Source organism: Desulfovibrio sp. 6_1_46AFAA (genome assembly GCF_000224635.1).
Lineage (GTDB): Bacteria > Desulfobacterota > Desulfovibrionia > Desulfovibrionales > Desulfovibrionaceae > Desulfovibrio > Desulfovibrio fairfieldensis.
Genome location: NZ_JH114301.1, coordinates 365919 through 465582, shown reverse-complemented (window position 1 = coordinate 465582; position 99664 = coordinate 365919). Strand labels below are relative to the sequence as shown.

General features: G+C 59.9%; 85 protein-coding genes, 2 tRNA genes and 1 riboswitch. Of the genes, 31 read left to right on the top strand and 56 right to left on the bottom strand.

All coding sequences use genetic code 11. The annotated features are described in order from the left end of the window. Positions 1-1486, bottom strand: a 1486-nt coding sequence (locus tag HMPREF1022_RS05530; protein WP_009302255.1) for an Ig-like domain-containing protein, incomplete at its 3' end; no start/stop codon positions are given. Positions 1487-1940: 454 nt separating this feature from the next. Beyond that, complete coding sequence (locus HMPREF1022_RS05525; RefSeq protein WP_009302254.1) at positions 1941-4493, bottom strand: tetratricopeptide repeat protein; 2553 nt, start codon at positions 4491-4493, stop codon at positions 1941-1943. A gap of 180 nt (positions 4494-4673) precedes the next feature. Between HMPREF1022_RS05525 and HMPREF1022_RS05520 the strand changes: the two genes are divergently transcribed. The 4 genes from HMPREF1022_RS05520 to HMPREF1022_RS16525 all read left to right on the top strand — a co-directional run bounded on the left by HMPREF1022_RS05520 (position 4674) and on the right by HMPREF1022_RS16525 (position 8284). Further along, a complete protein-coding gene (locus HMPREF1022_RS05520; RefSeq protein WP_008685054.1) occupies positions 4674-5303 on the top strand; it encodes an MBL fold metallo-hydrolase in 630 nt (209 codons plus the stop codon). Further along, positions 5300-5929, top strand: coding sequence for a flavodoxin family protein (locus tag HMPREF1022_RS05515; protein ID WP_008685055.1), 630 nt, complete (start codon positions 5300-5302; stop codon positions 5927-5929). The genes HMPREF1022_RS05520 and HMPREF1022_RS05515 overlap by 4 nt, the downstream gene beginning before the upstream one ends. Then, positions 5926-6729: a ComF family protein gene (locus HMPREF1022_RS05510; protein WP_009302253.1), complete on the top strand. Its 804-nt coding sequence runs from the start codon at positions 5926-5928 to the stop codon at positions 6727-6729. Before HMPREF1022_RS05515 ends, HMPREF1022_RS05510 begins: the two co-directional genes overlap by 4 nt. A gap of 367 nt (positions 6730-7096) precedes the next feature. After that, positions 7097-8284: a DUF4198 domain-containing protein gene (locus HMPREF1022_RS16525; RefSeq protein ID WP_009302252.1), complete on the top strand. Its 1188-nt coding sequence runs from the start codon at positions 7097-7099 to the stop codon at positions 8282-8284. 93 nt (positions 8285-8377) lie between these two features. Here HMPREF1022_RS16525 and HMPREF1022_RS05500 read toward each other — a convergent pair whose 3' ends face one another. Next, entirely contained in the window at positions 8378-9049 is a 672-nt protein-coding gene (locus HMPREF1022_RS05500; RefSeq protein ID WP_009302251.1) for an NAD(P)H-dependent oxidoreductase, read from the bottom strand. A 557-nt stretch (positions 9050-9606) separates the two neighbouring features. Here HMPREF1022_RS05500 and HMPREF1022_RS05495 point away from each other — a divergent pair. Both HMPREF1022_RS05495 and HMPREF1022_RS05490 read left to right on the top strand, forming a co-directional pair. Continuing rightward, positions 9607-10572, top strand: a complete 966-nt coding sequence (locus HMPREF1022_RS05495; protein WP_009302250.1) for a Tim44 domain-containing protein — start codon at positions 9607-9609, stop codon at positions 10570-10572. Positions 10573-10671: 99 nt separating this feature from the next. Beyond that, positions 10672-11067 carry a PaaI family thioesterase gene (locus HMPREF1022_RS05490; RefSeq protein WP_009302249.1) on the top strand — a complete coding sequence of 132 codons (396 nt, stop codon included), beginning with the start codon at positions 10672-10674 and terminating at the stop codon, positions 11065-11067. A gap of 338 nt (positions 11068-11405) precedes the next feature. Here the strand turns inward: HMPREF1022_RS05490 and HMPREF1022_RS05485 are convergent, their stop codons facing one another. The 9 genes from HMPREF1022_RS05485 to mgtE all read right to left on the bottom strand — a co-directional run bounded on the left by HMPREF1022_RS05485 (position 11406) and on the right by mgtE (position 21562). Next, positions 11406-12587 (bottom strand): hybrid sensor histidine kinase/response regulator, encoded by a 1182-nt coding sequence (locus HMPREF1022_RS05485; protein ID WP_009302248.1) that lies wholly within the window; start codon positions 12585-12587, stop codon positions 11406-11408. A 307-nt stretch (positions 12588-12894) separates the two neighbouring features. Next, on the bottom strand, positions 12895-13365 hold the full coding sequence (locus HMPREF1022_RS05480) for a response regulator (protein WP_008685063.1): 471 nt from the start codon (positions 13363-13365) through the stop codon (positions 12895-12897). 711 nt (positions 13366-14076) lie between these two features. Then, entirely contained in the window at positions 14077-14733 is a 657-nt protein-coding gene (locus HMPREF1022_RS05475; protein ID WP_008685064.1) for a hypothetical protein, read from the bottom strand. Next, the gene (locus HMPREF1022_RS05470) at positions 14730-15134 is read right to left on the bottom strand and encodes a response regulator (RefSeq protein ID WP_009302247.1); all 405 of its coding nucleotides are present in this window, start codon (positions 15132-15134) and stop codon (positions 14730-14732) included. Before HMPREF1022_RS05470 ends, HMPREF1022_RS05475 begins: the two co-directional genes overlap by 4 nt. Position 15135: 1 nt before the next feature. Beyond that, on the bottom strand, positions 15136-16878 hold the full coding sequence (locus HMPREF1022_RS05465) for a sensor histidine kinase (RefSeq protein WP_009302246.1): 1743 nt from the start codon (positions 16876-16878) through the stop codon (positions 15136-15138). A 171-nt stretch (positions 16879-17049) separates the two neighbouring features. Further along, positions 17050-17481, bottom strand: coding sequence for a hypothetical protein (locus HMPREF1022_RS05460; RefSeq protein ID WP_008685068.1), 432 nt, complete (start codon positions 17479-17481; stop codon positions 17050-17052). Between the two features lie 27 nt (positions 17482-17508). Next, positions 17509-18591 (bottom strand): sulfite exporter TauE/SafE family protein, encoded by a 1083-nt coding sequence (locus HMPREF1022_RS05455; RefSeq protein ID WP_009302245.1) that lies wholly within the window; start codon positions 18589-18591, stop codon positions 17509-17511. A gap of 151 nt (positions 18592-18742) precedes the next feature. After that, positions 18743-19423, bottom strand: a complete 681-nt coding sequence (locus tag HMPREF1022_RS05450; RefSeq protein WP_009302244.1) for a response regulator — start codon at positions 19421-19423, stop codon at positions 18743-18745. A 744-nt stretch (positions 19424-20167) separates the two neighbouring features. Further along, entirely contained in the window at positions 20168-21562 is a 1395-nt protein-coding gene (gene mgtE, locus HMPREF1022_RS05445) for a magnesium transporter (RefSeq protein WP_009302243.1), read from the bottom strand. A gap of 348 nt (positions 21563-21910) precedes the next feature. On the opposite strand from mgtE, the gene nadC reads away from it, so the two are divergent. From nadC to hypE, 11 genes are all read left to right on the top strand, one after another. Then, positions 21911-22783, top strand: a complete 873-nt coding sequence (gene nadC / locus HMPREF1022_RS05440) for a carboxylating nicotinate-nucleotide diphosphorylase (RefSeq protein ID WP_008685072.1) — start codon at positions 21911-21913, stop codon at positions 22781-22783. Between the two features lie 76 nt (positions 22784-22859). After that, a complete protein-coding gene (gene nadA / locus HMPREF1022_RS05435; protein WP_008685073.1) occupies positions 22860-23906 on the top strand; it encodes a quinolinate synthase NadA in 1047 nt (348 codons plus the stop codon). Positions 23907-23916: 10 nt separating this feature from the next. Further along, complete coding sequence (gene nadB, locus HMPREF1022_RS05430) at positions 23917-25521, top strand: L-aspartate oxidase (protein ID WP_008685074.1); 1605 nt, start codon at positions 23917-23919, stop codon at positions 25519-25521. 18 nt (positions 25522-25539) lie between these two features. Continuing rightward, positions 25540-27135: a hypothetical protein gene (locus HMPREF1022_RS05425; protein WP_009302242.1), complete on the top strand. Its 1596-nt coding sequence runs from the start codon at positions 25540-25542 to the stop codon at positions 27133-27135. 6 nt (positions 27136-27141) lie between these two features. Continuing rightward, a complete protein-coding gene (locus HMPREF1022_RS05420; RefSeq protein WP_009302241.1) occupies positions 27142-28662 on the top strand; it encodes a hypothetical protein in 1521 nt (506 codons plus the stop codon). A gap of 12 nt (positions 28663-28674) precedes the next feature. Then, entirely contained in the window at positions 28675-29865 is a 1191-nt protein-coding gene (locus tag HMPREF1022_RS05415) for a class I SAM-dependent rRNA methyltransferase (protein ID WP_009302240.1), read from the top strand. Positions 29866-29883: 18 nt separating this feature from the next. Then, on the top strand, positions 29884-31074 hold the full coding sequence (locus HMPREF1022_RS05410) for a pyridoxal-phosphate-dependent aminotransferase family protein (RefSeq protein WP_008685078.1): 1191 nt from the start codon (positions 29884-29886) through the stop codon (positions 31072-31074). A gap of 122 nt (positions 31075-31196) precedes the next feature. Next, positions 31197-31529 carry a DUF1844 domain-containing protein gene (locus HMPREF1022_RS05405; RefSeq protein WP_008685079.1) on the top strand — a complete coding sequence of 111 codons (333 nt, stop codon included), beginning with the start codon at positions 31197-31199 and terminating at the stop codon, positions 31527-31529. Between the two features lie 183 nt (positions 31530-31712). Next, positions 31713-32768 carry an N-acetyl-gamma-glutamyl-phosphate reductase gene (argC, locus tag HMPREF1022_RS05400; protein WP_009302239.1) on the top strand — a complete coding sequence of 352 codons (1056 nt, stop codon included), beginning with the start codon at positions 31713-31715 and terminating at the stop codon, positions 32766-32768. Between the two features lie 296 nt (positions 32769-33064). Further along, positions 33065-34156 (top strand): hydrogenase formation protein HypD, encoded by a 1092-nt coding sequence (hypD, locus tag HMPREF1022_RS05395; RefSeq protein WP_009302238.1) that lies wholly within the window; start codon positions 33065-33067, stop codon positions 34154-34156. Positions 34157-34159: 3 nt separating this feature from the next. Next, entirely contained in the window at positions 34160-35167 is a 1008-nt protein-coding gene (gene hypE, locus HMPREF1022_RS05390; protein ID WP_008685083.1) for a hydrogenase expression/formation protein HypE, read from the top strand. 111 nt (positions 35168-35278) lie between these two features. On the opposite strand, the gene HMPREF1022_RS05385 is transcribed toward hypE, so the two are convergent. The 7 genes from HMPREF1022_RS05385 to HMPREF1022_RS05355 all read right to left on the bottom strand — a co-directional run bounded on the left by HMPREF1022_RS05385 (position 35279) and on the right by HMPREF1022_RS05355 (position 42762). After that, positions 35279-36607, bottom strand: a complete 1329-nt coding sequence (locus HMPREF1022_RS05385) for a GGDEF domain-containing protein (RefSeq protein ID WP_009302237.1) — start codon at positions 36605-36607, stop codon at positions 35279-35281. Between the two features lie 61 nt (positions 36608-36668). Further along, on the bottom strand, positions 36669-37397 hold the full coding sequence (cobI, locus tag HMPREF1022_RS05380) for a precorrin-2 C(20)-methyltransferase (protein WP_009302236.1): 729 nt from the start codon (positions 37395-37397) through the stop codon (positions 36669-36671). A 174-nt stretch (positions 37398-37571) separates the two neighbouring features. Then, positions 37572-38432 (bottom strand): ABC transporter substrate-binding protein, encoded by an 861-nt coding sequence (locus HMPREF1022_RS05375; protein ID WP_009302235.1) that lies wholly within the window; start codon positions 38430-38432, stop codon positions 37572-37574. Then, positions 38371-39231 carry an ABC transporter ATP-binding protein gene (locus tag HMPREF1022_RS05370; RefSeq protein ID WP_009302234.1) on the bottom strand — a complete coding sequence of 287 codons (861 nt, stop codon included), beginning with the start codon at positions 39229-39231 and terminating at the stop codon, positions 38371-38373. The genes HMPREF1022_RS05375 and HMPREF1022_RS05370 overlap by 62 nt, the downstream gene beginning before the upstream one ends. 53 nt (positions 39232-39284) lie before the next feature. Then, a complete protein-coding gene (locus HMPREF1022_RS05365) occupies positions 39285-40370 on the bottom strand; it encodes a FecCD family ABC transporter permease (protein WP_009302233.1) in 1086 nt (361 codons plus the stop codon). Between the two features lie 145 nt (positions 40371-40515). Continuing rightward, a riboswitch (cobalamin riboswitch) is annotated at positions 40516-40708 on the bottom strand. 669 nt (positions 40709-41377) lie between these two features. Then, a complete protein-coding gene (locus tag HMPREF1022_RS05360) occupies positions 41378-42142 on the bottom strand; it encodes a polyphenol oxidase family protein (protein ID WP_009302231.1) in 765 nt (254 codons plus the stop codon). Next, positions 42133-42762: a 5-formyltetrahydrofolate cyclo-ligase gene (locus tag HMPREF1022_RS05355; protein WP_009302230.1), complete on the bottom strand. Its 630-nt coding sequence runs from the start codon at positions 42760-42762 to the stop codon at positions 42133-42135. Before HMPREF1022_RS05355 ends, HMPREF1022_RS05360 begins: the two co-directional genes overlap by 10 nt. A 72-nt stretch (positions 42763-42834) precedes the next feature. On the opposite strand from HMPREF1022_RS05355, the gene HMPREF1022_RS05350 reads away from it, so the two are divergent. From HMPREF1022_RS05350 to HMPREF1022_RS05335, 4 genes are all read left to right on the top strand, one after another. Further along, complete coding sequence (locus HMPREF1022_RS05350; RefSeq protein WP_008685093.1) at positions 42835-43524, top strand: metallophosphoesterase; 690 nt, start codon at positions 42835-42837, stop codon at positions 43522-43524. A 603-nt stretch (positions 43525-44127) separates the two neighbouring features. Next, positions 44128-46488: an Rne/Rng family ribonuclease gene (locus tag HMPREF1022_RS18845; RefSeq protein WP_232221554.1), complete on the top strand. Its 2361-nt coding sequence runs from the start codon at positions 44128-44130 to the stop codon at positions 46486-46488. A 172-nt stretch (positions 46489-46660) separates the two neighbouring features. Then, positions 46661-47272, top strand: a complete 612-nt coding sequence (locus HMPREF1022_RS05340) for an epoxyqueuosine reductase QueH (RefSeq protein WP_009302228.1) — start codon at positions 46661-46663, stop codon at positions 47270-47272. Positions 47273-47364: 92 nt separating this feature from the next. Continuing rightward, positions 47365-47440 (top strand) — tRNA-Asn (locus HMPREF1022_RS05335). A 384-nt stretch (positions 47441-47824) separates the two neighbouring features. On the opposite strand, the gene trpS is transcribed toward HMPREF1022_RS05335, so the two are convergent. Next, a complete protein-coding gene (trpS, locus tag HMPREF1022_RS05330; RefSeq protein WP_232221553.1) occupies positions 47825-48958 on the bottom strand; it encodes a tryptophan--tRNA ligase in 1134 nt (377 codons plus the stop codon). A 704-nt stretch (positions 48959-49662) separates the two neighbouring features. On the opposite strand from trpS, the gene HMPREF1022_RS05325 reads away from it, so the two are divergent. Then, positions 49663-50445 (top strand): Lcl C-terminal domain-containing protein, encoded by a 783-nt coding sequence (locus HMPREF1022_RS05325; RefSeq protein WP_232221552.1) that lies wholly within the window; start codon positions 49663-49665, stop codon positions 50443-50445. A 119-nt stretch (positions 50446-50564) separates the two neighbouring features. Here the strand turns inward: HMPREF1022_RS05325 and HMPREF1022_RS05320 are convergent, their stop codons facing one another. From HMPREF1022_RS05320 to HMPREF1022_RS05295, 6 genes are all read right to left on the bottom strand, one after another. Further along, positions 50565-51848 carry an SLC13 family permease gene (locus HMPREF1022_RS05320; protein WP_009302225.1) on the bottom strand — a complete coding sequence of 428 codons (1284 nt, stop codon included), beginning with the start codon at positions 51846-51848 and terminating at the stop codon, positions 50565-50567. 96 nt (positions 51849-51944) lie between these two features. Further along, complete coding sequence (locus HMPREF1022_RS05315) at positions 51945-52352, bottom strand: aconitase X swivel domain-containing protein (protein WP_008685099.1); 408 nt, start codon at positions 52350-52352, stop codon at positions 51945-51947. Further along, positions 52349-53605, bottom strand: a complete 1257-nt coding sequence (locus tag HMPREF1022_RS17100; protein ID WP_009302224.1) for an aconitase X — start codon at positions 53603-53605, stop codon at positions 52349-52351. Before HMPREF1022_RS17100 ends, HMPREF1022_RS05315 begins: the two co-directional genes overlap by 4 nt. 297 nt (positions 53606-53902) lie before the next feature. Then, positions 53903-54670: a GntR family transcriptional regulator gene (locus HMPREF1022_RS05305; RefSeq protein WP_009302223.1), complete on the bottom strand. Its 768-nt coding sequence runs from the start codon at positions 54668-54670 to the stop codon at positions 53903-53905. Between the two features lie 110 nt (positions 54671-54780). Then, positions 54781-56082, bottom strand: coding sequence for a Y-family DNA polymerase (locus HMPREF1022_RS05300; protein ID WP_009302222.1), 1302 nt, complete (start codon positions 56080-56082; stop codon positions 54781-54783). Continuing rightward, positions 56063-56545 (bottom strand): LexA family protein, encoded by a 483-nt coding sequence (locus tag HMPREF1022_RS05295; RefSeq protein WP_009302221.1) that lies wholly within the window; start codon positions 56543-56545, stop codon positions 56063-56065. The genes HMPREF1022_RS05300 and HMPREF1022_RS05295 overlap by 20 nt, the downstream gene beginning before the upstream one ends. Before the next feature lie 184 nt (positions 56546-56729). Between HMPREF1022_RS05295 and HMPREF1022_RS05290 the strand changes: the two genes are divergently transcribed. Next, positions 56730-57749, top strand: coding sequence for an FUSC family protein (locus tag HMPREF1022_RS05290; RefSeq protein WP_008685105.1), 1020 nt, complete (start codon positions 56730-56732; stop codon positions 57747-57749). Positions 57750-57826: 77 nt separating this feature from the next. Here the strand turns inward: HMPREF1022_RS05290 and HMPREF1022_RS05285 are convergent, their stop codons facing one another. Together HMPREF1022_RS05285 and HMPREF1022_RS05280 are read right to left on the bottom strand one after the other, a co-directional pair. After that, complete coding sequence (locus HMPREF1022_RS05285) at positions 57827-58249, bottom strand: FCD domain-containing protein (RefSeq protein WP_009302220.1); 423 nt, start codon at positions 58247-58249, stop codon at positions 57827-57829. Positions 58250-58259: 10 nt separating this feature from the next. Continuing rightward, positions 58260-58493, bottom strand: a complete 234-nt coding sequence (locus tag HMPREF1022_RS05280; protein ID WP_009302219.1) for a molecular chaperone DnaJ — start codon at positions 58491-58493, stop codon at positions 58260-58262. Positions 58494-58923: 430 nt separating this feature from the next. Between HMPREF1022_RS05280 and HMPREF1022_RS05275 the strand changes: the two genes are divergently transcribed. Together HMPREF1022_RS05275 and HMPREF1022_RS05270 are read left to right on the top strand one after the other, a co-directional pair. Further along, positions 58924-59616, top strand: a complete 693-nt coding sequence (locus HMPREF1022_RS05275; RefSeq protein WP_008685108.1) for a LexA family transcriptional regulator — start codon at positions 58924-58926, stop codon at positions 59614-59616. 209 nt (positions 59617-59825) lie between these two features. Beyond that, a complete protein-coding gene (locus HMPREF1022_RS05270) occupies positions 59826-60416 on the top strand; it encodes a lysozyme inhibitor LprI family protein (protein WP_009302218.1) in 591 nt (196 codons plus the stop codon). 117 nt (positions 60417-60533) lie between these two features. On the opposite strand, the gene HMPREF1022_RS05265 is transcribed toward HMPREF1022_RS05270, so the two are convergent. From HMPREF1022_RS05265 to HMPREF1022_RS05215, 11 genes are all read right to left on the bottom strand, one after another. Beyond that, positions 60534-60782, bottom strand: a complete 249-nt coding sequence (locus tag HMPREF1022_RS05265) for a helix-turn-helix domain-containing protein (protein ID WP_035060671.1) — start codon at positions 60780-60782, stop codon at positions 60534-60536. 301 nt (positions 60783-61083) lie between these two features. Beyond that, positions 61084-61503 (bottom strand): 4Fe-4S binding protein, encoded by a 420-nt coding sequence (locus HMPREF1022_RS05260; RefSeq protein ID WP_008685112.1) that lies wholly within the window; start codon positions 61501-61503, stop codon positions 61084-61086. Positions 61504-61506: 3 nt separating this feature from the next. Continuing rightward, the gene (locus HMPREF1022_RS05255; RefSeq protein ID WP_008685113.1) at positions 61507-62589 is read right to left on the bottom strand and encodes a hydrogenase large subunit; all 1083 of its coding nucleotides are present in this window, start codon (positions 62587-62589) and stop codon (positions 61507-61509) included. After that, positions 62586-63074, bottom strand: a complete 489-nt coding sequence (locus HMPREF1022_RS05250) for an NADH-quinone oxidoreductase subunit C (protein WP_009302217.1) — start codon at positions 63072-63074, stop codon at positions 62586-62588. Before HMPREF1022_RS05250 ends, HMPREF1022_RS05255 begins: the two co-directional genes overlap by 4 nt. Before the next feature lie 21 nt (positions 63075-63095). Further along, positions 63096-63659 carry an NADH-quinone oxidoreductase subunit B family protein gene (locus HMPREF1022_RS05245; protein ID WP_009302216.1) on the bottom strand — a complete coding sequence of 188 codons (564 nt, stop codon included), beginning with the start codon at positions 63657-63659 and terminating at the stop codon, positions 63096-63098. Positions 63660-63671: 12 nt separating this feature from the next. Further along, positions 63672-64523: a respiratory chain complex I subunit 1 family protein gene (locus HMPREF1022_RS05240; protein WP_009302215.1), complete on the bottom strand. Its 852-nt coding sequence runs from the start codon at positions 64521-64523 to the stop codon at positions 63672-63674. After that, positions 64523-66475 (bottom strand): NADH-quinone oxidoreductase subunit 5 family protein, encoded by a 1953-nt coding sequence (locus HMPREF1022_RS05235; protein WP_009302214.1) that lies wholly within the window; start codon positions 66473-66475, stop codon positions 64523-64525. The genes HMPREF1022_RS05240 and HMPREF1022_RS05235 overlap by 1 nt, the downstream gene beginning before the upstream one ends. Before the next feature lie 678 nt (positions 66476-67153). Next, positions 67154-69463, bottom strand: coding sequence for a hybrid sensor histidine kinase/response regulator (locus HMPREF1022_RS05230; RefSeq protein ID WP_035060669.1), 2310 nt, complete (start codon positions 69461-69463; stop codon positions 67154-67156). Positions 69464-69556: 93 nt separating this feature from the next. After that, positions 69557-70579, bottom strand: coding sequence for an ornithine carbamoyltransferase (gene argF / locus HMPREF1022_RS05225; protein WP_008685119.1), 1023 nt, complete (start codon positions 70577-70579; stop codon positions 69557-69559). A 113-nt stretch (positions 70580-70692) separates the two neighbouring features. Continuing rightward, a complete protein-coding gene (locus HMPREF1022_RS05220) occupies positions 70693-71241 on the bottom strand; it encodes an N-acetyltransferase (protein ID WP_008685120.1) in 549 nt (182 codons plus the stop codon). Positions 71242-71500: 259 nt separating this feature from the next. Continuing rightward, on the bottom strand, positions 71501-73768 hold the full coding sequence (locus tag HMPREF1022_RS05215; RefSeq protein WP_009302212.1) for a bifunctional diguanylate cyclase/phosphodiesterase: 2268 nt from the start codon (positions 73766-73768) through the stop codon (positions 71501-71503). Between the two features lie 165 nt (positions 73769-73933). Between HMPREF1022_RS05215 and HMPREF1022_RS05210 the strand changes: the two genes are divergently transcribed. Continuing rightward, positions 73934-75364: a histidine-type phosphatase gene (locus HMPREF1022_RS05210; RefSeq protein WP_009302211.1), complete on the top strand. Its 1431-nt coding sequence runs from the start codon at positions 73934-73936 to the stop codon at positions 75362-75364. Between the two features lie 516 nt (positions 75365-75880). Then, positions 75881-76993: a pyridoxal-phosphate-dependent aminotransferase family protein gene (locus tag HMPREF1022_RS05205; protein WP_009302210.1), complete on the top strand. Its 1113-nt coding sequence runs from the start codon at positions 75881-75883 to the stop codon at positions 76991-76993. Between the two features lie 89 nt (positions 76994-77082). Here the strand turns inward: HMPREF1022_RS05205 and HMPREF1022_RS05200 are convergent, their stop codons facing one another. From HMPREF1022_RS05200 to HMPREF1022_RS05185, 3 genes are all read right to left on the bottom strand, one after another. Then, a complete protein-coding gene (locus tag HMPREF1022_RS05200; protein WP_009302209.1) occupies positions 77083-78099 on the bottom strand; it encodes an alpha-hydroxy-acid oxidizing protein in 1017 nt (338 codons plus the stop codon). A gap of 257 nt (positions 78100-78356) precedes the next feature. Beyond that, positions 78357-78548, bottom strand: a complete 192-nt coding sequence (locus HMPREF1022_RS19160) for a sunset domain-containing protein (protein WP_232221566.1) — start codon at positions 78546-78548, stop codon at positions 78357-78359. A 646-nt stretch (positions 78549-79194) separates the two neighbouring features. Beyond that, positions 79195-79271 (bottom strand) — tRNA-Arg (locus tag HMPREF1022_RS05185). A gap of 157 nt (positions 79272-79428) precedes the next feature. Between HMPREF1022_RS05185 and HMPREF1022_RS05180 the strand changes: the two genes are divergently transcribed. From HMPREF1022_RS05180 to HMPREF1022_RS05165, 4 genes are read left to right on the top strand one after another with little or no spacing between them, the layout of a single operon-like run. Beyond that, positions 79429-80853 (top strand): amino acid permease, encoded by a 1425-nt coding sequence (locus HMPREF1022_RS05180; RefSeq protein WP_035060660.1) that lies wholly within the window; start codon positions 79429-79431, stop codon positions 80851-80853. 32 nt (positions 80854-80885) lie between these two features. Further along, a complete protein-coding gene (locus tag HMPREF1022_RS05175; protein ID WP_009302206.1) occupies positions 80886-82172 on the top strand; it encodes a bifunctional folylpolyglutamate synthase/dihydrofolate synthase in 1287 nt (428 codons plus the stop codon). Then, positions 82169-83599: an L-seryl-tRNA(Sec) selenium transferase gene (selA, locus tag HMPREF1022_RS05170; RefSeq protein ID WP_009302205.1), complete on the top strand. Its 1431-nt coding sequence runs from the start codon at positions 82169-82171 to the stop codon at positions 83597-83599. Before HMPREF1022_RS05175 ends, selA begins: the two co-directional genes overlap by 4 nt. Before the next feature lie 2 nt (positions 83600-83601). Beyond that, positions 83602-84984, top strand: coding sequence for an aminopeptidase (locus HMPREF1022_RS05165; RefSeq protein ID WP_008685130.1), 1383 nt, complete (start codon positions 83602-83604; stop codon positions 84982-84984). An 85-nt stretch (positions 84985-85069) separates the two neighbouring features. On the opposite strand, the gene HMPREF1022_RS05160 is transcribed toward HMPREF1022_RS05165, so the two are convergent. The 14 genes from HMPREF1022_RS05160 to HMPREF1022_RS17080 form a co-directional block, all read right to left on the bottom strand. Further along, a complete protein-coding gene (locus HMPREF1022_RS05160; protein WP_009302204.1) occupies positions 85070-86896 on the bottom strand; it encodes an ATP-binding cassette domain-containing protein in 1827 nt (608 codons plus the stop codon). An 11-nt stretch (positions 86897-86907) separates the two neighbouring features. Beyond that, the gene (locus HMPREF1022_RS05155) at positions 86908-87615 is read right to left on the bottom strand and encodes a glycosyltransferase family 2 protein (RefSeq protein WP_035060655.1); all 708 of its coding nucleotides are present in this window, start codon (positions 87613-87615) and stop codon (positions 86908-86910) included. After that, complete coding sequence (locus HMPREF1022_RS17090) at positions 87612-88484, bottom strand: radical SAM protein (RefSeq protein WP_156802850.1); 873 nt, start codon at positions 88482-88484, stop codon at positions 87612-87614. The genes HMPREF1022_RS05155 and HMPREF1022_RS17090 overlap by 4 nt, the downstream gene beginning before the upstream one ends. Before the next feature lie 195 nt (positions 88485-88679). Then, positions 88680-89501, bottom strand: coding sequence for a glycosyltransferase family 32 protein (locus HMPREF1022_RS05150; protein ID WP_009302201.1), 822 nt, complete (start codon positions 89499-89501; stop codon positions 88680-88682). Between the two features lie 49 nt (positions 89502-89550). After that, a complete protein-coding gene (locus tag HMPREF1022_RS17085) occupies positions 89551-90321 on the bottom strand; it encodes a glycosyltransferase family 2 protein (protein WP_009302200.1) in 771 nt (256 codons plus the stop codon). Between the two features lie 30 nt (positions 90322-90351). Then, positions 90352-91128, bottom strand: coding sequence for a glycosyltransferase family 2 protein (locus HMPREF1022_RS05145; protein WP_009302199.1), 777 nt, complete (start codon positions 91126-91128; stop codon positions 90352-90354). Next, positions 91119-92531 carry a glycosyltransferase gene (locus tag HMPREF1022_RS16515; protein WP_009302198.1) on the bottom strand — a complete coding sequence of 471 codons (1413 nt, stop codon included), beginning with the start codon at positions 92529-92531 and terminating at the stop codon, positions 91119-91121. The genes HMPREF1022_RS05145 and HMPREF1022_RS16515 overlap by 10 nt, the downstream gene beginning before the upstream one ends. Further along, on the bottom strand, positions 92524-93525 hold the full coding sequence (locus HMPREF1022_RS05135) for a glycosyltransferase family 2 protein (RefSeq protein ID WP_009302197.1): 1002 nt from the start codon (positions 93523-93525) through the stop codon (positions 92524-92526). The genes HMPREF1022_RS16515 and HMPREF1022_RS05135 overlap by 8 nt, the downstream gene beginning before the upstream one ends. Next, on the bottom strand, positions 93522-94478 hold the full coding sequence (locus HMPREF1022_RS17995) for a glycosyltransferase (protein WP_009302196.1): 957 nt from the start codon (positions 94476-94478) through the stop codon (positions 93522-93524). Before HMPREF1022_RS17995 ends, HMPREF1022_RS05135 begins: the two co-directional genes overlap by 4 nt. 178 nt (positions 94479-94656) lie before the next feature. Beyond that, positions 94657-95124 (bottom strand): PqqD family protein, encoded by a 468-nt coding sequence (locus tag HMPREF1022_RS05125; RefSeq protein ID WP_009302195.1) that lies wholly within the window; start codon positions 95122-95124, stop codon positions 94657-94659. 23 nt (positions 95125-95147) lie between these two features. Continuing rightward, positions 95148-96263, bottom strand: coding sequence for a hypothetical protein (locus HMPREF1022_RS05120; protein WP_009302194.1), 1116 nt, complete (start codon positions 96261-96263; stop codon positions 95148-95150). Continuing rightward, positions 96253-97374, bottom strand: coding sequence for a nucleotidyltransferase family protein (locus HMPREF1022_RS05115; RefSeq protein WP_009302193.1), 1122 nt, complete (start codon positions 97372-97374; stop codon positions 96253-96255). Before HMPREF1022_RS05115 ends, HMPREF1022_RS05120 begins: the two co-directional genes overlap by 11 nt. 10 nt (positions 97375-97384) lie before the next feature. Next, positions 97385-98599, bottom strand: coding sequence for a glycosyltransferase family 4 protein (locus HMPREF1022_RS05110; protein WP_083823240.1), 1215 nt, complete (start codon positions 98597-98599; stop codon positions 97385-97387). After that, positions 98596-99432, bottom strand: coding sequence for a glycosyltransferase family 2 protein (locus HMPREF1022_RS17080; protein ID WP_009302191.1), 837 nt, complete (start codon positions 99430-99432; stop codon positions 98596-98598). Before HMPREF1022_RS17080 ends, HMPREF1022_RS05110 begins: the two co-directional genes overlap by 4 nt. Positions 99433-99664 lie beyond the last annotated feature (232 nt).

Here is a 99664-nt window from a genome sequence, read left to right as displayed (position 1 = left end):
CGTTATCGGCGTCCGTGGTGATTTCCACGCCCACAGCCGGAGCCGTCGTATCCAGGTGCGCCGTGTCATTGGCCGTGGACTCGTTGCCCGCAGGGTCGGTCACTGTGGCGTCAACGCGCACTTCCTGGCCCTCAGCAGGCTTGGTCACGGTCACGTCCAGGCCGTTGCTCAGCATCTCATCGGTCACAAGGCCGTTGAAGATTTCCTTGCCGCTCTGGTCCGTCACCACCAGCGTGTCGCCGGCGGCCGTGCCTTCGCCCAGGGTCACGTGCGCCGTGATCTCGCCGTCGCCCAACTCGTCCTTGCTGATCTGGCCGTCGTTGTTGGCGTCCGTGGTGATTTCCACGCCCACAGCCGGAGCCGTCGTATCCAGGTGCGCCGTGTCATTGGCCGTGGACTCGTTGCCCGCAGGGTCGGTCACTGTGGCGTCAACCCGCACTTCCTGGCCCTCAGCAGGCTTGGTCACGGTCACGTCCAGGCCGTTGCTCAGCATCTCATCGGTCACAAGGCCGTTGAAGATCTCCTTGCCGCTCTGGTCCGTCACCACCAGCGTGTCGCCGGCGGCCGTGCCTTCACCCAAGGTCACATGCGCCGTGATGTCGCCGCCCTTCAGTTCGGCGTCACTGATCTGGCCGTCGTTGTTGGCGTCCGTGGTGATCTGCACCTCCACGTTCGGAACAACCGTATCCACGTCGTAACCGCCCGTATCCTCGGCGTGGGCGGTGTTGCCCGCGTCGTCCGTGACGGTGATCTCGACCTTTACATCATCGCCGGACTCAAAATGGTCCGCCGAGGTCTCGGCGTCAAAGCCAAGCTCGCCGTCGCCCAGATCGATCACCGGCGTATCTATCGTTTCACCGTCAGGCAGCGTCACCGTCACAGTGTCGCCCACCTTGACGTCACCGTCCACAGTGCCGGTGATATGCACTTCTGTATTGTGATCCAGCTCGTCCCTGTTCAGAATATTGTCGCCGCCAATGACGATGGGATTGAGGTGGATACCCACCTCCGGCGGCGTCACGTCCGGAGCCTGAGTTTCATCGGCGCGGGGGCTATTGCCGAGCGCGTCCACGTCCTCTGTGGTCCGGTTGCCCAGGTTCATGCCCCAGTCCAGCTCGTTCAGATGGTTGATGCCGTCAAGCAGGTCGCTGTTGCCCAAGTCGCTATAGCGGGCGGCGCGGGCGGCCGCTCCCGCCGCCGGACCGGCGGCGGGCATCAGGTCAGGGCCGAAGGCGCTGAAAAAGTCCGCCCCGGCCACCAGGGTGCCGTCCACTTCAAAGTCCGGCATGCTTTCCTGGGAATACTGGGTGTAGAAATTGGCAAGCTGAATGCTGGAACCGTCGTCAAAACTGAAGATCAGGTTGTCGCCGGAGCGCTCCATCGTAGCCTGATCCGTAGGAAATTGCAGGACCAGACGGGAATCGGGCACGCTGTCCACAACCATATGCTGTCCCGCTTGCGGGCGAGCAAGAATAAGATTCGCCATTGTTTCCTCCTCTCAGTGAACAGGGAATGCGGGAACCCCACCGCAAAAAATACACGCCGGGCCGCGTTGCGCAGTCCGGCGCATGAACGCAGTCAATGATTAATGATGTCGGAGAGACTGGCGAAAAAAGAAAACAGCCCTCTGAAACAGGAAAGAGGACACAGCAGCGGCTAAGTCTCAAGGGCTTACGACGCCGCACGTCATAGGCGGCAATTCTTTTTCGGGACGAGGAATGTCCGGGGAGGCTAACTGGCGGACCCGGAAGCGGTCCGCGCTACAGGGAAAACAGCAGAAGCGTAACGCCATTTCCCCGCGCAAAAAAAATTTATAGTAGTAGAAAATAAATTGTCAATTATTTAAATATAGTAGAATTGCATACGACAAAAAAGCTGCCCCACAAGATATAGAGATAATCTTACGAGAGAAAAGCAAGCCCATACTCTTGATTATGATATTACGCCAGCAACGCCCGCGCATCAGCCACGCGAGCCTCATCTTCACGATCCAGCGCGCGTAAGGCACGAGCCAGGGTCTGCCAGGCTTCCGGCCGGTCGTGCAGACCCGCGCTTTTGCGAGCCAACAGCTCGGCCATGGCCGGGTCTTCATTGCCGTCCAGATAGATTTTAGCCAACAACAACATGGCCGCCGCGTCATTGGGATTGCGCAGCAGGGCTTCGTGCAGGAGCTCCCGCGCCTCGCCGCCCCGCTTCTGGCGCGCGGCCACCCGGGCCAGATGCCGCCGGGCCGGACTCGGCGTGCCGGGCCGGGCGTCCTCAATGGCGGCGGCCCGCTCGTAAAAGCGTCGCGCCTCGCCGCGTCGGCCGCCCTGCTCGCAGAGCTGGCCCAGGCGGATATGGGCAAAGAGATGATCCGGCGCAATTTTAACGCATTGGCGGTAATAGCGGGCAGCGGCGCGCCGTTCGCCCAGATTCTGGCAGACCGTGCCCAGATTGTAGCAGATCTGCGCGGCGCGGGCCTCGTCCGGGCTGTGTTTGAGAGCTTCCAGGAAATGACGGCGCGCTTCATGCTGGCGGCCCAGGGCTGCCATGCACACGCCCAGTGAGTTCCAGGCCATGGCGTTGCCCTCGTCAGCCAGCAGAGCCAGTTTGTATTCCTCCACCGCGCCGAAGACGTCGCCCAGGCTGTAGCGCCTGTCCGCGCTGATGTTCAGGGCCAGGGAATTGCAAAGGCCCGCCCTGGGCTCGGGCAGGAGCAGCGCGTATTCCAGAGCCTTGAGCGCGCAATCCTGCATTTCCGCCTTGCGGAACTGCAAAAAAGGATATCCGGCCAGTCCGGCGGCCGTCGCCAGACCGTGCTTTTTCAAACCTTCGCAGAGCTGGGCGTACACAGGCAGCAGATCCTCAGCCGCGCGGCCGGGATGAAAGAAAATCAGGCTGTTGCTGCCGTAGCGCCCGCCAAAGGGCTCGGCACGCCCGGCGTCTTCCGCCGCCGTGGCCCGGACCGGCGCGAGCAGGGCCCGCCAGAGCTCCAGCGCCTTGCGCATGCCGCGTTCGGGCTCACTACCGGCGCGCGCGCCGCTGGGAGCCAAGCGCGCGATGACCAAGGCAAAACGCGCGCATTGCTCCCGCTCACGCGCGAATCTTTTCAAAAAGTCGCCGTGACCGTGTAAATCGCCCTGCGCGCCCTGCTCCTCCCGCTCCGTTGCGGCACGGGACGGGGCGTCCGCCGACGCATTCTTCCCCGGCGCGGCAGGCTGTGCCGGGGCCATGGCGGCCTGCTCCGTCCGGGGTTCGCTGCCCGGCGTTTTTTCCTCAGAGCCAAGGCCGGGAACATCCGAAATGCCTTCCAGAGCATTTTCCATATCCGAAGGACTCAGAACAGGCAGTCCGTCCAGCAGGGCCAAGCTGTCGCCCGGCTCCGGAATCACGGCCGCGTCCTCCAGATGCAGGATTTCAGCCACGGCATCCAGTTCCCGGACATGCAGCAGTACGATTTCGCCTTTATAGCAAGCCGCGTCCCGCGCGCCGCCGGACCAGACCGCGAAACGCAGACCCTCACGGGCCTTGGTCTGCCTGCCCAAGCTGATCCGCAGACGGCCCAGAGGCAGATTTTCCAGCACCACGCCGCCGTCCTGAAGGATGCGGGCAAAGGGCATGATCCGGCTTTCGCCGCCCAGACCGGCCCCGCTCTGCCCCTGGGCGGCCACGTCGGCGGCCAGGCGGGCCCGGGCCATAAGCTGGCGGGCCTGCTCGAACATGGGCAAGACCAGTTCCGGCCCCTGCATGTCCTGGGGATAGAGCGCGTGTCCGGCGCAGAGCAGGGGGCGCACCGGCTGCCGGGTCAGGGGACCGGGCAGGCTCACGGCTTCCATGCGGCCCAGAACGGCGCGGGCCAGCTTGTGGCAGGCCCCGCGTCCGCTGGCGGACAACAGCAGAGCATATTCGTACCGGCCCACGCGCGCGGCCAGCACATCCGAAGGCAGACCGGCGCGGCAGGCCTCGGCCACGTGCCGCAGAAATTTTTCACTGAAGGCAAAACCGATCTGGCGGGCCATCTCCTCGCCGTTGCGCAGACGCAGCACCACAAGTCCCATGCACAGGCGGTGCAGGGGCGCGGGCCTGCCGTCGGGCTGGGCCGGATCATCCAGGTGAGCGCGCACCCGCGCGGCCTCATCTTCCATGCGCGCATACAGGGCGTCTTCCGTCGCCAGGCCGGTAACCGCGTCCGTGCGCGCGGCCCTGGAGCGGGCCAGGTTTTCCAGGCAGAGCGCGACCACGGACGGCAGCGCGGGCAGAAGCGGCCGTACTTCGCGCGCGCGTACTCCGTGAAGCATGAGCACGCCCAGCAATTCCTCCCGCCAGACCAGCGGCAGCAGAAGACGACGCTCGCGCGGCAAAAACTGCGGCGCGTCCGGCGGGTTTTGCGTGGGAAAATACAGGGCGTGCCCGTTGAATGTAAAAAAGGCGGCCAAGCCGCTGCACAACAGGCCTTCCATGTCCATCAGATCGCCGCGCGCGAGATTCAGATCCTGCGGAATTTGCTTCATCTTTTCAGTGTAGTCCGGGGGGTGGCCGATTGTCTAGAGAATATCTTGAAACCCTCGCCTCCCGCCGGGCCGCGCTCCCGCATTCCCCCCGTTGTTTCTCCCGTTGTTCCGCCTCTTGCCCGCGTTGCCCCCGTGGTATAGCATTGCGGCCATACTATATTATTTTGCAGAGGACATCACATGCCTGTAGCCACCTTCCCTCTGGGGCCCTTGCAGACCAACAGTTACCTTATCCACAACGCCGCCGGTCAGGCCGTGGCTGTGGACGTGGGCGGCGAGCCCGCGCCCATGCTTGAATATCTGACGGAACACAAACTTACCCTGGCCGCCATCTGCCTCACCCACCGACATTTCGACCACCTCTACGGCGTGGCCGAACTGGCCGGAGTCACCAAGGCAGTGGTTTACGCCCCCACGGGCGACGACAGCCTGGCCGAGACCGAATCCGGCAAGGGCGGCATATGGGGTTTCCCGCCGGTGCCGCCTTTCGACAGCCTGCCCATGCCCACGGGATCGGCCAGCTTCGGCGGCATGGAGTGCCGGGTGCTTGAGACGCCGGGCCACACGCCGGGCGGGGTATCCCTGTACTTCCCGGCGGAAAAGCTGGTCTTTACCGGCGACGCCCTCTTTTACCGCTCCATGGGCCGCACGGACTTCCCCGGCGGCGACCAGGCCACCCTGCTGCGCTCCATCAAGGATGTGCTTTTCACCCTGCCGGAAGACACCACTGTCTATCCGGGCCATGGCCCGGCCACCAGCATCGGCGACGAACGCAAAAACAATCCCTTCTGCGGCGAGTTCCGGGCGTGAACCAGATTCTGGCGCTCCTGTGCAGCCCCCGGCCCGGCGGCGTTTCCGACAGCTTGGCCCGCCTTTTTGCCGAAGGCGCGGCCGAGGCCGGGGCCGAAGTACGCCTAGAGCCTTTGCGCCGGTACAAAATCGCGCCCTGTATCGGCTGCGGGGCCTGCGCCAGGCCGCCTCATGCCTGCGTGCTGGCCAGGGGCGACGATCAGGCCGAGGAACTCTTTGCCCTGTTCCAGGCCGCACCCCTGGTGCTGCTGGCCGCACCCATCTATTTTTACGCTCTGCCCGCTTTTTTCAAGGGCTTCATCGACCGAAGCCAACGCTTCTGGGCCGCGCGGGCCTACGATCACGGCCCCAGGGCAGGGCTGCCCCGGCCCCCGGTCAAACCGGTGCTGGCGGCTTTGTCGGCCGGCAGGCCGCGCGGCGGGCAGTTGTTCACGGGCGCGCTGCTGACCCTCAAATATTTTCTGGCCCCGCAGGACGCCCGAATTCAGGAAAAACGCCTGCTGCGCGGCCTGGACACGCCGGAAGACCTGGCGGCACGCCCGGCTGTCTGCGACGCGTTGCGCGCCTGGGGCCGTCACTGGGCGCAACGGCTCGAAGCCCGGACAGATGACGGGCAAAGTGCGTGATTCCCGGTTTTCTGCGGCGCTGGTGCCGGGCCCTCGGGCTGAGCCAGACCCGTTGCGCGCATTGCCTGCGCCCCTTCTCGCCCCTTGAAACCGCTTCCGGCGCAAGCCCGGCCACCGGCCCCGGCGGGGCCGCCGCGCCGCTCTGCCCGGAATGCTGTTTGCTTTTCCTGCCGTATAACGGCCCACGCTGCCCCCGTTGCGGCCTGCCCCCGGTGGAGATAGGGACGGGCAAACAGACGGCGGATGTGTCGTCCCGGCCCGCCCCGCTCAGCCGTTGCGGCCAATGTCTCCAGGAAGACCCGCCCTGGGACGGCCTGGCCTGTTACGGCCTTTACGAAGGCGCGTTGCGCGACGCCCTGCTGCGGTTGAAATTCGGGGGCGAGCTTTCCCTGGCCCCGCTGCTCGGGGCCTGCCTGCTGGAAGCCTCCCGCTGTCTGCCCCGCCCCGACGCCTTGCTGGCCGTGCCGCAGCATCCGGCCCACCTGCGCCGCCGGGGCTTCAACCAGGCCCACGAGCTGGCCAAGGCCCTGCACCGCCTGACGGGCCTGCCCCTGCGCCCGGAGCTGTTGCACCGCGTCAAACCCGCGCCTCCCCAGGCCGGACTTGCCGCCGCCCAACGGCGCCGCAACGTGCGGCGCGCTTTTCAGGCCGCGCCCGATGCCGCGAGCCTGTGCCTCTGGCTCATTGACGACGTGATGACCACGGGCAGCACCCTGGCCGAGTCCTGCCGGGCCCTGCGCGCGGCCGGGGCACGGGAGACACGCGTGCTTTTCGTGGCCCGGACGCCCCGGCGGGACTAGTGGCTGTCTCTAAGAGCAGTTTGCGCTTGAAATTATCGCTTAACGGCGCAGTAAATCCGGCTTGCGATAATTTCGCGGTGCGGATTTTCAATATTAAAACGTTCTAAAATGCGGCTTGCGACCCCACAGCGCGCATGACAACGCCCCACCCTTTTGCTAAGCTAAACCGGGCGCGGTAATAGTTGCTTTCAGTGCCTGAAAGCCGTGTTTCACACGGCAACGGGCAGTTCCGCGGAACACCTTTCTCGGGACGCCGCAGTCCATTTCTGAGTTCTGGTCGCGTTGACAAGCTCAACGCTTTCACCCTTGCCGCGTGAAGATGCAAACGCGGCCCTACAATGCCCTTCTGATGCCGCCGGGAGATCCCATGTCACGCGCCTTTTTCTTCACGCCCCGCGTATTTTTTTGGCCGCTTCCGGCCTGCCTGTGGCTGCTTGTGCCGCTGTGCTGTCTCACAATCGCCCATCCCGCAGCCGCCCAGGTGACGTTGCTGGTGCCGAGCCAGCCCAGCATTGAAGCTCCGGCCAAGCCGGACACCCCGGATAAATCGGATAAAACGGCCAGGGCGGACAAAACGGACAAGACCGAAAAAGAGACTTCCCTGGCCAAGGGCAAGGAAGAACAGAAAAAAAATACTACGGAGCAGAAAATCGCCCAGACTCCGCCCAGTCCCGCAGCAGAGACCGCTCCGGCTCCAAAGCCGCAAAACAATGAGACCACGGCGAGCCAACAGGCCGACGGGCGCTCTCCGGCGGCGCCCGCTGCCGCCGCTACGACGGAAACCAATGGGCAGGACGCCGCTGTTTCCGGCGAAGCAGCCAAGCCCGAACCTCCCCAGGCGCCGCCCATCTCCGAGGAAGTGGACGTGCTCATCAGCATGATGCGCCCCTTCCGGCACGAGGGCCTGCCCATGGACATGCCGCAGCTCTTCGCGGTGCTGCGCTACGACGACAACACGCCCGCCAAGGACGGCGTCCTCCAGCCCGAACGGCACGACCTGCTGGGCGATGTGGAGGAAATCCGCTATCTGGACCAGAAGGCCTGGGGCGCCAATGTGGCTCTGAGCCGCCCGGGTCTCTATCAGTTCGTCATTGAGGCCCGCCCCTGGTGGGATGCCGCCCGCGACCGCTTTGTGCAGCATTACGTCAAGACCACCCTGCCCGTGTACGGCGTGGAACGCGGCTGGGAACTGCCCGTGGGCCAGCACTTTGAAATCCAGCCCCTGACCCGTCCCTTCGGCCTGACGGCCCCGGCTCTCTTTTCCGGCCGCGTGCTGTTCAACGGCAAGCCCCTGGACAACGCGCCGGTGCGTATGTCCCGCATCAATACGGACAAGCAAAGCGCGCCTACGCCCTGGCAGGAAGAACTGGCGGCCCGTACCGACAAGAACGGGCAGTTCGCCTTTGTTCTCAATCAGCCCGGTTGGTGGTGCTGCGCGGCCGTTGCCGCCGGTGACCCGCTCAAAGGGCCGGACGGACAGTCCAAGCCACTGGAGCTGGGCGCGCTGCTCTGGCTTTATGTGGACGGCGCGTCCGCCGAGCCCCGCAAGCATTAGCATATATTTATCCGGCCACGCCCGAAAAAACCGAGAGCCGGACAGAAGTCCGGCTCTCCTTGTTTCAGCTCATTACAACAGCCGCAAGCGGCATTATTGCACCCAACGCACCACGGCCTCTTCCGGCCGACGGGTTTTGGCCCGGGGCTCCCGGACGCGGTAGCCGAAGGCCACCATGCAGGCCACACCCCAGCGGGCCGTGTCCAGCAGGTCCTCACGCGCCAGCACATCTTCCAGGTCCGCCTTGTGGAAGCCCTCAATGGGGCACGAATCCACGCCCAGCAGCGCGGCGGCGGTCATCATGTTGCCGAGGGCGATATAGCACTGGCGGGCGGCCCATTCGAAACCGGCCCGTTCATTGCCCGTCAGGGCAAAGTCCTTGTCCAGAAATTCCCGATATTTTTCCGTGCGCGGGCCGGAAATATCCTCGGAGAGATGCTGGGTATCGCGCATGATGGTGTCCTGAATATACGGGGAATCGGGATCCAGTTCGGCGGGCTTGCGGGCCATGATGACCACAAAGTGGCTGGCCGTGGGCAGCTGGCGCTGCGCGCCCCAGCTCACGGCGCGGATTTTCTCGCGCAGGCCGTGATTCTGGACCACCAGAAACTGCCAGGGCTCAAAACCGAAAGAGCTGGGCGACAGGCGGCCGCCTTCCAGAATAGTATGAAAGTCCGCGTCGCTGATTTTCTTTTTCGGGTCGAATTCCTTGCAGGCGTGGCGGAAGTGCCAAGCCTTCATAAGCATATCTGTCATATGAGACATGGGGAATACTCCTTGCTATCGTCATTGAGCCGGGTGGATGCCGTAACGGCGTCCATACCGGTCTGATTCCGTTGTAGCGCGGCCGGGAGGCGCTGCAAAGAGGAAAATTCTCCCCGGTCAGGGCAGACGCATCTAAAAAAACGCGGCCAGTGTATTTCTAATTTAATTATTTAAAACAGTTAATACACGCTACGGAGTTGGGTAAAGCCACCTTTGCTCCGCCGGAGCGAAGCGTAGGCGGATGGCTGGTGCCGGGAGAATCCTAAAAACTAAGATTTTTCGGCGCTGGCAAGGAAAATGGTGCTTTTTGCGCGGAATGTACTCAAGTACATGAGCAGCAAAAAGCGCCAGATGACGCCGCCAGCGCCAAAAAGGCTGGTTTTGACGGATAATCTCGTCAAACAAGAGGTCAGCAAAAGCTGAAATTAGATGCGTCTGCCCTGTCTCCCCGGTGTGGCGGCCTTGCCTTTTCCCCACAAATCCATATAGTATACATGATGCGCGTAGAGATGTGAAGCCGCGCCAGTCTTTAACCACCCCCGCCATGGGAGTTTTGCATGAAAGCAAGTGCCATTCTGACCGGAATATTTCTGCTTCTTTCCGCTTTTGTTCTCACCCTGCCTGAACCGGTCGACGCCGCGCGCATGGGCGGCGGTCGATCCTTCGGCGGCAAGCCCTTCATGAGCAGCCCGGCGCCCGCGCCGACCATGCGCCAGCAGACGCCCAACGCGCAACGCCAGCCCATGAACCAGGCCCAGGCCGGTCAGACCGCCGCGCAACGTCCCGGCCTGTTCGGCGGCATGGGCGGCCTGTTCGGCGGCCTGCTGGCAGGCACGCTGATCGGCTCCCTGCTCTCGGGCAACGGTTTCGGAGGCGGCGGCTTCATGGACATCATCATTATCGGCCTGCTGGTCTTCCTCGGACTCAAGCTCTTTGCCCGCTTCCGCAACCGTCAGGCGCCCGCGCCCGCAGGGGCCGGCGCGCAGGGCGCTTCGACCATGGGCGGCTTGCACGGCGATTTGCGTGAGGACAGCGCATCATCCCAGGGCATGCGCCGCGACAACGCGGCGGCCGGTTGGGACGTCCTGCGCAACGCGCCTCAGGGCGGAGCGGGCCAGGCGCAGGCCTTTGACGCCGCGCCTAGCGTGGATGTACCCCAGGGGTTTGACGTTGACGAATTCCTGCGCGGAGCCAAAATGGCCTACAGCCGTCTGCAAAACTCGTGGGACAAACGCGATTTGGACGACATCGCCCAATTCGCCACGCCTGCCGTGCTGGACGCCGTGCGCGAGCAGCTGGAGGCCGAGCCCACCCCCAGCACCACGGAAGTACTTTTGGTCAACGCGCAGTTGCTGGGCGTGGAAAACGACGGCGACGAACAGCGCGCCCAAGTCTTCTTTGACGTGTTGATGCGCGAAAGCCCGGATCAGCAGGCCCCGTCCTCTGTGCGCGAGGTCTGGCACTTTGTGCGCCCGATCGCGGGCGGCTCCTGGAAGCTGGACGGCATCCAGCAGGTGGACTGAGCGCCCAAGCGCCATTCCGCCCACACCCCGAATGCATAAGGCGCGGGCCGGAAGCAAGAGCTTTCGGCCCGCTTTTTTGGAACTCATTGGAGAAAAACTATGGAAAACTATGTGGCCAAGCACGATAAACTGATGCGTCATCTGCAAATGACCATTGAAAGCGCCGGCCGGGATTACGCCAAGGTGAGCATGCCCCTGACCGAGAATCACAAGAACGGCATGGGCGTGGCTCACGGCGGGGCCATCTTTTCCCTGGCCGATGTGGCTTTCGGGGCGGCGGCCAATGCCGGTCGGGAAACCGGCGTGGTCAGCCTGAGCACCACCATTGAATTTCTGCGGCCCGGCAAAACCGGCCCGCTCACGGCGGAAGCCCGCGTGGTGCGCGACGGCCAGCATGTGCAGAGCTATGACGTGCAGGTTTTTGACGGCTCGGGCGCGCTGATCGCCAGAACCATGGCCGCCGGTTTTCTGACCGACGTGCCGCTGCCCCGCTAGGGGCTGTTTCTGAATTGGGGAGTTTTGCCTTTCCGGCACAGCTCCTGGAGTATTTAACACTAGAGCAGATTAACTTTGAAATTTTACAAATTTCAAAGTCGGCATTCTGGCGAAAAACATGGTTTTCGCCAGAATCCACGCCGCTTCGCGGCGCGCCTCACCGTGTTCGGCGATAGAGCATTTCAATGTTGAAATGCTCTAGAAAACGCTCTAAACGCGGTTCGGGCCCGCGCGGCCTGCAACACAACAAGAACGGCGTTCCGGGAACAGAATTCCGGAACGCCGTTCCAGCCTGATGACAAACCCCGCGTACGCGGGGTTTGCGCCGCGCGCAGGGCTCAAGCCACGGCGACAGGAATCTCGGTTTCCAGACCCAGCGGCAAGCGAAGGCTGAAGACCGCGCCGCCGTCTTTGCCGTTGGCGGCAATCAGCTCGCAGCCGTGCCCGTGCGCCAGGGATCGCGCCACGGTGAGGCCCAGACCGGCATATTGTCCGAAACGGCTCTCGCGGGTGCTGAAAAAGGGCTCGAAAATGTGCGGCAACACGTCCGCAGCAATGCCGGGCCCGCTGTCGGCCACCCGCAATTCATACCAGCCCCGTTCTTCCCCGGTCCGCGCCGCGCTCCCGCCCTGTTCCGCGCTTTTGCCCTGATCCTCACGGAGCACGCGGGCCGAAATACGCAACAGGCCGCCCTCGGGCATGGCGTCCAGAGCGTTCTCCACCAGGTGCAGGCAGATCTGCTGCAGTTCCAGCGCCGAGCCCAAAGGACGTTCCGTGCGCGTTTGGGGCGGAAAATCCAGTTCACAGCGCACACCCGCACCGTCCAGGCGCGAACGGGTCAGCTCCAGCACCCTGTCGAGCACGGCGGGCACATCCAGCGGCTGAATGCGCGCGTCCATGCCGTGCCCCACCATGAGCAGCTTGCGGGTGATCTCGCGCACCCGCAGGCTCTGCACGCGGATGGTCTCCACGGCCGTGCGCATGTCCTCCAGATCCGGCAGGGCGGCGGCCTCCGGTTCGCCCAGGCTGTCCTTGATCAACCCGGCGGCCTGAACCATGATATTCAGCGGATTGTTAACCTCGTGGGCCACGCCTTCGGCCACCCGCCCGAGGCTGCGCAGGCGGGCCGCCTCGGCCAGGCGGGCCGCCTGACGGCGGGCCGTGGCACGCTCCCGCGCCTTGGCGCATTCCGCCAGAATGCCGTCCACGGACACCGGCTTGGACAGCCAGTTCCGCGCGCCGCGCCGCATGGCCTGCACGGCCTTGCCCATATCCGCCGCGCCGGAAAGCATGACCACGTCCAAGTCGGGATGGCGCTCACGCAGGAGCTTGAGCAAAGCCACGCCGTCCATGCCCGGCAGGCCCACATCCAGAAAGACAAGATCCCACTCGCCCTCCGCCACCATAACCAGGGCGGCCTCCGCATCAAGAGCCACCCCGGCCTCTATGCCGCGCAGATCCAGGCGTTCGGCCAGGGGCCGGACAAAAGCCGCTTCATCATCCACCAGCAGTACGCGCATGGGCCATACCTCAGAGCAGAATACGCCTGAACCCATAGCAGGGCGGATTCGCCCGTTCTTAGAGCATGTTGCGCCTGATGTTATCGCTTGACGGCAAAACAAGCCCGCATTGCGATACCAGCGCTGCCGTCACTTTTCGTAAGCGCGGCAAACCGCGTCACGGCCGGCGTTTCGCTGTGCGGATTTCTCGGAAAATCCGCACAGCGCGTAGAGATATTTGCAATATCAAAACGCTCTACAGCATGTTGCGTTTGAAATGTTGCACAGTTCAAACGAGAATTGCTCTAAAAGGGCGAGGCGCTCCGGACTACTTGTGCTCGGCCAAAAGATCCTTTTCATTGAGCACATCGCGGGCCGCCTCAAAATCGCCGCCCTCGGCCATGGAAACCGCCACCATGGCGTTTTCCAGCTTGTCGCGGTAGGCCATGCGGATGCTGCTGAGTAACTCCTCGATATCCATGGGTTTTCTGAGAAAATTGTACGCGCCCATGCGGTAGGCGGTCTGCTCTTCGGCGTCGCCGCCGTGGCCGGTGAGAATGATCACCTGCACCTGGGGATTGCTCTTTTTGACGTTGCGCAGCACCTCAAAGCCGTCCATGCCGGGCATGCGCAGGTCAAGCACGATGACGTCCGTGGGCAGTTCCACAGCCTTGAGCGCCTCCGGGCCGTCATAAGCCACGCGGGCCTCAAAGCCGCGCATGGCCAGGCGCTCGGCCAGGGTGTCCACAAACTGCTTCTCATCGTCCACCAGCAAAATTTTGATGTCTTCCTTGGTCATGAACCACTCCTTGGTCCGGCCTGGCCGGTATCCGTTAGAGCAATTTCACTTTGAAATTGCTCTGGCCGCTGCGGAAGCAGCCGCCCGCCGCGAGGCATAAGCGCAATTTACTTGCGCTGTTAAATGCTGAAACGGGCGTCCTCAAAACTTTAAGATTGTACAATCTTAAAGTTAGCCTTCTCTAGAACAGATTACCTTTGAAACGCTTTGCGTTTCAAAGGGGGCATTCCGGCAAAAAGCGCTGTTATCGCTGCTGTCGATCCCCGTATGGCTCCGTTGTCGCCAACGGGGACAGCCCTTCGGGCTGCCTTCGATCGCTTTTCCGGAATCCACGCCGCGTTGCTCCCAATGCCTGTACGCCCTTTGGGCTACAGGCACGGCCCTGCGGGCCGCCCGTCGGGTCGGTCTTCGCGGCGCGCCTCACCGTGTTCGGCGTTAGAGCATTTCAACGTTGAAATGCTCTAGTGTCATATCACACCCGAACTGTCGTAACGGGCGTGAGGATCGGCTGCGGCGCACATTCCCTTACGGGGTTGCGCCCAGTGTCGCTTAACGCGGCACTGGTGCCTGATTGCAAAAGTTTCGAGCATAGTTATGCTCTCAATTTTCGCAGGATCGTCAGCGAAAAAGCGTGGTTTTCGCTGACTCACGGCGGCTACGCCGCCGCAAAACCCTAACGGGTTTTGTGTGTCTAATTTTTCAAATTAGACACTAATTGCTTTCGGAATCACGCGCCGCGAGGGAAAGGAAAAAGCGTCCCCCGGCGTCGCGCCAAGGCATCAGCACGGCCTGCCAGCCGGGCCTGAGGCCATTGAGCAGAGGGCTGCCGGTCAGGGCCGACAAGGCCAGATCGGCGTTGGCCCCTTCCACGACTTCAATGATGACACCCTCGGCCTTCTGCTGCCTGCCGGCGGTAAATTTGAGCGTCACCTGTCCGCCCACAGAGGCGCAGAGGTCAAAAATCTCCAGCAGGGAGCGCAAGACCTCCAGCGGGGGCACCGGAGCCCAGACCGGCTCCTCGTTCTCGCCGCTGACCAGACGCATCTGGGCGGCTCTGGCCTGACGCGCGGCCATGCGGCAGAAAATCCGGCAGACCCGGGCCAAGTCGCAGGGACCCGCGTTTTCATTTTCCGCGCCCCCGGCCTGGGCCATGAATTCCATGCCCTCGGCCAGAGCCGCGCCCTGCAGAATCTGGCTCTGCACTTCAGTCAAGGCCGCCAGGAGGCGCTCACCCCTGGGCAGGGCCGCTCCGGCCAGGGCGGCCATATCCTGCGCCAGCCCCGCGGACTCGCGGATCACGGCCAGGACGTTGCGCATATCATGGACGCCCGAGGCCAGCAGACGGGCCATGCACTGGCTGTCGTTCATAATCGGCCTCCCTGCGACGACGGTACACCGCCGGAACGCGCGCTCTGGGCCGCGGCCTCCAGCGTTTCCTGAAAAACGGCGAAGCTCAGGGGCTTGGTCAGGCAGGCAAAGGCCTGGGCCGCCGGGGCCACGCCCGTGTCGTCCACGGCGTCGTGCCCGGTGAGCAGAATGACCGGCAGCTCCGGATGCGCGGCCTTGATCCGGCGCAGGGTTTCGTCGCCGGGCAGGCCGGGCATGAGCAGGTCCAGCACGGCCACGTCCGGCACTTCATCCTCCACCGCCGCCAGAGCCGACGGCCCGTCGTAGACCACGCGCGTCGCATGGCCCCGCAGCGTAAGGCGTTCGGCCAGGGTTTCCACAAATTCCTTTTCGTCGTCAGCCAAAAGAATACGCAACGCCATTTCAGACCTCCACAGCGCCTTCAGGCGGCGTCAGCGGCAGGGTTATGCGCACCAGGCTGCCTCGCCCCTCTTCGCTTTCCACAACAATGTCTCCGCCCAGACGGCGCACGATGCCGTACGTGATGAACATGCCGAGGCCCGTGCCCTTGTCCTTCTTGGTGGAATAGAAGGGCTCGAAAATATGCTTGAGCACGTCCGGCGGCATGCCCTTGCCGTTATCCTTGACGCTCACGGCCACGCTGGCCTTGTCCGGACAGGAACAACTCACTTCGATGCGGCCGCCCTGCTCCACGTCGCTGACGGCATCCAGGGCGTTGCCCAGGATGTTCAGGAAAATCTGCTGTAACTGGCCACGGTCCGACACGATTTCCGGCAGGTCGCCGGGCAGGTCCAGGCAGAGCTGCACGCCCCGGTTCTTGGCCTCACGTTCCAGAAATTCAGAACTTTCGGTGATGACTTCCGCCAGGCGCAGGGACTGGCGGTTGGCCTCCATGCGGCGCGAGAAACCCAGCAAACGGTGAGTGATGCCGCGCGCCCGCTCCACCGTGCCTTCAATGCTCTCCAGAAGCGCGAGGATCCGCTCCCGGTGCTTTTCATAGCTCGCGCAATCCTTGCTCATGCGCAGGAAATCCAGAGCCAGACCGGCTTTTTCGTAAATCACGGCCAGGGGATTGTTGACCTCGTGGGCAACCCCGGCGGCCAGCCTGCCGATGGAGGAAAGTTTCTGATTATGCTCCATCTGGGCGAAAACAGCCACCCGCCGCTCGTCGCTGGCCTGGAGACGGCCCACCAGGTGCTTCATCAGCAGATGCGAAACCAACACAATGATCGCGATGCCGCCGCAGAGCACCAGCAGAAGCTCGGTGCGCAATGTGGTCCAGGGCCGGAAAGCCTCCAGACTGGGCTTCACGGCCAGCAGCATCAGATCCGTGCCCGCCAGCATGGTGGAGGCCACCAGCAGGGTGTGCCCCTTGTCGTCGGTCATGCGCCGCACCAGGGTCTCGTGGCTGGCCGGGGGCAGTTGAAAGGGCAGTTTGTCCAGAGCCTTGCCGTACAGGCGGGAACTGGTCTGCAGGACGCCCGCGCTGTCGCAGAGAAAGACGTCCGTGTCCTGTTCCGGCCCCACGGCGGACACCAGCTGCTCCAGGCGGGAGGTGTCAATGGTCACGCGCAGGGTCCAGGAACCGCCGTTTTCCTCCAGGCGGTGCACGGCGATGACCATGTGCGGAAAACCACGCAGGCCAAGGAAAGCGTTGCTGATGTAACGGCCCTTGATCTCGGCCTCGCGCAACCAGGGCTGCCCCGCGTAATCCGCACCCTTGAGCTTGTAGGGCCCCACATAGTCCACCTGACGGCCTTCCACATCCACCAGGCCCATGTCCACAAAGCCCTTGAATTCGCTCTTGAGGGCCCAGAAAATGCGGTTCAGCGTCTTTTCGTCGGCCAGATCCTTGAAGCTGTAGGCATGGGCGATCAGGCTCACGGTTGAGGCCCGTTCGCCCAGAAAGAGCTCCAGAGAGGCCTGGGACTTGCGCGCCAGGGCGTAGAGCGGGCTTTCCATTTCCCGCTCCAGGGTCTTCATGTACTGGACGTGGCTGAACCCGGACATGATCAGCAGAGGAGCCACGGAAACCGCCACCATCAACACGGTCATCAGCCGCCGGAGCGAGCGGTAGCGCGCCGGGGACACGGCCTCGGGCACTTCCAGCAACTGGCCGAAGTATTTTTTGATCGCGGCAAACATAGGCCCCTCCAGCATTTTCCGGCTCATACGCTTCCGCATGAACCCACATTAAAAAGACGGGTTTTGTCCCCTGGCAAGGAAAACAAGTTTTTTACGACGGGAGTGGACTCTTTTCGTCCATGGCCAAGTAAAAAACGCCGTTTGACGCCGCCAAGGGACAAAAGACGCTTTTTAATGGCCGCCGGCGACGAGAATCCCCGAAGCCGCCAGACTCAACACCAGCACTTCCAGCAGGGCGATGGTCGTCATCAGCCATTGCTTGCGCCGGATCAGGCTCCAGGCCAGCTGCAAAAAGCAGATGATGGTCAGGGCCGCCAGAAACACGATGCCCAGGAAATTGCATATATCGCCCTTGCCCACCAAGGCAAGCCAGCCCCAACCCTGCGGGATGTGCCCGGCGGCGCGGTAGTCGGCCGCGCTGCCGGTCCAGAGGCGGGGCAGTTCGGTCAGGGGCACCTGGGGTTCAAGCACGCCCAGCACATAGAGGGCGTAGGTAATGAGCATAAGCACAAAACCGATGAGCGCGCCGTAAAACAGGGTGTCGGCATAGCGCAATTGCGCGGGCGAGGCCTTGATTTCTTTTTTCAGATCCACGGTATTCATAAGTCGTCTCCTGTGCGTCCTGCCCGGCTACCAGCCGAGGCCCTTCATGAGCGCCTTGGCTCCGGAGAAGAAAAGCACGATGATCACCATATAGCGGATGAACTTGGGCTTGGCCTTGGCCAGCAGGCGCACGCCCACCACCGAGCCGAGCATCAGGCCCACGATGGAAGGGATGGCCATGAGCGGAATGACGCAACCCTGGTTCAGATAAACCCAGGCCGCCGAGGTGTCCGTGATGGAAAGCAGGAACTTGGAGGTTCCCACGCTGACCTTGAGCGGCACGCCCATGAGCAGGTTGAGCACGGGCACGTTGGCCCAGCCCGCGCCCAGGCCGAACATGCCGGCCATGATGCCGATGGCGATGAAGAAAAGCAGGCCCAGAAAGGTGCGATGGGTCTTCCATTCCACCACTTCGCCGGTACTGGGTTCCAGAAAGACGCCGTTCATGCCCAGTGCCAGCCCCACGGCGTCCTGTTTGGTGACCACCGGGCGCACGGAGTTTTTGGACACCAGCAGCAGCACGGCGATGCCCAGAATAACCGCGCCGAGGCAGGTCTGCACTATGTTGGTGGGCAGGGCCAGCCCCAGCATGGCGCCCACAATGGCGCAGGCCGAAGCGATCAGCGCCACGGGCAGGGCCAGGCGCAGATTGGCGAAGTTACGCCGCAGCAGGCCCGGCCCGGCGGCCAGGGCTCCGGCCAGGGCCACCAGCAGGCCTGCGCCGCGCACAAAGTCCAGATGGAAAGGGAAAAAGCCACTGACCAGCGGCACGAACAGCACGCCGCCGCCCACGCCCGCCATGACCGCGATGATCCCCAGAATGAAACAGAAGCCCAGCAGGGCCAGGGGCCAGAACCACCAGGGATGGTTGTCCAGCGGCGCGGCGGCCACCGCCGGCGCCTGGGAGGCGGGCGGCGTGGCAGGAGTGGGGGCCGCGTGCAGGGTCGCGCCCGTATCCGCCGCGACGGCCTGTGTTCCCGGTGCGGAAGCCGCGTCCACGGCCAGAGCCGCGCACGGCCCGATCAGAGTCAGACAGACGACCAGCGGCAAGAGCCACGGCCAGAAAAGAGTTTTGTCCTTATCCGGATTTCTGCGGAAAATACGCGCCATTGTTTCCCCCTTGCGGCATGCGCCGAGGCACACGTGGATGTTCGGAATGGCGCGACTCTACCGTGCCCGGCGCAAGCGGACCATCGGGAGAATCCTGATTTCTGCGCATCCGCCTCAGGGCTTTCCCCACCCCAACACAGTCCGCGCGGGTTCAAATCCGTACCAGACCGTGCCGGATGGCGATTTTGACGAGGTCGCCCACGGAACCGGCCTGCAGTTTGGTGAGCAGGTTGTACTTATGGGTTTCCACGGTTTTGGGACTGATGCAGAGATCCTGGGCAATGCTTTTGACGCTTTTGCCGTCGGCCAGAAGACGGAAAATCTCTTTCTCGCGCGGGGAAAGCGCACTGAGATCCCCCGCCCCGCCCTGCTCCGCGGCATCACGGCGGCGGCGCAGCAATTCCGCCAGACAGCCGCCGGGGTCCGGACAGGTCAGAAAGGTTTCGCCCCGGCGCAGGCTTTCAATGGCTTTGAGCAGCACGCCCGGCGGTTCGGACTTGCGCACATGGCCCATAATGCCGAGGTCGATAAGCTCGGGCAGGAAGCGCTGGTCCTCATGGCCGGTATAGATCAGAATCCGCGCCTGCGGCTGCACCTGGAGCACGGCGCGGCTGGCGTCCACGCCGTTCATACCCGGCATGCCCAGGTCCATGATCACGATCTGCGGCGCAAGGGAGGCGGCCAGAGCCACAGCCTCGCCGCCGCTCAGGGCCATGCCCGCCACACGCAGATGGGCGTGCGGGGCGAGCAGGCTGCGCACGCCTTCCATGAGCAGCTTGTGATCGTCCACCAGCAGAATGCGGCAGATCTCACGTCCGGAGCTCTCGCCCATATCGCTTGCTTGCCTCCCCTTTTTCCACCCGGAACAAGATCATCATAGCCTACTTTGGCTGTCTTGTCTGCCGTGGGGCAGGGAGGCCCAGAGCAGACGCATCTCATTCCAGCCTTTGCAGGTTTCTTGTTTGCCGTGATGATCCGTCAAAACCAGCCTTTGTGTGCTGGCTGCGTCATCTGGAGCTTTTTGCTGCTCGCGTACTTAAGTACAGCTCTGCTCTCGATGCCCGTAAGGCTCGCCCGGCTCGCCAACGGGCACGGCCCTTTGGGCCGCCTTCCGGTCGGTTTCCGCGCAAAAAGCTCCATTTTCCTTGCCAGCGCGCAAAAATCTTAGTTTTTAGGATTCTCCCGGCACAACCATCCGCCTGCGCTCCGCTCCGGCGGAGTAAAGGTGACTTCGCCCTTTTTGGTTCGTTCCCCGATCTATCAGGGAGCAAAGACTCTTAGATGCGTATGTCCTGCAGAGAAGCCCCAGGGCAACCGCGCGGGACCAGAGCCTGACGCCATTCAGAAGCAAAAAATTTGACCTGAACGGTCAAGAGTTGCCGGCGGCGCGGAATTTCAGAAAATGAACAGCGTCGCCAGGCCAAGAAAAATAAAGAAGCCCGCGCCGACAAGCCGGATGCAACGCCACTTGGGCGTTGAACACACGGAAAATACTTGCTTGTCGGCGAAGCAAAGCTCCGCCTGTGCGCATTTTCCGGGCTGCTGACTGCGTCAGCGCCACCGACGGCGCGGAATTTCAGAAAATGAACAGCGTCGCCAGGCCAAGAAAAATAAAGAAGCCCGCGCCGTCGGTAATGGTCGTCAGGAAGATGCTGGAAGCCTGGGCCGGATCACGGCCCACGGCGCGGAAAATCAGCGGAATGGACCCCCCGGCCACCGCGCCCAGAATCATGTCGCAGAGCAGCGCGCCGCCCATGACCGCGCCCACCAAGTGGTTGCCCGTGAACCACCAGGCCCCCAGAAAGGCGGTGACAGCCATGAACAAGCCGGTGACGATGCCGATCTTGCCCTCGCGCAGCACGGCCATCCAGGCTTTTTTCTGGTCAAAACGGTCTGTCGCCAACTGGCGGATCATCACGGCCAGAGCCTGCTGGCCGGTATTGCCCGCCTGGTTGGCGACCATGGGCATGAGCACGGCCAGCACGGCCATCTGGGCGATGGTGCCCTCGAACATGTAGACCACCGAGGCCGAAAGCGCGGAATTGAACAGATTGACCATCAGCCAGGGCAGGCGCTTGCGGACGCTTTCCGTCCAGGGCGTGTCCACGCTTTCCTCGGGGTCCGCGCCCACCATGCCGAGCATGTCGGCGCTGGCCTCCTCGTGCATGATGTCCATGATGTCGTCATAGGTGACCACGCCCATGATATGTCCCTCGTAATCCACCACGGGCATGGCCAGAAAATTGTAGTGTGAAAGCAGGCTGGCGACTTCGCGTTTGTCCGTGTCGTAGGTCACGCTGATAACGCTCTGCCCGGCCGCGGCGTCGCCCACGATGGTGCCGGGGCGGGCCAGCATCAGGTCGCGCAGGGAAAGCACGCCCACCAGCACGTCCTTTTCGTCCACCACATAGCCGTAATAGGGGCTCTCCTTGTCGTCCTCCATCTCGCGCCGGATGTGGGCAATCGCCTCATCCACCGTAAGAGCCTTCTCCAGCAGGATCAACTCGGTGTTCATGGCGCCGGCCGCGGAATCCGGGTCGAAATTGAGCAGATTGCGCAATTCCTCGGAATCTTCCTTGGTCAGCTTTTCCAGCAGGACGTCGCGGTGCTCCTCATCCAGTTCGTCCAGCACGTCGGCGGCGTCGTCCGGCGCCATTTCGGCGATGATCTGGGCGGCCACGTCGGCGTCCAGATTTTCCAGCACGTCCACGGCCACGTTGCCGTCCAGCTCGGCCAGGGCCTCGGCGGCATCCTCCGTGGTCATGTGGCGCAGGGCGCAGACCTGCTTTTCCAGGCTCAGATTTTCCAGATGATCGGCCATGTCCGCCGGATGGACGAACTCGGCCTCGTCGCCCACTTCCCGGCAGATCTCGGGCATGCTGATGCCGTGCGCGTCGCCGCTCTCCGACGCGTCCGGGCTTTCATCCACGACACGGGAGGGGCGGATTTCGTCGTTACGATCGTCAGCCATGAGCAAGCCTTTTGCAGGATACGGAACAATGAAACATGACGGCACGCCGCCGGATGAAGGCGGCGCAAGACTACCGCGACTGTGTGACGCGGCCGTGCCGGACAGGAGACGGGTCCGGGACCGCGCCACGGCTTCGCGCGTATGTGAAAAAGCTCCCAATGCGGCCCGCAACTTGACGCGCGCCACAGGGCATTCTATCTACTTCAGAGCCCCCGGACCGGCTGTGCGCCCGTTCGGCGCGCCACGGTTCCGCACGCCTTCATGCCGCGTGCCCGGTTCCGGCGCAGGCGCGGCGGACGCGCGCGGGCGCTTTTCGTTTAGCACGCGCATGAAGTGGGGACAAGCGCAATGTTCACGCCCTGGGCCGCTTTTTTTTCTCCCGAAGGGGAACGGCTGCTGCAAGAATGCATTGATCTGGCCCTGGTTGAGGACGGGCCGGAGCTGACGGCCTTGGGGCTCTTCCCGCCGGAAGCGCGGATGCACGCCGCCATCCGCGCCAAAGAGGACACTCTGGTGGTAGGCCTGCCCGTTATCGGCGCGGTGTTCAAGGCCCTGGACGTCCCCTTTCGCTGGCAGGCTTCGGCAAGGGAAGGCTCGCACGTGCCGTCCATGACCGAGGTGGCCCGCATCACGGCTCCGGCCGTAGCCATGCTCAAGGCGGAACGGGTCATCCTCAATTTCATCACCCATCTCTCGGGCATCGCCAACCTCACGGCCCGCTACGTGCGCGAACTGGATGGCACGGGCGTGCGCCTGCTGGATACGCGCAAAACCACGCCCGGCCTGCGCTGGCCCGAAAAATACGCGGTACAGGCGGGCGGCGGCGTGAACCACCGCAAAAATCTCGCGGAAATGCTCATGCTCAAAGATAACCACATCGACGCGGCCGGTTCCATCACCGCAGCCGTAGCCAGATTGCGCGCCCGCTACCGGCCCTGCCCGCCCGTGGAGGTGGAATGCCGGACTCTGGAGCATGTGCGCGAGGCCGTGGCGGCCGGGGCCGAGCGGATCATGATGGACAATATGGAAGCCCCGCGGCTGAGCCAAGCCCTGGCCCTGGTGCCGCCGGACATTGAAGCCGAAGTCAGCGGCGGCGTGCGCCTGGAGACCATCCGCGCCATCGCCCTGACCGGGCCGCGCCGCCCGGATTTCATTTCCGTGGGTCGCCTCACCCACTCGGCCGTGGCCGCGGACTTCAGCATGACCCTGATTCCGGCCTGAAAGGGTCCCGGACAACAAGGAATCGTTCCCAACCGGCGCGACGCCGACACATATTCCCCTAATAACGGATCATACCATGAACGACATCACCGCCGCCGTGGCGGCGCTTAAGGAACAACTGGGCGACAGGCTCTGCATCATGGGCCATCATTATCAGAACGACGCGGTGGTGGCCCACTGCGACGTCACCGGCGACTCCCTGGAGTTGGCCCGCCGCGTGCCCGGCGTGGATGCGGAGCACATTGTCTTCTGCGGAGTCTTTTTCATGGGCGAATCCGCGGCCCTGCTCGCCAAGCCGGGCCAGGCCGTGCATCTGCCCGAACCCGGCGCGGACTGCATGATGTCCCTGATGACCCCGGCGGGTCTGGCCCGCCGCGTTCTGGAACAACTGACCGCCACGGGCCGCCGCATCGTGCCCCTGGCCTACGTCAACACCACCTTGGGTCTCAAGGCCGTGGTGGGAGAATACGGCGGCGCGGTCTGCACTTCGGCCAATGCGGAAACCATGCTGCGCTGGGCCCTGGACCAGGGCGACGGCGTGCTCTTTCTGCCGGACAAGCATCTGGGCCGCAACATGGCCAAAAAACTGGGGCTTGCGCCGGACCGGCAGCATATCCTGCGCCTTAACGGCCACGGCCTGATCAATCCCGAAAGCCAGCCCCTGGAGCGTCCCCTGCTGCTCTGGCCCGGCTGTTGCGCCATCCACGCCCGACTCAAGCCCGAACAGGCGGCTGCCGCGCGCGCGGCCCATCCGGGCTGCCGGGTGGTGGCCCACCCCGAATGCCGCCCGGAACTCATCGAGCGTTGCGACGCCGCCGGCTCCACCTCCTTTCTGATCAAGGAAGCCGCGCGCCTGGCTGAAGAAGCGCCCGGCTCCACCCTGGTCATCGGCACGGAAAACAATCTGGTGGACCGGCTGGCCGCCCGCCACAAAGGGCGCTGCCGTGTTCTTTCCCTGGGCCGGGCCATTTGTCCGGACATGGCCAAGGTGACGGAAGCGAAACTTTTGGCTACACTCACCGCCATTGCCCACGGAACGGCCGAGCCTCTCACCGTGGAGGCCGCGCTGTGCGGTCCCGCCCGCCGCTCCTTAACCCGCATGCTGGAGGTTTGCGGTCAATGAGGACAGAGCTGTGACTCCCACCCGCCGCCATGTGCCCATCCTGATCATCGGCTCGGGCGTGGCCGGCTGCACCGCCGCCCTGACCCTGGCCGACGCCGGTTGTGACGTGCTGCTGCTCAACGCCGGAGATAATCTGGCCGACGGCAATTCGGAGCTGGCGCAGGGGGGAATCATCTATCGCGCGGCGCCCCGGCCCGACAATCCCGCCGACGACGATGACGCCCGCGCCCTGGAAAAAGACATCCTGGTGGCCGGGCACAACTACAATTACCGCAAGGCCGTGCGCTGGCTCTGCCAACAAGGCCCGCTCTGCGTGGACGAAGTGCTGATCAAACGCGCGGGCGTGCGGTTTGACCGCAATCCGGACGGCAGTTTCAACCTGACCCGCGAGGGCGGGCACTCGGCCCCGCGCATCCTGCACCGGGCCGACTACTCGGGCCGGGCGCTCATGGACGGGCTCACGGCCCAGGTGCTGGCCCATCCGCGCATCACCTGCCTGCACCGGCGCGCGGCCATCGACCTGCTGACCAGCCACCATCACGCCAAAAACGCGCAGTTCCGCTACGAAGTGGACAACCGCTGCCTGGGGGCCTATGTCCTCAATGAGGAAAGCGGCGAACCGGAAACCATTCTGGCCGACTGGACGGTGCTGGCCACCGGGGGCGTGGGCCAGGTCTTTCTGCACTCCACCAATGCGCCGGGCTGCGTGGGCACGGGCGTGTCCATGGCCTTCCGCGCGGGCGTGGATCTGGCGAATCTGGAATTCATGCAGTTCCATCCCACGGCCCTGTATGAGGAGCGCAGCAACCGCCGCCCCCTGATCACCGAAGCCATGCGCGGCGAAGGCGCGCGCCTGCTGGACGAAAAAGGCCGGGCCTTCATGCTCCGCCACGACAAACGCGGCGATCTGGCCCCGCGCGACGTGGTGGCCCAGGCCATGATGGAGGAAATGCTGCACAGCGGCGCGCCCTGCCTGTTCCTGGACGTGAGCGGCGTCAAGCAGGACCTGCCCACCCGTTTCCCCACAGTGTTCGAGCAGTGCCGGGAGGCCGGGCTGGACATTCGTAAGGAACCCATCCCGGTGGTGCCCGCCGCGCATTATTTCTGCGGCGGCGTGCTCACCGACACGCGGGGCCGCACCTCCATGCGCGGCCTGTACGCCATCGGCGAATGCGCCTGCACCGGCCTGCACGGGGCCAACCGCCTGGCCAGCACCTCATTGCTGGAAGCCCTGGTCTGGGGGGTGAGCTGCGGGAAGGATCTGGCGCGCCGCGCCGCAAGCGGCGGCATGCCCACGGGTCTGGCCGCCGCCATTCCGGACTGGCAGCACGAAGGCGACGAACGCCACGACGATCCGGCCCTGGTGGCCCAGGACTGGGCCAACATCCGCAACACCATGTGGAACTACGTGGGCATTTCGCGCACTGACGCGCGCCTGCGCCGGGCCTTTGAGGATATGCGCGACCTTGTGCGCCATATCCATGATTTCTACAAACGCACCCGCATTTCCCGACGCCTGGTGGATCTTTTCCACGGCTCGCAGACGGCCTATGTCATTACCCAGGCGGCCATGCGCAACCCTGTAAGTCTGGGCTGCCACCACCGGGTGGACTGAGCCGAAGGAAAAACAAGCATGAAAAGTCTCATCCGCGTGATTCTCGTCCTGGCGGTACTGGTTCTGGCCGGGTTCGCGGCCCTGCAATTCTGGCTGGGCCCGAAGCTGGAGGAGCAGGCCCGCCTGGAACTGGCCGCTCTGCCGGAAGCCCTGGCGTTTTCGGAGCTTCTGCGCTTTGAGCCGCCGAAAGTAAAAAGCGTCGAATTCTCGCCCTTTTCCCGGCGCCTGATCCTGCGCGGCCTGGAACTGCGCGGCACAATGGACCTGCCCGCTTTTGAGGCGGGCGTCGAACAGCAGCCCCGGAGCGCGGCCCTGAACTATACGCTGGAGGAAGCCTCCTATCGTTTGCCCTGGCGGGCGCTTCTGCTGTTCACGCCCCTGCGCGACATGATTCTGCCCGAAACGGGCATGATGGCCGTGGGCGAGGAGATGCGCATTTCCAACTTCGTCTATTCCCTCAATCAGGGCACCGTCAGCGCGCGAAGCGTCGTGCGGGATCAGGAAGCAAGCGATATCCGCATGGAAAGCGGCCTGATCCGGGAACTGCTGGAACAGCGGAAGCCCTCGAATATGCTGAACGCCCTCTATCGCATAGGTATCGGAGAAATGCGGGCTTCGGCCATGACTTCCGAGATGGCGGTCCCCGAACAGGGCATCAAGATGGATTTCAGTTGCGACGCCATGCGCATCCGCAACTGGGAAGGCCGCACCATAGAAGAAGCCGTTGCGGACGGCATTGTTCTCAAGGAAAAAGACCGGGAACTTATGCGCCTGGGCAACATCACGGAAAAGCAGTTCACCCTGCCGGAAGAAGCGGCCATGCAGGAATTGCTGACCCTGCTTTCCCAGACGAAACCCGACGAAAATGCCTTGCAGGCTCTGCTGCTGCGCATCTTTACCACCGGCGAGCCTTTGCTGCGGGAAATCAGCTTCTCTGACCTGCATTTTCCTCTGGATGGTCAGGCCCTGACCTTTAAAAAAATAGCCCTGAACTGGCAATCCAACACGCCTTTGCAGTACGGCCTCAGCGTGGACGCTCTTTCCCTGCCCACGCCTTTGCTGGAGCGCGAAAGCGATCTGGCCTTTCCCGGTCTGCCCGCTCTGGTTCTGGATGCAAAGCTGGGCTTTACGTCCGGGAATGACGGCGGACGCCACAAGGGTCTGCTCAGCGCCCAACACCTGGGCTCGCTGGACTATGATTTCATCATGTCCGCGGGCTCGCCATTGGCCGGTCCGCAGGCGCTGTTCCTCAGCTCGTACAAGGACGTCAACCTGAAATATACGGACCAGGGGCTCACGGCCTATCTGGTCAGAAACGTTATTCCCTCGGCCCAGGGGGCCACCCCGGCGCTCAAGGCGGCCATCGCCGAGCTCTGCCCCGGCGATACTCCGGAAAATGCGGCCGTCCGCGACGCCCTGGAAACCTTCGCCTCCCGCCCCGGCGTGCTGGAAGTGCAAAGCAGGCCCGGCAAGACCTTCCGTGTTTTCGAGCTGCTCGCCAAACTGGGCGGCAAGGATCCCGGCGCTCTGCTCAGCGTTACGGCTCAACCGGGCAAGGAAAGCCTGGAACAGCAGATCAGCGGCCTGGACGCGACCGCGGCCAAGGCAAAATAGCGCGACATGAAGAAAACCGTCCTTATCCTCGCTCCGCTGCTGCTCGCGGCACTGCTTCTTGTGCTGGCCGCGCAGTTGTGGCTGCGGCCGCAGGTGGAGAATCAGGCGCGGCAAGCACTGGCCGGGCTGACCTCTTTTGACGGCAGCCCGGTTCAGTCCAGCGTCGAAGTCCTCGACTTTTCGCCCTTGACCCGCAAGCTGCTGCTGCGCGGTCTGGAACTGCGCATGGTTCAACCGCAGGGCCCGGTCACCTATCAGGCCGCGGAAATTTCCCTGCGCCTGCCCCTGCGGGCCATGCTGGCCTGCACGCCTTTGCGCGGCGCGGTTCTGCCTGAACAGGGCATGACGACCGTGGCCGAAGGCCTGCTCCTGCTCAATGTCAGCGCGCGCACGTCTCTGGGCAAGGTCGTCATGCAGCGGGAAGAAGTCGACGCCCTCTATGCGGACAGCGCCCTGCTGCGGGAGCTGGCCGAAGGCGCGAAGCTGCCCGACTCTCCGGGGCTCACCTACCGCATGGGCGCGGACAACATCCGTGCTTCCTTCATCAGCGTGGATATCCCCACCGTGAACCAGCCGCTGTATATAAGCATCAAGGAAGCCGGCCTGCGCAACTGGCGCGGCCGCCATATGGAGGAAGCGGCCCTCACGGACCTGCGGCTGCGCATCGACGGGCAGGACGGACTGATCCTGGAAAGCCTGAGCCAGAGCGGCATCGTGCTGCCCGAGGAAGCCCTGCTGCGGCGTCTCTCGCGATTGCTCGGCGCGCCTCCGGATCAGCGGAACATGCAGGCCCTGTTTCAGGAAATGCTCGCCGCGGACGAACCCCTGTTCCGCGAATTGCGCCTTAACGGCCTGACCATGCCTTTGCCGGAGGACAGAGCCGAACTCAAGACAGGCAGTTTCGAATGGCTCTCCAACCGGCCTGCCCGCTACCGGATCAATCTTTCCGGCCTGTCCCTGCCCGCGGTTCTGCAAGGCTACGGCCTTGCCCTGCCCGGTCTGGACACCATACGACTGGACGCCGACATTTCAGTCGAGGAGCAGGGTCAGGACAGCATTCTGGAAAAGGGCATGGTCAAGGCCGCGAATGTGGGTGATCTGCGCTACAGCCTGCTGATCTCCGGCAATACTGAGGGCATGGACCAGCAGCAGGCCCTGTTCAGCCAGACTTACGGCGATCTTAAACTGCGTTTTGAAGATCACGGGCTCATGGGCCGACTGGCCCTCATGCTGCCCCCGGACGGGCGGGCGGCCGCCGCCGTGTTCACCGCCGCCGTCAACAGTTTTTGCGTCCAAACCACGTCGGAAAACAAGGCGCTTGCCGCAGCCTTGGAAACCTTTGCAAATCGGCCCGGCAGCCTTGAAATCAGCAGCACGCCGGGCAGGCTCTACAGTTTGACGGAAGTGCTGGGCGCGCTGGCGGCCGGAAACCCCGGCGCATTGTTCCGTGCCGAGGCACAGCCGGGCGCGGAAAGCCTGGAACAACAGGCGGCGCGCATCAACGCCGGGCAAAGCCCGCAACCTTAACCACATTGACGCATGCGTAAACTCTGGCTCAAAAAGAATGAGGACCGCCGCATCCGCGCCGGGCATCTCTGGGTGTTCAGCAATGAAGTGGATACGCAGAAAAGCCCGCTCACGGACTTTACGCCCGGCGAGGAAGCCACGCTCTGCGACGCGCGCGGCGCGCCTCTGGGCAGCGCCTGCCTGAACCCGGCCTCGCTGATCTGCGCGCGCCTGCACGCGCACCGGGCCGACACGCCTCTGGACAAGACCCTGCTGCATGAGCGCCTGAGCCGTGCCCTGATTCTGCGCCAGCGGCTCTTTCCGGAACCCTGGTACCGGCTCTGCCACGGCGAGGGTGATTTCCTGCCCGGTCTGGTCATCGACCGCTACGGCGAGCACTGCACCCTGCAAATCAGTACCGCGGGCATGGAGAGCCGCAAGGAGTTCATCGTCCAATGCCTGGACGAACTGCTCGCGCCCGCGTCCCTGCTTTTCGACAACGACCTTGCCGCGCGCGGCCTGGAGGGCCTTTCCCGCGAGGCCCAGAGTCGTGGCGACCTGCCTGGACGTCTGGAAGTGCCGGAAAACGGCTGCCGCTTTTTCGCGCCCTGCGCCACGGGCCAGAAAACCGGCTGGTTTTACGATCAGCGCGCCAACCGGCGAGAGCTGGCGCGCTACGCGGACGGCGCGGACGTACTGGACATTTTCTGCTATGCGGGCGGCTTCGGCGTAACGGCCGCCGCTGCCGGGGCGGCATCCGTGGCATTTCTGGACGCCTCGCCCCAGGCACTGGCTCTGGCCCGCGAAAACGCGGCGGTCAATGCTCCGGCCCTGACGGGCAAAGGCGTGGTGGAAACCATCTGCGGCGACGCTTTTCACCAGCTCAACGAGCTGTACGAGGAAGGCCGCCGCTTTTCCCTGATCAGCCTGGACCCGCCCGCCTTCATCAAACGCCGCAAAGACGCGGCCCAGGGTCTGGCGGCTTATCGCAAGATCAACGTCCTGGCCATGCGTCTGCTGACGCCGGGCGGCGTGCTGGCAAGCTCTTCCTGCTCGCACCATCTCGCCGCCGAGGCCCTGCGCGGCTGCGTGGCCCAGGCCGCGTCCCGGCGCAGGCTGCACGCCCGGCTGGTCTACGCGGGCGGCCAGGGGCCGGATCATCCGGTGCATGCCGCCATGCCCGAAACAGCGTATCTCAAATGCTTCATCGCCCAGGTGGGCTAAACCATCACGGAGTTTCCCATGCTCAATAAAGTACGCCTGCTCACTCCCGGTCCCACGCCCCTGCCGGAGCGCGTACGACTGACCCTGGCCCGGGACATGATCCACCACCGCAAAAGCGAATTCAAAGCGATCATGGGCCGGGTGCAGGAAAAGCTGCGCGTTCTTTTCGGCACCCAAGGCACGGTGCTGCCCCTTTCCTGCTCCGGCACGGGGGCCATGACCGCCGCCGTGTACGGCCTGTTCAATCCCGGTGAGAAGGTGCTGGTGGTGGAGGCGGGCAAATTCGGCCAGCGCTGGAAAGCCATCGCCGTTTCGCGCGGCCTGGAGGTCGTCACCCTGGAAGTGCCCTGGGGCCGGGCCGTACGCCCCGAGCAGGTGGAGGAAGCCCTGGCCGCCGATCCCGCCATTACAGGCGTGCTGATCCAGCTTTCCGAAACCTCCACCGGCGTGCTGCACCCGGTGCGGGAGGTGGCCCGGATCACCCGCCAACGCGACGTTCTGCTGGTGGTGGACGGAATTTCCGCTGTGGGCCTTTCTCCCTGCCCTCTGGACGAATGGGGCCTGGACTGCCTGCTCACCGGCTCGCAGAAAGGCCTGATGCTGCCGCCGGGCCTGGCCCTGCTGGCCCTCTCGGAGCGGGCCTGGGAAAAAGCCGCAGGCGTGACGCCCGGCTGTTTCTACTTCAACCTGCTCAAGGAGCGGGAATATGTGGCAAAAGGCCAGACCCTGTTCACCTCGGCGGTGAATCTGATCGTGGGCCTGGATGAAAGCCTGGACATGCTGCTGGAAAACGGCCTGGAAGCCGTGTATGCCAAGCAGTGGGCATTGACCATGCTGACCCGCGCGGGCGTCACGGCCATGGGTCTGGATCTCTTCGCGCCGGAACATTTCGCCTGGGGCATCACCAGCGTGCTGCTGCCCGAGGGCGTGGACGGCACGGAAGTGCTGCGCCTGGCCCTGGAAAAGCACGGCGTCTGCATGGCGGGCGGGCAGGATCAGCTCAAGGGCCGCATTGTGCGCATCGGGCATATGGGCTGGGTGGACTGGGCCGACGTGCTGGCCGGGCTGTACGCTCTGGACCGGGGCCTGATGGAAGCGGGCGGTTTCTCCGGCGCGCGCGACTATCTGGAACAGGGCATGGCCGCCTACCGCGCGGCCCTGGAGGACAAACCGGGCGAGTTCCTGCCCAGAGTTCTGGTGCACAGTTAGGGCAGTGCTGATGAACAATGCGCGGCGTGCCCTTGCCCGGACCGGAAAAAACCTTATGTATGGGAAATACGGGACCGGATGGCGGGTTACGGCCCCAATGCAAACATCAGCATGAGGTTGACATGAACCAAAACGATTGCGGCTGCCATAGCTCCAAGGACGGTCCTCTGCCCGAGGTGACCTTTTCCACTTTCATTCTTTCCCTGGCCTCTTCGGCCTTGGTGCAGCTGGGTGAAGTGCCCGATCCCGAAACAGGCCGGATGGAGCAGGATCTGGCGCTGGCCCGGCACAATATCGACGTGCTGGAAATGCTGCGCCAGAAGACCGAGCGCTGTCTTGAAGAGCAGGAACGCCGGTTGCTGGAAAGCATTCTGTACGAACTGCGCATGAAATTCGTGATCAAGTGCGGCCCGGACTGTGAAAAAAAGATGGCGGAAGCCTCCGCCCAAAAGTAGTGATGCATTGAAAATATCGGGCTGAAGCCGGGGCACAAACGCGGTTCGCCGCGCTTTGATTGTTGCGGCGCGGACGGCGGCTGAAGACGGCAACACGCGGATGGGCCCGGCGTCCGAGGGGTACGCCTGTCTGTTCATCGGCAATCACAACCGTTCCAGGATTCCCTGTAAAGGACACGCGGCATGAAGACAATCAATGTGGGGCTTGTGGGCATTACCGGCTATGCGGGCATGGAACTGGCGCGGCTGCTGGCCGGGCATCCCTCCATGCGCCTGACCATGGCCTGTTCCAGGGCCGAGGCGGGCAAACGCCTGGGCGAATTTTATCCCTTCCTGGAACATATGCCGGGCGCGGACGTGATCATCAGCATTTTCGAGCCCAGGGAAGCGGCCCAGCATTGCGATCTGGTCTTCCTGGCCGTTCCCGCGGGCACGGCCATGGATATGGCCGCTCCCCTGCTGGAGGCCGGGGTCAAGGTGGTGGATCTTTCGGCTGACTTCCGCATCCATGACGCCGGGGTATACGAGCGCTGGTACAAGAACGAGCACCACAGCAAGGAGCTTTTGCGCTGGGCCGTCTACGGCCTGCCGGAACTCTACGCCGCGGACATCGCCCAGACCAACCTCACGGCCAACCCGGGCTGCTATCCCACCTCGGTGATTCTTGGCCTGTACGCGGCCCTCAAAAACGACCTCATCGAAACCGGGGACATTGTGGTGGATTCCAAGTCCGGAGCCACCGGCGCGGGCCGTAAGGCCGCCGTGCCCACCCTGTTCTGCGAAGTGTCGGACAACTTCCGCGCCTACGGCCTGCCCCGCCATCGCCACACCCCGGAAATCGAGCAGGAAGTTTCCCTGCTGGCCGGACAGGAAGTACGCCTGTCCTTCAATACGCATCTGCTGCCCATGAACCGGGGAATCCTCTCCACCATCTATACCAAGCTCAAGGATCCCGCCGCCAATCTGGACAGCGTGCATGAAGCCTTCTGCCGCACCTGGGAGCGCAGCCCCTGGGTCCGCGTGCTGCCCAAGGGCCGTCTGCCCGAAACCCGCTACGTGCGCGGCAGCATGTTCTGCGATCTCGGTCTGGTGGTGGACCCGCGCACCAACCGCCTGATCATCCTGGCGGCCATCGATAACCTCTGCCGCGGCGCTTCGGGACAGGCCCTGGCCAACGCCAACCTGATGTGCGGCCTGCCCGTGGATACCGGCATGGAACGTCTCGCGCCCCTGGCCTGACGCGCCGAGTGTCATGTCACGCCCGAACTGTCATAACGGGCGTGAGGATCGGCTGCGGGCATCCCCTTACGGGGTTGCGACCAGTGTCGCGTCAAGCGACACTGGTGTCTGATTGCAAAAATTTCGAGCATAGTTATGCTCTCAATTTTCGCAAGATTATCGGCGAAAAATGTTATTTTTCGCCGAGTTACGGTGGTTACGCCGCCGCGCCGGGCTCGCGCCCGGCGGTGAATACCGTATAATATTTAAATGTTATACGATACTCACCCCCATCAGCCATCAGACCGGGAACTGCCATGCAACTGAACACCGCCTTTCAGGATCCCCAACTCTGCCGCGGTCTCCTGCAGCGCCTGGAACGCGCCCTGGACGGGCGCTCCATGCGTTTCATGGAGGTCTGCGGCACGCATACGGTAGCCATTTTCCAGAGCGGCCTGCGCTCCCTGCTGCCCGCCTCGGTCACCCACCTTTCCGGGCCGGGCTGTCCGGTCTGCGTGACGCACGACGCGGAAGTGGCGGCCTTCCTGGACCTGGCCGGACGGGACAGGGTCATTGTGGCCACCTTTGGCGATCTGCTGCGCGTGCCGGGGCCCGGCGGGCGCAGCCTCAAGCATGCCCAGGCCCAGGGCGCGCGCGTGGAAATCGTCTACTCGCCCCTGGACGCCCTGACTCTGGCCACGGCCAATCCCAACGACATAGTGGTTTTTCTGGGCATCGGCTTTGAGACCACCGCGCCCACGGTGGCGGCCACCCTGCTCACGGCCCGCCGGCGCAAAATCGAAAACTTCTGCGTGCTTTCCCTGCACAAACTGGTGCCCCCGGCCCTGCGCGCCCTGCTGGACGACGCCTCCTGCGCGGTGGAGGCCTTTCTGCTGCCCGGCCATGTCTCCACCATTCTGGGTTTGCAGCCCTACGGCTTTCTGGCCTCGGAATACCATGTGCCGGGCGTGGTGGGCGGTTTTGAACCGGCGGACATCCTCCTGGCCCTCTGCCTCATGGCCGAACAACTGCGGGACAAGGCCCCGGCCGTGGTCAACGCCTATCCCCGCGCTGTGGACGACACGGGCAATCCCAAGGCGCGCGCCCTGCTGGAGCAGTTTTTCCAGCCCGCCGACGCGCTCTGGCGCGGCTTGGGCCGCATCCCTCAAAGCGGCCTGGCCCTGCGGCCCGAATACGCGGATCTCGACGCCATGGCCCGCCTGGACCTGCGCCTGCCCGAGGTGGCGTCCTTGCCCGGCTGCCGCTGCGGCGACGTGCTCAAGGGGCGCATTGCCCCCCCCGCCTGCCCGCTGTTCGGCAAAAAATGCACTCCGGCCACGCCCGTGGGACCCTGCATGGTTTCCACCGAGGGCAGTTGCGCGGCCTACTTCAAATATTCGGAGCATTGATTGATGGACGATTGTCTCTTGCTGGATGCGGGCAGTGGCGGCCGGGCCTCACAACGCCTGGTGGCGCAGTGTTTTCTGCGCCATTTCGCCAACCCTCTGTTGGAACGCCTGGATGACGCGGCCCTGCTGGACGGCCTGCGCGGCCCCCTGGCCATGAGCACGGATTCCTACACCGTGACGCCGCTCTTTTTTCCGGGCGGCAGCATCGGCAGTCTGGCCGTGCACGGCACGGTCAACGACGTGTCCATGCTCGGCGCGCGGCCCCGCTATCTGAGCTGCGCCTTCATCCTGGAGGAAGGCCTGCCCCTGGACACCTTGGAGCGCGTGGTCGCGGACATGGGCCAGGCGGCCCGCACCGCCGATGTGCAGATCGTCACCGGCGACACCAAAGTGGTGCCGCGCGGGGCCTGCGATAAAATCTTCATCAACACCACGGGCGTGGGCGAAATTTTCATTGACCCGGCCCCCTCCGGGCACAGCGCCCGCCCCGGCGACGCGGTGCTGATCAGCGGCGCGCTGGGCGACCATGGCCTGACCGTCATGGGCAGCCGCGAAAATCTCTCCTTTCTCACGGATGTCGCTTCGGATTCCGCGCCCCTGAATCGAATGATTGAGGACGTCATTGCCGCCGCCGGTGAAGTGCATGTGCTGCGCGACCCCACACGCGGCGGCCTGGCCACCACTCTGAATGAAATCGCCGAACAGTCCCAGGTCTGCATCAACCTGGAAGAAGAGCGCATTCCGGTGCATGAGTCCGTTAAAAGCGGCTGCTCCTTCCTGGGCCTGGACCCGCTCTATCTGGCCAATGAGGGCAAGTGCATCTGCATTCTGCCCGAAGACAGGGCCGAAGCCGCTCTGGCGGCCATGCGCGCCTCGCCTTACGGGGCCGAAGCCGCGCGCATCGGCAGCGTGAGCGAGGACAAGGCCGGGCAGGTGCTGCTGCGCACGCGCATCGGCGGCCAGCGGCTGTTGGGGATGCTGGAAGGGGCGCAGTTGCCGCGCATCTGCTAGGAGCTGTTTCTAAATTGTCCTTTCGCCTCTGCCTGCGCCAGGCTCGCCCCACCCTTCGTACGGGGCGAGCCTGGCGCAGGCAGAGGCGAAAGGTCATTAATCAGCGCTTTCCTAAACCAACCGCTCGCCGTCCTCGCCCAGAATAACAAGCCCGTCGCGACCCTCGTGCTTTACATCGTACAAAGCCATGTCAGCCTTCTGAAACAGCTCGTCCAGGCCGTGCGTCGCCTGTCCGGCCACTGCCCCGCCGACGCTCAGACTGACCGGCAAGGCCCTGCCCCCGGAAGAAAAACCCTTCATCTGCCGTCGCAGGCGGACAATCCGCTCGGTCACCGCCCGCAGTGAGCCGAATTCTTTTATAAAGATCAAAAATTCGTCGCCGCCCCAGCGGCAGAGGATGTCCTCTTTGCGAAAAGCGGTCCGCATGGCTTCGGCCATAAAGACCAGCACCTCGTCGCCCACCGCGTGTCCGTAATTGTCGTTGAAGCTCTTGAAAAAATCGACGTCCAGAATCAGAAGCAGACCCTCTTCCCCGCGTTGCGAGGAATGCAGATATTCGTCAATATCCTGTTCCGTGGCCACGCGGTTGCACAGACCAGTCACAGGATCGCGACGGCTCTGAAGAAAAAGCTCCTTGTTTTTGTACTCCATCTGCTTCAGGCGCGTGATGTCCTGCGCGTAGGCGAAAAGATATTCTTTTTCCGGCTCAATGGGATCACGGATCAGCGTGGTGGCGACGACGAAATTGTGACGGCCGTCCTTGTAGACCACCGTGCAGTTCATGGTGCAGAAACCGTTGCTTTTGCGGATGTGCGGCACCAGATTGGCGAGGTCGAAGTAGCGCAGATAATCCTCGCGCTCCTCCGGAGCCAGAATATTCTCCGCGAACCAGTCGATCTGCTCCCTGAAAGTGCCCTTGACCACCATATTGCCGGTGTCTGGGGTCACCATGCGGCTTTCGCCGGTTTCCAGATCCGCAATGAGAAAATCCTCGCACAGGTTCTGGGCCATGAAGCGGATGCCCTCGTCCTGCAACTCGATCCTCTTGCGCTCATTCAGGCGCGCAACAACCTCTTCGGTATCGTCGTAGTAGGCGATAATGACGCTGCGCTTTTCTTCGGAGGCATAGATGAAATTGGCCTTGAGCCAGGCGATTTCGCCGGAAAGTTTACGCCGCCGGTAGGTAAAACTGGGCTTTTTCCGGCTCTCCAGCATGGCGGCAATGACAGGCAGCGACATCTTCTCCAGATACTCTTCCCTGTCCTCGGGCAGCACAAAGCGCTCGGCCACGCTGCGCACCTGGACGGCATGATCGCCCTGCTCCGGAATATGCGCGTAGGCGTCGCTGCCCACGTATTTCACATAGCGGCCGGTGGACAGGTCCACGACCATGACGAATTCATAATCGTGCTGCACTATCGTCCGCAGGATATCGAACATCGCACTTCCCCCGGTGATCCGGCAGCCGTTTGAGAACGCGGCAACAAAAACACGTCCGCCGTCAGCGCGCGCCTTCCTCCCCGCCTCTTTTCGGTTTCCGGCTTACAATCAATGACATATAAGGCGGCGTGCTGTCCACTGCGGCCACGCCGCGCCGGATATGTTCCTCAGGCTGTTCCACGTGGCTGGCGAGCAGGCAGTCCGCGTCACGGCCCGTGCTTTGCAAGGCTTCGCGGATGGCCGGGAAGTTGCGGTAGGCCTTGAGGATCACCGCTGTGTCCGCATTGTCCAGTTCCGCGGCCAGGTCGTCCCGCCCGTTGATGCCGGGCAGAATGCGCAGCTTCTCGCCGCCTTCGCAGAGCACCGTGCCCGTGCGTGCGGCCGCGGCCTGAAAGGAGGTAATGCCGGGCACGATCGCCACCGGCAGATGGGGCGCGACTTCCCGCAGGGTGCGCAGCAGATAACCGAAGGTGCTGTACACCAGCGGATCACCGATGGTCAGGAAGGCCGCGTTTTCCCCACCTTCCAATACATCACGGGCGGCTTCGGCGGCTTTGAGCCAGGCCGCGCGCAGAATCCCGGCGTCGCGGGTCATGGGAAATTCCAGGCGCAGCAGGCGCGCGTCCGCGCGCAGATGGGGCCGGGCTGTGTCCAGGGCGGCGGAATAGTCGTTACGCGGCGAGGCCGCCGCCAGGATCACGTCCACCGTGCGCAGGACGTTCACGGCCCGCAGAGTCAGCAGATCCGGCGCGCCGGGGCCCACGCCCAGTCCGTAAAGAGTTCCGGTCATATCTTGCTCGCTTGCTCGTTGGTTATCAGATGTAATATTCCGCCCGGCACGACAGGAATTTTGCCCGCCGGCGAGGAGAACAAGCTTTTTCTGCAGCGCAGTGGACTCTTCTGGTCCATGGGCGGAATAAAAAGCGCTGTTCGACAACGTCCAGCGGGCAAAAGAACATCATGCCTAAGGATGGAGCCAGCGCTCCAACTCCTCCGCCGCCTCCACGGCGCGGGGGCCGGGCCGGGCGAAACGGTCCTCATCCACCACAAGTACCCGTCCCGTGCGCACGGCGCGCAAATCCCGGTAATGGGCGCGCTCGGACAGAGGCTGCGGATCGGGATTCATGGGACCCTTCTGGGTCAGGTAGGCGTCCGGGTCAGCCAGGATCAAGGCCTCCTCGTTGAAGCGCACCAGCTTCTTGTCGTCCGCGACCACGTTTTCGCCCCCGGCCACGGCAATGATCTCATTGACGATGCTGCCTTGCCCGGCGGCCAGCAGATTGGGATAACGCACTTCATAGAAAACGCGCACCGGCTTTTCCCCGGCATGGCGCGCCCGCAGCGTTGCCAGGCGCGCCCGCCAGTCCCGGATCAGCCCGGCGGCCTTTTGCTCGCGTCCCGTGAGACGCCCCAGCTTTTCCAGCACATCGAACATCTTGTCAAAAGAATCCATCTCAAACGTCAGCACATTGATGCCCAGTTTACGCAGGGCTTCGGTCTGCAACAGCGCCTCGCGCCGTCCGGCGAGCTGAAGCACCAGATCCGGCTTCTGAGCCACGATCAGTTCCGCATTGGGCCGCATATGGGTGCCTATGGCGGGCAGACCGGCCAGCTCCGGCAGATGGGCGTCGGCCACGGTGCGCGCCACCAGCAGGTCGCGCGCGTCCAAGGCCAGCAGCAGCTCGTTGTAGGCGCCGTACAGGGCGATGATCCGCTCGGCCGGTTTATCCAGAGTCAGCGTGACGCCCGTGTCGTCAACCACCTCAATGGGAGCCGCCTGAACCGGGGCCGGATTCAGGCCCGTCAGCAGCAGAACCAGCAGCAAAATTGACGGCGCCGTTGCTCCACGGCCCGGAAGCGCGCCCCAGCAGCGCCTGGGGCAGGCCCCAGCGCGGATGCGAAAAAACCCGGATGGGAATATCGTACAGAACACTGAGTCTCTCCTCGGTGAAGACCTCGGACACGGGGCCGTCAAAGAGTACCCGGCCGTTTTTCAGGCCCATGAGCCTGGTTGCATACAAGGCGGCCAGATTGCAGTCGTGCATGGCCATGAGCACGCAGGCCCCGGCGGCCCGACGGCGCTCCAGCAGATCAAAAAGTTCCACCATGCGGGCCAGATCCAGACCAGCGGCCAGCTCGTCCAGCAGGAGCAGCGGGCTCTCCTGGGCCAGAGCCCGCGCCAGCAGCACCCGCTGCAGTTCCCCGCCGGAAAGCTCCCCCACGCGACGCGCGGCCAGAGCGGCGGCTCCGGTGGCGGCCAGGGCCTGTCCGACGGCGGCGTAGTCCCGCCGTCCGTAGCCGCCCAGCCAGGAGAGGTAGGGATAGCGCCCCAGCAGGACCATCTGACGCACACTCAGGCCGGACGGGCATTCCGCGCGTTGCGGCACCACGGCCGCCAGCCGGGCGCGTTCGCGCGGACGCAGGCCATCCAGCGGCCTGTCCGCCAAACGTATGCCGCCGCCCTGGGGCCGCAGCACGCCGGAAATGCAACGCAGCAAGGTGGTTTTGCCGCTGCCGTTGGGTCCCAGCAGGGCTACGCTTTCGCCGCCGCGCGCCGCCAGGCTCACGCCGCGCAGCACGGACCGCCCGGCATAGCCCGCCGTGAGATCGCGCACGTCCAGCATCGGCCCTTCCACTGCTCTGCTCAGCGGCCTGTCCATTGATCGTGCGCCGGACATCAGCGCCGCCGCACCAGAAGGGCGAAAAACGGCCCGCCCAACAGGGCCGTGACCACGCCCACGGGCAATTCCTGGCCGCCGCCCAGCACGCTGCGGGCCAGGACGTCAGCCCAGACCAGCAGCACGCCGCCGCCGAAAAAGGCCCCGGCCAGCAAAGGGCCGTGCCCCTGTCCCAGCAAAAGGCGCAGCACATGCGGCACTACCAGGCCCACAAAGCCGATCACTCCGGCCACGGCCACGCAACCGGCGGTCATGCAGCTGGCCCCGGCCAACAGCCAGAAGCGCGCCCGGCCCACATTAAGACCCAGTTGCGCGGCCTGCTCGTCGCCCAGCGAAAGCACGTCCAAGGCCCGCCAGCCCAGACCCACGGCCAGCAGACCGGGAATAAGGGTCGCCAGCAGCAGGGGCAGACTGTCCCAGCCCCGGCCTTGGAGCGAGCCCAGAATCCAGAACACGATGCTGGTCACGGATTCCTCATTGAGAGCCTTGACCAGGGCCACCAGGGCCCCCAGAAAGGCGGCCACGGCAATACCCGCCAGAATCACGCTTTCGCGGCTGAAATCCCCCTTGCCCCGGCCCAGCCAGAGCGCGCCGCACAGGGCCAGCAGGGCCCCGGCCAGAGCGGCGGGAGCCACCAACCCGGCCTGGGTCACTCCCGCCGCATGGCCTAGAATCCGCCCCAGCCACAGGCCGAACCCGCCGCCGACGCCGCCCAGGGCGATAGCCATGCTGGCACCGCAGGCCGCACCGGCGGAAATGCCAAGGGTGAAAGGGTCGGCCAGGGGATTGCGCAGTACGCCTTGCAGGGCCACGCCAGCCACGGCCAGCGCGCCGCCGCAAAGTGCCGCCAGGCAGACCCGCGCCAGACGGATCTGCCCCACTACCAGGAGTTGAGAGGCGTCCACCGGAGCGGCGGCCAGGCCCAGGCTCGCGGCCAGCGCGCGGAAAACCTCATTCACGCCCAGCGGGAACGGCCCCGGCAGGCAGGCCAGCGGCAGGGAGCATAGCCAGAGCGCCGCCAGCCCGGCCAGGGCAAGGCAAAGGGACCGCGTCCGGGGCGGCCGGGAAAGGGCATCTATGTGCATATCATATGGGGCTATGCGGACAAAAAAAAGCCTCTTCCATACCTGGAAGAGGCCCGTATTTCCTCTGCCTGACCGGCAAAAACCCGTTGCCGGAGAACATCTCACGCCAAAGCAATGCACTTTTTCAAAGTTAAGCTGCACCAGGAGCGCGAAAATGGGCACGGCAGGTCTTCCGGCTTGATCCCCTTGCCCCGGCCTTCCCGTTTCCAGTGGCACAAAATGGGGCGCGGTTTGCGGATCTCACGGCGGCGGGTCCGCTCCCGTTTTACACGGGATTCCCTTTTCAAGCCGTTCCGCGTTGCTCCGCCGGTCCGGCTACCGTTGTCAGAGGGCACATTAGGCGCGGCGCGCGGCCCTGTCAATGCGGCCGGACAGATGCATCTGACTCCAGCTTTTAAGGCATCTTATTTGCCGGGATTATCCGTCAAAACCAGCCTGTTCGACGTTGGCGGCGTCATCCGGCGTTTTTTGCCGCTCACGTACTTGAAGTACAGCCCTGCTCTTGGTGCCCGTAAGGCTCGCCCGGCTCGCCAACGGGCACGGCCCTTTGGGCCGCCTTCCGGTCGGTTTCCGCGCAAAAAGCGCCATTTCCCTTGCCAACGCCGAAGAATCTTGCTTCAGCCGTTGCGACGAAGGAAGCTACGGATGAAGACAGCAATTGGTTACGCAAAATTATATCTAGGAAAATCGCTGTCGCTATCCGTAGCGGTGCTGTCTTGATCCGTAGCAGTGCTGTCCTTATCTGTACGCCGCCCTGCGGCTACAGCTAAGGCAACACGGCTTCGCCGTGAACGGCTCAAGCAAGCCGCTGACGCGGCAACGGCCAGCGCATTTTTTAGAATTCTCCCGGCACCAGCCATCCGCCTGCGCTTCGCTCCGGCGGAGCAAAGGTGGCTTCGCCCAACTCTTGGGAAAGAGTATATGATAAATACCAATACATTGAACCAGCCGTATAAATTAAATGAACTTTTATACGCTTGCCAAGGTAGACGCGCGACGGATCAGCCTCAGGCCGTGATCCAGATCAGGCTGGCCTGACGGCCGGACCTTTTTTCACGCCGGTAAGAGAAGAACTGTCCGTTGTTGGAAGCCGTGCAAAGATCCAGGCCGTAGATTTGGCGCTCCGGCAGACCGGCTTGTTGCAACTGCCGGCGGGTCAGGCCCCAAAGATCCATGGTCCGCGTTGCCGGGTCGAACCAGGCCCGGAAGTCGTCGCTCCATTCCCGCTCGAAGTTGACGAACTCCGCCCGTCCCGGCCCCAGGCTGGGTCCGCGCACGGCCAGCAGGTCGCAGGGTTTGAGATCATAGCGCGCGCAGAAGCGGGCCACGCCCGTACCCGGGAAATCGCAACGGTTGCCCCGCCAGCCCGCGTGCAGGGCAGCCACGTATCGACCGCTCTTGTGCGCCAGCAGAATGGGCTGGCAGTCCGCGGTCTTGATCAGCAGGCCCAGGCCGGGCCGGGACACGGCCATGCCGTCGCCGTCCGCCGTGGGCCGGATTTCGCAGGCCACGGCTTCCGGCTCGAAGAGCAGCACGTCGCCGTGCACCTGATTGAGCTCCGCCCAAGCCGTGAGGCCGTGCGGCTGCAAGGCCGCCAGCAGGTCACGGCGGTTGCCCGTTACAATATCCGGGTCGTCCTCGGTGCTGAAGGAAATATTGCCGCCGTCATAGCCGTTGCGGTACACCCCGCCGGGGATGGCGGCTCGGACCTGAAAGGCGCAACGGACATTCTCAAGACCGGGAAACTGAAAAGGAATGTAGCTTACAGACACAGAAACTGCTCTTCCGTGCAGAGATATTGCACGCGTTGATCCCACTGTTCCAGGGGCAGATTTTTGGCAACCTGGAAGGCGAAGCACAGGCCCACGCGCGGGCAGGCCAGTTCGCTGTCCAGAAAACGGTCATAATACCCTCCCCCGAAGCCCAGGCGGCCGCCGTGCAGGTCAAAGGCCAAGCCAGGCAGTACCAGCAGATCCGGCTTAAAGGCCTTGCCCGCCCCTTCCGGCCCGAAGCCCGGCAGCCCGTCCTCGGGCTCGCTCAGGCCGAAAGGGCCGGTCCGCAATTGTTCCGGCCCCGTGCAGGCCACGAAGTCCATGATCCCCGCTTCGCCGGGCCGCACGCGCGGCAGCCAGACCGTGCGCCCGCTCTTCCAGGCGGCGTCCAGCAGCTTGTCGGTGGACAATTCGCCCTTGAGGGCCACATACAGCGCCACGGAATGCGCATTGCGCCAGCAGGCGGCCTCAATCAGCCGTTGCTGGGCCTCCAGACTGCGCGCCCGCGCCAAACCCGGCGGCTGGCGGCTGCGCAGCTTGCGGATATGCTCCCGCAGGGCGGCCTTGCGCGCCGCGACGGGTTCCTCGGACATGGGGGATTCGGGAGATGTGGGAAGCATGGCGGCTCTTTCCATCCGTGGCGAGTTATGGCAGGATTGCGACACCATTTTTATAACAAAGGATAGGACGCCATGCCAAGCGCCGATACGCAGGATTACCTCTGGATAGCCGTGGGCGACATCCACGACGACCCCGCCTGTTTCCATCGGATTCCGGAACTGGCCCAGGCCGACGGGATCATCGTCACCGGCGACCTGACCATCACCGGCGGCGTCAAGCAGGCCGAACTGGTCATGGAGGTTCTGCGCGCCCACGACCTGCCGGTCTGGGCCCAGATCGGCAACATGGACCGGCCTGAAGTGGATGCATGGCTGAGCGAGCAGGGCTGGAACCTGCATACCGTCACCCGCGAACTGACGCCGGACACCGCCATTTTCGGCGTGGGGGCCTCCACGTTCACGCCCTTCGGCACGCCCAGCGAATTTCCCGAATCCACGTTCGCGGCATGGCTGGACGCCTGCTGGCAGCGCGCCCGGCGCTATCCGCATACGGTGCTGGTTTCCCATAATCCGCCCAAGGATACGGCCTGCGACGTGATTCCCGGCGACGTTCATGTGGGCTCCACGGCGGTGCGTGAATTTCTGGAAGAAGCCCAGCCCGACATCTGCCTCTGCGGCCATATCCATGAAGCCAGAGCCGTGGACCGCGTGGGCCGCACCGTGGTGGTCAACCCCGGCGCGCTGGCCCAGGGCGGCTACGTGCTGTTGCGCTCCAACTCGGGGCGGCTGTCCGCGGAACTGCGAGTGTTGGAAAACTGCTGACACTTCGCGCCCGGCTCCTTCCTCCCCGCCCTGTTCTGAAAGAGGCTGGAAGCGAAGGCCGGGCGGCCCTTCTTGCATATTTTCACAAAAGACGTATTATAGAGCAGATTAACTCTGAGATGTCACAATTTCAAAGTTTTGAAGACGCCCGCTCCGGTACATCACAGCGCAAATAAGTCGCGCTTATGCCTTGTAGCGGGCGGCTGCCTTCGCAGCCAGCAGAGCAATTTCACTTTGAAACGGCTCTATTAAAATAAGGTCCGGCATGTCCGCGGCAATTGCGCGCCTGTAACGGCGCTGCTGCCGCAGTGCTCCACGCGGCGTTCGACAGGCCGGGCTCACAAATTTTTTCGCGGCGCTGTTTTTCAGATTGCCGCCAGAAGGATTTTCATGACTACTGACCAGGATTTTCCCGTGGCCGCGTCTCCGGCTACGGATGGCGCAAGCCAGGACCGTTCCACTGTTGCTTCCCGTGTTTCCCCCGCATCGGCAGACTCCGCCGTTTCCAGCGAAGCCCCCGCTCCCAAACGCCGTACTTCTTCCCGCAGCACTAAAAAATCGGCCGCCAAAACAGCACGCGTTCAGCCCCCAAAAGAGCCCGACGTGCCGACGGCTGACGGCAAGACCACGGAAAATGCCGACGCCGCAGCCGCCCCCAAGGCGCGGGGCGGCAGGCGCACGACTGCAAAAAGCCCGGCCCAAGCCCCTGAAGGCGGCGAGGACAGCCCGGCCAAGGCCAAACGTGCTCCGGCCCAGCGCACGGGCAAAGGCCGCCGCAGCGCCACGGCCAAAACCGGCAGTGCTGAAACCGGCGCAGAGGCAATGCAGGCGGCAGCCCCGGCGCAAGCTGCGGCAACCGGGGAGAGCCCCGCGGAAACGCCCGAGAAGGCGGCCAAGGCCGCTCCCAAGCGCGGCCGCAATAACACGACGCGCGGCAGCCGGGCGAAAAAAGCCCCGGCATCCCTGACATCCCCAACATCCACTGTTGCCGCCGCCCCTGCCGAAACCGACACGCCATCGCCTCAGGCTGAAAGCCGACAGACCGCCCCCACGGCTGGCGCCACAACGGCCAAGGCTCCCAAAGAAATTTCCCGGCCCGAGAGTCTCCCGCCGAAAGGGGTGGAACAGGTCGAGGCCTCTGTGGATGCCGAAGAAGCCGCCCCCGGAAACGAGGACGACGGCAACGCTGACGCTCCCCGGCGCAAAAGTCGGCGCGGACGGCGCGGCGGTCGCGGGCGCAACCGCAAAAATCGCCAGACCGCCACGGGCGAGATGAGCGAGGATGATGCCGCAGCGGACGACAACATGGACGACGCGGCTGTGGAACGCACGGGGGACGCCGACGACGAAGCTTTTGACGAGGTTGACACCGCTGCCGAAGTTCCCGTTGCCGAAGGCGGCGTGTCCGCCCCCAAGGGGCGCGGCAAGAAGGGCAAGAGCGTCCAGAACGCCGAGGCCGAGGACAACAAAAAAACCACAGCTCGCGCCACGGCGGCCAAGGCCAAAACCGGCGCGGCCACGGGCAAAAAGCGGATGTTCATCAGCGTGTTGCCCGGCGAACAGGTGGAAGTGGCTCTGGCCGAGGAAGGCTGCCTGCTGGAATACTACCTGGACATGCTCCACCAGCGCAAAATCAAGGGCAATATTTACAAGGGCGTCATCCACAACATCGACACCAATCTCCAGGCCGCTTTTGTGAGCTACGGCGCGGGCAAGAACGGCTTTTTGCAGATCGACGAGATCCATCCCGAATACTGGCTGGCCCATCACGAACCGGCCAAAGGCAAGAAGTTCCCGCCCATCCAGAAGGTGCTCAAGGCCGGTCAGGAAGTGCTGGTGCAGGTGGTCAAGGAGCCCACAGGCAACAAGGGCGCGTTTCTGACCACCTGGCTCTCGCTGGCCGGGCGTTTTCTGGTGCTCACGCCCGGGCAGGAGCAGATCGGCGTTTCGCGCAAGGTGGAAAATGACGAGGAACGCGCCCGCCTGCGCGAGATGATGAACGGCATCGACCCCGGCCAGGGTCTGGGCGTCATCGTGCGCACGGTGAGCGCCGGCACCACCAAGACCACCCTGAAGAACGATCTGCAGTATCTGAAGCGCCTCTGGCGCGACATCCGCAAAAAAGCCACGGAAATATCGGCCCCGGCCCTGATCCATCAGGAGCCCGGCCTCTCCGAACGCGCGGTGCGCGACTACCTCACCGACGACGTCTGCGAAATCTGGGTGGACAACGAGGAAGTGGCCCAGGGCATCCGTGATACCGTCAGCCTGCTTTTCCCGCGCAAGAAAGATCTGGTGCGCCTGCACGGCGATATCCGCCAATCCATGTGGGAACGTTTCAATCTGCGCCGCCAACTGGACCAGATCTATTCCCGCGAAGTGCTTCTGCCCTCGGGCGGCCGGTTGGTCTTTGACCAGACCGAGGCGCTCATGGCCGTCGACATCAACTCGGGCAAAATTTCCGGCAAGGGCAATTTTGAGGCCATGGCCTTCAAAACAAATATGGAGGCCGCCGAAACCATCGCCCGCCAGCTCAAGCTGCGCGACGTGGGTGGCCAGGTGGTCATCGACTTTATTGAAATGCGCGACAAAAAGCACATTCTGGACGTGGAGAAAACCCTGCGACAGGCCATGAAAAACGACCGCGCCCGCCACGACGTGGCCCGCATGAGTTCCTTCGGCCTGTTGGAGCTGGTGCGCCAGCGCATGGGCTCTTCAGCCCTCGCTATCACCATGGAGCCCTGCCCGGCCTGCGGCGGCACGGGTCAGCGCCGTAACCTGGAATGGCAGGCGCTGCAGGGACTGCGCGAGCTGCGCCGCATGCTGCGCGCCACCAACGGCGAAAAGTGCACCTTTGAAGCCACGCGGGAACTGGGCCTCTATCTGCTCAACCACAAGCGCGACAGCCTGCGCGAAATGGAGCAGGACTTCGGGAAATGCCTGGAAATAGCGATCCGTACCTAGAGCGGATTAACGTTGAGAATGGCATTCTCAACGTTAACGCTGCCTTCAGCCTATCGTTGCTGTCGTCATCCGTAAGCCGCCGGCGGCAACGGCTGACGCGCGGCGGGAACGCGGTCCCGCCCTGGCTTCCGCCGTGGGCGTCCGCTTTTGCAGCCGCCGGAGCAAAGTAACTTTGAAAAATTACTTTGCTCTGGAGCCGAAGCGTGGGGACAAGAGCCTGCTGCTGCACGTCTGCTGCGGGCCGTGCGCCATCATGCCCATCACCCGCCTGCTGGACGAAGGCTTTGCGGTCACGGCCTGGTTCATGAATCCCAATGTCCAGCCTCTGGCCGAATATCTGCGCCGCCGCGAAGCCGCCGGAGAGTGCGCGGCGCGTCTGGGCGTGGATATCCTGTACGCGGACGAGACTTGGGACATCGCGGCATGGTTGCGCGCCGTGGCCGGACGGGACGAAGCCCCCGCGCGTTGCGCCTATTGCTGCGAAAGCCGCGTGGAAGCGGCGTTCGCCAAGGCCGCCTCTCTGGGTTTCTCCTGGGTCAGCACCAGCCTGCTCTACTCCCGTTACCAGCCGCACGAGATCATTGCGGCGGCGGGCCGCCGCCTGGCCGCGCCAAGCGGCCCCGGCTTCGTCTACCGCGACTTCCGCACGGACTGGCAGGCAGGCATCGACCGCTCCAAGGGCTGGGGGTTGTACCGCCAGCCCTACTGCGGCTGCGTGTACAGCGAGGCGGACCGCTACCGGAAAAAACTTGAGCGCTGTAAAAAAGAGGCGGCCAAGCACTGATTTTTACAAAATCACATAGATTTTTACAGAAACCTATATTTTCGCTTGACCTCGCGGGCGCTTTTCCGTAAAAAGTTTTTTGCCTTCAGCGATCCCCGATAGCTCAATTGGCAGAGCGGGTGACTGTTAATCACTAGGTTGGCGGTTCAAGTCCGTCTCGGGGAGCCAAAAATGATAAACCCTTGAGAAATCAAGGGTTTTTTCATTTTTCTGGAACATTGCAAAGTTGATCTGCTGGAAAAGCAAAACAGACGACAGCATCAAGATTGAAACGAACGGGCCAGACTCGGCCACGACAGCAACCGCCGGCAAAATAACATCGGGAGGAGTGCCGGAGACGGCTGAAAGACCCGCATTCTCCCTGACACCCCTCCCGGACCCGCCATAAGCTGATAAAAAGCTCAGTATCTGATTGCAAAAATTTCGAGCATAGTTCTGCTCTCAATTTTCGCAGGATCGTCAGCGAAAAAACGTGCTTTTTCGCTGACTCACGGCGACTGCGCCGCCGCAACATCCTACAGATTTTATATATCTAATTTTTCAAATGAGACATTAGTCCATCCGGCTTCTGAAGCGCTCCGCCTGATCAGCGATCAGCTCTTTGTCCTCAAAATAGTTAATCTTCATGGCTCGCTTCATGGCGGCCAAGGTTTCCGCCGCCTTCTTTCGGGCCTTGCGGCTGCCCTCTTCCAATATCCGGTATACTGCGGGGATATCTTTGGAAATCTCCTTACGGCGCTCACGGATGGGGCCAAGTATTTCCTGAAGCACACTGTTCAGGAAGCGCTTTACCTTCACATCGCCCAGGCCGCCACGGGCGTAATGGGCTTTTAATTCTCCCAGATTTTTATACTCGGGCAGATATTTCTCGAAATGCTCATCCCTGCAACAGGCATCCAGGTAAATGAAGACCGGATTACCTTCCACCTGTCCCGGGTCCTCCATTCTCAGGTGATTGGGATCAGTGAACATGGACATAATCTTCTTCTTCACGTCCTCTTCGGAATCAGACAGATAAATACAGTTTCCGAGGGATTTGCTCATCTTGGCCTTGCCGTCGGTACCCGGCAGGCGAAGGCAGGCCTCGTTGTCCGGTAGAAGAATGGTCGGCTCCACAAGCGTCTCGCCGTACACCGCATTGAATTTGTGCACGATCTCCTTGGTCTGCTCAATCATGGGCGCCTGATCTTCGCCCACAGGCACGGTTGTTGCCTTGAAAGCGGTAATATCCGCCGCCTGGCTGATGGGATAGGTGAAGAAACCGACCGGGAGGCTCGTTTCAAAATTGCGCATCTGGATTTCAGACTTCACTGTCGGATTACGCTGAAGCCTGGAGACTGTTACCAGGTCCATGTAGTAAAAAGCCATTTCGCAAAGTTCGGGCACTTGCGACTGGATGAACAGAACGGATTTTTCCGGGTCCAGCCCGCAAGCCAGATAATCCAGAGCCACTTCGATGATGTTCTGGCGTACCTTTTCCGGATTGTCCGCATTGTCCGTCAGGGCCTGGGCATCAGCAATCATGATATAAATTTCGTCAAATTCCCCTGAATTCTGGAGCTCCACCCTGCGCTTTAAAGAGCCCACGTAATGCCCTATGTGAAGTCGTCCCGTGGGGCGGTCGCCAGTCAATATAATCTTGCCCATCTGTATATCCTCTCGTTTCCTGATACCGGGTTGACGCACAGCATACCTCGAACCAACGAGTGCCTGACTGCAAAAATTTCGGCATAGTCATGCTCTCAATTTTCGCTGACTCACGGCAACTGCGCGGCCGCAAAACCTGTAGGGTTTTGTGGGTCTAATTTTTCAAATCAGACGCGAGGCTCGAATTTTTCGCTAACCACATCCTTTATATTCTATCCCAATTCGTGGATGCCGTCCATACTGACATACTAATCGACTGTGATTCATATCCCTTACTTACGGGAATATTGCAGCAAGCCAGAACGCTATGACATCCCGGAAACAAACTACGTCGTATCCGCACGGCGACCGTCCTCCACGAATACCGCGCCGCCTTCAACCGGATGTCACAGAGGCTGAACCCGGAAAAGTCCTTGCGGGATAATAGCCAACGGAAGCGAACACGGCAGAACGCATGCCGGGCGGATTTTTAGAGCAGCTCACGCATGAAATGCTCTAAAAATCCGCCCGGTCACGGCATGGCCCTTTTTCATTGTTCCGCTTTGCGTTACCATCAGGGCAACGCTTTTGTATCAAGGAAAATCATGTATCCCCTACTCTTGGAAACCGATCAAATCCATTGCTATGACACTGCCGGAAAACGCATAGACTGTATGGGCTCCGGCCCGGGTTCCGAACAAGACGCCGCGCGGCCCAAACATCTCCCGCCCGCCGCCGGCCGCTTTCAGATTCAAGGCGATCTGGTGCGGGACAGCCTGAGCGGCGCGCTCTGGGCCCGCAACGCCAATCCCGCCGACTTTCCGCTCAACTGGGAGGAAGCCCACGCGCTGGCGGCGGATATGGCCGCCCGTAAAGCCCATGGCTGCGCCGACTGGCAGTTGCCGCCCCGGCGGCTGCTCTTTTCCCTGCTCAGCCATCAACATATCAATCCTGCCCTGCCCGAGGGGCATCCCTTTACCAACGTCTTTTCCGGCTACTACTGGACCGCCGATACCTGCCACCGCCTGCCGGAACAGGCCTGGCACATTCATCTGGGCGGCGGCCGGGTGACCCGCGTCCGCAAGGACGAAGCCGCCCTGGCCTGGCCGGTCTGCCTGCCGAAAACGGAAGATGCCGCGCCGCTCTTTTCGCCCGGGGAGCGTTTTGCACTAGATGGCGACTCGGTGCGGGATCAACTTACAGGTTTGATCTGGAGCCGGAATGCCGACCCCCTGGGCCGCCCCCTGCCTTGGGAAGAAGCCCTGGCCGCTGTGGACGGACTCAACAGCGCGGCTCTGGACAGAGCCACGAACTGGCGCATGCCCAATATCAGGGAACTGGAAAGCCTGGTGGACCTTCAGGCCGACTCCCCGGCCCTGCCCGAAGGGCATCCTTTTACAAACGTGCGCGACGTGTACTGGTCGTCCACCACCAGCGTCTATGAAGCCCGTTACGCCTGGGCGCTTTACAGCCGCGACGGCATGGTGGGCGTGGGCTTCAAGCCTGACACCGGTTTTCATCTCTGGCCGGTGCGCGGCACAAGCTGAGAACTTCAACCGCCGACCAATGAAAAAGACCCGCCTCCTGAACGGGTCTTTTTCATTGGTCGGCGGAAATAAGGCCGGGCGCGCCGGCCCCCGTACCCTCCGCCGTTATTCCTCACGCCTCAGAGCAGGAATGCCAGGAAAGGCAAAACCAGTGCCAGACAGACCACCCAAAGCAGCAAGTCCTTGAAAGTACGGTCCGCCGTTTCGGTTTCGGCCAGGATCAACGCTCCGCCGATATGAAAGGGGCTGGCCGCCATGACCGCGATGCTGCCGGAAAGCAAAGCCAGTTGCATATTCGCGGCTATGGCCTGGACAGCGCTGCCCATGGACTTGATGGCCACCGGTATCACCAGGCCCAGCACGGCCACGGACGAGGATTCAAAATTGGCGATAATGGTCCCCAGCAGACTGATGCCGTAGCGGACCAGAGAGGGATTTTCCATACCTGACAGCGCCGATCCGATGGCGTGCAACACGCCCATTTTCTCCAACAGGCCCACGTACAACAGCACGCCGCCGATCATCAGGGCAATGCCCCACGGCAGTTTGGCAATGGCCTGCTTGCCGTTGGTACGGAAAATGATCTGCAACGTCATACCCGCGGCAAAGGCCGTCAGGCCCACGTCAAGACGCCGCAGCACCAGCGTGATGAAACAGAGCACGGCCGCCAAAGAACACCATTGATAGGCTGTCAGCCCGGAGCGCGTCAGGGCCTTGTCCACAGCGCGGGCGGAAGTCGGAAGCACATCCGCCCCGGCCTTCACGGCTGGCTCGACTTGCCCGTTTTGTCCTTTCTGTCGCAACAGCTTCAGGCCGCCGAAGCAGAAAAAGCCCACCAGGCCCACGGCCAAGGCCAATGCGCCTTGGCACAGAAAGAAAAAAACGCTGTCAAAGGCAATGCCGTTTTGGGCCGCCTGCATGGCCACCAGATTGCCCCAGGGATTGAAGGGCGAAAAGCCGCCCACGCAAGCGCCCTGAATAACCACCGTCCCCATCAGGGCGGCCCGGATGTTTTCGCGCCGGGCTATTTCCATGGCTACCGGTATGGTGATGGCCAGCGCGGCGGCGGGCAGCGCGCCCACGGCGCAGATCACCGCCGTGAGAAAAGCCATGACCCAGGGCAGCAGAAAGGCCCTGCCGCGCGCCGCCCGTACCATGGCTGTAACAAAGATGTCCGCCAGCCCGCTTTCCTGCACATGGTTCCATAAAAAGGCCACGCCGAGCACCAGAAGCACCAGTTTGGTGGGAAAGCCTGCGTACAGGCTCTTGACCGGCACACCGGCGATCTCGGCCAGCACAAAGGCGGCGGGGATCATGATCAGACCGAGGTTGATATGCTGCCACAGGCTGACGGCGAACACCAGCGCCAGCCAGACCAGGGCGAGTATCTGCAGTGTTGTCATGCCGAGTTCTCCTTGGTCGGGGTTCGGATTCCGGCGAAAAACCGGGGTAATCCCGGCTTCCCGCCGTTCCTGAAGCCGCTTTTCCGGCGGCTGCGGTCAGGACAGTTTTTCGATGCGCAGATGCTCCGGGTCAATGCGGACCATGTCGCCCGTGCGCAGCATCGTCAGGGCGTCCGGCCGCCAGCCTTCGGTAATGGGGATGCCCGCGAATACCGCTCCTTGGACCATGACGGGATTAAGCTTGCCGAAAACGAACGCACGGGGCGCGAAGCCCTTGCAGACCAGGTCGCGAAAAGCCCAGCCCCCGGCCACGCCGCCCTTGGCCGTGGGGATGACCAGGATTTTATCCTTGATGGATTGCCCTTCCGCGCTGTGTCCCCGCCGGGAAATGACGCCGCTGGTGCGGTCCAGATCATAACGCGGGCTGAACCCCTCCCTGAACACGACAACCTGCCCGCTGACGGTCTGACCCATGGCGCGCGTGACGATGATGATTTCGCTCATTGCAGTTCTCCTGTGCAGGCAATATCCACGCACTGCGCGGTATGGCGCAGCACGGTATTGAAACGGTGGGCCGTAATGGTGTTGACGATCTTGCCGGAATTGGAAATCAGATTGATCCAGCCGTTCATCTTTCTGATGCCGGAGAGATTCTGGAGCAGATAAAAACAGACGCCTTCCATCAGTTGTACGCCCGCCTCTTCCAGAATCCGCGCATAGCCCAGCCGCCGGGCGTTGGACATGACGCTGTTGTTGGTGGTCACAAATACGTGCATGCCTTTGGCCACCCGGCGCCCCTGGAAAAGCTCCGCCAAACGGCGCATTTCAAAGATGGAAAGTTGCGGACCGGAGAAAACGACCACATTTTCCGCACCGTCCAGATAGGCATAGTTTTGGTACACCTTGTCCAGATCCTCAGGGGTGACGGTCATGCTCTTTTGCGGCTCCCGGCCGCCGAAGGCTTCTTCACGGCTGCGGGCCTCAGGCGTGACGCCGACCATATGGTACATGGCCATGGAACCGTAGCTCGCCAAGGCGCAGCCCAGATGCTTGAGATCGTCCGGCGAGGGACGCCGCCGCACGCCTTCGAAAACCGGCACGGCGAAGTAGTCCTGATGGGGGTGGCCCACCAGCTTGCCCAACGCCCCCCAGTCCGCCACATCCCGCATTTCGGCTTCCAGGCGTACCTCAATAGTGCCGCGTCGGCAGGCGTCCAGGTGAAAACCATAGGCGGGCGTGCGCCCGGTGATGGCCGCCGAAAGACTTGCATTGCCGGATTCGAAATTGGTGCGCGCGCCAAAAATGGAATTGGCGGCAATGACCGTGCCCGTATCGCCCCAGGCCAGATGTTCTCCCAGGGTCGGCTGGTAGTAGGTCTGGTAGTTGATGCAGGAATCAATGCGAATCATGCGCAGCTCTTCCAGCAGGCGCATGATTTCCTCCTCCTTGTCCATTTCTTCGCTGTCCTGCCCCAGGCTGGCGGCACATTGCATGTCCATGCAGCGCGCATTGGTGGTGGTGTCCACCACGCAACTTGCGCCCAAGGCCTTCAGACGCCGTAAAAACTCCAGTCCGCCGTCGCCGATCAGCTCAATGTCCGCCATGACGTGTGCATTGGCGACGGGCACGAATTTTTCGGCCTTGAAAAAATTTCCCACCGCAATCTGATAGGCCAGCGCCTCTTTGACGGCCTCCCCCCGCTCACCGCGCAACATGCCTTTTTCCTCATCCGTCAAATGCATTGTCCCGGTATCCATGTCTGCCTCCTTCAGGAGTTGACGGCGCGGCCGGATGACCGCACCGATATTGGCCTGGAACGCACGCGCCCTTCCGGAAGACGCGGCGGCTTTTATTTATTTTCTTTTATAAGCATACAATAGCATACATTTTGCTCTAAAAAAAATTTGGCCCAATGCTTCGCCCAGACCAACCGCCTGCGCGGCAAGGGAAAAGAGGTTTCCCGGCGGCTTTGAAAGCCTGTTTGTAAAAATTTTTCGCTGCTTCATGGCCGCTACGCCGCCGCAACACCCTACGGGTTTTGTGTATCTAATTTTTCAGACACCAGCCCCCTCCTCGCCCAGATGCACACTGAGGCGATAAATGTCCGGGCGCAGGAAATGGGTGGTGAATTCCAGGGGATTGCCCGACGCGTCCCTGGTGATGCGTTCCAGTACCAGCAGGGACGTACTGGGGGAAACTTCCAGCAGGTCGCTGATATTTTTGGGCGGCTGCTCGCAACTGACCAGAAATTCCGAGCCCATCGGTTCCTGTGCGAATTTTTCCCGCAGCATCCTGTACACCGGCGTGGACTCCACGTCCGCCGAACTGATGTGGTTGCCGATGGTGTACGGCAGGCAGACCCGCGCCACGGCGTGCGGAATGCCCCGCGAGACGTAGAGGCGGTCGAAACGCAGGACGGGCCGGGGCCAGTCGCGCAACTTTTCCGGCAGGGGCACCTCCCTGCCCAGCCAGCCGAAGTCGATCATCTGCGTCCGCACATCCTCTCCGTTGCGGCGGAAGGTGTCCATAAAGGCGGAAACGCGGTCAATGGAGTGAATGATGCACGGCACGGCACGCGCGATAAACGTCCCCTTGCCGGGGCTGCGCACCAGCAGGCCCTCTTCCACCAAGCGTTGCAAGGCCTTGCGGATGGTGGAACGTCCCACCTGAAAAATACGGGTCAGCTCGGCCTCGGTGGGAACGCGCTCCCCTGGGCGCATGCCCATGAAATGGGCGCGTAACCGGTCCGCAGCCTGCTCATACAGGGACCGGACGCTTTCGCGTTCCAGACTTTCCATGGCGGGAAGCTTGCTGCATGACATATTTATCACCTCTCACCCGCATACAATAAGGAACATTTATTCCCTGATACCCGCGCCGTGCGGCCCTGTCAAGCCCGGCAAAAAATATTTTGCGTTCACCGGATGCCGCCTCAGCAGCGTGCCAGGGGCAATTCCTTCCAGTCTGTGGTCAAACGGGGAGAACATTGCTTCCGGCGCATATGCCAGGGGGCCTCGCCCAGGCCCTGCGCTCCGAAGGCCACGGCATCCCTGCCGAAACGCCGGTTGATGGCGTCCAGGGACGCCATCAGGCGTTCCCGCCGTTGTCGGCGCTCCGCGTTTTCCGGCACCAGCAGGCTGCCCTGAAGGCGGCCTTCGGCCTCCAGGTCAAAGAGCATGACCCCGGCCTTGGCGTAGCCGAAGCCGGGGCGGTAGATGCGCTCCAGGCCGCTCATGGCGGTGTTGATCAGGCTCAGGCTGTCCGCCGTGGGCGCGGAAAAGCGCAGCTGGACCGTCTGATCGTAAAACCGCGCGCTTTCATGGCGGGAAGTGCGGATATGCACGGCCATGCCCCCGGCCACAAGGCCCTCCCGGCGCAGGCGCGCCCCGGCGCGCGCGGCAAAGCAGGACAAAGCCTGGGCCAGCATGGCGCGTTCACGGACTTTGTTCGCAAAGGAGCGCGAGGACATCAGGGCCTTGCGGGGCGCGGGCGCATTGCCCTCCCCGATGCAGGGCAGACCGCGCAGTTCCAGGGCCGTGCGCCAGCCCGCCACGGTGAGCCGCTTGCGCAGCCAGAGATCTCCGGCCCGTTTCAGATCCAGGGCTGTGCGCACGCCCTCGGCCCGAAGCCGCTTGGCCTGTCCGCGCCCCACGCCCCAGACCTCATCCACGGGCGTCCCGGCCAGCACGGCGTCGATGTCCGCCTCCGGCCTGACCAGGGAAAAAACACCGTCATAGGCGGTCCTATTTTTGGCGACATGGTTGGCCACCTTGGCCAGGGTGCGCGTTTCCGCCAGGCCGATGGACACGCTGATGCCGGTCCAGCGCAAAATGGTCGCCCGCAGGGCGCGGCTGAATTGGGGCAGATTGGCCCGCAGGGGCGCATCCAGACGAAGAAAGGCCTCATCAATGGAATACGGCTCCACCACCGGACAGTGCTGCTCCAGAATGGCGAGAATACGCGTGGAAATATCCCCGTACAGGGCGTAGTTGGAGGAAAAAACCGCCACGTCCAGTTCCTTGAGCAGCGGGCGGATCTTGAATTCCGGCGCGCCCATGGGAATGCCCAGGGCCTTGGCCTCGGCGGAACGGGAGACGATGCAGCCGTCGTTGTTGGAAAGCACCACAACCGGCCGGTCCGCCAGATCCGGCCGGAACAGCTTCTCGCAGGAGGCGTAGAAGTTGTTGCAGTCCACCAGGGCCCAGAGCGGTTTTTTACAATTTATGGATGACATGGGTTACCACGCCCCAGATGTGCACATATTCGCGTTCCGTGATATCGATGGGTGAAAAGCACGGATTTTCCGGGGCCAGCAGCACCCGCCCGGCGCGTCGCAGCAGGCGTTTGACGGTCAGCTCGCCGTCCAGGGCGGCAATGACCACCCGCCTGTGCCCGGCCTCCACCGAGCGGTCCACAATAAGCAGATCCCCGTCGTGGATGCCCGCGCCCAGCATGGAATCACCGTGCGCGCGCAGAAAAAAGGTGGCCGCCTCATTACGTACCAGATATTCATGCAGGTCGAGCTTGCGGTCCAGATCGTCCTCGGCCGGAGAGGGAAAACCCGCCTCCACGGGCGAAAGATACAGCGGCAGGCCCTCGCGCCCGCCTGGGCGCACCGGGGCCGACGCGCCCAGCAGTTCAAGAGCGGAAGAAAAGAGCGGCGTATCCATGCCCTCTTGATAGCGGCAGAAGCCCATGCTGGCAACTGCCCAGCCGGGCCGCAGCGACCTTCAGCATCGGCCCGCGCCGCATTGACGGGCGTATCCCCGGCATTGTAGGTCTGGACCAGGGCGAATCCGCTTTGATGCCACATCTTTCAGAGCATCGCTTCAAACCAGACGAGACGTTGCGGACGGCGAACCGCCCGCAGCCGGAGGATATATGAGTTTCACGTCCCGGTTCAAAAAAAATGCCGCCAAGGTGGGCAACGGCCTGCTTTTCGCTGTGGCCCTGACCACGCCCGTGGTCCTGGGAGTGGCATTTCAGGCTTTTTCCCTGGTCTCCGCCGCCTCGTTCGGCGCCATGTTCGCCTTGCTCATCGCGCCCCGGCACGGAGCCCTGGCCCGCGTGGTGGGCATCAGCATCGGGGGCCTGCTGGTGGTGCTGGCCGCCGCCCTGGGCATTGCCCTGCAAGGCCGACACGACCTTGTGCTGGTTCTGCTTTTCCTGCTCAGCTGGCTGGCGGCCCTGCCCAGACCGGATCAGGCCTATCTGGGCCTGATGGTCAAATACGTGGCGTCTTCCGTATTGCTGACCTCTTTCGGCTTTTCCGCCACCCTGCCCATGGCCCTGGCTTTTCTCGGCGGCATTGCGCTGGGCATCTGCCTCAGCCTGGTGAGCATGCTCTTTGAAGCCGACGACGCCACCACCCCGCTGGAGGAGTTCAAAGCCTTTCTGCACGGGGCCACCAACGGCCGCCTGTTCGGCGTGGCCGTGCCCGTGACGGTGCTGTTCTCCACCCTGGCGGCGCGATATTTCTCCTTCAGCGACCCGGCCTGGGTGGGCCTGACCGTGCTCTTCGTCATGCACAGCGACGGCGCCACGGAGCTGTTCCGGATCTGGGCGCGAACCCTGGGCACTCTGGCGGGCGTGCTGGTTTCCGCCGTGATCCTCTACACTGTGACCGCCCCCCTGCATATCGCCGTGGCCATAGGGCTGGCGGCCTTTGGCATGCCCTATGCCAAGGGCCATTACGTGCTGTTCAGCTTTGCCATCACCTGCGCGGTGCTGCTGCTCATCGACATTTCCATGTTCCAGATGGGCGGGGACATGCCCTTGCTGCGCTGGCGGCTCATTGACACGGTCATCGCCTGCGCCTGCGTGCTGCTCTCCAACCTCACGCTTCGGCTGATCCGCAGACTGCGCCACCGGGGAGACCCCCCGGCGGGACAGGCGGCATAATTTCACGGCATATGACGGAAAGGCCCCCTGAACGCGAAGTTCAGGGGGCCTTTCGGCGTTATGGTCCGTGAATTGCTCTATTCCAGACTGTAGACCTTGCGGATATACCGCTCGTTGTAGTGGAAATCCCAGTGCAGTTCCTTGATCGCGTGCATGAGCTTTTCCCGCGACCGGGTTTCAATGGCATCCACGATCAGGCCGTGCTCGGCCACGGCCGCCAGATACCAGTCCGGCACGAAATTCTTGCGCGGGAAGTCCCAGAGCCGATTTTTGATGGGCGCCAGGATGCGCCTGGCGAAAATATTGGGCGAGACCTCGAAAAAAATCTCGTGAGTACATATTTCAATACAAGGATCCGGGCACCCTATCCCGCAGGGCAGACCCCGGAAACGGCCAGAGCAAAGTAACTTTTCAAAGTCACTTTGCTCTATCTGCCGAGGCTTGAGGCAAAAGGCTCCGAAACGCGCAAGGCGTTCCGGGGCCTTTTGTTTGAAATGCAAGGGGGTGAGCTTACACCGCGCCGCTGCCCCTGCAGACCGGACAGGGGGTGCTGTTGCCGCAGTGCGGACAACTCACGGGCGTGACCTTGCCGTTGCCCCGGCAGCGGGGACAGGGCAGATCGCCGTACTCCGTCCGGATCACGCCCTTGCCGGTGCATTCGGGACACACAGGCTTGCGCTGGCCGTTCCAACAGGCTCCGCAGGAAATTCTGCCGGTGCCGTCGCATTTTTCACAGAGTTGCATGGCGGCTCCTCATCATGGGGAAAAGGTTGTAAAAAGACGCGCGGATACGGTCCGTGCCGACCGTCATCTCCACCACGTGGGCCTGGATAACCCGAGGGATGCCGCCCGGTCAATGGCCCCGCCCCCGTCTGTTCCCTACTGTCTGATTGCAAAAATTTCGAGCAGAGTCATGCTCCCAACTTTCGCCGGCTCCCTGCGGCTACGCCGCCGCAAAACCCTACGGATTTTATGTGTCTAATTTGAAAAATTAGACACACCTGATCCGGCGTGCGGCCGACAGGCATTGAATCAATTTTTAATGAAGTAAAGGCCTTGCCAGCCATAATAAAAATTGATAGTCTTCAATCTAAAATTTACCTACATTAATATAAAAAGAACAAGCGCAACTTTTTGCGCAGTCCCGTTCTGCCGCAGGATGACGAGGTTTGCCATGTCCGATACAATCTCCTTTTCCCAGACTCTGGCCCGGCTGATGCGGGCTCTTGACGCCGCCAGCGAAGCTGAATTGGCCCGCGCCCTGGGCATCACGCCCCAATCCGTCAGCGGCGCGCGCAAACGCGGTGAAGTGCCCCCGGCCTGGATTCAGACCTGCGCCGCGCAAACAGGCGTCAACGCCCACTGGCTTTTTTTCGGCAGCGGTCCCATGCGCCTGCCCGAAGCAGCGGAAGGCGAACTGCCCAGCATGCAGGAGGATTGCGACACCGAGCTGATCACCGTGCCGCTGGCCGAGGCCCGTTTGTCCGCCGGTACCGGCAGTCTGGAAGTCAGCAGTAACAGCAACGAGGGCGGCTATGCCTTCCGCAGCGACTTTCTGCGCCGCAAGGGCAATCCCCGGCGCATGGTCCTGATGCGGGTGTCCGGCGACAGCATGGTGCCGGAAATCTTCGATAACGATCTGGTATTGCTGGACCGGGGCCAGACGGAAATCAGCCCGGGCCGTCTCTATGCCGTAGGTTTTGAAGACGCCATCTACATCAAGCGCATCGACAAACTGCCCGGCAAGATCATCCTGCACAGCGTCAATCCGGCCTATCCGCCTCTGAGCCTGGATCTGCGCGGCGACTGCGCGGATCAGTTCCGGGTTATCGGCCGCGTGCTCTGGTCCGGCCGTGAATACCGCTGACCCGAGGGCGCTGTCTCGCGCCGGGCGCTGACTGATTTCCGCCGACCCCGCCCGACCGTCATGGCTGAAGCCGGAAACCATGCCCGGCGCGGAGTCGGGTCGAACCGCGCCGTTATCGAAATCCGGCATCACTTGCGCCCGTTCCTTGTCTCGGCTAGGCTGAATGTCAGCAAAAATTGCGGCCGCGGCCGCGCGCAAAGGAGTTGTCCATGCTGAAACATTGTGCGGCATCCGCCCTTCAGGCTCTCCTGCTGCTGGCTGTAGTTGCATTGCTCCCGGCGCTTGCCGGGTCAGCGTCGGCGGCAGCCGCCGGTTCCGCGCAATCGCCTCCGGCGACAACGGCCGCCGAAAGTCCGCGCGCGACTATTCCCGCCGCGCCGGACGCCGTGGAGCCTTCCGATGACGCCGCCCCGGATGCCGGGCAGGATGTCGCGGGTGACGCGGAAAACGCCGCCGAAGTGGACCGCCTGCTCAGCCGGGACTTCCGTGTCTGCATGGATGCGGCGGCGGGCATCACCGTGCCCATGCAGGACTGCATGAACGCCGAGGTGGAACGCCTGGAGAAGCATATGGCCGAACAGCGCGCCCGCCTTGTTCCGATTCTCTCCGAAGAACGGGCCAAGGCCCTCAATGACGCGCTTGAAGCCTGGGAAAATCTGCGCAAAAACGGCTCCTCCGCCATGTACGATCCCGACGGCGGCACTCTTGCCACGGTGATTTCCTCACTCTGGTATCTGGAGCAGACCGCGCGCATGTCTCGCTGGCTGGACGATATGCTGAACAGCGCCACTTCGCAGTAAAGCGATCCGGCGCTCTCCGGGTTCGGCGACGCCTCCGGCGGCCAGGAGGGCAATCTCCTATTTAACAGGCTCCAAAAAATAAGATTATAGCCTCTCAATAGATATTGAGGGGCCTTTTTATTTTCTTAGCCGCTCAATCTCTCCAACCACCCTCTTGAAAAAGTCGATCGGATCTGCTTGCAGAGCCTCGCACAGACAAAATATTGTGTTTACAGTCGGCTTTCTATTCCCCTTTTCTATGTCTCTCAGATAGCATCTTTCGATGTTCGCAAAATCCGCCAAAGATGATTTGCTCATCTCCTTTTCATTTCTTAATGATTCAAGTGTATTAGCTATAACTTCCGCCAAATTTGGATAACGTTTCATGCTTCAAGATACACGAAAATCTTGGCTTCCTTCAGATACAAATGTATCCATACGGAATCGGATACTTAAATATCCGAAATAAGTTTTCGTCATAGGGGAAATCAATTTGATGCATCAGAGATCAGTTGCATAGCTTTCAGAAATTGTTTTGCAATGATTAAGTCCACTTGTTTTACCCTGAGCCGACCACAACGGGCAGTGTATTTACTCAGGCGTCTGGAATAACAGGAAAAAATAAAAATGCGGACCCTCTTGCGAGTCCGCATTTTTATTTCCTTCTGGTAACGAAAAAGAAGCTTCGCTAATCAGTCCCCTCCTCCGTCTTGGCCGCCGCCGCGGGCACAGTGTCCGTCCGGGCTTTGGCCGCATCGGCCCTGGCCTTTTTGACGCGCGGCGTGCCGGTGCGCAGCACGTGGAACTTGCGCACCGAGGGCTTGCGGTGGATGGACTCCTGCTTCAGGCATTTGGTGGGGCATTTTTCCACGCAGGCCGAGCAGTACACACAGAGGAAGGGGTCATATTCCCAGCGCCCGGCCTTGGCATCCACAGTAATCGCGCCGGTGGGGCAGACCCGGGCGCAGGTGGAGCAGAAAATGCAGGCCTGCACGTCATTGTGGATGACGCCCCGGTAGGCCGGGAAGGGCTCGCGCTCCTCCAGCGGGTACAGCCGCGTGGCGGGCTTGCCGGACAAATTGCGCAGTACGTTTTTGAGCATATACATGGGCTACCTCTCTGTGCAGGAAATGCACGGGTCAATGCTCAGCACGATCACCGGCACGTCGGGCAGTTTGCAGCCGGGCAGCATGTGCAGCAGGGCCGGGATGTTGGCAAAGGTGGGCGTGCGCACGCGCATGCGCTCCAGCATCTTGGTGCCGTTGGCCCGCACGTAGTAGAAGAGCTCACCGCGCGGCTGCTCCACCCGGAAGATGGATTCGCCGTCCGGGTTGCCGGGCAGCTTGACGGTCAGCTCGCTGTCGGGCAGACGGTTCAGGGCTTCGCGGATCAGGTCGATGGAGTGCAGCACTTCGTAAAAGCGCACCTTGGAACGGGCATAGCAGTCGCCGTCCTGCTCCACCACGGGGATGAAGTTGAGGTCGTTGTAGGCCGCGTAGCCGTGCATGCGCTCGTCGATTTCCCAGCCGCTGCCGCGCAGGGTGGGCCCGGCCGCGCCCAGCAGGCGAGCGTCGTCCTTGCTCAGCAGGCCGATGCCGCGCGTGCGTTCCTGCACGGTGTAATCGTTGAGCATGGTGCTGGTCAGCTCACGCATGCCCTGCTCCAACGCGTCGAGCTGCTCCAGCATCCAGCGGATCTGGTCCGGACTGAGGTCGCGACGCACGCCGCCCACCACATTGACCGACAGGATCACGCGATTGCCCGCCGTGGCTTCGCAGATGTCCATGACATGCTCGCGGATGCGCCAGAACTGCTGGAATACGCTTTCAAAACCGAAGGCGTCCGCGAACAGACCCAGCCAGAGCAGATGGGAATGGATACGGTGCAGCTCGGACCAGACCACCCGCAGGAACTGGGCGCGCGGCGGGGCCGTGACGCCCAGCATGTCCTCAATGGCATTGCAGTAACAGTTGGCGTGGATGCAGGAGCAGATGCCGCAGATGCGCTCCACCACAAAGACCATCTGATTGAAATCCTTGTTGCGGACCAAACTTTCCAGGCCGCGGTGCACAAAACCGAGCTGCGGCACGGCCTGCACCACGGTTTCGTCCTCCACCACGAATTTGATGTGCAACGGCTCCGGCAGCACCGGATGCTGCGGCCCGAAGGGAATGACGGTGGTGCGGTTGCTCATGCTTGCTCTCCTTTGGCGGCTTCGCCGCCCTCAGGGGCGGGCGCGGGCGTTTTGGCCCCGGCCGGGCGCTTCACCGTGGTCATGGTGAAGTAAGGACCGCGCGTGACTTCGCCTTCCAGATACATGCCGCCCTCATAGTCCAGAGGCAGGCCCTCAAAGCGCACCCCGAACTGATCCTGGGTCTCGTTTTCAATGAGCACCGCGCAGAAATAGACCGAGGAGATGCTGGGAATGAGCTGGTCCTTGTCCACATCCATACACAGGTGGCGCATACCCTTGGCGTCGCTGGGCGACCAGTGGCAGAGCTCGGAGTTACGGCGCAGATCCGTCATGGTCAGATTTTCGTCAAAGTGATAGTAAAGGCGCAGGGTATGCTCGTCGAGCACGGTCTGCGACATGGTCACAAAACGGTATTTGGCGTCCGCCAGACGCCGCACCTCGGTGAGCAGCGTTTCAGGCGTGACGGGCGTGGCTTCGAAAAACATGGCTTTTGTCCTTTACCGGGCTCAACCCGCGTTGTTCATGTGCGCCGCAGTATCCGGCTCTTGTCCGCCGTTGTCTCCCACGGCACCGGCAGGCGTTCCGTCGTCGGCGTCGCCGGGCATCAGCATGGGCTCGGGCGCGGGGCCCAGGCCCATCTTGGCCTTGAGCACGTCCAGGGCCGTGACCACTCCGTCGATGATGGCCTCGGGCTTGGGCGGGCAGCCGGGCACAAAAACATCCACGGGAATCACGTTGTACGCGCCGTTGAGGATGTTGTAGCTGTCCTTGAAGACCCCGCCGGAGAGATTGCACGCGCCGATGGAAACCACGGCCTTGGGTTCGGGCATCTGGTCGTAGATCTGCTTGAGCACATGCCGGTTGCGGTGGTTGACCGTGCCGGTGACCAGCAGCACGTCGGCGTGCTTGGGGTTGCCGGTATTGACCACGCCGAAACGCTCCACGTCGTACATGGGCGTCAGGCAGGCCAGCACTTCGATATCGCAGCCGTTGCAGGAGCCGCAGTCAAAATGGATGATCCACGGCGACTTGAGTCGGCTCCGTTTGATCATTGCATCGAGGAATCCCATAGTCCGGCCTCCTTAGGCCACGTAGAGCCACAAAAGGTTCACCAGCGCGAGCCCCATGCCCACCAGCAGCGATTGCTTCTGCACCATCCACTGCCAGGTCAGGCGGGCGGTAATGTTGTCGATGAGGATTTCCGTAAACAGCGAGGCGGCCACCAGGATGGCCATGCCGATGACGCTGGTGTGCCAGAACACGGCGCAGAGCCCGAGAATCAGCACCAGGTCCAGCCAGTGGCCGATTTCAATCAGGGCCAGGAAGGGACCGGAGTATTCGGTCTGCACGCCGCGCACCAGTTCCTGATGGCCGTGGTGACCGGCGGAAAGGTCAAAGGGCGATTTGCGCAGCTTGATGGTCAGGGCATACCCCAGCGCCAGGAACAGCAGGGGCATTTTCAGCAGCAGGGGCGAATCCAGCTTGAAGACATCCGAAAGCATGAACGAACCCGTGCACATGGCAAAGCCCACGAAGACCATGATCAGAATGGGTTCGTAGGCCAGCATCAGCAGCAGTTCGCGCTGCGCGCCCACCTGACTGTAGGGCGAGGGCACGCAGATGGCGCCCACCACCTGAAAGACCGCACCCACGGTGAGCACGAAAAAGAGCAGCAGCAGATCCCCGCCCATAAAGAAGATGAACAGGGCCAGCGCCGAGGAAAGCAGATAGATGTAGGCGCTGAATACCAGCCAGGCGTTGGTCACCCTGGCTTGTTTGCCGAACAGTTTGAGCACGTCGTAAAAGGGCTGGAGCAGCGGCGGTCCCTGGCGCGACTGCAGACGCGCCGTGATGCGGCGGTCCACCCCGCTGAGCAGGCCGCCCGCAAAGGGGGCCAGTATCAATCCGCCGATGGCGCCGAAGATGGTGAGCATCACAGCAGACCTCCTACCAAGACGATCAGAAAGGCCGTGGAAATAATGTCGATGGCGCGGGTAATCTTGCCCTCGCCCACGTACTGGGCCAGATAGTAGTTGGCGGCGCGGGCCGGTTCAAAGACGTTCATGGGCCCCCTGAAGCCCACTTCGCCGTTGCGTTCCTCCGCCAGACCGGAGAAGTACGGCAGGCTGTGCGCGTCTTCAGGCACCTTCTTGGCCGCCCGCCAGGCCAGCCATGCGCCACCTGCCAGCAAAATGAAGAGCAGATAGAGCCAGGCCATGCCTTCCGCGCCGGTAATGCCCGCGCCGGGGATGAAGCCCTGGAGGTTAAGGCGGGCGTACAGGCCGGTGACCGAGGGAGCCACGAAGGTCTTCAGCACCAGAGGCGAGATGAAGGAAAAGAGCAGCGCCAGGCCGCAGAGCGCGCAAAGGGCGAAAAAGACCGACGCGCGCGGATTGCCCTTGGCGGGGTGCTCGTGCAGGTTGGCTGAGGAAACCAGGATGCCGGCCCAGCGCGCCCAGAACAGCACAGTGAAGGCCGAGCCCAGGGCGATGAAGAAAATGATCGGAGTCATGGCCTGGGTGGCCCTGGCAATGGCCTCAATGGCCATCCACTTGCCGATGAGCATGCCGAAGGGCGGCAACATCATGGTAAAAATGCCGATGGCCGTGATGATGGCCGTGCGCGGCATGACGCTGTACAGGCCGCGCATGTCCTCGATGTCGCGCGAGCCGATGCGCTGCTCAATGGCGCCCACGCACATGAACAACAGGCCCTTGGACACCGAATGGTAAATGATGATCATGGTGGCCGCGACCATGGAGGCCGGGGTGTTGATGCCCACGCAGGCGATGATCAGGCCCAGATTGGATATGGTGGAATAGGCCAGGATTTTCTTGGCGTTGCTCTGGCTGACCGCCAGCATGCAGGTACCCACAAAGGTGAACGCCCCGAACAGGGCCACGATGGTGGACATGGTGGTGCCGGCGAAGGCCGGAGCCATACGCAGCAGCAGATAGGTGCCCGCCTTGACCATGGTGGCCGAGTGCAGCAGGGCCGACACCGGCGTGGGCGCGACCATGGCCCCGCACAACCAGCTCTCAAAGGGCACTTGGGCCGACTTGGTGAAGGCCGCCAGGCAGAGGAAGGCAAAGGGCAGCAGCATGGCCGTGCTCTTCACGTCCAGAGCCACCATCTTCTGCAGCACCAGTTCCGTGGAAAGCGTGCCCAGGCTCTTCTGAATGAAAAGCATGGCCGACACAAAGGCCAGGCCGCCCAGCACGTTCATCCACAAGGCCCGGTAGGCGTTGGCCTCGGCCTCCTTGGTGCGGTCGTGGCCGATGAGCCAGAAGGAACAGAGCGTGGTCATCTCCCAGAAAAAGAACATCCAGGAGAGGTTGTTGCAGAGCACCAGACCGTTCATGGCCCCCAGGAAGCAGAAAATGATGGCGAAAAAGCGCGGCTGCCGCGAGGTGCGCAGATGCAGATGCTCTTCGTGGATATCCATGTAACCCAGGCCGTAAATGGTGATCAGCCCGCCCACCACGGAGATGATGATCACCATGATCAGGGACAGGCCGTCGGGCGCGAAGGCGGTAACCGGCGCGCCGTGGTCCATGAGCACGGCCTTGAGGTAGATCAGGCCTACCAGCTGCAGGGCGGTCATGCCCATGACCAGGCGGCTGCCCAACTTCCAGCCCAGGGCCAGGATGTAGAGCAGCAGGATGAAGTCGAGCAGGGTCAGCACATTGTCCAGGGGCAGGCCGAAGAGTTCATGCGCCTCCAGATGGAACGCGCCATGGGCTCCCAGCCCCACCGCCGCAAGCGCCATGACGGTCACGGCCGCGGGCACCAGCAGTTTTCGGATTGCGCCGCTGCGGACATAGTACAACACTATGCCGATGATAAACGGCAAGACCACACAGCAAAAAACAAGAATATCGAGCATATCCACCTCACCGGACGTGAGTTGTGAAAAACTTCACCGATAACGCATCGTAACACAAAAGGGAAAAATGTGTCCTCCTTACACGTCATAAAGCGAATAACTTTTTTATTCCTATCAGTGCAGACGAGTTGCGTCAATGCTGCTTCCGGACTTTTGCTCATTGAGCAAGCGATGAATTTGAGATGAAAATCACATTCTCCCCATGAGGACACTTTCCGGGCTGATGGAACCGACAGGGGGTGGGCGCGGCCACGACCTGTTCCTGATTTTTGGTCGCGTAGACAACGTCAACACGCCGAGGCGCGCCCAGCTCAAGCTGGGCGCGCCTCTTCACAATCCTTACAGTCAGAACGAAAGCTGTTGCCGGACGGCCCCCGTTCCCATTATTGGCAAAGAGGGTGCGTCCCGAGATGGATTTTCGTATTATATCAAGGAGAAAGAGCCTGTTGGCGCTGCTGCCTTTGCGGCAGCCGTTGACCGAAGGCCTTGCCTTAGCCATAGGCGACAAAGGAGCTGCACGGATAAAGCTCCTGCGTCACAACGCTTGAAGCATCCGTAATGCTCATTCCTCGCATGACGATTGACGCGCGGAGGAAGTGTACTCTTCCGGTACTCAACCGGAATAAAGGGCAAATTTCAACGCAGAGCTGACAGAAGAGACACGCATGGCGCCCCCCTCTAGAGAAGCCAGCGCCTCACGGCCTGGTAGAGCTGCTCCGCGGCCACGGGTTTGGAAATGTGCTCATTCATGCCGTATCTCCGGGCCAGCAGCGCGTCTTCCGGAAAAGCGTCGGCCGTCAGGGCGAGAATGGGAACCCGGCGCGCGTCGGCCCGGTCCCGGGCGCGGATGGCCGCGGCGGCCTCATAGCCGTTGAGCCGGGGCATCTGAATGTCCATCAAAATCAGATCATAGGTGTCCGGCGCCGAAGCGCAGAACATCTCCAGCGCACGCCGGCCGTCCTCCGCCGCATCCACCGAGGCTCCCTTCATTTCAAGCAGGCCGACCACGATTTCCCGATTGATCTCGTTATCTTCCGCCAGCAGGATGCGCTTGTCCGCCAGGTCCACATTCGGCGCTGACAGCGCGCTTTCGGGCAGCTCCGCGGCGCCGGGCAGGAGAGTGCGGCGCAGTGTGGAACGGAACAACGGCCTGTCGAGGAAAGCGTCCACGCCGTCGCGCAGGGAATCGCCGTCCGTGTACAGGGCCTCACGGACAAGGATGACGCGCAACGGCTGTTCCCCGCAAAGCGCGCGGAGAGCTTGGGGCGAGGCCGCCTCGTCCCCGTCCGCCAGGCATTGGTCCAGAAGCGCGGCGGCAACATGCTCAGAGCGTGTCCGCGCGGCGCTGATTTGCTCGCGGGCTTCAACGGCGCTGTGAGCGGGCATGGCCCGCAGGCCCAGATCCTCCAGCAGGCGGCAGGCGCGCAGATTTTCCTCCTGATCCCCGACCAGCACCAGCACGGCCTGTTCACAGGCCGTCCCGGCCGCCGCGGCATTCTCCTCTGCCAGGCGCAACGGCAACGAGACAATGAAGCGGCTGCCTTCTTCCGGCCTGCTTTCCACCTTGATGCCGCCGCCCATCAGGCGCACAATGCTTCGGCTGATGACCAGGCCCAGGCCCGTGCCCTGTATTTTGCAGATACGGGGATCGTCCGCCCTTTTGAAGGGCTCGAAAAGATGTTTGACGAAATCCTCGGACATGCCGATGCCGTTGTCCGCGATGACGCATTCAAACAGGCCCACGTCGGTATTGAGCGAAGGAAGCTCGTCGATGCTGAAGGCAATGCTGCCGCCCGCCGGTGTATATTTCGCGGCATTGGACAACAGATTGGTGAACAGTTGCTGCAGGCGGCCGGAGTCCCCACGTACCCGTTCATGCGCAACATTTGCCCGCACTGTAAGAACATGCCCTTTCTCCTTCAACAGGGAGCCGCAGACATCCAGCACGTTGCGCACAAGTTCGGCCAGCTCCATATCCTCCGCCGCAAGGCGCATCTGGCCGCTCTCGATCTTGGACATGTCCAGCACTTCATTGATCAGGTTGAGCAAGTGCCTGCCGGAGGCCTGAATTTTTTTCAAACATTCTCCGGCACCGCGCGGATCGTCCAGCCGGGTTCCGGCGATATCGGCCATGCCGAGAATGGCGTTCAGGGGCGTGCGGATGTCATGGGACATCTGGGAAAGAAAGTCCGTCTTGGCCCGGTCGGCCGCTCGGGCGGCGCGGCAGGCATCTTCCAGGGCTTTCTGCTGGAGCTCCTGGCGGGCCCTGATCTCCGAGATGTCGATGCCCACGCTGTAAAAGGAAGGAATGCCGTCCGGGCTGGAAGCCGCGTCCTGATAGCTAAAGGTTGTGGTCAGGGTGCGCACCTCGCCCCCGCGCGTCACGATGCGCATTTCCGTAATATCCGTCCCGCCGCTTTCCTGCAGCCTGCCCATCAACGCCGTGACCCTGGCCAGATCGTCCGGATGCACGTACAGGCACTTGCTGTGCAAATCCTGCGCGAACTCTTCAGCCGTATAGCCGATCATTTCCAGAAAACGGGCCCCATACCAGAGAACCGTCCGCCCGTCCCTGGCATCCACCCTGGCAATGCCGCCGGGCAGGCTTTGCAGAATCGAATCCCGCTGACGCTCATGCCCGGCAATGGCCCGCCGGTAGCCGGAGACGTCCGTGGCGAACTCGATGCGGGCGTTCCGACCGTTCCAGCGGACCTTCCTGTCTTTCAACAGCAAGGTTCGCTGGAGGCACGGATTGTAAAATTCCCACTCATAAAAACCGGATTCATTCAGATACGTGTTGGTACAAAAGGGGCAGGGCGCATCCCGGCCCTGCAGAACCTCATAGCAGAGCGGACGACGGGACAGCGCATTTTCATCCACATGAAAGAGCTCGCAACCGGCCTTATTCATATAGAGCAGCTCATGGCTGTCCATGTCGCTGACATAGACTATGCCGTCATACTCTTCCAGCATCCAGCTCAGATCCATCCCATACCCCGTTGCTCCAGTACCATACACCACGCAACACTTTGTTTCAGGTGGCAAGATCGCCTCGCCGCCGCGCCGGGCTCGCGCCCGGCCTTATTCTTTCTCGAAGGACAACGGCTCTTCAGCCAGCGTGGCCACCATCACGGCCTTGATGGTATGCATCCGGTTTTCCGCCTCTTCAAAGGCCAGATTACGGGGGGATTCAAAAACGGCGTCGTCCACTTCCATGCATTCAATGCCGAAACGCCGGTAGATGTCCTCGCCCACCGTGGTCTCGCGATTGTGGAAAGCCGGCAGGCAATGCAGAAATTTGCAGTCCGGATTGCCCGTCTTGTCCATGACGGCCATGTCCACGCGGTAGGGGATGAGCAGCTTGATGCGCTCTTTCCAGACCTCGTCGGGCTCCCCCATGGAGACCCAGACGTCGGTATAAAGGAAATCGCAGCCTTTGACGCCCTCTTCCACGCTTTCGGTACGCGTGATTCTGGCCCCGGTGCTCCGGGCGATATGCTGCGCCATTTCAAAAACCTCGTCCGAGGTCCAGAGCCCCTTGGGGGCCACGGAACGGAAATCCACGCCCAGCATGGCCGAGCCGATCATCAGGGAATTGCCCATATTGTAACGGGCGTCGCCCAGATATGCCAGGCTCTGCCGGGTAAGGGGCTTGGGGCAGCATTCGCGCATGGTCAGCATGTCGGCCAGCAACTGGGTGGGGTGCCATTCATTGGTCAGGCCGTTCCAGACCGGCACGGAGGCGTATTCGGCCAGAGCTTCCACGCGGCTCTGCTCATAGCCCCGGTATTCGATGCCGTCAAAAAAACGTGACAGCACGCGGGCCGTGTCGGCCAGAGATTCCTTTTTGCCCATCTGCGAGCCGGACGGCCCCAGATAGGTGACGTGCGCGCCCTGATCATGGGCGGCCACCTCAAAGGAGCAGCGGGTACGCGTGGAATCCTTTTCAAAAAGGATCACGATGTTTTTGTCCCGCATGAATTTGGGCTCGCGGCGGGCCTTTTTGGCCGCTTTGAGTTCAGCCGCCAGATTCAGAAGATAGGTCAGATCTTCCGGGGTGAAGTCGATTTCCTTCAGAAAATCCCTCTGCTCCAGTCTGTTCATGCTCTGCTCCGGCCCATACGGGCGTGGGAATTAGGGTGAAAAACGAAAGCGGGGGCAGAGCCCCCGGCGGCATGCGAACAAAGCGTCCCCGGCGCGCCGGGCGCCCGTGACCGTCAAAGCGTGCGGATCATGCCGATTTCGTCACATCGGTAAAATTTCGGGCACTTGCTGCACTCCACCCAGACCACAGGGGGCAGGCTTTCCCGTTGAAATTCCTGGAAGCCGCAATTGCTGAAGAAAGATTCGGCCAGGGTGAACACAAAGACCCTGGGAATGCCCAGACGGCGGCAACGCTCCACCAGCGCGTCCACCAGCCGCCTGCCCAGGCCCTGGTTCTGGCAGGCCTGATGCACGGCAATGGAGCGGATTTCCGCCAGATCCTCCCAGAGCACGTGCAGGGAACCGCAGGCCACCACGGTTTCCCGCCCGTCGTCCGACGCCGGGGCCGTTGCCACCATATAGTCCTGGATATGCTGGTACAGATATTGCGGCCCCCGCGCCAACATGACGTTGGAGGAGGCATACTGGTTGATCAGGGCCGACATGCCGTGCACGTCTCCCACCCGGGCGCAACGGATTTCCAGCGCGGACGCGTCGCTGATGCGCACGTCGGGGACAATGACGGTATCCCCGGCGTCAAAGCGCGGAATGGCTATAGGCATTACTGTTGTTACCTGTCGCTGTTTGCGGCCCGCCGCACGGCACGGCCGTGGCGGCGCGGCCCGTGTTGTTCGCCGCGTACTTAGGCACAGCCCTCATTAGAGCGCCTGCTGCAAAGCCGCCTTTTTCCGTACAGCGGCGTTGCAAAAAAGAAATTGACCTCGCGGTATGTTCAATACAGCTTCGCCCAGTTTTTTCTTTGCGCCTTGCTGTCCGAAAAAATTCAGCTTTTCGCGGACGGCGTTTTAATAAGGGCTGAGCCTAGTTCTGAGCCAAGGGCATGGCCCGGTCGCCCAGGCTGTCCAGCAGGGCTTCGAAGTCCGCTTCGGGCATGGGCCGGGCAAAGACATAGCCCTGCACCAGGTTGCAGCCTTTGGCCCGCAAAAATTCCACCTGTTCGGCGCTCTCCACCCCTTCGGCCACGGTACGGATGCTCAGTTGCTGCGCCATGGCAATGACATTGGAAACCACGATGCGCTCGCGCTTGAGATCCTGGCTTTTGCGCAAAAACAGCATATCCAGCTTGAGCACGTCAATGGGCAGCTCCTTGAGCACATTGAGCGAGGAAAAACCCGCGCCGAAATCATCCAGAGAGCAACGGAAGCCGCGTTTCTGCAATTCCAGCACCAGCTCCCGGAAGCGTTCGTCGAACAGGGCCAGGGATTCCGTGCACTCCAGCTCCAGCAGGTCGTCGGGAATAGCGTAGCGCTCTTTGATGTTACTGTAATACTGGAGGAAATCGTCCTGCATGATGCTCAGGCGCGAAACATTCACCGCGATGTTCAGCGGCTCCTTGCCGCTTCTGATACGCTGCTGCAGCCAGGCGCAGGCCTGGGAGAACATATAACGATCAAGCTGGACGATGAAGCCGTTGCGCTCGAAGAGCGGAATGAAGTCGCACGGCGGCACCAGACGGTCGCCGTCAAGCCAGCGCGCCAGCACTTCCGCGCCGTGGACGCAATTGCCGTTCTGGATGTCCACCTTGGGTTGGAAATAGAGCTTGAACTGACTCCCGCGCAGGGCGTTCTCCATCCGGCTCTCAATATCCAGCTGGCGCAGGGCCAGGCCGCGCATGTCCTCGGAGTAGAACACACACGTGTCGGAACGTCCTTCCTTGGCCACGCGCAGGGCGATATTGGCGCGGTTGAGCATGTCCATGAAAGAGAGCTCTCCGCTTCCGGCCGTATCCGTGCCGTAGACGCCCACATGCAGCACCAGGGGGAAGGCGCGTGAAAGCCGGGCCGCATCGTTTTCAATGCGTTTGCAGAGACGCTGGAATTCCTGGGAGAACTCCTCCCGGTCGCTCATGGGCCGGATGCCCGCGAACTTGTCCGCTGAGACCCGGCAGCAGAGGGACAAGGGGCCGTCGCAGGCCGCCAGCAATCCGGCGATGCGCACCAGCTCCCTGTCGCCCATCTCATAGCCGAACATCTCGTTGTAAAACTTGAAATTCTTGATGTCCGCGTACCAGACGGCGAAAACCTGATCCGGATTGTGCCGCACCAGGGATGAGGCGTCCATTTTGAGCCGATTGGCGTTACGCACCCCGGTCAGGGGGTCCACAAAGGCCAGGCGCTCAAGCTCGCCGCGATATCTGTTGCTGATGACGCGGACGCGCCAGAGCAGGAAGAAGGAAAGCAGCAGGGCCAGGCCGATGATCACGCAGATGCTGAACAGCAGCGCGTTGGGGGCCAGCGTCAGGGCCGCCGCGGGCACGGTGCAGAACAAAAACCAGTTGTTGGCGTCCAGAGGTTCGTACGCGGCGAAATACTTCTTGCCGTCCGCAATGTAGAAAAAGACGCCGCGCCGGTGGTCCCGCAAATTTTCCAGCACCTGTTCCCGCTTGGTGTCTTCCAGGGAGCCGAGGCGAAAAATATCCCCTTCCCGGCCGCCGATCACGGCCCCGCCGGAAGAGGCCCTCAGAACATACGCGCCGTTCCCGTCAACAAGCGACGACACGCCCTGATTGTCGAACAGGGAAATGCCGAGAATATTCAGAAAGATATCCGCCGCATTGACGGCCACAAGCACGCCGCTGACCCCGTTTTCACCATGTACGGGCACCGCGCAGTAGACCACCGCGCCGGGGCCGAGGGGATTCCGGCGCACCCCGGAAAGCGCGGCCTCGCCCGCGAGGGCCTTCTGGAAAAAAGGCTCGCCGGCCAGATTCACATTCCGGTGCAGGTCCCCGCTGATGTCCACAAGGTCCACACTGCCGTCGGGCTTGGCCAAGCCCATGCGCAAAAAGGCGTTATTGTCGTTGACTTCCTTCAGGACGGGAAGGACTTCTTTTTCCGGCACATGGCCGATGCTGACGGCCACGCCTCGCAACGTCTGGAAATCCAACGCGATCTGGCGCTGAAACAGGGTGCGCAGCTGATTGACGGTATCATACAGATACAGCGCATTTTCCCGCTCATTCTGCAAACTGACCTGACGCAACAGAATCAGACCGCAGACGAGGAAAATTCCGCCGATCAGAAAACCCATCGCGTAGGTGCGTTTGATTTGTTCGGAACTGCTGAGCACTGCTTCTCACCCGAAAAATACGTTTTCTAAACAATTAGCGTAGCTTTTTTCCATGAACATCTCAAGCCCACAGGGCCGCCTTTTCCAAAGGCAGCCAAAATGCCGTTGCCGCCCGTGTGCTTTACGGCTATGCTGCGTGCAGCAGTCGCGGTAAGGAGGAACGGCATGCGCGCCCTGCATCTCTTTTTTTTCACCTTGGCCTGCGCCTTTTTTTTCAGTTCTCCGGCAGCCGAAGCCGTTGCGGACGGCGACTCCCGGCTGCTCAAAATAGTAGCCCTGTCCAGGCACGGCGTGCGTTCGCCCACCCAGGACATGAAAACCCTGTCCGTCTGGAGCGCCCGCCTCTGGCCGCACTGGCCGGTGGAGCGCGGACACCTGACGCCGCGCGGTGCGCGGCTGGTCACCGCCATGTGGGCGGATCTGCGCGGCGTGCTGCTCAATCACGGCCTGCTGCCGGATGCGCTCTGCCCTCCACCGGGCGCGGTTTTCGTGCGCGCCGACACGGACCAGCGCACCAGGGCCACGGCACGGGCGCTGCTTGACGGCCTGGGTCCGGACTGCGCGCAGGGCTATGCCGTGGCCGACGCCGGGCCCGATCCCCTTTTCCATCCGGTCAAGGCCGGCCTGTTCGCCTTTGATCCCGCAGCCACGGCCACGGACGTTCTGAATACGACTGACGGCGGCCTGGAGCAGCTGCAGGAGGATTTCGCCGGTCCGCTGGCCCTCATCGACCAGCTGAGCGCGCCGCCTTCGCCCGAGCTGTGCAGCCGTTTCGGCCTGTCGCCGCAATGCCGTCTTTCCGATCTCCCCAATGCTGTGAGCGTCTCGCCGGAAGGCCGTAGTGTGGCCCTTGTCGGGGGCCTGGGCATTGCCTCCAGCCTGGCGGAGATCTTTCTGCTGGAGTACGGGCAATGGCCCGGCAGCGACGCCGGTTGGGGCCAGGTGGACGGCAAGACCTTGAGCCAGGTGCTGCCCGTGCACAGCCGCATTTTCGACGTGGTCAACCGCACGCCCCTGGTGGCCTGGGCGCGCGGCTCGTCCCTGCTCACGGAAATGACCGCCGCCCTGACGGGCGCGCATTATGACCAGCGCCTCAACGCGGCCTCCCTGGTGGTGTTTGTGGGGCACGACACCAATATTGCCAATTTGGGCGGCCTTCTGGGCGTCAACTGGCAGGCCGAAAGCTATCCCCCCAATGACATTCCCCCGGCGGGCGTCTTGTTTCTGGAACTCTGGGGCCGGGGGGACAAGCGGGAAGTGCGGGTGCGGTTTTACGCCCAGCCGCTGGAGGCGTTGCACGCGCCTTTTGACGGAGAATACTCGCCCCTTGCCGCCGCTCCGGCGTTGCGGAAGGACGCGGTCAGTCCTGCCCGGTCTCCGGACGCTCGGAGCGCCGCTCAGAACGAACCGGAAGCGTCGGCCGATCCGCGCCGACATGCGCCGGTGGCCGCACGGGTCAGCGCGCCGCCCGTGGTGGGCGAAGCCCGCTTTGAACTCAGCGACTTCACGCGCTTGGTACGCGACAAAACCGCAGGCGCGCCGCTGGCCCCGCAGCAGGTTCCCCGGCTGCATCTGGTCAGGGACGCTGCGGAATGATTCCGCTGAAAGGACGCCGTTTGCGCCGTCCTTTCGGACATGAAGCGACTGTAGTCTGAATCGGGCCTGCTTTTTCCCGGACTGGACAAGTGCTTGTTTTTGCCATAGGGTACTTTGCGCATCACAGTGTTGCCCGCGCTGTTTTTTATCCAGACAAATGTGAAAAAAATCACAGTAAAACAAAAATTCCGGTTGTTACAGGCAGATAGTTCCAGATTGTGCATTCAATGAATGTCAACGCCAACAAAGTAATGCCCCGGGTCACGTCGGCCGGACACTGCAACGCAGGATCGAAACAAAATCCGGTCAGAGCCCGAAACGCGTTTCTGAATACGCCGGAAGGGCACAGCGCGCCACCTATCCGCGCGCTGGACACGGTTTGATGCTGTTCCGTGATTTTCTTTGGATCCATACAGCGTTATAGAATTTTTATTGCGCCTCTATAAGTATTGCTACAGTATTTGGATGGGGATTTTGAACATCCGGTGCACGCCACCCATAAACCAGGAGCTTGAAATGACCACAGTTTTCGGAGAATTGGATCACGTTCTGCTGATGGCCCCCGGCCCCAGCCCGGTCGCCCCCAATGTGCTCAAGGCCATGAGCATCCCCACGCTGGGTCATCTTGATCCCGACTGCATCAAAGTCATGGACGCCATGCAGGATCAGCTGCGCGCCGTGTGCAAAACCAAGAATGCCGTGACCTTCCCCATTTCCGGCACCGGTTCCGCCGGCATGGAAGCCACCTTCGTCAACCTGGTGGAACGTGGCGACGACGTGCTGATCGTCAACAACGGCGTGTTCTGCTCGCGTATGGTGGAAGTGGCTACGCGCCTGGGCGCGCAGGTGGACGTGGTGGAGTGCCCCTGGGGCCAGCCCATTGACCCGGCCGCCGTCAAGGCCCGGCTGGACAAGAAGCATTACAAGATTCTGGCCGCCGTGCATGCCGAGACCTCCACCGGCATCAACAACCCCATCGCCGCCATCGGCGAACTGGTCAAGAACAGCGACACCCTCTATCTGGTGGACAGCGTGGCCGGTCTGGGCGGCGTGGACATGCGCGTGGACGAATGGGGCATCGACGCCTTCTACAGCGGCTCGCAGAAATGCCTCTCCGTGCCTCCCGGACTGGCTCCCGCCTCCTTCTCCGACGCGGCCATGGAAACCATTGCCAAACGCAAGACCAAGGTGCCCAACTGGTACATGGACGTTTCCCTGATCCGCAAGTACTGGGAAGGTTCGCCCCGCGTCTATCACCACACCGCGCCCATCAACATGTACTATGCCATGCATCAGGCCCTGGACAATCTGCTGACCGAAGGCCTGGACGCCTCCTTCGCGCGCCATGTGGCCATGCATCAGCGCCTGACCGACGGCTTGGCCAAGCTCGGCTTCACGCCCTACGTCAAGGAAGGCGGGGCCCCGCAGATCAACCTCTTCCTGCCGCCCGCCGGTGTGGACGCCAACACCCTGCGCGCCTGCCTGCGCAAGGAGCACAAGATCGAAGTGGCCGGCGGCCTCGGCGATCTGGCCGGCAAGGTCATCCGCGTGGGCGTCATGGGCGAGGGTGCGCGCGAGGAGCCCATCGACCGCCTGATCAACGCCATCAAGGCCTGCATCAACAAGTAACACACCCGTTTTTCGGCTGTACATAAAACGGCGGCGGCATCATGACGATGCCGCCGCCTTCCTTTTTCTCTGTTGAGGGCTTTCCTGGCTCAGGCCAGCAGATGCGGCCCGGCCTCCCGAACCGAGGCGCAGCCCGTGAGCAGCATGCTTTCCTCAAGCTGGCGCTGCATCCGGGTCAGCAACATCCGGACTCCCTCCTCCTCGCCGCCCATGGCCGCGATGATTGCAGGGCGTCCGATCAGCACGGCCGCCGCACCCAGGGCCAGCATCTTGAGCACATCCGCTCCGGCGCGCACGCCGCCGTCAACAAGCACTGTCATCCGGCGCACGCTTTGGGCGATGGCGGGCAACGCGGCGGCCGTGCCCGGCACGGCCTCAAAAGCGCGGCCGCCGTGATTGGAAACCACGATGGCGTCGCAGCCGCATTTCTCGGCGGCCAGGGCGTCTTCAACGCTGAGCACGCCCTTGAGCAGAAATTTCAAGCCCAGGGCATGGGCCTTTTCCACAATGGCGCTCAGTTCCGCGCGGCTTTTGGGCGATACCGGGCGCTTGCTCTTGGCCAGGGCGGTAATGGCGGCGGTGTCGATGTCCATGCCCACCACGCGGCAACCGGCCTGGGCCGCACGCTCCAGGCGCTCGAAAAAGGCCTCTCCGACCCAGGGTTTGATAACAGGGATACCCCAGCCTTCGGCAGCCTGAACGGCATTCAGCCCGCTGCCGAACACTTCGGACGTGCCGTCGCCGGTACAGGAAATGGTCCCGGCGGAACGGGCTCCTTCCGTGACCACCTGGGCAAAGCGCTCCTCGGGCAGCCCATTGCCCATATTGAAGGTCGTGCCCGCCAGCGGAGCAATCAGCACCGGCATGCTCAAGGAGAGCCCCAATACCTCGCAGGCGGTTTCCGGAGCGCGCACCTCATGAATCAGCCGCATTTTCAGACAGATTTTTTCCAGGGCGCTTACATTGGCGCGGAACGAAGCGCCAGTGCGGATGCCGCCCATGCCCGGCAGTTCACCGGCACAGGCCTTGCCGTCGCATTGGGGACAGACGCGGCAGGCCCCGTTCATGCGTTCTCGCGCCTGTCGGCGCAGAGTTTTCATATCCATGCGGACTTTCCTCCAGGGTTGCGGTGCGAGTGAAGCGGCCCGGGCCCGGGGGACTGACTCCGGCCGCTGCCGTGATCCGGCATGCCCGCTTGCGCGCGGCATGGGATTTTCTTTGCCATTCAGGCAGGTTGCTTGAAGGCGCTCCTGTTGTCAACGCCGCCGGAACGGTTTCACGGAGAAGAAAAAGCCCACGACCACAGACGCGGTTCACTGCCGCATCGTTCGGAACGCCGGGGCTTGCTGGAAAATCCGCCCAATCAGCCGCCGCAAACTCTGCAGGGCCGGTATCCGGCAGCCCGCGCGGCCCGGGCTGTCGCAAACACCGCCGTGCACCGTTTACAGAAGTAGTAACGGCAGGAACTGTTATGGTAAATCCGGCTCTGCACATTGCCGTGATACGGCCCGGCGGCAACGGCAGCCACAGCAAGGCCGGACAACAGCACGCACATGACCGCCCATACGCAGACCAAGCGGCGCAGACTCTGCATAATTTTCCCCACAAACATAGTGTTGTAATCCGCATAATAAAATATTTACTAATGCATAACAACTATTTCAATGGTCGGCAATAATAAAAGCGGAGTGCGCCATATCATGATACACTCCGTTGAAGAGTTGCAAGGGGTCAGCCAAGATGAGAATGAAGAGGAAGGCCGATCCGGCTTGGCGGATGTTTGACTTTTCCTTGACTGACGCGGGCCTACCGCTGTTCCGAGGCCCCGCAAGCGCCGTCACAAAGGTTTGAGAGCGGAAGGCCATTTTCAGGCCGTTTTGTCACGCAACTTCAGAACGAAAGAGGCCCCGGAAAGCGCCTAAAAGCCGTATGTGGAACCACGGCCCACGCGGCCATGCTGACAGGCCGGAAGCGTATCGGCGTGAACTGTCGGATTATGCGAAACTCAGCGCGCAAAGGCTTCTTGAGGCCGAATAATCAATATGCAATGAACGTGCCAATGCGTCAAAAACGCTTCGGCACGTTCTCAAGTTGCGTGACGGAAATTCTCATTTTACGTGACGGCTCACAGCGGGCACCAGATGGGCACCAAAAGAAAAAGCAGGATACATCCGAAATAGATGTAACCTGCTGTGATAACTTGGCGCGCCCAGGAGGAATCGAACCCCCGACCAAGAGCTTAGAAGGCTCCTGCTCTATCCATCTGAGCTATGAGCGCAGGACAAAACAACGGCATGGCCGTTGTTTTCGGGCCCACTATAGGGGCGGCGGTCCGCCGCGTCAAGACGCGGGCGCGGCTTGTTCCACGCGCCGATTGTCTGTACAGTCCCGGCACGTTAGGCCATAAAACAGCGCTTGACGGCAAGGAGGGCGGCGTGGAGCAGGATCAGAAGCGGGAGTCCGGCCGGAAACTGCAACGCGGGCTGAAAAACCGGCATATCCAGATGATCGCGCTGGGCGGGGCCATCGGCACCGGCCTGTTCTATGGTTCCGCCGCCTCCATTTCCCTGGCCGGGCCGTCCGTGCTGCTGGCCTATCTGCTGGGCGGAGCCGTGATCTGGCTGATCATGCGCATGATGGGCGAAATGGCCGTGGCCGAGCCCGTGAGCGGCGCATTCAGCCACTTCGCCTACACGTATTGGGGCGAATTCCCCGGCTTCCTCTCCGGCTGGAATTACTGGTTTCTCTATGTGGCCGTGAGCATGACCGAGCTCTCGGTAGTGGGCATCTACGTCAACTACTGGCTGCCGGATTTCCCGCAGTGGCTCACGGCCTTTCTGGTGCTGGCCGGGGTTACCGCCGTCAACCTGATTCAGGTAAAACTCTATGGCGAGCTGGAATTCTGGTTCGCCCTGATCAAGGTGGCGGCGGTTCTCGGCATGATCGGCCTGGGCGTGGCGCTGATCGTGCTGAACGCGGGCGGAGGCCCCGGTGGAGCGGACGCGCCGGGCTTTGCCAATCTCTGGCGGCACGGCGGTTTTTTCCCGCACGGCGTATGGGGCATGCTGCTCTCCCTGGTGCTGGTCATGTTTTCCTTCGGCGGCACGGAACTCATCGCGGTCACCGCCGGGGAGGCCGACAATCCGAAGAAAAGCCTGCCCAAAGCCATTCGTCTGGTGCTGCGCCGCATTCTGCTGTTCTACATCGGCGCGCTGGCAGTCATGATGATCATCTATCCCTGGAACAAGGTGGGCATGGACGGCAGTCCCTTTGTGCTGATCTTTTCCGGCCTGGGCATTCCGGCGGCGGCCGGAATTCTCAACCTTGTGGTGCTGTCCGCCGCCGTGTCGGTATACAACAGCGGCGCTTACAGCAATGCGCGCATGCTCTACAGTCTGGCCCTGCAGGGCAACGCCCCGGCCTTTTTCGCCAAACTCAACCGCCACGGCGCGCCCTACCGGGGCACGCTGTTTTCCTCGCTCTGCACGGCAATCATTGTGCTGCTCAACTGGCTTTTCCCCGGCAAGGTCTTTCTCTATGTGGTCTCCATCGCCACTGCCGCCGCCCTGCTGACCTGGGGCATGATCGCCCTCACCCATCTCCGCTTCCGCCGCATCCGCGACGCGCGCGCCTCCAGTGGCGACGGCGGGTTCCGCGCGCCGGGCTGCCCCTGGCTGAATTATGCCTGTCTGGCCTTCCTGGCGCTGGTGCTGGCACTGATGACCCAACTGGACGACACCCGCCCGGCGGTCCTGCTGCTGCCCCTCTGGCTGGGTGTGTTGTATACGGGCTTCCGGCTGAAAAAAACGCGCGAAAAGCGCCGGGATGCTGCGCGGGACGCCGAGGCCCGGCCCCGCTGACAGACGGGTCGCTTTCAGGTAATGTGACGGCCATGCGCACGTCATTTCAAAATGTTCGGGAAGTGCTGGCCCATCTTGACGGCCTGGGCCTCTTCCATATGGATCTGAGCCTGAACCGCATGCACCGCGCCCTAGAGGCCCTGGATCTGACCCGGCCCCCTTTCAGGGTGGTCCAGATTCTGGGCACCAACGGCAAGGGTTCCACAGCGGCCTTCCTGGCCTCGCTCTGCATGGCCCACGGCTGCAAAACCGGTCTGTACACTTCGCCGCACTTTGTCTCGCCCGAGGAACGCATCCGCGTGGACGGACGTCCCTGGCCCGCCGAAAGCTGGACCGCGCACGCCAATGAGATCATGGCCGTGGCTCCGGATCTGACCTATTTTGAATTTCTTACCATCCTGGCCCTGCTGCTCTTTCGGGAGGAAAAGGTGGACGTGACCGTGCTGGAAGCGGGCCTGGGGGGACGGCACGACGCCACTACCGCCGTGCCCGCCGACCTGCTCTGCTACGCGCCCATCGCCCTGGATCACAGGGACGTGCTGGGGCCCACTCTCACGGCCATCGCAACGGACAAGGCCGCTGCCGTGCGTGGCCCGGCCCCGGTCTGCACAGCCCCGCAATTTCCCGAGGCGGCGCGTTGCCTTGAAGAAGCCGCGCGCGCCCACAAGGCCATGCTGTTCCAGGCCGCGCCCCTGCCCGCCGCTTCCGCGCCCGGCCTTGGGCTGGCCGGACCGCACCAGCTGATCAACGCCGGGCTGGCCCTCGCGGCCTGGCGACATCTGGCCCCGCTGCTGGACAAAAATGCCGACAACACCACGGCGCAGGCGCACGGTCTGGCCCATGCCTTTCTACCGGGCCGCCTCCAATCCGTGCCCGGCACAAAGGACTCCCCCCCCCTGCTGCTGGACGGCGCGCACAATCCCCACGGCATGCGCGCCCTGCTGCGGGCGCTGGATGAGGCGGGCATCCGGCCCGCCGGAGCGGTCTTCTCCTGCCTGGGGGACAAGGACTGGCACACCTCGGCCCTGATGCTCAAGCATTGGCTGGGCGCGGCCCCGCTGTTCATCCCGGCCCTGGATAATCCGCGCGCCGCCGACCCGCACGAGGTGGCCAGGGCCTGCGATGGCCTGCCCCCGGCCACGGCCACGGTTTTTGAAGGCCCGCGCGCCCTGCCCGACGCACTGGCAGCCGCGCGCCGTCTTGAAGGCGCAGACCCTGAGCGGCCGGTGCTGCTGACCGGCTCTCTCTACCTGCTGGCCGAATTTTTCGCGCTCTTTCCCCATTTGCTGGCGGCTGTACCGCCAAAGGCCCTGCCATGAACGAGCTTTTTCGCGCCATCCCGGCCACGGATCTCTGTCTGGACGCCCTGATGACCGCCGATCCTGATCTGGAAGAAGCTCCGCGCGCTCTGCTGCGCGAATTGGCCACGCGGTTCTGGGACGCCCGGCGGGAGGACATCCGCGCCGGGCGCTGCCGTGAGGCCGCCCAATTGAACCTGGAGGCCCAACTGCCCGCCCTGCTGGCGCACATCCGCGTTGGATTGCGGCCCCGGCTCAGGCCCGTGCTCAACGCCACGGGCGTGGTGGTACATACCAATCTGGGCCGCTCCGTGCTGGCCGAAGAGGCGCGGCAGGCCGTGGCCGTGGCCGCCGATGGCTACTGCAATCTGGAGCTCAACCTGCGCACCGGCGGGCGCGGCAGCCGCTACGAACTGGTGGAAGAGCTTATCTGTCGCCTGAGCGGGGCCGAGGCCGCGCTGGTGGTCAACAACAACGCCGCCGCCGTGCTGCTGATGCTGGACGGCTTCTGCAAGGACGGCGAGGTGATCGTCTCGCGCGGCGAGCTGGTGGAGATCGGCGGCAGCTTCCGCATTCCGGAGGTCATGGAAAAAAGCGGAGCGCATCTGCGCGAAGTGGGGGCCACCAACCGCACCCATCTGCGCGACTATGCGGCGGCCATCAACGAAAACACCCGCGCCCTGCTGCGCGTGCACACCTCCAATTACCGCATCGTGGGCTTCCAGTCCTCTGTGCCCCTGCCGGAGCTGGCGGCCCTGGCGCACGAGCGCGGCCTGCCGCTGTTTGAGGATCTGGGCAGCGGCAGCTTCATGGATTTTTCGCCCTACGGCCTGCCCAACGAGCCCACCGTGCCCTCGGTGCTGGCGGGCGGCGCGGACCTGGTGACCTTTTCCGGAGACAAGGTGCTGGGCGGCCCCCAGGCCGGGATCATCGCCGGGCGCAAAGGGCTGGTGGACAGGCTCAAGAGCAATCCCCTGACCCGCGCCCTGCGCTGCGACAAGCTCTGCCTGGCCGCTCTGGAAGCCACCCTGCGCCTCTACCTGGCCCCGGACAAGGCCCGCGAGCGCATCCCCACCCTGCGCCGCATCTGCCTGCGGCCCGAGGACCTGGCCCGACGCGCCCGCGCCCTGGCCGCCCGCCTGCGCAAAGCCTTGGGCGGGGACTGTGCCGTAAGCGTGCGCCCGGATGTCTCGCGCGTGGGCGGCGGGGCCTTTCCCCAATACGACCTGCCCACCAGCCTGGTCTGCCTCAAACCCGCGCGGATCAGCGCCACGGCCCTGAAAAACGCCCTGCTGGCTACCGACCCGCCCCTGCTGGGCCGTCTGGAGGACGACCACTTCTGCCTGGACCCGCGCACCCTGGAAAACAAGGAATACCCACTGCTGCTGCGCGCACTGCGCATGGCGCTGCAGGCGGCGGAAAGCAATCATAACCGACAAGGAATATAATCATGGAAAAAACACTTGCCTACAAACCGCAAAGCGCCTGGGACACCTACGCCGATGCCAAACAGCGCAAAAGCATGGAAGCCCTGGCCGCCCGTTACATCGACTTTCTGACCCGCTGCAAGACCGAACGCGAAACCGTGGACTATGCGCGCGAGCGCCTCAGCCAGGCCGGTTACAGCGAGGATTTCAGCAAGGAGCGCGTGCTGCGTCCCCTGCGCGGCAAGGCCCTGTTCGCGGCCCGGCGCGGCTCCGAACCGCTGGAAAAAGGTCTGGCGCTCATCGCGGCCCACGCGGACACCCCGCGTCTGGACTTTAAGCAACGCCCGCTCATTGAACAGCCCGGCGTGGCCCAGGCCAAGACCCACTATTACGGCGGCATCCGCAAGTATCAGTGGCTGGCGCGGCCCCTGGCCCTGCATGGGGTGGTCATTCGCGAAAACGGCGAAAGCCTTGCGGTGAGCATCGGCGAAAAGCCGGGCGAGCCGGTATTCTGCATCGCGGACCTGCTGCCGCATCTGGCCCAGAAACAGAGCAGCCAGACCATCAGCGAGGCCTTTGAGGCCGAAAAGCTGAATATTATTCTGGCCCACAGCCCCAAGGCCGTGAAAAAAGGAAAAGACAGGGACGCGCCCAAGGAGCCGGTCAAGGAACAGCTGCTGGAGATTCTGCACAAAAAATACGGCATCAATGAAGAAGACCTGATCACCGCCGAACTCCAGGCCGTGCCCGCCGGACCGGCGCGCTTCGTGGGCTTTGACAAGGCCCTGGTGGGCGGCTATGGGCAGGATGACCGCATCTGCGTGTTCACGGCCCTGGAAGCCCTGCTGTCGGCCGAAAGCGGCGCGCGGAACATGGCCGTGATCTTCTGGGACAAAGAGGAAATCGGCTCGGACGGCGCCACGGGCGCGGCTTCGCGCTTTTTCCAATACTGCGTGGAAGATCTGGCCCGGGCCTGGGCTCCGGGTACGCCCGCCTCGCACGTGCTGCTGCACAGCCGGGCCCTTTCCGCCGACGTGCAAGCCGCTCTGGACCCGGATTTTCAGGAAGTGCACGAAAAGCAGAACGCGGCCCAGCTGGGCTACGGCCCCTGCTTCTCCAAGTTCACGGGTTCGCGCGGCAAATACGGGGCCAGCGAGGCGGACGCCGAATTTTTCGGCGAACTGCGCGGCCTGTATAATGCCAAGGGCATTCCCTGGCAGGCCGCCGAACTGGGCAAGGTGGATCTGGGGGGCGGCGGCACAGTGGCCCTCTTCCTGGCGGCCTACGGCATGCGGGTCATCGACCTGGGCCCGGCCGTACTCTCCATGCACAGCCCCTTTGAACTGGCCAGTTGCGCGGATCTCCACGCCACTTTGGAAGCCTACAGGACCTTTCTGGAAGCCTGAGTCTTTTCCGGCCCAGGTTGTTGAACCGGCCACCCGTCATGCGGCGGGTGGCCGGTTTTTTACTCAATACATCGCATCACCCAATTTATAATTCATGCTGCAATAAGGCCCGTTGCTCCAGAGATTTCTTATAATCCACAAGAATTTTTTTCGGTGATCCGATACGCTGTATCTTTCCCCCATCAATCCAAATCAAGGTGTCGCACCGCTCCACTGTTGTCAGCCTATGCGCGATGGTAATGGTTGTAATGCTCTGGGGAAGAGAAAAAATGGTATTCATAATGGCGGATTCCACGCCGCCATCCAGTGCGCTTGTGGCTTCATCAAGAATGAGCACAGATGGTTCCGCGTACAAGGCGCGGGCAATGGACAGTCGTTGCGCCTGTCCTCCGGACAGGCCACCGCCTCCTTGTCCCAGTGTGAAGTTGATGCCACGCTGCTCCACGATATCCAGTTCGGCCATGCGGCAGGCTCGCAGAACCTTCTCTTCATCCCACGGCTTGCCCCATTGGCTGAAGGCCACGTTTTCCGCCAATGTTCCCGGAAGGATGTAGGGATTCTGCGGGACATAGCCTACACGTATACAGTAAGCGGCCCGATCGGCAGGCGACATAGTCCTGCCGTCCACAAGCATTTCCCCCTCCGTTGGCTCGATCAATCCACTCAGAATGGAAGCAATGGAACTTTTTCCAGCACCGGACTGGCCGATAATGCCGATTTTACTCCCGCATGTAATAGAGAACGAAATGTCACTCAGGCAATCAGCCTCAGCCGTGGGATAACGGAAAAAAACATGCTCAAACGAGATGCTGCGTCGCAATACGAAGGTAGGAGAAGGGTCCGGCAATGAGGACACAGGATGCTGCAGAGCTTCTTCCACTTTGTCCAGGCAGTCGAGAGCGGCATGGCGTGTTCCGCGTACAACCACCAAAGCGCCAAGGGAGCGGTTGAGCAATGGCAGCACGCGCCAGGCTATCAGCATGATCATGGTCAGCACAGCTGTGATATGCACCATGGAACTGTCTAAAAAGGTCAGCATAATCCAGAGCGTCACAACAATAGACAGAAAACCGGCTGTTTCCAGTATCCATGTCGGCGCGGAAGGAGCAATACTCAAAAAAGTTCTGTATGGTATGCCTTCTTTACAGGCCTTTTCAAAATTTTTGAAAAAAACGTCTTGCTGACGATATATGAGCATTTCGCGTACGCCGTGCATGGCGTTCATGGTCACCTTGTTTTGTTCCCGTGCCCATTCGGCGGCCTCCAATCCCGCCTGATCCATCGATCCTCTGAGGCGTCTGTATATGGCTACGGCAAGGCCGATTATGACGGCCATAACCAAAAGGATGATACCTGGCGTGGCAATAACAAGAGCCAATGCCATTGCAAGCGCAATGGCGGCGTAACTGTATACCGCCATGAGATGTATGACCATGCGCCCCAATTGGTCGCGCCATGACAGGGCTTGAAACATGGCGCTGCTGTCGCCTGCCAGATGCTGAATATAGGGACTATATAAAAAATGCTGAAAAACTGTTTTACCGGCAAACAGAGAGATGCGTTCGCCCAATTGGCTGGTCTTGTAGTTGACAAAGGCGGAAATGGCATTTTTGGCTGCAATCAGCCCCGCCGCCAGCACTGCGATAAGCAGGGCGAACTGGCGCGGATCCGCAGTAAGCCCTTGTAACTGGGGGAAGTGGCTCAAAAGGTTCGCGGCGGCGGGATGAGTGAGAATCCGTTCCGGCGCCGTGATGCTGACGGCAAGAAAGGAGATGGCGGCAATAGAACCGATTTCCAGTACCGCCTGCAGCACCACACAAGCAAATACACGCCGCGTGGTGCGTTGCAACCTGATAGGGAGAGTTTTGAGCACTCGGATGAAGTCATCAAAGGAGGATTGAAGAAAAGACATGCACAGACCGCCTAACTGCAGTCCTTCAAACGCCGCTTTTGAACATGCCGAGGATGCATACAACACATGCTCTCGCGCAAAATTTTCGCATAATCCTTGTATTCATCGTTGGAATTTGTTATGCCGTAATTCTTATTGTGTATCCGCCGGTCACAAGCGACGAAGCCTACTTTTGTAATTTTAATGCCAGCTTTTACAAGACGACATGTCAAATCAATCACCTCGCCGGTAATAATATCCTCACGAAAATCACCGATAGTATCGAAAACTTCTTTTTTGAACAAAGTAGAGCCAGTTAAAATGCCATAAAAAGGCTGGGGCTTCACATATCTTGCCTGTCCCAAAGCGTCAGGAGAACAAAAATCTTTCAACTGCGCCATGATGATCTTGTTATCGGGATATTTTTGCATTTCATCATAAAGTCGCTGTAGTGCTCCGTCCGTCAGCTTGTCGTCCTGATCTATGGTTAACCAATATTCTCCACTGGATGCATGGATACCGGTATTTTTTCCCGCAACCTGACCTTTATGCACGGAATTGACAATAACACGGCACCCCATGGAACGGACTATCTCAACGGTTCTGTCCGTTGAGATATCGTCAATTACAATAATTTCGTGATGAATCTTTTGGCGTTGAATACTTTCAATCGTCTCTTTAATATATTTTTCTCCATTATATGCGGGAATAACAACTGAAATTAAATCTTTTATAATCAATTCCTGTCCTCCACCTGCTCTCCGCATGGCAAACCATATTCTATTTTATCACAATGACAATAATGACAAAATTCAGAATATGGACGAGAATAAAAATTTATAATTTTTTTAGTCAATTCTTTGGTATTTTTATTTTTCCGTATATCAACAAGCTCATTTTGTATTTGTGGTGTAATTTCCATATTGCGATTTATGTATACAGATAGTGTACATTGAGTTAATATTCCATCACACAGCATATTGCAATACCTTCCCCAACATTTATCATATTGATTCTGAATATAAATAGCATTTTGCCTATCCTTATACAAATCTGGCATAGTTTGCCAGTTCATTGCCTCTCTTTTTTCTTGAAAATTACTCATTCTTATGTCATTTTTAATACACATTCTTTTAAATTCATCATATTTGACAGTCATATTGTTTTTCAATTTTACATTCCGATAATCGCTAATTTGAACGGCAAATTTCTTGTTTTTCATTACTTCAAGCAATTCTTTGGATGGAAGTAGCGTACAGTTTGTCGCCAGAAATACATGGCGCACTTTTTTTTGCTTTAATGCGTAAGCAAGCATTTTATGTAGATCTTTTGCCAGGAGCGGTTCACCTCCCACAAACCCCAAAAACATAATGAAATCAACGGATTTTAGGATAGTATCCAAATCATTTTTGAATTCTTCAAATCCTACAGGCTTAACATGTGTTTGATTTGTAAAGTATGGAATAAACGTATTACAGTGTTTACAATTCATTGTGCATTTCGTTGTAACGACATACTCTAAAATTGGCATGGCTGGTTTTTTTGTTATAAAAAAACGAAATTTCATATAATTATTATAAATCACCTCACCATATTTGAACTTTTTCAAAAAATCTACACTAGGATTAGAAAACAACGCACATATCCAGTCATTTACTACTGATTTTCAAATATGATTTATGCTATTTTTCTGAAAGTTTTTCCAGGTTGATATTTTTTTCGTTTTATACATTTCACTCCTCCCTTGTAGCATGATATTCTGGATTTTAAATTTTCATCTATTTTTTAAATCAAACTATACCTATTAGCTATTCAACATGTGCATAAGATTTTGCTTTTGATTTTCAGCATCCAGCTTTATAGCTTCATTAATATTAATTTTCTGATTGGCCAGAGGATCATATTTGTCGATAAATTCCATTTTTTTCAAGAGCGCGGGCAAAGGTATGCGGTGCTTGTTAGATAAAAAAAATAAGTTCTTTTTTATGTGCCAAGATCCAGCTCCCCAGTGAACAGTATATGTATTCTGTGTTATACAATTACTACTAAATTCCATATGATAGTGAAACGGATGAAAATACTCTGGTGGATAAATTACTATATCTTTAGAATGGATAATTCCATCTATATTTAAATTCAGATGAAAATCATATTGTATAATTTTTTTAAAAATATTTGTAATTATGAAAAATGGAGATTCCCATATGTCTTTTTTATAAAAATTATTAATTTTTTTTAGTATCAAATTCGATTTCTTTGCACCGAATACAGCCATTTCTGGGAAGTTATTGATTGCATTACCGATAAACATATCATGAAGTAATAAATTATCAAATTTTTTGTAGACAGTTACATCTGTATCGAGATAAATACCACCATGATCAAAAATTGTCTTGATGCGTATATAATCAGATATATATGCCCACATTTTTAAATCATAAACAGTTTTAAACCATAAATTTGTGTTATATTCTACATCAAAATCGAACCATTCCGGCGTATTTTCATTTACTTCAACGATATCATAGTCCGACAACATCATGCGCCAATTTTCGATGCACACATTGGCCAAAACTGATTTGCGTTCACTATATCCCCAGACATAAAAAATTCGCTTAGGTATCATTTTTAATCTCTTTTAGTATCCTGAAAAATAAATTTTTCCCGTCTAATTATTATGATATTTCATAATTATTTAACCTTCTTAATTCTATACGTTTTTTATGTATAACGTCTTTATACATTTCAATATTTCTGCTGTCACCTTGTCTTTGTTCTTCTATATTAAAGCATTCATATTTTATACGTTTTCTTTCATTAATATGTTGTTGTGTATTTTCCCTGCTGATGCCATTATTATCCTGCACGGCTACGACAAGATTTAAATTTTTAAATATACATCCAGAATCATACATACTAATAAAAAAGCGCCAATCAGCAGCTACTCGATATGTTGTATCGTACATATCGCATTTATTTCTACGAAAAAAAGATGCCTGATGAGGCAACGATTGCCTATATAAATAAATCTTATCTATTTTAGACGGTGGAGTATACATTTTTTTCCCCCACAAACTTAATCCATACAGAACATCTGTATTTTTATAATTGTCATCACATCCAAATATTTTTTGTAATGTCTCTTTTTCCACAAACATATCACCAGCATTCATAAAATTTAGCCAGGTGCCATGTGCCTGCTGTATACCTTTGTTCATTCCAAAGTAAATACCGCCATCCGGTTCGGAAACGAAATAGTCCATTCTTGATTTATATCGTTTGAATATTTCCAATGTCTCATCAGTACTACCACCATCAATAACAATCCATTCAAAATCTTGAAAAGTTTGATTGACGATACTTTCACAGGTACGCTGTAATAAGGGCTCATTTAGACAAACTGTTATTATTGACAATGTTGGCCTTTTTATACATGAATCAATCATTATACCCCCATTTATATTTTTTATAAATTTTTAATTAATATCTTTTATATTATTTCTCAATTTATCAAATAATAACTTTATATGAAACTCACGCTCTTTCTGTTTAAAATAGGCTTGTTCCTCAGAAGTATAAAATTCAGATATGATTTGTTCACGCTCACTGAATAATAATTTTCTATTCAATGGGTTAGAAGATATGCCTGATTGATCCATATAAGATATTATAACATCAAAATACCGAAATATACATTCATTTTTATAAAGCAAAAGAAAATATTTATAGTCACTTGCAATTTTTAACTTAGCATCATAGAGCCCATAATATTTGAAACATTTATTTCGTATGAAAGTACTTTGGTGAGGGAAAGTCATATAATATAAGTATTCCCCCAATTCATATTTCAACTCTGGGCGTACGAGTCTCTCTTGGCTAGTAAGGGCATTTCCGTATAATACGTCAATTTCCGGCTCCCCTTCCAGAACTTTCGTAGCGCGCTCAAGGGCATCCGGTGTATAAAAACTGTCACCGGCATTCATAAAATTGCAATATTTACCCTTTGCCTGCAGGATTCCCTTGTTCATGGCATGGTAAATACCATTATCCTTCTCGCTGACAAAGTAACTCATTCTGCTTTTATATTTTTCAAAAAGCCGCAAGCTCTTCTCGTCACTTCCTCCGTCAATGACCAACCATTCAAAATTTTGATAGCTTTGATTGACAATGCTTTCGCAAGTGCGCTCAAGATTCGGCTCATTCAGACACACGGTGATGATGGAAAAAAGGGGATGAGAATCCTTCAGCGACATGGCGCTTCTCCCATATCCACGCGAGGCAGTCCCAAGAGCTCCCGGTACAGATGCAAATAGCGCGCGGCCATAAGTTCAGGCGCGAAAGCGGCGACAGCATGCTGCCGCGCCGCATAGCGCATAGCTTCATGCGATGCCTTTGGCAAGAGCAGCACATCCTGTATTTTTTTTGCCAGACTGCGGGCCGATGTCGCATTAACGATGCTGCTTATTTCACGTGGCTCCCCGGTAGGAGTGAGAGGCAAACCGGGATGTTCCGCCAGAAAGCCGGTTATTCCCTCTTCAATAATGTCCTCCGCTCCGGTGTGCTTCATGCCCACAGTCGGCGTGCCACACGCTTGAGCTTCCTGCAAAACAAGAGGCAAATTGTCCTGAAAGGACGAGGAAACAAAAACATCGGCGCAGGCGTAAACGTGAGCCAGTTCGGATGGTCCAAGGCGACCGAATGAAACGACCTCATATCCTTCGGGCCGATATTCCTCTGGCAGCTCGCCGCCAAAGAGGAGCAGAACGGGCAAAGCCCCGGACCACTGCCGGGCCAGCAGCCGCAAGGCCTCTTTCAGAACGACAAAACCCTTATTATACCGGTTCAGGCCTGACGCGCCGAAAGCAATGACCTTGCGGCCCGACTCTATGCCGCAAAAAGCCCGTGCCCATTCGGACTGCACAGGGCGATACAGGGCCGTATCTATGCAGTTGGGGATAACGACACAACGGGCTTTGCCCAGAATATCGCTTTCCCGCGTGCAACGGGCCAGCCAGCGGCTGGGAGAGGCGACTGTTATATTCAGACGGGAACAGGCCGCGACTTTTGCCGCGAAATTGCCCGCAGCCAGGTCAGGGCACTCTCCCGGTCCAAGCTGGGGACAATGCGAGCATTTCTCGGCTTTGTATCGCTCGCAGCCCGCTGTATAGTGACAGCCGCCTGTAAGGGGATTCATGTCGTGCAGGGTCCAGACGACAGGTTTGTCGCCAAAGGCTTGCACCGCGTCGCGCGGCCCCACAAAACCCGCCACCCAGTGCAAATGCACGAGGCCCGCGCGCCGGAGTTGAGGCAGTATTTCCAGCTTGGCCGGACTATCGGCCAGTGAAAACAGCTCAAACCAGGGTGGGATGGCCGTATGCGCCTTCAGACGAGCTCTTTTCAATACCCTAGCAACGGTAAGCCATTTTCGACCCAGAGGAATTTCATGCACAAAGCCCCGTGCCGTGCCCTTTGCCATGACCAGAAGTTCAACATCCAGCCCGGCCGCGCGAAGCGCCGTCAGCAGATTCAGCGCCGCACCGCCTGCGCCCGGTCCATCGCTCGTGGCGAGCAGACAGACAGGCGGAAGGCCGCGCGAGAGGGCATGGAGTTGTGCAAAAGTCAAGCTGCTCCGGCATTGTTGGATGCTTTCAGGCATGGCGTATCCTCGCGCGCAACTGGCTGAAGAGCCGACTTTTTGGCGTTTGCAGCAAAACTCCCGCCAACGCCTCTGCATCTCCGCGCTTCAAGGCGTTTTCAAAGTCGGCTCCCCTTAATTGCAACAAGTCATCAAGCAAAGAGGGGGTATGACAGACCCCATACAGAGCGATCAGATATTCCGCGCAGATATTGGCCGCCATGCCCACTTGGTCGGGGATCGCCCTCTTACACGCCCCCATACAATTATTGAAACTGAAAAGGAAAAGCTTCCCGTAAGCAGATTCATCCGCAATTTTCAGGTTGGCAAAACGCACTATCTCCCGCATGGCACGGCAAGTTGCTTCTATCTTTTCCAAAGAAAGATATTTGCTGTTCAGTGAATCATCTCGCCGCATATAATGATAACAGATATCATCCACAACAATAATCCCTTTGCACAGAGATACTGCCTTCATCAAGAATACGGTATCTTCGGCATTGCTGATGCCAGATGGACATTCTATGCCATTATCCCGAACAAATTCACGGCGGTAAATAGCTGACGTCCACTGCGTAAAGAATGCGAAACGATCTTTGCATATCAATATATTGCTCAATTCATCCCTGACAGTGCCCTCCGGCAAAAACTGGCGACGTACTCCTTTAACAATATCCGAATCCGTCTCAAGAGCTTTGGTGTACAAGCGTTCATAAAAAAAAGAATCCACAGTATCGTCGCTGTCCACAAAGCCGAGATAGTCGCCGCCTGCCAGTCCCATCCCGGCATTTCTTGCTGCGGCTGCCCCCCTATTGCAAGAAAATTCAACGATGACAAAGCGCGAATCATTCTCGGCATAACTATGCAGTATCGTGGATGACTTATCACTTGATCCATCATTGACACAAATGATTTCAATAGGATGCAGTGTCTGAGCTCGAAGACTGTCCAGACATCGGGCCAGATATTTTTCCGTATTATAAACTGGAATAATAATGGAAACTTTAGGATTCATGACGCTGCACAGTCTTTTGCTGTTTGAGCAAATCTCATTCGTTGCAAATGCTTCCGCAGCGTTGAAGCTGTGCGTATCTTGCTGTCCGCTCCGGAATAAAAACGCCAATAGGCTTTTTCTATCCGCACATCGCGAAAAATCTCCGGCAAAAAACGCGGTTTTTCCACCGCCAGACTGACGTCGTTGTCGTACAGAGTTGTCGCTACCTTGCAATGTGTGCCGTTGCCCATGCCTATATTGGTCGTATAGGAACGCACAGGATTGATACCCAGTTGAGAGTTCTTGTACCGGGCATAATCGGCCCGAATGGCCCAGGAATCCAGCTTACCAGCCATTTGATCATCCAGCATGGGGCTCAGATCTGTACCTCCGGCATTAAAAGCATGACGCTTTCCCGAATCGGCCTTGAACGTCTCGTAATCACTTACCGCCCAGTCGATTTTCTGAAAACGATCGCGCCAGGATGCCCACCCTCCAGAACAATTAAAGCGGGGTATAGCATATACATCCCATGCATAAGTATCCGGAATGGGCAATAATGAAGGCGGTAATGACCAAGCAGAAATATCAAAAATTGATTGATTGTTCTTATAAATGTGCAATCCTTTATTGAGAAAAGATAATGTATAAGGAGAGCAGACTACATCATCCTCAATAACAATAATATTTTTATTTTCTTCTAGAATTGTATTTATCCCTGTAATGACAGAATTTGCACATCCCATATTTATATCACGTTTGATAATATTCAAAGTATGAAATCCTGTTGCAGACTGCGCAACAGCGTGGACTTCCTCAATTTTCTCCACATCTTGCTCATTTCGTGGCCCATCGCAAAATATGGTGACATCTGTTTCAGATGCTAAAGTATTCTGTACAAGAGCTTGCAGAGTTCTTTGCAAATGTTCTGGTCTGTTAAAAGCAAATATGGCAAGAGGAGCATTTTGTGGCATAGCTTATCCTGTGATCAATTCACAGCAGAAATAGACAGACAACTGTGATTTATGCATATCGTCGTTGCAGATCGAAATAATTTGGACTCCACTAGGGAATTCTTGGAAGCCCCGGCGATTGCCAAGGGCTTAATCCATATCAACCGCAAGATCGCCGAAGTACAACTTTAGCAGTTTCTTACTTTATTTTCGCCTCTTTGGCCTTGACAACTTCCTCATCCGTTTCCAACGCAACCTTGTCCGGCTGCCAGCCGGTCTCTTCCTTCACTTCGTGGATAGGGTCAGCCAGAAGTAGTTCCTGCGCGTCGTTGTATTCATTGACCATCAACTCAAAATTATCGCCTGCGGCCACAGAGGCATCCAGTGTGACGTTGCCCGAAGCATCGCCTTCCAGCACGATTTCAAATGACTTAAGGCGGTTCACAAACTCGGTCATTCGCGCGTCCACATCTTCCGGCGCTCCGTCAAAGTTTTTAACGGCGGCAAGGATATCTTCAACGGCCGCGCCGGAGAGGATATTTTCAAAAACCGCACTGCCGAAACCGTTCATGCCGTAGTAGATTCCGGTTTCGCTATTGATGACGATGGCAACGCCATCGGCAATGTCACTGAACATTTTGTCTTCATTCAAGACATAGGTCGTCATGCCTTTTATCTCCTTATTGACTGTTATTGATTGTAATGTTCTAAAAATTTCCGCAAACACTGGATGTTCGCCGCTAAATCACGAGAAAGATTAATGCGATAAAACGGCAAACCATTCACAAATGACGCCAATTTGTAGATGGTACTGATATCCTGCGTTTCACCGGTTTGCATGACTGAGGAATATACAAGTTCATCCAATCCCTTAGCTTTGTACCCCGACTCGATGCTGGGCGCGTCACAGTTACAGATATTCAGGTGCATGCACAAGCGTACAGGATATTCACTGACAAATCTGTTATGATATCGACCTATATTAAAAACATATTTGTCTTTTCGCGCGTTGTTTGAAACAAAGGCGGCATCCAAGCGTGCTGATAGTTGTTGCCAGATCTGCGGTGACAGGGTGATAATGGAATAAATGGGCGAGGCGCGCAGAATGCCATCTTTTTGCTCCAGAAGCAGATAGTCATCAGACACATAGTCAAAGCCGTCCAACAGCGCGCTGACGGAAAATGTGGATTTTCCGCGATAGCCCATGCCGCAAAGTAATACTCCGGTATCATTTAAACCGACCACGGCACCATGCGCCAAATTGCTTTGCGGTCCCTTGAGAAAGCGTGCAAAGAGCTGGACAAAGAGGTGCCCCCGCTTGATCAATTCTTCCGGGGTGAGATCCTTGACGGCATAATAGTAGGTATTGGTGCGGGGGTTCCATCCCACAAGCTGATTACCGGGTGCATGGATTTCCAGTAGCGGTTTGCCATGTATTATATCTTCGTCAAAAATGCTAAAGTAGGAAAAATCGGCATGAGCGCCACGCACCTGATCAATTCTGTACCTGCGGTACAGTTCTGAAGTTTTATCGACCAGATAGAGGTCTTTGACCAATGCGGCAAAATCCTCTTCCTGCCAGATGACAAATGTCGCGTCATAATCGGACGGCTCGTCCAAAAGAACATATTCAAGCTGATTGTGTACATGCCACGCGTAGTCGGCCGCATAGCTGACCAAGCGCAATGTTTGCGTCCCTATCCGCAAATAGCTGACAAAGGCCGGATCGTTGCCGCGGCTGGCGCGGGCATTGAGGTAGCGGTATATCAGCGAAAGACATTGTCCCGAAGGCTTGTCAATGCGCATCCCTGAACTCCTGTGGGCACTGCTTGTGCAGATACCAATCGACAAAGGCCGGATTGTGGCGCAGCTTTTTCATCAACAGAAACTTCGCAATGAATGAGCCGAACTTCCAGGGGTTGTTCTTGAGCTCCACCACCCGGATGGCTTGGCATTCCTTTTGGCGTGGCAGAAAATAGTCCTCGTCAAAGATGACCTGATTGCAAAAGGCTTCCATGGCGGGATCAGCTGGAAAATATCTGTCCAGATCGGGAATGGTGTCCGCGACGATGGCATTCATGAATTCGGCGGCAAAACGTATCTCAAGCTCCCGCCCACAGGCGACGGCATCTCTCCAGACAAGTCCCCAGTCAAAGGAAGGTTTTTTCTGAAGGTACCGGCAATCACACAGAGCATAATACAAATTGCCGAGAGATGTATGCTCGCGTAAATTTTTGGTGAGGTTAGCCATGACAAGAAAGCAGAGATCCTCATGGCACGGCAACAGAAAATCCACGCCAAAAGCACGACGCGGTGTTGCACGCGCGAACAGGCCGTCGTGGAACTGCTTCAAATCCTTGCCCGGATCAAAAATGGAATGATGCACATCAACGGCGCTTTCCGTTTCCGTGTGAAAATCCACGGCATGATTGGACTCTTCCTTATAATGCAGATAGCCAAGCCCCTCACCGATGCGGGTCGCTTCCTCAATGCGATCAGCGGGGATAAGGATGTCCACATCTCCCATGGGGCGCGGCAGCTCCGGGCGCAAAACCTTCATGGCCCCGCCCTTGAACAGCAACATGGGAATACCCGCCGCATTGTACGCCTTGCCTATCCGCGAAAAATGAGACAATGTCTTCATGTTGGCAAAGCGATAATACGTAATGAGCCCAGTAATACGCGGTCCAGCATATTTTGAAATCTTAAGTTCAGGCTTATCGTGAATCAAATATGAAAGCAAAATGCACTTCCCAGCCCCTAATGCTTCAATATCGCACACAGACAAGCAATTATCCAAAAGCTCTTGTGTCGGTTTTTTTGCAAATACAAAGTTAAGAAGCTCTCGGTCATCCTTATGGACATATTTGCCATACAATTTGTTTACAAGATGCCGCAATACAGGTGTGCAAGCCACACTTCTCTCCTCAGGATCTGAAAAATTTTGAAGTCCACCCATTGGCCACAGAAGGCGCAAAGCGCTGCAAGATGTTTTGCCATTGCTGCAACAGGGCATCCGATGATTGCGAAGGTCGAGCCGCAATAATGCCCTGCCCTCCCAGAATGTCTCGCAGGCGCTCCGCGAGACAGGAAGGGCGAGGATCAAATATGGCGAAAGCCCTGTCTTCCTCGTGGACAAGCTCTTTACCTCCTCCAACGGAAGAGGCGAGAAAGGGGACACGATGCTCAAGACATTCGCTGACGGTGCAAGGCGAATTCTCCCGCAAGGAGGGCATAATCGCCAGGATACCGTTGCCACACAGATAACGGCGCGCTTCCAGCGTGTTGTAGTTCGTCAAAAAAACGATTTTGATGCCGCACTGTTCCAACGGGGCCAATGTGTCTCGGATATCCCGAACGCGAAAATCCGCTTCTTTTCCCAAAAAGGTAATACATCGCCCGCTCAGCAACCCAACCGGCAGGGATAGGAGCGCGTCACAAAAAATCCGTATTCCCTTGCGCGTTTCCAAACGACCGAAGAAAACAATCTCCCGAAGAGAGTCGCAATCCAGCCGGGGTAGCTTCCTGGCGGACCAGGACGGCAGGCTGCCGGGCATGGATGTAAAATTGGGAATACAGAAGGAACGCTCAGGCAAACGCCACCCGCGCTCGCGCATCCAGTCCAGAAGATAGCGACTTGGGCTGACAAGAAAGTCCGCCTGTTCGCAACAGGCCTGCTCCATCTCATAAAGGTGTCTTCTTTTTCCATTTTCAGCCATATACCTGTTCCCTTCATCCACCCAAAGAGACGGCCCATGAGTGATTATGCCCAGAGGACGTTCTGTAAAAGATATTCCTTGCATTTTAGATTGCATACAATAAAAACTGTCTGCCATAAAATCATGAAAAAGATAGATATCATGCTCTGTTTTAGATAACAGTTCATACGTTCGCCATGCTCTCTTCACCTGATCACGCAACAACAAACCGAACCAGGATATAATAGGATAAAAATTAATACCACGTTTTTGCATCTTTCTTGAAAACAACGTCATCGCAATATCTGGACGACCTGTATAATAAATAGCAATTTTATGTTTTCCACAAAGCGTGAGGTATTCGCAGAGATAGCGCATCGCCGTACCTATCCCGCCGTTTTTCGTCAGCTCGGACACTTCACGAGTCACAATGGCAATATTCACTTTGTCCCTATAATATTTATCAATCTGTAAAAAAACATCCCAATTCTATATTTTATCATATAGATGCATTCTTTAAGACATTCATATGGCAATATTACAAGTGGATAGAAGACATTTACAATCATAAAGATAAATGAAAAATGATGCTTACGTAAAAGATACATTCTCCCCGCGGCATACGCATGCACTTTTCGTCTTAGAGAGGGATTTTGTAAATTTTCATAAGGATGATGAACCAGAACAGACTGTGCACGCGCTATGGCAAAGCCTGCCTGCATTGTTCGCAACGCAAAATCCGTCTCCTCTCCAGACTGATACGGCGTATGGCTGCCAACGCCAAGATTCTCGTCAAAAAAGCCCACATTAGGCAGTATACTGGACCTGTAAAATTGAATATAGCTTGGACAATTGTTAAAAATTGCATAGCGAGTCAAAAGAACTGGAACGGTGTCTTTTCTTTCGCAACTCTCATCAAGCCCTATGTGCTCCCCCATTATCGCAGATATAAGGGGATATTTTTCAAAAAGTTTCCTCGCCATTTCGAGTGTGTCCGGCTCGTACACACAATCATCATCCGGAATAGCAAAAAAATCGCCACGTATCTTTGATAAGGCCAAATTTCTTGATCTGGAGAGACAATTATCTTGAGATTGAAAAGTCCTGATAGTCAGATTTGAAAACAAATCACATAACACATCAACATCATTCTTATTAATTGATGGGCCATGAATAAAAACGATTTCAAAGTTTTTATATATCTGTCGGCACAAACTCAAAAACAATCTCTCAACAAGATAAATTCTATTTATTGAAATCACTATAATGGAAAACATAAATTATTCTCTTTGATATATTTTTTATATAACGTGGAATAATTTCCAAAATTAAAAAGCATAACGTCCATAGTTCAATGTGGAGACGTCAAAACATAGAAGCGCCCGCACTGACAATAATCAGTACGGGCGCTCAGCAGTATACTGCTAAAAAATTTATGTTGGCTAGAGAGAGAGAGAGAGAGAGAGAGAGAGAGAGAGAGAGAGAGAGACTAATTTAATTTTACTTATT

Bases quoted from the DNA above. Each gene is read 5' to 3' on its own strand.
- HMPREF1022_RS05525 (WP_009302254.1), bottom strand. From the start codon at position 4,493: ATGAAGCAAATTCCGCAGGATCTGAATCTCGCGCGCGGCGATCTGATG.
- HMPREF1022_RS05520 (WP_008685054.1), top strand. From the start codon at position 4,674: ATGCCTGTAGCCACCTTCCCTCTGGGGCCCTTGCAGACCAACAGTTAC.
- HMPREF1022_RS16525 (WP_009302252.1), top strand. From the start codon at position 7,097: ATGTCACGCGCCTTTTTCTTCACGCCCCGCGTATTTTTTTGGCCGCTT.
- HMPREF1022_RS05500 (WP_009302251.1), bottom strand. From the start codon at position 9,049: ATGTCTCATATGACAGATATGCTTATGAAGGCTTGGCACTTCCGCCAC.
- HMPREF1022_RS05495 (WP_009302250.1), top strand. From the start codon at position 9,607: ATGAAAGCAAGTGCCATTCTGACCGGAATATTTCTGCTTCTTTCCGCT.
- HMPREF1022_RS05490 (WP_009302249.1), top strand. From the start codon at position 10,672: ATGGAAAACTATGTGGCCAAGCACGATAAACTGATGCGTCATCTGCAA.
- HMPREF1022_RS05485 (WP_009302248.1), bottom strand. From the start codon at position 12,587: ATGCGCGTACTGCTGGTGGATGATGAAGCGGCTTTTGTCCGGCCCCTG.
- HMPREF1022_RS05480 (WP_008685063.1), bottom strand. From the start codon at position 13,365: ATGACCAAGGAAGACATCAAAATTTTGCTGGTGGACGATGAGAAGCAG.
- HMPREF1022_RS05475 (WP_008685064.1), bottom strand. From the start codon at position 14,733: ATGAACGACAGCCAGTGCATGGCCCGTCTGCTGGCCTCGGGCGTCCAT.
- HMPREF1022_RS05470 (WP_009302247.1), bottom strand. From the start codon at position 15,134: ATGGCGTTGCGTATTCTTTTGGCTGACGACGAAAAGGAATTTGTGGAA.
- HMPREF1022_RS05465 (WP_009302246.1), bottom strand. From the start codon at position 16,878: ATGTTTGCCGCGATCAAAAAATACTTCGGCCAGTTGCTGGAAGTGCCC.
- HMPREF1022_RS05460 (WP_008685068.1), bottom strand. From the start codon at position 17,481: ATGAATACCGTGGATCTGAAAAAAGAAATCAAGGCCTCGCCCGCGCAA.
- HMPREF1022_RS05455 (WP_009302245.1), bottom strand. From the start codon at position 18,591: ATGGCGCGTATTTTCCGCAGAAATCCGGATAAGGACAAAACTCTTTTC.
- HMPREF1022_RS05450 (WP_009302244.1), bottom strand. From the start codon at position 19,423: ATGGGCGAGAGCTCCGGACGTGAGATCTGCCGCATTCTGCTGGTGGAC.
- mgtE (WP_009302243.1), bottom strand. From the start codon at position 21,562: ATGGCTGACGATCGTAACGACGAAATCCGCCCCTCCCGTGTCGTGGAT.
- nadC (WP_008685072.1), top strand. From the start codon at position 21,911: ATGTTCACGCCCTGGGCCGCTTTTTTTTCTCCCGAAGGGGAACGGCTG.
- nadA (WP_008685073.1), top strand. From the start codon at position 22,860: ATGAACGACATCACCGCCGCCGTGGCGGCGCTTAAGGAACAACTGGGC.
- HMPREF1022_RS05425 (WP_009302242.1), top strand. From the start codon at position 25,540: ATGAAAAGTCTCATCCGCGTGATTCTCGTCCTGGCGGTACTGGTTCTG.
- HMPREF1022_RS05420 (WP_009302241.1), top strand. From the start codon at position 27,142: ATGAAGAAAACCGTCCTTATCCTCGCTCCGCTGCTGCTCGCGGCACTG.
- HMPREF1022_RS05415 (WP_009302240.1), top strand. From the start codon at position 28,675: ATGCGTAAACTCTGGCTCAAAAAGAATGAGGACCGCCGCATCCGCGCC.
- HMPREF1022_RS05410 (WP_008685078.1), top strand. From the start codon at position 29,884: ATGCTCAATAAAGTACGCCTGCTCACTCCCGGTCCCACGCCCCTGCCG.
- HMPREF1022_RS05405 (WP_008685079.1), top strand. From the start codon at position 31,197: ATGAACCAAAACGATTGCGGCTGCCATAGCTCCAAGGACGGTCCTCTG.
- argC (WP_009302239.1), top strand. From the start codon at position 31,713: ATGAAGACAATCAATGTGGGGCTTGTGGGCATTACCGGCTATGCGGGC.
- hypD (WP_009302238.1), top strand. From the start codon at position 33,065: ATGCAACTGAACACCGCCTTTCAGGATCCCCAACTCTGCCGCGGTCTC.
- hypE (WP_008685083.1), top strand. From the start codon at position 34,160: ATGGACGATTGTCTCTTGCTGGATGCGGGCAGTGGCGGCCGGGCCTCA.
- HMPREF1022_RS05385 (WP_009302237.1), bottom strand. From the start codon at position 36,607: ATGTTCGATATCCTGCGGACGATAGTGCAGCACGATTATGAATTCGTC.
- cobI (WP_009302236.1), bottom strand. From the start codon at position 37,397: ATGACCGGAACTCTTTACGGACTGGGCGTGGGCCCCGGCGCGCCGGAT.
- HMPREF1022_RS05370 (WP_009302234.1), bottom strand. From the start codon at position 39,231: ATGCTGGACGTGCGCGATCTCACGGCGGGCTATGCCGGGCGGTCCGTG.
- HMPREF1022_RS05365 (WP_009302233.1), bottom strand. From the start codon at position 40,370: ATGCACATAGATGCCCTTTCCCGGCCGCCCCGGACGCGGTCCCTTTGC.
- HMPREF1022_RS05355 (WP_009302230.1), bottom strand. From the start codon at position 42,762: ATGCTTCCCACATCTCCCGAATCCCCCATGTCCGAGGAACCCGTCGCG.
- HMPREF1022_RS05350 (WP_008685093.1), top strand. From the start codon at position 42,835: ATGCCAAGCGCCGATACGCAGGATTACCTCTGGATAGCCGTGGGCGAC.
- HMPREF1022_RS05320 (WP_009302225.1), bottom strand. From the start codon at position 51,848: ATGACAACACTGCAGATACTCGCCCTGGTCTGGCTGGCGCTGGTGTTC.
- HMPREF1022_RS05315 (WP_008685099.1), bottom strand. From the start codon at position 52,352: ATGAGCGAAATCATCATCGTCACGCGCGCCATGGGTCAGACCGTCAGC.
- HMPREF1022_RS17100 (WP_009302224.1), bottom strand. From the start codon at position 53,605: ATGGATACCGGGACAATGCATTTGACGGATGAGGAAAAAGGCATGTTG.
- HMPREF1022_RS05305 (WP_009302223.1), bottom strand. From the start codon at position 54,670: ATGTCATGCAGCAAGCTTCCCGCCATGGAAAGTCTGGAACGCGAAAGC.
- HMPREF1022_RS05300 (WP_009302222.1), bottom strand. From the start codon at position 56,082: ATGTCATCCATAAATTGTAAAAAACCGCTCTGGGCCCTGGTGGACTGC.
- HMPREF1022_RS05295 (WP_009302221.1), bottom strand. From the start codon at position 56,545: ATGGGCTTCTGCCGCTATCAAGAGGGCATGGATACGCCGCTCTTTTCT.
- HMPREF1022_RS05290 (WP_008685105.1), top strand. From the start codon at position 56,730: ATGAGTTTCACGTCCCGGTTCAAAAAAAATGCCGCCAAGGTGGGCAAC.
- HMPREF1022_RS05280 (WP_009302219.1), bottom strand. From the start codon at position 58,493: ATGCAACTCTGTGAAAAATGCGACGGCACCGGCAGAATTTCCTGCGGA.
- HMPREF1022_RS05275 (WP_008685108.1), top strand. From the start codon at position 58,924: ATGTCCGATACAATCTCCTTTTCCCAGACTCTGGCCCGGCTGATGCGG.
- HMPREF1022_RS05270 (WP_009302218.1), top strand. From the start codon at position 59,826: ATGCTGAAACATTGTGCGGCATCCGCCCTTCAGGCTCTCCTGCTGCTG.
- HMPREF1022_RS05265 (WP_035060671.1), bottom strand. From the start codon at position 60,782: ATGAAACGTTATCCAAATTTGGCGGAAGTTATAGCTAATACACTTGAA.
- HMPREF1022_RS05260 (WP_008685112.1), bottom strand. From the start codon at position 61,503: ATGTATATGCTCAAAAACGTACTGCGCAATTTGTCCGGCAAGCCCGCC.
- HMPREF1022_RS05255 (WP_008685113.1), bottom strand. From the start codon at position 62,589: ATGAGCAACCGCACCACCGTCATTCCCTTCGGGCCGCAGCATCCGGTG.
- HMPREF1022_RS05250 (WP_009302217.1), bottom strand. From the start codon at position 63,074: ATGTTTTTCGAAGCCACGCCCGTCACGCCTGAAACGCTGCTCACCGAG.
- HMPREF1022_RS05245 (WP_009302216.1), bottom strand. From the start codon at position 63,659: ATGGGATTCCTCGATGCAATGATCAAACGGAGCCGACTCAAGTCGCCG.
- HMPREF1022_RS05240 (WP_009302215.1), bottom strand. From the start codon at position 64,523: ATGCTCACCATCTTCGGCGCCATCGGCGGATTGATACTGGCCCCCTTT.
- HMPREF1022_RS05235 (WP_009302214.1), bottom strand. From the start codon at position 66,475: ATGCTCGATATTCTTGTTTTTTGCTGTGTGGTCTTGCCGTTTATCATC.
- HMPREF1022_RS05230 (WP_035060669.1), bottom strand. From the start codon at position 69,463: ATGGATCTGAGCTGGATGCTGGAAGAGTATGACGGCATAGTCTATGTC.
- argF (WP_008685119.1), bottom strand. From the start codon at position 70,579: ATGAACAGACTGGAGCAGAGGGATTTTCTGAAGGAAATCGACTTCACC.
- HMPREF1022_RS05220 (WP_008685120.1), bottom strand. From the start codon at position 71,241: ATGCCTATAGCCATTCCGCGCTTTGACGCCGGGGATACCGTCATTGTC.
- HMPREF1022_RS05210 (WP_009302211.1), top strand. From the start codon at position 73,934: ATGCGCGCCCTGCATCTCTTTTTTTTCACCTTGGCCTGCGCCTTTTTT.
- HMPREF1022_RS05205 (WP_009302210.1), top strand. From the start codon at position 75,881: ATGACCACAGTTTTCGGAGAATTGGATCACGTTCTGCTGATGGCCCCC.
- HMPREF1022_RS05200 (WP_009302209.1), bottom strand. From the start codon at position 78,099: ATGGATATGAAAACTCTGCGCCGACAGGCGCGAGAACGCATGAACGGG.
- HMPREF1022_RS19160 (WP_232221566.1), bottom strand. From the start codon at position 78,548: ATGTGCGTGCTGTTGTCCGGCCTTGCTGTGGCTGCCGTTGCCGCCGGG.
- HMPREF1022_RS05175 (WP_009302206.1), top strand. From the start codon at position 80,886: ATGCGCACGTCATTTCAAAATGTTCGGGAAGTGCTGGCCCATCTTGAC.
- selA (WP_009302205.1), top strand. From the start codon at position 82,169: ATGAACGAGCTTTTTCGCGCCATCCCGGCCACGGATCTCTGTCTGGAC.
- HMPREF1022_RS05165 (WP_008685130.1), top strand. From the start codon at position 83,602: ATGGAAAAAACACTTGCCTACAAACCGCAAAGCGCCTGGGACACCTAC.
- HMPREF1022_RS05160 (WP_009302204.1), bottom strand. From the start codon at position 86,896: ATGTCTTTTCTTCAATCCTCCTTTGATGACTTCATCCGAGTGCTCAAA.
- HMPREF1022_RS05150 (WP_009302201.1), bottom strand. From the start codon at position 89,501: ATGATACCTAAGCGAATTTTTTATGTCTGGGGATATAGTGAACGCAAA.
- HMPREF1022_RS17085 (WP_009302200.1), bottom strand. From the start codon at position 90,321: ATGATTGATTCATGTATAAAAAGGCCAACATTGTCAATAATAACAGTT.
- HMPREF1022_RS05145 (WP_009302199.1), bottom strand. From the start codon at position 91,128: ATGTCGCTGAAGGATTCTCATCCCCTTTTTTCCATCATCACCGTGTGT.
- HMPREF1022_RS16515 (WP_009302198.1), bottom strand. From the start codon at position 92,531: ATGCCTGAAAGCATCCAACAATGCCGGAGCAGCTTGACTTTTGCACAA.
- HMPREF1022_RS05135 (WP_009302197.1), bottom strand. From the start codon at position 93,525: ATGAATCCTAAAGTTTCCATTATTATTCCAGTTTATAATACGGAAAAA.
- HMPREF1022_RS17995 (WP_009302196.1), bottom strand. From the start codon at position 94,478: ATGCCACAAAATGCTCCTCTTGCCATATTTGCTTTTAACAGACCAGAA.
- HMPREF1022_RS05125 (WP_009302195.1), bottom strand. From the start codon at position 95,124: ATGACGACCTATGTCTTGAATGAAGACAAAATGTTCAGTGACATTGCC.
- HMPREF1022_RS05120 (WP_009302194.1), bottom strand. From the start codon at position 96,263: ATGCGCATTGACAAGCCTTCGGGACAATGTCTTTCGCTGATATACCGC.
- HMPREF1022_RS17080 (WP_009302191.1), bottom strand. From the start codon at position 99,432: ATGTTTTCCATTATAGTGATTTCAATAAATAGAATTTATCTTGTTGAG.